The organism is Pseudomonas sp. OV226 (genome assembly GCF_003148705.1).
GTDB lineage: Bacteria > Pseudomonadota > Gammaproteobacteria > Pseudomonadales > Pseudomonadaceae > Aquipseudomonas.
This window is the reverse complement of the sequence record NZ_QGGS01000008.1, coordinates 113268-219899: the sequence shown is the minus strand read 5'-3', so window position 1 is coordinate 219899 and position 106632 is coordinate 113268. Positions and strand designations below refer to the sequence as shown.

The window sequence follows — 106632 nt, the reverse complement described above, 5'->3', positions numbered from 1 at the left end:
CGCCCAAGGCCTTCAAGGCCAAGGACGGTGAAGATTTCAAAAACCCGGTTTCCGGTGGACCGTAAGGCTGCTCCGCTTAAGTGAACAGCATTACGGATCAACCGGGGTTTTTTCTAGTCGTCAGTGGCGCAAGGCCAAAGGCGTCTTAGCCTTTGTAGGCTGCAACCGACTTGGTGATCGCGTCACGAGCGGCGTCTGCGCCAGCCCAGCCTTCGATCTTCACCCACTTGCCTTTTTCGAGATCTTTGTAGTTCGCGAAGAAGTGCTCGATCTGCTGGATCAGCAGCGGCGGCAGATCGGTGTATTCCTTCACGTCGACGTACAGCTGGGACAGCTTGTCGTGTGGGACTGCGATGACTTTGGCATCGCCGCCGCCGTCGTCGGTCATGTTCAGGATGCCAACCGGACGGGCGCGGATTACCGAACCTGGAGCAACCGGGTAAGGGGTCACGACCAGCACGTCGAGGGGATCGCCGTCGTCAGCCAGGGTGTTCGGGATGTAACCGTAGTTGGCCGGGTAGAACATTGGGGTGGCCATGAAACGGTCAACGAACAGGCAATCGCTGTCTTTGTCGATTTCGTATTTGATCGGCGCGTGGTTGGCCGGAATCTCGATCGCGACATAGATGTCGTTCGGCAGGTCTTTGCCAGCCGGAATCTTGCTGTAGCTCATTGGGCGTTGCCCCCGTTAGTTGACCAGAAATACTTGGCCGGATTGACCAAAAAGTGGCGGCGATTATAGGCATATTCCGCCGATGACGCTATGTACCAGAGGTCGTGTAGACCTTAGTCGTGGTCCCGGTAGACCGGATCTTCAGCCAGAAGTTGCCGTAACCGGCTCAGCGGATCCTGCCGGTAGAAAAGCTTCAGTTGTTCATACACCTGTGGATAAGTCTCGTGCAGCAAATCCGGGGCGCTGAAGAAGTATTCACTGGTGACGGCAAAAAACTCGGCGGGGTTTTCTGCCGCGTACGGGTCGATGGCAGTTTCGGCATCCGGGTTGCGCTCCAGTTGCCCGTCGAGGTCATTGTAGGCCTCTTGCATCACCTTGGCCCATTCGCTGACCCGCATGTCGGGGTGCAGCGGCGGCAGGCCGTTGGCGACGCCGTTGAGCATGTCGAGTTTGTGCGCCAGTTCGTGGATCACCAGGTTGTAGCCTTCCCAGCCACCACTGGCCATTACGCCAGGCCAGGCGAGAATGATCGGCCCTTGCTGCCACGCCTCGCCACTGTGTTCGCCGTCCCACTCATGCTCCACGCCGCTGGCATCGCGATGGCGCTGGGGGCTGAGGAAGTCATCGGGGTAGAGGATGATTTCGTGAAAACCTTGATACCAGTTCAAGTCGCCCAGATTCAGCAGCGGCAATTGCGCTTGCGCTGCCAGCAACAGGCGTTGCTCCTGGTGCAGTTCGACGCCGGGCAGGGCGGTCAGGTGTTTGTCTTCGAGGAACAGCACGCAGGCTTCGCGCAACCACTGGTCTTCAGTGGCGCTGATGCCATCGAGGAAGCTCAAGTGCTGGCGCACCCGCTGCCACATGTCGTCGGCAATCGGGTGCTTGGCCAAGGTGCGCTGGCGGCGCCAGGCGCTAAGCGACCACATCGCAGTTCAGCGCGATTGGGCTTTGGACGCGGCGTTGGCGAGGCGGCTGCGGACCATGCCGATGATCATTGGAACCAGCGACAGCAGGATGATGCCCACCACCAGCAGCGACAGGTTTTTCTTGATGAACGGTACGTTGCCGAAGAAGTAACCGAGGGTCACCAGGCCGCCGACCCACAGGATCGTGCCGAAGACGCTGAAGAAAAAGAAACGCGGGTAAGGCATTTTCCCGACACCGGCGACGAACGGTGCAAAGGTGCGGATGATCGGCAGGAAGCGCGCCATCGTTACGGTTTTTCCGCCGTGCTTGTCATAGAACTCGTGGGTTTGTTGCAGGTAATCGCGGCGGAAAATTTTCGAGTTCGGGTTACTGAACAGTTTTTCGCCTGCCGTTCGACCGATGAGGTAGTTGGTGCTGTCACCGAGAATCGCCGCCAGCATCAGCAGGCCGCCGAGCAATACAGGGTCCATGCCGCCACCGGCTGCAACAGCACCCGCGATAAATAGCAGAGAGTCGCCTGGCAAGAACGGCATCACCACCAGGCCGGTTTCACAGAAAATCACCAAAAAGAGAATGGCGTAGATCCAGGCCCCGTAGTTGGTCACCAGCATGTCGAGGTAAACGTCGAGATGCAGCACGATGTCGATCGGGTTGAAATCCATATAAAGCACCTGTGGTGATGGCCCGGCTCTGCAGGCCTGTGCGGATGACTTGGTATTTAGACTACTGGTAGATGTAGTTTTTCTTACAAGCCGGAAAGGTCGCGATTATACGGACTGAAAAGTGAAAAGAGCGTTCAGTTTGTAGCGAGGGATGTCGCGGGGGGATGGATGGTTGATGCGGATTTTTTGTGGGAGCCAGGGAGGGCTCCCACAGTCGATCGGTGCGGTCAGAGTTCGTCGCTGATCGGCAGCACGTAGTTCTTGAACTCGGTGTCTTCCTTGAATCCGATGGATTCATAGGTTTTGCGCGCGACTTCGTTGTGGCTGCTGGTGGAAACACGCATGCGTACGGCATTGGTTTCCTTGGCCATCTTCTTCGCGGTGCGGATCAGGTTATCGGCCACCAACTGGCGGCGGGCATCTTCGGCGACATAGATGTCGTTGAGGATCCACACGCGTTTAAGCGAAAGGGACGAAAAACTCGGATACAGCTGACAGAAACCCATCAGTTTGTTGCTGTCGTCATCGGACAGCGCGAGATAAATCACCGATTCCTTGCGACGCAGGCGCTTTTCGAGAAAGGCACGCGACGAGTCCGGGTAAGGCAGGGATCCATAAAACTCACGATACTTCACGAACAGTGGGGCCAGAAGGTCCAGGTGCTCGAGGGTCGCTTGAATAATCCGCATGGTAGGTCTCGTCTTCAAATGGCTGTCTTACGTTGATGACGGCGATGGGAAACCCGGGCGGCCGTTCGTCGATCCTGCCTGAAACCGGCGCGCAAACGCAATGCGGAAACGGTTCAGGCATCAGGCTGACCCAACAGGAAGTTTCGTTTCAGGTCCGCGCGGGTGTCCGAATCCAAGGTCTGGAGTTGCGCTTCATCCTTTAGATTGACCCCCGACAACTGTCTGCGACAGGCCTCGCGCATCAAATACACCAAGCGGTGAGCGGCCATGCCATAACTCAGCCCTTCGAGCCGGACGTTGGAGATGCAATTGCGAAAAGCATCCGTCAGCCCGACCTTTGGATTGTAGGTGAAATATAAACCCAGGCTGTCTGGCGAGCTGAGTCCAGGGCGTTCGCCGATCAGAATCACCGTCATTTTCGCCCCCATCAGCTCACCGATTTCGTCGGCCACCGCGACGCGGCCCTGTTCCACCAGCATCACCGGCGATACGGACCAGCCTTCGGCCAGCACCTGTTCCTCCAGGCGCTTCAGAAACGGCAGGGTATGGCGATGAACGGCCAGTGCCGACAGCCCATCGGCCACCACGATGATCAGATCGACCCCGCCGGGATTGGCCGCTGCATAATTGCGTAGCGTCTGCGCCGACGGATCACTCAGTTTTCGGCCCAAATCAGGGCGTTGCAAATAGCTGTTGCGGTCTGCGGCGGCGCTGTGCAGCAACACACTGGCGCGTCCGATCTCAGCCAATTGCGTGCTGAGCCCCGCGTGGTCGAACGGCAAATGCACCGCGTCCCGCGCCTGCGCATGGGCGTACTGGAAATCCAGTTGAGCGCTGGTCGGCATGCTCGTGCCAGTGCGGCCCAAGGCAATGCGCGCCGGTGTCAGGCGGCGCAACCCCAGCAGCGGGTTTTGTGGATCAACAGTTGGCTTGTCCATAAAAGCACTCATCCCAGTTGCGCCATCGCTTGGCGGAAGGCCGGTGGCAGGCGGTCGCCGAAGTGAATCTTGCCGTCGGCCTGGGTAAAAATGCCCATTTTTGCCAGCCACTGTTCGAATTCCGGTGCCGGTTTCAGTCCCAGCGTCTGGCGGGCGTAGAGGGCATCGTGGAACGAGGTGGTCTGGTAGTTGAGCATGATGTCGTCGGAGCCGGGGATGCCCATGATGAAGTTGATCCCGGCCACACCCAGCAGGGTCAGCAGGGTGTCCATGTCGTCCTGGTCGGCCTCGGCGTGGTTGGTGTAACAGATATCGCAACCCATCGGCACGCCCAACAGCTTGCCGCAGAAGTGGTCTTCGAGGCCGGCACGAATGATCTGTTTGCCGTTGTAGAGGTATTCCGGGCCGATAAATCCTACAACCGTGTTCACCAGGAATGGCTTGAAATGTCGTGCCACCGCGTAGGCGCGGGTTTCACAGGTTTGCTGGTCGATACCGTGGTGGGCGTTGGCTGACAGCGCGCTGCCCTGCCCGGTTTCGAAATACATCAGGTTCTGGCCCAGTGTGCCGCGATTAAGGCTCAAGCCGGCGTCATAGCCTTCGCGTAAAACGTTCAGATTGATGCCAAAACTGGCGTTCGCCGCTTCGGTGCCGGCGATCGACTGGAACACCAGGTCCAGCGGAACACCGCGATTGATCGCCTCGATCGATGTGGTGACATGGGTCAGCACGCAGGCCTGGGTCGGGATTTCGTAGCGCTGGATGATCGCGTCGAGCATTTCCAGCATGGCGCAGATAGAGGCGATGCTGTCGGTGGCCGGGTTGATGCCGATCATCGCGTCGCCGTTGCCATACAGCAGGCCGTCGAGAATGCTCGCGGCAATACCGGCGGGCTCATCGGTGGGGTGGTTGGGTTGCAAGCGGGTGGATAACCGGCCACGCAAGCCCAGGGTGCCGCGAAACTTCGTGACCACGCGGATCTTCTGTGCCACCAGGACCAGGTCCTGGACGCGCATGATTTTCGACACGGCGGCCACCATTTCCGGCGTCAGGCCGGGGGCGAGTGCACGCAGGCTCAGTTCATCGGCAGCGTCGCTGAGCAGCCAGTCGCGAAAACCGCCGACAGTGAGGTGGCTGACCACGGCGAAGGCGTGTGTGTCGTGAGTGTCGATGATCAGTCGGGTGACTTCATCGGCCTCGTAGGGAATCAGTACTTCCTGCAGGAAATGCGTCAGCGGGATGTCAGCCAGGGCCATCTGCGCGGCCACCCGCTCGCCATCATTGAGCGCAGCGACGCCCGCCAGGAAATCACCGGAGCGCGCCGGACTGGCCTTGGCCATGACGTCCTTGAGGCTCTCGAAGCGATAGGTCAGAGCGCCGATGGAGTGGGCAAATGCGGCCATGGGACAGTGTCCTCCTGATTCTGAAATGATGACCTGTAGGAGCAAGGCTTGCCCGAGAGGGCATCTCCGCGGTGTAGCTGTCCGATCGCAGTGATGCCCTCTCGGGCAAGCCTTGCTCCTACAGGGCAGGGTTGTCGACCCCAAATAGGGCAGGCGCCGGGGGATTGGCCCGGCGCCGGTGCATCTCAAATACCTTCGAGCATCGCGTCGGCTGGCGCATCGGCGCGTTGCCTGGCGGTCAATTGGAAATACAGGTAGCCGGCCGCCATGAAGCCGAGAAACACACACCCGATCAGCGTGTTGAACCAGGCCATCGCTACCAGGCACACCACCGCCAGAAACAGCGCAATCCCCGGCACGATCGGATAGCCCGGCGCGCGGAAGGTGCGTTCCAGGTTCGGTTCGGTTTTACGCAGTTTGAACAGGCTCAGCATACTGATGATGTACATCACAATGGCACCGAATACCGACATGGTGATCATCGCCGCCGTCAGGGTCATGCCTTGCAGGTTGACCAGGCCATCGCTGTAAATCGCCGCAATACCGATCACGCCGCCGGCCAAAATGGCCCGGTGCGGGGTCTGGAAACGCGAGAGTTTGGCCAGGCTGCTTGGCAGATAACCGGCACGCGCCAGGGCGAAGAACTGACGGGAGTAACCGAGGATGATCCCGTGGAAGCTCGCCACCAGGCCGAACAGGCCAATCCAGACCAGCATGTGCATCCACGTGGAGTTGTTGCCGACCACGGCTTTCATCGCCTGCGGCAGCGGGTCGTTGATGTTCGACAGTTGGCGCCAGTCGCCGACGCCGCCGGCCATGACCATCACGCCGATGGCCAGGAACACCAGGGTCAGAATGCCGCTGACGTAAGCCTTGGGAATCGTGCGTTTCGGGTCCTTGGCCTCTTCGGCTGCCATTGCCGCGCCTTCAATTGCGAGGAAAAACCAGATCGCGAAGGGAATGGCGGCGAAGATGCCGGGAATGGACGCGATCGTGAACTCGTTGGAACCCGACCAGCCATTGAGCACAAAGTTGCTGAAGCTGAAACCGGGCGCCACCACGCCCATGAACACCAGCAACTCGGCGACCGCCAGCACGGTGACCACCAGTTCGAAGGTCGCAGCGATGCTGACCCCGAGGATGTTCAGGCCCATGAACACGAAATACGCACCAACCGCCGCGATTTTCGGATCAAGTTCCGGGTATTGCACGTTGAGGTAGGCGCCGATGGCCATGGCAATGGCCGGTGGCGCAAAGACGAATTCAATCAGGGTGGCGATGCCGGCGATCAATCCGCCTTTCTCACCAAACGCCCGCCGGCTGTAGGCAAAGGGCCCGCCAGCGTGGGGAATTGCGGTCGTCAGTTCAGTGAAACTGAAGATAAAGCAGGTGTACATCGTCGCCACCATCAGGGCGGTGACGAGAAACCCCAGTGTTCCTGCGGTGCCCCAGCCGTAACTCCAGCCGAAGTACTCGCCGGAAATCACCAGGCCGACGGCTATGCCCCATAGATGCAGGGTGCCGAGTGTGGGTTTGAGCTGTGTAGAAGAAGTCATAAGTCCTCGCTGTCTTTTTTATTGTTTGATCTTTTGGACTTGCGGTACGACGTTTCAGGTGAGAAGCGGGCACGCAAAGCCCGTGCCAGAGCGGCCAGGGCAATGTTCGGTGTGTTATTGAGGACGCCATCGCTGGCAAGCCATGCTCCTGTAGGAGCCGAGCTTGCTCGCGATGGCCGTTACGCGATATCGCGCCGGGTTAGAAGAAGCCCAGCGGATTGATGTCGTAGCTCACCAGCAGGTTTTTGGTCTGCTGATAGTGATCAAGCATCATTTTGTGGGTTTCACGGCCGACGCCGGACTTTTTGTAGCCACCGAACGCGGCATGCGCCGGGTACAGGTGGTAGCAGTTGGTCCACACACGACCGGCCTTGATGGCACGGCCCATGCGGTAGGCGCGGTTGATGTCGCGGGTCCAGAGGCCGGCCCCCAGGCCGAACTCGGTGTCGTTGGCGATGGCCAAGGCTTCGGCTTCGTCCTTGAAGGTGGTGATGCTCACCACCGGGCCAAAGATTTCTTCCTGGAACACGCGCATTTTGTTGGTGCCCTTGAGCAGGGTCGGCTGGATGTAATACCCGGTCGCCAGGCTGCCCTCGAGTTTTTCTATCTTGCCGCCGGTCAGCAGCTCGGCGCCTTCGCCCTTGGCGATTTCCAGGTACGAAAGAATTTTGTCGAATTGCTGCTCGGATGCCTGGGCGCCGACCATGGTGTCGGTGTCCAGCGGGTCGCCACGTTTGATCGACAGGACTTTTTTCATCACGACTTTCATGAAGTCGTCGTAGATAGACTCTTGCACCAGCGCGCGGGACGGGCAGGTACAGACTTCGCCTTGGTTGAAGAAGGCGAGCACCAGGCCCTCAGCGGCTTTTTCGATGAAGGACGGTTCGGCCTTCATGATGTCTTCGAAGAAGATGTTCGGCGATTTGCCGCCCAGTTCCACGGTGGACGGAATGATGTTTTCGGCAGCGCATTTCATGATGTGCGAGCCGACCGGGGTCGAGCCGGTGAACGCGATCTTGGCGATGCGCTTGCTGGTGGCCAGCGCTTCGCCGGCCTCTTTGCCGAAGCCTTGCACGATGTTCAATACGCCGGGTGGCAGCAGGTCGCCGATCAGCTCGACCAGCACGGTAATGCCCAGCGGAGTCTGCTCGGCAGGCTTGAGCACTACGCAGTTACCGGCGGCCAGGGCCGGGGCGAGTTTCCAGGCGGCCATCAGGATCGGGAAGTTCCACGGGATGATCTGCCCGACTACGCCCAGCGGTTCATGGATGTGATAGGCCACGGTGTTGCCGTCGATCTCGGCGGCGCTGCCTTCTTGGGCGCGGATGCAACCGGCGAAGTAGCGGAAGTGGTCGGCAGCCAGTGGGATGTCGGCGTTGAGGGTTTCGCGAACGGCTTTGCCGTTGTCCCAGGATTCGGTGATTGCCAGCAGTTCCAGGTTTTGCTCGATGCGGTCGGCGATTTTCAGCAGCACCAGCGAGCGCGCCTGGGCGGACGTGGCGCCCCAGGCATCGGCGGCGGCATGAGCAGCGTCCAGGGCCTTGTCGATGTCTTCGGCGGTGGAACGTGGGAATTCGGCAATCGGTTGGCCATTCACTGGCGAGGTGTTGGTGAAGTACTGACCTTTGACAGGCGCGACGAACTCGCCGCCGATGTAGTTACCGTATTTGGCCTTGAACGAAACGATAGCGCCTTCAGTACCGGGGTGAGCGTAACGCATGATGTTGTCTCCTTGGCTTTTGTATTTATAAGAAGAGGCGCATGTGCGCTTGCTTTAAGCGTAGAGCAAGGGTCGGGCCAGCGCCTTGCATGTCAGGCAAATCAAGGCCTTGCGCGGTTTTTGTCGGACAGGCGGGCGGCGCCTGTGACGGTTTCGGTACAGCGTGCGTGACACTTTGTACCGCTAGTGGCACAGCCTGTGACTGACGGGTCTTGCCAGCATTGCAATGCAGGCTAGGCTGGAGGATGCTCGGACTCGCGCACTCTGTAGCAGCTGCCGAAGGCTGCGTCAGAGTGCGAAGCGCTCTCTTGGATTTGGCACTGAAATACGGGATACCGGTTTACGACCGCTTCGCGGCCGGACGCAGCCTTCGGCAGCTGCTACACGGGGCGAGCCAGACCCTGCGGGGAGAATAATAAGAAATGCACGACAATCATTTGAGTCGCCATGCCCAGCAAGTCTTGACCGTTACCCAGGGCAAATCGCACCTGCGCGGTCCCGGCAGCGATCCGTCCATTGCCCGTTCCTGGCTGCGTTGTCTTGAGGACTATCACCTCGACCCGGCCTTGACCATGGCGCCGACGGTGCTGGAACACGGTCGAGTGCTGGAAAGCCGTGAACGCTTGCAGCAAGTGCTGCACATCGCCGGCAATGAAATGACCAGCCTCCACCAACAGCTTTCCGGCGCTGGCCATGCCGTGTTGCTGACCGACGCCCGTGGCGTGATCCTCAATTGCGTCACCGCGCCCGCCGAGCGCAAGATTTTCGAGCGCGCCGGCCTGTGGCTCGGCGCCGACTGGAGTGAAGCCTGCGAAGGCACCAACGGCATCGGCACCTGCCTGGTGGAGCGGCAGTCGCTGACCATCCATCAGGACGAACATTTTCGCGGACGCCATACCGGCCTGACCTGTTCGGCGAGCCCGGTGTTCGATCCCCATGGCGAACTGCTGGCGGTGCTCGACGTGTCTTCGGCGCGCCACGATGTCTCCCGGCAAAGCCAGTTTCACACCATGGCCCTGGTCAATCTGTCGGCGAAGATGATCGAGAGCTGCTATTTCCTGCGCTACTTCGACAATCAATGGTTGTTGCGCTTTCATTTGCAGGCCGAATCCGTCGGGCTGTTCAGCGAAGGGCTGCTGGCGTTCGACGGAGAAGGGCGGATCAGTGCAGTCAACCAGAGCGCGCTGAACTTGCTGGGGCATATTCGCGGCGGCTTGCTGGGTAAGCCGGTAGAGGCGTTTTTCGACTGTTCGCTGGATGAGCTGCTCGGCCGCGCGAGTGTCAACGCCAGTGCCAGTTGGCCGTTGCGCACCCGAGACGGGCGAAGTCTGTTTGCCGTTTTGCGCGGGCAGCCACGCAGCATTCCGGTGCCTGTTGTGCAAAGCCCGGTACTTGCCGAACGTGCGCCGCTGTCAGACATCTGTCTCGGTGATACGGCGTTGCAAGAGGATTTTCGCAAGTCACTGAGGGTGTTCGAGCGCGACGTGCCGCTGCTGATCAACGGCGAAACCGGTTCCGGCAAAGAGGCATTCGCCAAAGCCGTGCACCAGGCCAGTCAGCGCTCAGAAAAAGCCTTCGTCGCCCTTAACTGCGCGGCCATTCCTGAAAGCCTGATCGAGAGTGAGTTGTTTGGCTATCGCGGTGGCAGTTTCACCGGTGCGCGCAAGGAAGGCATGCGTGGCAAGTTGCAGCAGGCCGATGGCGGAACACTGTTCCTCGACGAAATCGGCGACATGCCCCTGGCCCTGCAGACCCGGCTATTGAGGGTGTTGGAGGATCGACAGGTGGTGCCGATTGGCGGGGAGCCGGAGGCGGTCAACGTACGAATCATCAGTGCTACGCACCGTAATCTGTTGGAACGGGTGCAGGACGGCGGCTTTCGTGAGGATTTGTATTACCGGCTCAATGGGCTGGAAGTTGCGTTACCGGCGCTAAGGGATCGCAGTGATAAATCCCAATTGCTCGACTTCTTGCTGGAACAAGAGACGGGCGGTGAAGCGGTGCAGATCGATGCGGCAGCGCGTCAGGCGTTGCTGGGCTTCAACTGGCCGGGGAATGTGCGGCAATTGCGTAACGTGTTGCGCACACTGGCCGCGCTGTGTGAGAACGGGAAGATCGGGTGGGAGGATTTGCCAGCGATGATTCGACAGGCGCGGCCGGCGCCGGTGATGACTGTTGAAGCATCGTCGGATCATCCGCTGGACGATGCCGAACGGGTGGCGTTGTTGAATGCGCTGGAACACACGCGTTGGCACATGACGCATACCGCCGAGCAGTTGGGGGTCAGCCGAAATACGCTTTATAGAAAGCTGCGTAAACACGGCATCGCCCGCTAAATCGCGTCGCCCCCCATCGCGGGCAAGCCCGCTTCCACAGGATTTTCGGTGACCTGTGGGGGTGGGCTTGCCCGCGATGGCGTCTGTGAGACCGAAACACAAGGTGCGATTTTTCCCTCCCTACGCTAACCTGCGGCCATGTTTTACGAGGTCGACTATGCACATTCATATTCTGGGTATCTGCGGCACCTTCATGGGTTCGATGGCGGTTCTGGCCAAGGAGCTGGGCCATCACGTCACCGGTTCCGATGCCAACGTCTATCCGCCGATGAGCACACAGCTTGAAGCTCAAGGCATTGAGTTGACCCAAGGCTACGATCCTTCCCAGCTCGATCCGGCTCCGGATCTGGTGGTGATCGGCAACGCCATGTCACGCGGCAACCCGGCCGTCGAGTACGTACTGAACAAAGGCCTTCCTTACGTTTCCGGCCCGCAGTGGCTGGCCGATCACGTGCTGCAAGGTCGTTGGGTGCTGGCCGTTGCCGGTACTCACGGCAAAACCACCACTAGCAGCATGCTCGCCTGGGTGCTGGAGCACGCGGGCATGAGCCCCGGCTTCCTGATCGGCGGTGTGCCGCAGAATTTTTCGGTGTCGGCGCGTTTGGGCGGTACGCCGTTCTTTGTGATCGAAGCCGACGAATATGACAGTGCATTCTTCGACAAGCGTTCCAAGTTTGTTCACTACCGCCCGCGCACGGCGATCCTGAACAACCTTGAGTTCGATCATGCAGATATCTTCCCCGACCTGCCGGCTATCGAGCGACAGTTCCACCATCTGGTGCGGACCATTCCAAGCGAAGGCCTGGTGATCCATCCGACCACCGAACCGGCGTTGCAACGTGTCATCGACATGGGCTGCTGGACCCCGGTGCAAACCACCGGCGCGGGCGGCCAATGGCAGGTCAAGCTGCTCAGCGAAGACGGTTCGAAGTTTGAAGTGATGTTCGAAGGCGTCGCCCAAGGTGTGGTCGAGTGGGACATGACCGGCCAGCACAACGTCGCTAACGCATTGGCTACGTTGGCGGCGGCGCGTCACGTCGGCGTGGTGCCATCGATGGGCATTGCTGCATTGAGCGCGTTCAAAAGCGTCAAGCGCCGCATGGAAAAAGTCGCCGAAGTGCGCGGGATCACCATCTACGACGATTTCGCCCACCATCCGACCGCTATCGCCACCACCCTTGATGGCCTGCGCAAACGCATCGGCGACGCGCCGTTGATCGCGATCATCGAGCCGCGCTCCAACTCGATGAAGCTGGGCGCGCACCGAGACGGTTTGCCGGAAAGCGTGGTCGACGCCGATCAAGTGATCTGGTACGCACCCGCCAACCTCGGTTGGGACCTGGCCGGCACCGCCGCGCTGTGCACCGTGCCATCGATTGTCAGCGACTCGCTGGAAGGCATCATTGAGCGCGTGAAAAGCCAGGCGCAGCCCGGTACTCACGTCGTGATCATGAGCAACGGCGGCTTCGGCGGCCTGCACGGCAAACTCGCCGAGGCCCTGCGATGAGCAGTGGTCCGGATCGCGTCACGCTGGCCATGACCGGCGCTTCCGGCGCTCAGTACGGTTTGCGTTTGCTCGATTGTCTGATTCGTGAAGACCGCGAAGTGCACTTCCTGATTTCCAAGGCGGCGCAACTGGTGATGGCCACGGAAACCGACGTTACGCTGCCGGCCAAACCGCAGATGATGCAAGCCTTCCTCACTGAGTACACCGGTGCAGCGGCCGGGCAAATCAAGGTCTATGGCAAGGAAGACTGGATGTCGCCGGTGGCTTCGGGCTCCGGCGCGCCTGCGGCAATGGTGGTGGTGCCGTGCTCCACGGGGACGCTGTCGGCCATTGCGACCGGTGCCTGCAACAACCTGATCGAGCGTGCCGCCGACGTGACCCTGAAAGAGCGTCGTCAGTTGATTTTGGTTCCGCGTGAGGCGCCGTATTCGAGCATCCATCTGGAGCACATGCTCAAGCTGTCGAACATGGGCGTGACGATATTGCCGGCCTCGCCAGGCTTCTATCACCAGCCGCAGACGATTGATGACCTGATCGATTTTGTCGTGGCGCGGATTCTCAATCTGTTGAACATCCCGCAAGACATGCTGCCACGCTGGGGCGAACACCATTTGAGCAGCGATGAATAAGCTGCTGATTACTCTGCTGGCATTGCAACTGACGGGCTGCGCCACCGCGCGCACCCTTGATGCGGCCAAACCCGGAGCACCCCTGGTGTATGCGGGGACGCGTCTGGATTTGTACGCCATGAACGGCGGATGCTGCGCCAAGGACCGCTTTGGTGCAGACGCGCCGAGCTATCCCGGCGTTGATCTGCCGGCCAGCGCGTTGCTCGACACGCTGCTGTTGCCGTTGTCGGTGCTGACGGTAATCGGGGTGAGTTTTCAGGCGACGGGCGGGTTGTAGCAAGAGGCTATTGTGGCGAGGGAGCAAGCTCCCTCGACACAGATTTGCGGATTATTTACCGAGCTTGCGCAACTCATCCGACTCCACAATCCGCACTCCATCTTGCTCTTCCAGCGCCAACCGCCACATCGCGCGCGCCAGTTGGCAGGCTTCGATGCCGTGGTATTTGCCGGGGATCAGGCGTGACAGTGGACCGGCGATTTTCTCGCCCAGGCGTGGCGCGACACGATCACCCAGCAGCAGAGAAGGGCGGCAAATGGTCAGTTGCGGCCAGTCCTGCGCACGCAATGCGTGTTCCATCTCGCCTTTGACCCGGTTGTAGAAAACCGAGGATCTGCGATCGGCGCCCAAGGCGCTGATCACGATCAGGTGGCGTGCGCCCATTTCCCGCGCACGCTTGGCAAACGCCACGACCATGTCCAGGTCAACCGCACGAAACGCGGGTTCCGAGCCAGCCTGCTTGATGGTAGTGCCGAGGCAGCAGTAGGCAATGTCGACGCGACCTTGCAGCTGTGGAAGAAACACCTCCGGATCGCCGACAGGGTTTTCCAGGTGCGGGTGTTTGGCGAGTGGACGGCGTGAAGGGGCCAAAACCCTTGAGATCGTTGGCTCATTGAGCAGGCGATCCAGCAGATGTTCACCGGTCAGCCCGGTAGCTCCGGCAATCAAGACATGCTGAGGCGTCAAGTACATAGTGTTTCTCCCTTGATACTGTTCAGCTTAGTTGCTCTTTGTATCCTTGCTGTCGATAGAGACACTTTGTAGTGCTTTTCGTGCCTGCTGCTTGCGTAACAACTGCCAGTGAGAGAGGACGGTTTTCGGCGCCCAGATCTGCGGCTCGGAGGCTTCGAAGCTGTCGGCCAGTTCGCGCTCGGCGACGGTGGCCTTGGCCAGTTTGAAGGCTTGCTCCAGGTCATCGGTCTGGTTCAATGCCTGGGCGAACAATGCGTCGCCGAAGTAGGTGAAATTGGCTTCTTCGGCGCAGCCGAAGGACACACGGTCTGCCCGCGACGCGGTCATGATCAGGGTGCGCTCGTCCTTGAGAGCGGGAATGAAACCGCCGGAATAGCAGGACGAAATCACAATGATCTTGTCGCGATTTTTCAAGGGAGCAAGCACTGCGGCGAGTTCGTCGGCCGGCAGGTCGGCCAGCTCCATGCGCGGTTGATCGAGCACCAGTTGATGTTCGCTGGTGCCGTGGCTGGTCAGGTAAATGAAAATCAAGTCTTCCGGGCCGCTGCGCTCAGCCAGGGTAGCGGCAGCGCGGCGCAGGTTTTCCCGGGTAGCCATCGGGCGGTCCATTAGGTGGTCGCGGTGATTTACCAGGCGGATTTGCCCGAACGCGCCGAAGCGGCTGCTGAGCATGTTGCTGACGTAATCGGATTCGCGCAGGAACACGCTTTGCTTGCCGTCGCCGCCCAGGGTCAGGGTGTACAACTCGACGGCTGGAGTCGAGGCCGGCACGTTGAGCAGGGCGTCCTCGAGCAAGCGGCCTTGAGCCAGCAAGCCGAGCTCCAGGCTGTCAGGCAGCAGCTTGCCGTCGGCGTCACGTACGCGCTGGCCATTGAGCCATGTGCCGCTTTGCACGGTGCCGTCGGTGAGCACCAGCGTGCCGCGTCCCGAGTAACTGTCACTGTCAAATTGACCGGTGTAGAAGCTGCCGTCCGGCAGGTTCAATCGACCTTGGCCGGTGAAGCGCCAATCACTGAACTGGCCGGTGTAATGGCTGCTGTCGGAGCCGATCAACTCGCCCTTGCCGTTCAGGGATCCTTCCTTGAATTGACCGAGCCAGACATCGCCGTCGGCATTTTCGTAGCGGCCCTTGCCGTGCAGTTGATTGTTCTTGAAACCGCCGACATAGATGTCGCCGTCGGCGCTGTTGAAAGTCCCGTTGCCTTCCAGCTGACCGTTGACAAAGTGCCCGGTGAATTGATTGCCGCTGGCGTCGCCGCGCTGGCCTTCCCCGTTGGGTTTGCCGTGGGCGAACTGACCCTGGTACGAGCTGCCGTCATCGAGTTCGAGACGACCGAGCCCTGAATATTGATCGGCCTTGAATTCGCCGCGATAGCTCATGCCGTTTTCTTTGAGCGTGCCTTCACCCTCGCGCCGGCCGAGTTTGAAACCGCCGGTGTAGCTGCTGGCCGGTGTGGTCAGCGAGCCCTGGCCGTCGAACAGGCCCTGATTGAACAGCCCGCGATAGACCTCGCCATTGCTGCCATGCCATTCGCCCTGGCCGTGCCATTGCCCCTTGTCGAACTCGCCGGCGTACCAGCTGCCATTCGGATAGTCGATGCGGCCCTGGCCTTGCAGCAAACCATTGACCAGATCACCGCGATAGCGCCCGCCATCCGGCAGGCGGGCATCCGGGGGCAACAGCGATTCGCCATCGCCGCAAGCAGTGAGCAAAAGGGTCAGGGCAAGGAGTGCAAGTGAGCGCATAGCGGGATCCGGGCAATTAGGCGAGCGAGTATGCCGCAGCTATGTGTCGTATATATAGAGAGGGGTGCGAAACAGCGTGAGCTGCTTCGCATCCGCGAGGGTTACACGAAACAGAGGGACAGGGGTTCTGCGATATAGGCCGGTTTGTCCGAGCCTTCTATCTCAAGGGTGGTAGTTGCTTTGAGCAGCCATTGACCGGGTTTTTTCTCGATGACGTCGGTCAAATCAACTTTGAGGCGCACTTTCGAATTGACCTTGACCGGTTGAATAAAACGCACGCTGTCGAGGCCGTAGTTGACCACCATCTTCACGCCTTCGGGCATGACGAGGATGTCTTCCATCAACTTCGGGATCAGTGACAGCGACAGGAATCCATGTGCGATGGTGCTGCCAAATGGCGTTTGCGCGGCTTTGACCGGGTCGACATGAATAAACTGATAGTCACCTGTGGCTTCTGCGAACAGGTTGATCCGCTCCTGATCGATGGTGAGCCATTCGGAACGTCCGAGTTCCTTGCCGACATAATCTTTGAGCTCTGCAACGGGAACCTGGGGCATTGAGACTCTCCTTGTGTTTCATCGGATTTATAGTTTTTCGGGTGGGGGGATTTGACCTCCCTGCGAACCACTGTAGATCAACATGGCCGATTGCTCCGGTCAACTGACCATGCTTTTGGCGAATGCCGATCCATAGCGTTGACGTGCTTATAATACGCGGCCCCTTTTTGGGTGGGGCGAGCGCGGGAGATGCCGGATGTTGTTACGTGGCCTGACCTGGCTGGTGCTGTTCCAATTGCTGGGCACAGCCATCAACCACTTGTTTTTACCGGTGCTGCCGGGGCCGATTGTCGGCTTACTGCTGTTGCTGGTGTATCTGATTTCACGCGGGCAAGTCGGCGAACCGCTGAGCCTGGCGGCCAGCAGCCTGCTGCGGTACTTGCCGTTGCTGCTGGTGCCGCCGGCCGTGGGCGTGATGGTGTACGCCAAGGATATTGCCGCCGATTTCTGGGCCATCGTCGGTGCGTTGGTGTTGTCGCTGCTGCTGTCCATGGCGTTTGCCGGGGTGCTGATGCAACGCATGGTCAAGCGCCATGCCCATCGCGGAGATGACCAATGACCCTTGATTGGCACGGCGCACTCGACTCGGTGATCCATCATCCGCTGTTCGGCATCGGTATTACATTGGGTGCTTATCAACTGGTGCTGGCGGCTTTTGAGAAAACCCGCTGGATCTTTTTGCAGCCGGTGCTGGTCTCCATGTTGGTGGTGATCGGTGTCCTGCTGACCTGCGGCCTGACCTACGCGGAGTACCGCAAGAGCACCGAGATCCTCAGCATCCTGCTCGGACCCGCAACGGTTGCACTGGCCGTGCCGCTGTACCTCAATCTGCGAAGGATTCGGCAGTTGTTCTGGCCGATATTTACTACGCTGGTGATAGGTGGCGTGGTGGCCACGGGCATGGGCGTGTTGCTGGGGTGGTGGTTCGGTGCCGAGCACATGATCCTGATGACCATGGCGCCGAAGTCGGTAACGTCGCCGATTGCCATGCTGGTGGCCGAGCAGATCGGTGGTGTCGCGGCGCTGGCGGCGGTGTTCGTGTTGATCACTGGCGTGATCGGTGCGATCTTCGGCCCTGGTCTGTTGACGCGGCTCGGTGTGCGCAGCCCGGAAGCGCGCGGCATGGCATTGGGAATGACGGCCCATGCGGTCGGCACTTCGGTAGCCCTGCAGGAAAGTGAAGAGTGCGGCGCCTTTGCGGCGCTGGCGATGAGTCTGATGGGTGTGGCCACAGCGGTGTTCCTGCCGTTGGCGGTGTCGATGGTGGTGTAAGGAAATGTCTATGAACTTACCGCTTTTCCCGCTGAACACGGTGCTGTTTCCTGGCTGCATCCTCGACTTGCAGATCTTCGAAGCGCGCTACCTGGACATGATCGGCCGCTGCATGAAACAGGGCGGCGGCTTCGGTGTGGTGTGCATCCTCGACGGCGAAGAAGTCGGCATCGCGCCGGCAGGGTATGCCTTGGTGGGGTGCGAAGCGCGGATCACCGATTTCAAACAGCAGGACAACGGCTTGCTGGGTATTCGGGTGCAGGGCGGGCGCCGTTTCCAGGTTTTGCGCACCGAGGTTCAGCGTGATCAGTTGACCGTCGCTGAAGTCGAATGGCTGGAAGACGAACCCGAGCAACCCTTGCAGGACGAGGACGCCGACCTGGTTGCGTTGCTCAAGGCCTTGGCCGAACACCCGATGGTCGAGGCCCTGAACATGGGGACCGAGGCAACCGGGCAGCAGTCGCTGGCCAATCAACTGGCGTACCTGCTGCCATTTGCCGAGGTCGACAAGATAGACCTGCTGCAACTCGACGATCCGCAGCAACGGCTGGATGCGATTCAGGCGTTGCTGGATGAGTTGCAGGGTGAGTTGTTTGCCTGATCAGTAGGCATACCGCAACAACGTATGTGGCAAATGCCGCAACACAAAGAACCCGAACAACGCCACCAGTACTGGCAGCACCAGCCACCAGACCTTGGGTGGCATGGCATTGAGTGGCGCCTTGCGCTGAGTCAGCCACAAGCTCGCCGCACACACGGCCGCCGCCAGCATCGCACCCGCCAGTACATCCGTCGGCCAATGCGCGCCCAGATACACCCGCGACAGGGAAATTGCCAGCGCGGGCAAGCAGCCCAGCATCAACCAGGTCAGGCGCATCCGTGGCGGTTGCCCTCGGCCCGCCAGTACGGCGAGGGTCAGGAACAGCGCGAAAGAGCCGGAGGCGTGACCGCTGGGCATGCTGTAACTGGTCAACGGATCACTCAACACTTCCGGGCGCAGGCGGGCGAAAAAGTGTTTGGTTGCGGTGTTGGCCAGCGCGGTGCAGAGCAGGGTGCTGCCGGCGAAAATCGCCTGGCGCCATTGCCGCGCAATCAGCAAAAGGCCGGTCAGCAGCGCGCTGAATACCAGCATGTTGCGAAATTCGCCAATCAGTGTGAAGACGACGGCGACTTCGTCGAGCATCGGGCCGCGGTGTTCCTGCACCAGGGTCATTACGCCTTGATCGAGTGCGGTCAGGTGCGGGTAGCCGATGAACAGTCCCACCAGAATCAGAAAACTCATGCCGGCAATCAGCGTCGTCGCCTGGCGATGGCGGCGCAGACTGCTGGTGACGCTCAAGCCCACCAAGACGGCAATACTGCCTGCGACGATCCCGGCTTCAGGCCAGAAACCTTCCGGCAGTGGCAGGCGAATCGCCGCCCCTGTGGCCCAACCGGGTAGCAAATAGGCAACACTCCAGCCAGCGGCGGCCAACACGCTGACTGCGGCAAAGCGCGGAAACGGCATGTCGAACATCCCGGCGACCATCGGCAGCATCGGTCGCAACGGCCCGATGAAGCGCCCGACCAGCAGGCTGGCGATGCCATAGCGTTGGAAATAGGACTCGGCGCCGGCGATCCACTCGGGGTGATGACGCAACCCCGGCAAACGACGGATATTCTGGTGGAAGTGCCGGCCGACGAAGTACGAAACAATGTCACCCAGCACACCGGCAACGAACCCCAGCAACAGCGTTTCACTCAGTGACAACGCACCGCTCCCGGCCAATACCGCCACAGCAAACAGCAACACTGTGCCGGGTACGATCAGTCCGGCAATTGCCAGGCATTCCACAAAAGCCACGATGAACACTGCTGCAGCCAGCCATTGCGGATTAGCCGCCAACCAGCCGGTCACGCTATCGAGCCATGGGCCCATAAAAAACAACTCCATCGAACGTTCAATTGGCCACAGGTGGGCAAATACAATTTAAGCAACACCACAGAATCCCTGTGGGAACTGCTTTGCATCAAGATTTCGCTACTGTCATGGCAGCAAAAAATAATCGCGACCTTCGACCTGTCCCCGGCGCAGAGGGTTGCGTGTGCAATACGGCGCGTAGGCCGCATCGACAAAGCGGTACATCAAGTGTTCATCGCGTCCGTGAGGGATGCCCAGGCGCGTGGTCTGGATGATGTGGGTGGGCGCCGGGCCGATGTCTTCGACCAGCAGCACGTCGTGGTCGAAGCGCTTGGCATCCCAGACCGGCACCTTCAAACCCAGCGACTTGCAGAGCAATGTTTGCCCGGCACACAGCTTTTGCGAGGGACGAGGGCGGCCCTGTGCATCGGGGTTGTTCAGCAGCATTTGCGCCAGACTCGCCGGCCCGCTCAATTCATCGACCCATGGATAGGCCGATTTGATCAGCACCGCGTTGCCGGGGCCTTGGGCGCTGAAGTTCAGGGAGTCGCCGCCGCGGGCGTAATACATATAGATGTGGCCGCCATCCAGAAACAAAGCCTTACGCTTTTCTGTGTAGCCGAGGGAGGCGTGACTGCCTTTTTCTTCGAAGTAATAGGCTTCGGTCTCGATAATCCGGGCGCTGAGCCACAGGTCGCCGACTCGATGGCGGATGACTTTACCGAGTAGATCCCGGGCCAGCGTTTGCGCGTCGCGGTCGAAAAACGCATCCGGGAGCCCGGTGGGCCGGCTCGCAGCGGACGCTCGAACAGTCAGGTTGGACATGATGAACGGCGTTTATCAGGGCTGATAGAGCGGTGATGATAACAATTTGCAGCTTAATCACGGCTGAACGTCGGCAAATTGCTCTTGATTTCGACCATCCGCCCGTCACCGCTGTTAGTCGGGGGACGCGACAGCTATAATCTGCCGCTTTACTCTTTACCAAGACCTTAGCAAAGACCACTCCAGACCATGACTGAGTCCGTTCTTGACTACATGACCCGCCTGGGCCGCGCTGCTCGCGAAGCCGCTCGCGTCATCGGCTGTGCCAGCACCGCGCAGAAAAACCGCGCCTTGCAAGCCGCCGCTGATGCGCTGGACGCTGCACGCGCCGAGTTGACGGCGGCCAATGAACTGGATTTGGCCGCTGGTCGGGCCAATGGTCTTGAACCGGCCCTGCTGGAGCGTCTGGCGCTGACCCCGGAACGCATCGACGGCATGATCGTCGGTTTGCGCCAGGTAGCTGCATTGCCGGACCCGGTAGGCGCGATCCGCGACATGAGTTTCCGTCCGTCGGGCATCCAGGTTGGAAAAATGCGCGTGCCGCTGGGCGTGATCGGGATCATCTACGAATCCCGTCCCAACGTGACCATCGATGCCGCCAGCCTGTGCCTCAAATCCGGCAATGCAACCATCCTGCGTGGCGGTTCCGAGGCGATCCACTCCAATCGCGCCATCGCCGCCTGCATCCAGCGCGGCCTGGCTGAAGCCGAACTGCCTGGCGCTGTGGTGCAAGTGGTCGAAACCACCGATCGTGCCGCCGTTGGCGCGCTGATTACCATGCCGGAATACGTCGATGTCATCGTGCCCCGTGGTGGCCGTGGCCTGATCGAGCGCGTCAGTCGTGACGCCCGCGTGCCTGTCATCAAGCACCTGGATGGTATTTGCCACGTCTACGTCAGCCCTCACGCCGATCTGGCGAAAGCCCAGCGCATTGCGTTCAACGCCAAGACCTACCGTTATGGCATTTGCGGCGCGATGGAAACGCTATTGGTCGATCAAAGCGTTGCCAAAGATTTCCTGCCATCGATGGCTGCCCAGTTCCGCGAAAAAGGCGTCGAGCTGCGCGGTTGCGAGCGCACGCGGGCGATTATCGATGCTGCGGCGGCGACCGAAGACGACTGGACCACCGAATACCTGGCACCGATTCTGTCGATCCGCGTGGTCGACGGCCTCGATCAGGCCATCGACCACATCAATCGGTACGGCTCCCATCACACCGACTCGATCGTCAGCGAAAACCTCGCTGATACCCGGCGTTTTGTGGCGCAAGTCGATTCATCGTCGGTCATGATCAACACGCCGACATGCTTCGCCGATGGCTTTGAATACGGATTGGGTGCCGAGATTGGCATTTCTACTGATAAGCTGCACGCCCGCGGCCCGGTGGGCCTCGAAGGTTTGACGTGCGAGAAGTACATCGTGGTCGGTGATGGCCAGTTGCGCGGCCAGGCGTCGGTCTGACTTGAGCGACCTCGCCCCGACAACCCCAGCCACCGCCGACACGCCTCAACCTCGGCGCATTGGCATGCTGGGCGGCACGTTCGACCCGGTGCACATCGGCCATTTGCGCAGTGCGCTGGAAGTCGCCGAGTCGCTGGCGCTCGATGAGTTGCGTCTGACACCCAGTGCCAGGCCTCCGCATCGTGATACGCCGCAAGTGTCGGCAAAAGACCGTCTGGCGATGGTCGAGTGCGCGGTGGCCGGTGTGGCGCCGTTGGTGGTGGACGCCCGCGAATTGCAGCGGGACAAACCGTCCTACACTATCGATACCCTGGAATTGATGCGTGCCGAACTGGCCGCGCAGGACCAGGTATTTCTACTTCTGGGCTGGGACGCATTTTGCGGCCTGCCCACTTGGCACCGCTGGGAAGAGTTGCTCCAGCATTGCCACATCCTGGTGCTGCAACGCCCGGATGCCGACAGCGAACCGCCGGATGCCTTGCGCAACCTGCTGGCAGCGCGCTCGGTGAGCGACCCGCTGGCCCTCAATGGGCCGAGCGGACAGATTGCATTCGTCTGGCAGACACCGCTCGCGGTATCCGCCACCCAGATCCGTCAACTGCTGGCCAGCGGTAAGTCGGTACGTTTCCTGGTGCCCGACGCGGTCCTGGCCTACATCGATGCGCACGGACTTTACCGTGCGTCGAACTGAAAAGAGGCGCGCTTCAAGGCACGTGACCACGTGTATCGAAGCCCCCGAACATACGAGCAAAACGAGTTTTATATGACTGACAAAGACGTAGCTAAAGTAAAGCGCAAAGGCACATTCAAGAGCGCCCCGCTGCCAGAAGTAGTTCCAACCGGCGCACCACTCGCTGGCGAAGAGCTGGTCAAGGTTGCCGTAGCGGCCCTGGAAGACGTCAAGGCCCAGGACATTCAGGTGATCGACGTTCGTGAAAAGCAGAGCATCACTGACTTCATGATCATCGCTACCGGTACCTCCAACCGCCAGATCGGCGCGATGCTGGACAAGGTCCGCGAAGCGGTCAAGGCTCAGGGTGTCAAGCCGCTGGGTGAAGAAGGCAAGGGCGACAGCGACTGGGTCCTGCTGGACATGGACGATGTCATCGTTCACATGATGACCGCCTCGGCTCGCCAGTTCTACGACCTGGAGCGTCTGTGGTCCGGCGCAGAGCAGAGCCGTGCTCTGAACGCGGCCCACCACAGCCCGGAAAACACCCACGAGCATTTCATCAAGCTCAACAAAGACCAGCAATAAGGGCCCGCTGTGCGACTGCGACTGATCGCCGTCGGTTCACGGATGCCCAAGTGGGTGGAAGAAGGCTGGCATGAATATGCCAAGCGTCTTCCGTCCGAGCTGGCGCTGGAACTGGTGGAAATACCGCTCAATACCCGTGGCAAGAACGCCGACGTGGCGCGCTTCATCCGTCAGGAAGGCGAAGCCATGCTGGCCAAAGTCGGGCCGAACGAGCGTATTGTCACTCTCGAAGTCCACGGCAAACCCTGGAGCACTGAGCAGCTGGCGGTCGAACTCGATCGCTGGCGCCTGGACTCGCGCACGGTCAACTTCATGGTCGGCGGCCCCGAAGGGCTGGCGCCGGAAGTCTGTGCCCGAGCCGATCAGCGCTGGTCATTGTCGCCGTTGACGTTGCCGCACCCATTGGTGCGAATTCTGATCGGCGAACAGCTGTACCGTGCCTGGACAGTCCTGTCCGGCCACCCATACCACAAGTAGTTCTGCCCTCATGTCTCAGCCGATTCGCATCAAGGACCACGAAAAAGACGCCCGTCTGGTGCGTGGTCGCGTCGTGTTCGGGGCAATTGCGGTCGTAACGCTGATCTGCGTACTGATTGCGCGGCTGTATTTCCTTCAGGTGATCCAGTACGAGTACCACTCGACCCTCTCGGAAAACAACCGCGTCCATGTGCAGCCGATTCCGCCCACGCGCGGGTTGATCTTCGACCGCAATGGCGTGGTAATCGCCGACAACCGACCCAGCTTCAGCCTGAGCATGACCCGCGAACGCTCTGGTGAATGGCAACAAGTGCTCGACGTGATCGTCCAGGTGCTGGAGTTGACTCCAGAGGATCGGGTGATTTTCGAGAAGCGCATGCGGCAGGGGCGCCGGCCGTTCGAGCCAGTACCGATCCTGTTCGAGCTGACCGAAGAACAGATCGCCCGTATCGCGGTGAATCAGTTCCGTCTGCCGGGCGTGGAAGTGGTCGCGCAGCTGGTTCGTCACTATCCGCAGGGTGCGCATTTTGCGCACTCGGTAGGTTATATGGGGCGGATCAACGAGAAAGAGCTCAAGTCTCTGGATCCGGTGAGTTACAGCGGCACCCATCAAATTGGCAAAACCGGCATCGAACGCTTCTACGAACCCGAGCTGCACGGTCAGGTCGGTTACGAGGAAGTCGAAACCAACGCTCGGGGCCGCGTATTGCGCGTGCTCAAGCGTACCGATCCGATTCCTGGCAAGGACATCGTCCTGAGCCTGGACATCAAATTGCAGGAAGCCGCCGAGACCGCACTTGGCGGACGTCGTGGTGCCGTCGTGGCACTGGACCCAAAAACCGGTGAAGTGCTGGCGATGGTCAGTCAGCCGAGTTTCGATCCGAACCTGTTCGTCACCGGCATCAGCTCCAAGGCCTATTCCGAGCTGCGCGACTCCATCGACCGGCCGCTGTTCAACCGCGTGTTGCGCGGCCTGTACCCGCCGGGTTCGACCATCAAGCCGGCGGTGGCGATTGCCGGTCTGGATTCGGGGGTGGTCACCGCTTCGACCCGAGTCTTCGACCCCGGTTACTACATGCTGCCCAACTACGATCACAAATACCGTAACTGGAACCGTACGGGTGATGGTTACGTGGATCTGGACACGGCAATCATGCGGTCCAACGACACCTACTTCTATGATCTGGCCCACAAGCTGGGGATCGACCGGTTGTCGTCGTACCTGGGCAAATTCGGCATTGGCCAAAAGGTCTCGCTGGACATGTTCGAAGAGTCGCCGGGCCTGATGCCGTCCCGTGAATGGAAACGTGCGACGCGGCGCCAAGCGTGGTTCCCGGGTGAAACCCTGATTCTGGGGATCGGGCAGGGCTACATGCAATCCACGCCATTGCAGCTGGCCCAGGCCACTGCGCTGGTGGCCAACAAAGGCGTGTGGAACCGGCCGCACCTGGCCAAGACGGTTGAGGGCGTGAAGCCCAAGGATGAAAACCCGATGCCGGACATCGTCCTGCGCGATCCGTCCGACTGGACCAAGGTCAACCACGGCATGCAGCAAGTGATGCACGGCGCTCGCGGTACGGCGCGCAAGGCCTCGATCGGCGCGCAATACCGGATCGCCGGTAAAAGTGGTACGGCCCAGGTGGTCGCGATCAAGCAGGGCGAGAAGTACGACCGTTCCAAAGTGCAGGAACGCCACCGTGACCACGCCTTGTTTGTCGGCTTTGCGCCGGCCGACAACCCGCAAATCGTGGTGTCGGTCATGGTCGAGAACGGCGAGTCCGGTTCCGGGGTCGCCGCGCCTGTAGTGCGTCAAGTCATGGATGCCTGGCTCCTGGACCAGGACGGCCATCTCAAAGCCGAGTACGCCAGCCCTATCAGTGCGGAGGCTACGGCCCGTGAAGAATAATTTCGACCGCATGCTCTCCAGCGAGGATGTGATGCGTCGCCGTGCGACGCTGTTGCAGCGCCTGCACATCGATGGCCCGTTGTTGATTCTGCTGCTGACCCTCGCCGCCGGCAGTCTGTTCGTGCTGTATTCGGCCAGCGGAAAGAGCTGGGACCTGCTGGCCAAGCAAGCCACTTCGTTCGGCATCGGCCTGGTGTCGATGATCGTCATCGCGCAGTTCGAACCTCGTTTCATGGCGCGTTGGGTGCCGGTCGGTTATGTGCTGGGTGTGCTCTTGCTGGTGGTGGTGGACGTCATGGGCCATAACGCCATGGGGGCCACGCGCTGGATCAACATCCCCGGCGTGATTCGCTTCCAGCCGTCGGAATTCATGAAAATCCTGATGCCGGCCACCATCGCCTGGTATTTGTCCAAGCGCACCTTGCCGCCGCAGCTAAAGCACGTAGCGGTCAGTCTGTTTCTGATTGGTTTGCCGTTCATCCTGATCGTGCGTCAGCCGGACCTTGGTACCTCGCTGCTGATCCTGGCAGGCGGTGCGTTCGTTCTGTTTATGGGTGGTTTGAAATGGCGCTGGATCATCAGCGTGCTGGCGGCGGCCGTACCGGTGGCCGTGGCGATGTGGTTTTTCATCATGCACGACTACCAGAAGCAGCGAATCCTGACCTTCCTTGACCCTGAGAGCGATCCGCTGGGCACTGGCTGGAACATCATTCAGTCCAAAGCTGCCATCGGTTCGGGTGGCGTGTTTGGCAAGGGCTGGCTGCTGGGCACCCAGTCGCACCTGGACTTCTTGCCGGAAAGCCACACCGACTTCATCATTGCGGTCATGGGTGAAGAGTTCGGGCTGGTCGGCATTTGTGCGCTGCTGCTGATTTACCTGCTGCTGATCGGTCGCGGGTTGGTGATCACCGCCCAGGCCCAGACATTGTTCGGCAAATTGCTTGCGGGCAGTTTGACCATGACGTTTTTTGTTTATGTTTTCGTCAACATCGGTATGGTCAGTGGCCTGTTGCCGGTGGTAGGGGTGCCGTTGCCGTTCATTAGCTACGGAGGAACTTCGCTGGTGACGCTGCTGTCAGCGTTTGGGGTTTTGATGTCGATCCATACCCATCGTAAGTGGATCGCACAGGTTTGAATAAGGTGAAGATTTCAATGCAAGTAATGCGTGGCTGGGCGACTCGATACGCGCCATGGGTCGGCCTGGTAAGCATCCTTGGCATAACGCAGGACGCGTTGGCCGGCGATTACGAAGGTTCACCCCAGGTGGCCGAATTCGTCGGTGAAATGACCCGCGACTACGGTTTCGCTGGCGAACAGCTGATGGGCGTGTTCCGCGAAGCCGAACGCAAGCAGTCGATCCTGGATGCGATCTCCAAGCCCGCCGAACGGGTCAAGCAATGGAACGAATACCGTCCAATGTTCATCACCGACGCGCGCATTGCCCGTGGTGTGGACTTCTGGCGTCAGCACGAAGCAGTGCTGGCGCGTGCCGAGCAGGAATATGGTGTGCCGGCCCAGGTGATTGTCTCGATCATCGGAGTTGAAACCTTTTTCGGCCGTAATACCGGTAATTACCGGGTGATCGACGCGTTATCGACATTGGGTTTCGACTATCCTCCCCGTGCCGAATTCTTCCGCAAGGAATTGCGTGAGTTCTTGCTGCTGGCCCGTGAAGAACAGGTCGATCCGTTGACCCTCAAAGGTTCCTACGCAGGCGCCATGGGCTTGCCGCAGTTCATGCCGAGCAGTTTTCGCGCGTATGCGGTGGATTTCGATGGTGATGGTCACATTAATATCTGGACCAATCCGGACGATGCCATTGGTAGCGTCGCCAGTTACTTCAAGCTTCACGGCTGGGTTGCCGGCGAACCGGTGGTCAGCCGCGCCGATGTACGAGGCGAGCAGGTGGACGAAGGGTTGACCACGGGCATCGAGCCGACTAAAACCGCAGGGGAGTTGCGGGCTCTAGGGTGGTCAAGTCATGATGCGCTGCGCGATGATATGCCGGTCACGGCTTTCCGCCTTGAAGGTGACAATGGCCCCGAGTACTGGATGGGCCTGAAGAATTTTTACGCAATCACGCGTTATAACCGCAGCGTGATGTACGCCATGGCCGTACATCAACTGTCTGAGCAGCTGGTCCAAGCACGGGGCGTCAAGTAATGCGGGCATCGCCTATGGATAAACCCCTCAAGCTCATGGCTTTCGCCGCATTGGCGGTGCTGCTTGCCAGTTGCTCGACCAGTCGCGCGCCGGCTCAGAAATCCTCGTCCACTGCCGTGCGCGCTACGCCGGGGCTGGACATCAACCGCGCCCACAAAGATGGCGCGCCGTGGTGGGATGTCGACGTATCGCGCATCCCGGATGCCACGCCGACCCTGCACAGCGGTCCTTACAAGGCCAACCCGTACACGGTGCTGGGCAAGACCTATTTCCCGCTGCAAGAATCCAAGACCTACGTCGCCTCGGGCACGGCGTCCTGGTATGGCACCAAGTTTCACGGTCAGAACACCGCCAATGGCGAGGTGTATGACCTGTACGGCATGAGTGCCGCACACAAGACATTGCCACTGCCAAGTTACGTTCGGGTGACCAACCTGGACAACAACAAGAGCGTGATCCTGCGGGTCAACGACCGTGGGCCGTTCTATTCGGACCGCATCATCGACTTGTCCTATGCCGCTGCCAAAAAACTCGGTTACGCCGAAATCGGCACCGCGCGGGTCAAGGTCGAGGGTATCGACCCGCAACAGTGGTGGGCACAAAAAGGCCGTCCGGCGCCTTTGATGCTCAACGAGCCGCAAGTCGCGCAAAATAGCGCCCCGGTGATTACGGCCTCGGCCGGCACCGTCGAGCAATGGACGCCGCCACCGCAGCAACACGCCGCGGCCGTCGTGCCCGTTCAGCTTGATGCAAAAAAAAACGCTTCTGTACCAGCCTCTGGCCAGTATCTGCAGGTGGGCGCGTTCGCCAACCCGGACGCTGCAGAACTCCTGAGATCGAAGCTCAGCGGGATGGTGAGCGCTCCGGTGTTCATCAGCTCGATAGTGCGCAACCAACAGACACTGCATCGGGTGCGCCTGGGGCCGATCGGTTCTCCGGGTGAAATCCAGCAAGTGCAGAACAGTGTGCGCATGGCCAACCTCGGTTCGCCAAGTGTGGTAACAGAGTAAACGTAGGACTTGATTGACGGTTCATCTGCGGTTTTGGGGGGTGAACCAGGTTGTTGGCTCGATACAGAACAAAAGCCCGGCAAGGGTTACAGAGTGAGCAACTGAACACGCGATAACCCGTTAGAAGGTTATTTGATTAGTTTTGCCCCTGGGCAAGTTTCCATTAGCGATTTCGAGAGACGGATGAACATCACCACCTTTGCCAAACGCCTGTTCCTGCTAGTCCCGCTGCTTCTCTCACCTGCCGCTTTCGCGGTCGAGGTGATGCCGTCGCCACCACAACTGGCCGCCAAGGCCTATGTGCTCATGGATGCCAGCAGCGGCAACGTGCTGGTCGAGAACAACGGTGACCAGCGTCTGCCACCGGCCAGCCTGACCAAGCTGATGACCGCGTACATCGCGACCCTGGAAATCCGTCGTGGCCAGATCGGCGAAAACGACCCGGTGACCGTCAGCGAAAACGCCTGGCGTACCGGCGGTTCGCGGATGTTCATCAAGGTGGGTTCGCAGGTTACTGTCAGCGACCTGCTGCACGGCATCATCATTCAGTCGGGTAACGACGCCAGTGTTGCGCTCTCCGAGCACATCGCCGGCAGCGAAGATGCATTCGCTGACGTGATGAACAAAACCGTGGCCGACCTGGGCATGACCAACACCCACTTCATGAACCCGACTGGTCTGCCGAACCCGGAGCACTACTCGTCGGCTCATGACATGGCGGTGCTGGCTCGCGCGATCATTCACGAAGACCCGGCTCACTACGCGATCTACTCGCAGAAAGAGTTCTTCTGGAACGGCATCAAGCAACCTAACCGCAACCTGCTGCTGTGGCGCGACAAGACCGTCGACGGTCTGAAAACCGGCCACACCGATGAAGCCGGCTACTGCATGGTGTCTTCGGCCGTACGTGATGGCATGCGCCTGATCGCGGTGGTGTTCGGCACCAACAGCGAAGTGGCTCGTGCCGCCGAAACCCAGAAGCTGCTGACTTACGGTTTCCGCTTCTTCGAAACCCAGACCTTCTATCAGAAAGGCGCCGAGCTGGCTCAGGCCCCTGTCTGGAAAGGCGCGACCAATCAAGTCAAGGCCGGCCTGGCTGAAGACCTGACCATGACCCTGCCAAAAGGCCAGCTGAAAAAGCTTGCTGCCAGCATGACCATGAACCCGCAACTGGTTGCGCCAATCGCCAAGGGCGACGTGATCGGTAAAGTCGAAGTGAAACTGGACGACAAGGTGGTGCACAGCGCCGATCTGATCGCTCTGGACGCGGTCGAGGAGGGTGGTATCTTCCGCCGCATGTGGGATAGCATCCGTCTATTCTTCTACAGCATGTTCAACTGATAGTGTGCTCCTGCAAGGCCCCGTGCTGATCCGGCGCGGGGTTTTGCTGTCGCCACGGCTTACGCTTACGAGGCCGTTACGCCATGACCGATACCGAAGTAAAGGCACCAAAGATCGAATTTCCCCAAGTTGATTATCCGGTTAAGGTGATCTGCGATACGGGCGTCGGCAACAAAGACAAGATCATCGAAATCGTCAAGAAATACGCGACCATCAACGATGAGCGTGTCGATGAGCGTCAAAGCAGCAACGGCAAATACACCACCATTCAGTTGCACATCGTCGCGACCGACCAGGACCAGCTGTACAACATCAACAGCTATCTGCGGGCGACCGGCTTCGTGCACATGGTGCTGTGATGTCTGGCACGCTGGGCTTTCGTGAGCTCGGCCAGATGGCTTACGAGCCGGTCTGGCATGCCATGCAACGCTTCACCAACGAACGCGGCACCGATGCCGCCGACGAGATCTGGCTGGTCGAGCACCCGCCGGTGTTCACCCAGGGGCAGGCTGGCAAGGCCGAGCATCTGCTGCTTCCCGGGGATATTCCGGTGGTGCAGGTTGATCGGGGCGGTCAGGTGACCTATCACGGCCCTGGCCAACTGGTGGCCTATCTGCTACTGGACGTACGCAAGCTGGGGTTTGGCGTGCGTGACCTGGTCAGCCGCATGGAGCAATGCCTGATCGAGTTACTGGCCAGCTACGGCGTTACTGCCGCCGCCAAGCCGGACGCACCGGGTGTCTACGTCAACGGGGCGAAAATCGCATCTCTGGGTCTGCGGATCCGCCACGGTTGTTCCTTTCATGGCCTGGCCCTGAACGTGGACATGAACCTGGAACCGTTTCGACGGATTAATCCCTGCGGCTACGCCGGGCTGGCGATGACCCAGCTGAGCGATCACGCAGGATCGATTGAATTTGCCGAGGTAAGTGCCCGGCTGCGCGCGCAGCTCGTCAAACACCTCGACTATGCTGAGCAGACGACCCTAACGGGCGGAATCGACTGATATGACTACTGATGCAGTGCAAACCATGATCCCGACGCTTGATGTCACCGAGCGTCCGGCCCCGCGTGCCAAGGTTGAAGCCGGCGTCAAGCTGCGCGGCGCCGAGAAGGTTGCACGTATCCCGGTGAAGATCATTCCGACCACCGAACTGCCAAAGAAACCCGACTGGATTCGCGTACGCATCCCGGTTTCCCCGGAAGTCGACCGCATCAAGGCCCTGTTGCGTAAACACAAGCTGCACAGCGTGTGCGAAGAAGCGTCCTGCCCGAACCTGGGCGAGTGCTTCTCCGGCGGTACCGCGACGTTCATGATCATGGGCGACATCTGCACCCGTCGCTGCCCGTTCTGCGACGTCGGCCACGGCCGTCCGAAACCACTGGACGTGAACGAGCCGGAAAGCCTGGCCATCGCCATCGCCGACCTGAAATTGAAGTACGTGGTGATCACCTCGGTTGACCGCGACGACCTGCGTGACGGCGGTGCCCAGCACTTTGCCGACTGCATCCGCGAGATCCGCAAACTGTCGCCGAACGTGCAGCTCGAAACCCTGGTCCCGGATTACCGTGGCCGTATGGACGTGGCGCTGGAAATCACCGCGGCCGAGCCACCGGATGTGTTCAACCACAACCTGGAAACCGTGCCGCGTTTGTACAAAGCAGCGCGTCCGGGTTCGGATTACCAGTGGTCGCTGACCCTGCTGCAGCGTTTCAAGCAAATGATGCCGCACATTCCAACCAAGTCCGGCTTGATGCTGGGCCTGGGCGAAACCGACGAAGAAGTCATCGAAGTCATGAAGCGCATGCGCGAGCACGACATCGACATGCTGACGCTGGGCCAATACCTGCAACCGTCTCGCAGCCACTTGCCGGTGCAGCGTTTCGTGCACCCGGACACTTTCGCCTGGTTCGCCGAGGAAGGTTACAAGATGGGCTTCAAGAACGTCGCTTCCGGCCCGCTGGTACGTTCGTCGTACCACGCCGACGAGCAGGCGAAGCTGGTTAAAGCCGAGCTGATGTCGTCCCTGTAATTTGGCGATGACATAAAAGACGCCCGCATGGCTTTCCAGGCTTTGCGGGCGTTTTTTTGCCTGGCCTACGCCAGCCAGCGTTTTTTCCTGCAACCTGCGGGCGACTGACCCTCTTCTGTTTGTCCCCGTACCTGACTACTGTGTGCTGAAGTGTTCACGCAGGGAGATTCATGGATGACCGTTCGACCGACCCATACGCTGTATCCACATAAACCTGTTCCGGCGTTGCCGTCGCAAGGGCTGATCGGCGTCATTGCACCAGCAGGTCCCGCCGGGCTGGACACTGACAAAGCCATTGCCTGGATGCACGCTCGCGGTTATGCGTTGCGGGTGTATCCCGGGGTGTATGAAAAGGACGGTTACCTGGCCGGCAGTGACGAAGTGCGGCTCAATGATTTGCACGCGGCATTCGCCGACACCGAGGTCGACGCGATCATCTGCCTGCGGGGTGGTTACGGCACACCGCGTTTGCTCGACCGCATAGATTTCGAACTGCTGCAAAACAACGCCAAGCCGTTCATCGGCTACAGCGACATCACGGCGCTGCACGTGGCGATCAGCCGTTATGCCGGTTTCGTGACCTTTCATGGCCCGCTGCTCAATGCCGACTTGTTGGGCGACAAGCAAAAACCGACCGAGTCTTCGTTTTTCAACATGCTCCGTGGGCAGGTGAAGGCCGGCAGCGTGTTGGCTCATCCGGCGGCTTACCCGTTGACCACTATCGAACCCGGCGTCGCGCATGGGCGCTTGCTGGGGGGCAACCTGTCGATGATCGCCGCGACCATGGGCACGCCTTACGAGCTGGAGGCCGAGGGCGTCATCCTGTTGATCGAGGACATCAACGAGCCGTTGTATCGCATCGACCGGCTACTGACCCATCTGCGTCTGGCCGGAACGCTGGGCAAGCTGCGCGGGGTGCTGGTGGGAGATATCGCGGGGGTCGAGCCGGCGGCGCTGGAGCGGTTGCTCAAGCAGACGTTCGAGCCGTTGCGGATACCCGTGCTGGCCGGATGGCGCAGTGGGCATTGCGACCCGAACCTGACGCTGCCGATGGGGGCGTTGGTCAAGCTGGATGCGGGGAACAGGGTGTTGGTGTTGGAGCAGGATGTGGTGGTCAGGCGCTAGAGTTTCGTCGCCTGATGGTCAGTCATCGCGAGCAAGCTCCCACAGGTTTTGTGTCGTTCACAAATCCAATGTGCGAGCTTGCTCGCGAAGGCGGCAGTCGCCATACGGCTGACTAGCGGTTACGCAACCCTTCCAGCAACTTGTGCGTCGGATACCCGTCCGCCGGCCAGCCAAACGACTGCTGGGCGCTGCGGATTGCCTTGCGGGTGTTGGCGCCGATAATCCCGTCAGGGGTGCCCGCATCGTAGTTCTGGGCACTCAGCAGGCTTTGCAGTTCCATGCGCTCGGTACGGCTCAATGGCAAATCATCTTTCGGCCAAGTGCCGCTGATCAGCCCCGCACCATTGAAGCGTTCGGACAACAGACTCACCGCCAACGCATAGGACGACGAGTTGTTGTACTTGAGAATCGCGCGGAAGTTGTCGAGCACCAGAAATGCCGGGCCACGGTAACCGGCCGGCAGCAGCAGGGCCGCAGAAAGGTGTTCAGAGCCTGGCGGGACCCGAGCGCCAGCGGGCAGCGAAACCCCCAGTTGCATCCACTCGGCGACACTTTTGCGAATCGTGCCATCGGCCAGAACGTAGTTGAAACTGCCTGGCAGTTGCACTTCGAAGCCCCATGGCTGGCCTTTCTGCCAGCCGGAGCTTTGCAGGTAATGCGCGGTCGAAGCGAGGGCGTCGGCGGGGCTGTTCCAGATGTCACGGCGCCCGTCACCATCGAAGTCGACCGCGTGGGTGTTGTAAGTCGTCGGGATGAACTGGGTCTGACCCATGGCGCCGGCCCAGGAACCGAGCATTTTCTCGGGGGTTATATCGCCCTGTTGCAGGATTTGCAGGGCGGCGATCAGTTGATCGTGGGCAAAGCCCGGGCGTCGGCCTTCATACGCCAGCGTCGCCAGGGAGTTGATGACCGACTTGCTGCCCTGGAACTGACCGAAGTTACTCTCCATGCCCCACACCGACACCAGTGCCTGGCGGTCGACGCCATAGCGCTGTTCGATGCTTTGCAGGATGGCCGCGTTTTCGCTGATCAGCGCTTGGCCTTTACGTACTCGCAGCGGAGAAAGGGCGCCGTCGAGGTATTCCCATACCGGGCGGGAAAACTCCGGTTGGCTGCGGTCGGCCCGGATCACGCTCGGGTCGAAGCTGACATCGGCAAAGGCGCGGTCGAACAGATCGGCGCGGATACCGGCGGCCAGCGCGTCTTTACGGAATCCCGCCTGCCATTCGGCGAACGTCTGGGTGGGCTGGATATCGAGATTTTCACCGGTCGGCACCACGGGCGGAATGACCGCTGGGGCTGTCGCGACAGGCTGGGATTGCAGCGGTTGGGCGTCGGCGGCGGTTGGTTTTTCCGCGCAGGCGACAAGCAAAATGAGGCTGGAGGCAGCGATCAATTGGCGAACGGGCCAACGACGGGAAAGACAAAGGGGCATGCACAGGTCCAGGGCAATCGATTCAGGTGCAGACCTTAACATGTAGAAGGGGTGTTCTGCTTTAAGCAGCCAGAAAGTAAGAAGCCTCCCAGCTATTAGACTGGAAGGCTTCGCGGCGGTAGCTGCCTTTGCCCTTGCCGGCTCGTTCCTGACGGCTGCGGAACAGTGGCTGGGCGATGATGGATTTGGCCTTGTTGGGGCCATGCTTTGATGGCTTTTTGCTCATGATGATTTCTCGCTAGTGAGTGGGTTTTGCGGGGCAAATCATCGGCCGAAGTTGGGGTTCTGTCTAGTCCCCGGGACGTGTAGGACCTTTCGCTGATCACAGAACCTGTAGCAGCTGGCGAAGCCTGCGTCCGGCCGCGCAGCAGTCGCCAAATCAAGCAATGAGTTTCTTCAGGAATAGTGGATTCAGAGTTTACGACTGCTGCGCAGCCGGACGCAGGCTTCGCCAGCTGCTACAAGGGCGTGTTTATTCGGCGGGTAAGGTCAGGCGTTGGCCGGCCATCAACAAAGACAGTCGACTGAGGCTCATCCATGGCGAACCCGCTGCTTGGCCTTTGATTTGCGCATCGATGCGCTGGGCCTCCAGCAGCAGCTGCGCCCAGCGTTGCGCCGAATAGCGTTGCAGGGCCTTGCTCATCAGCGGTTTGCGTTTGTCCCAGACGGGCGGTCGAGCCTGGCTGAAGGCTTTGTCCAGTGGCACACCCTGGCTGTATTGCAGTGACAGGTTGGCCAGCAGGCGCAGTTCCCGGGCCAGCGCCCAGAGAATCACCGGAGGTTCGACACCCTCACCGCGCAGCCCTTCGAGCATGCGCAAGGCGTGGGCCGCTTCGCCATTGAGGATCGCGTCGGTCAGGCCGAATACGTCGAACCGCGCACTGTCGGCCACGGCGGCCTGTACGGTTTCGACGGTGATCTGCCCACCTTCGGCCATCAATTTCAGCTTTTCGATTTCCTGCGCGGCGGCAAGCAGGTTGCCCTCGACGCGGGCGGCAATCAATTCGACCGCGTCCTGGTTGGCCGACAACCCGGCCTGAGACAGGCGCTGGCGGATCCAGCTTGGCAACTGATTGGCATCCACCGGCCAGATTTGCACGAACTGCGTGTGCTGGCCTTCGACCAGCGCCTTGCCCCACTTGGTCTTCTGCGCACTGCCATCGAGCTTGGGCAAGCTGATCAGCAATATCGTGTCTTCGGCCGGGCGAGAGCAGTACTCGATGAACGCGGCGGCGCCTTTGTCACCGGGTTTACCGGAGGGCAGGCGCAGTTCCAGCAAGCGCTTTTCGGCGAACAACGACATGCTTGCACCGGCTTGCAACAACGTACCCCAGTCGAAACTGGCGTCGGCGGCAAAGACCTGACGTTCGTCAAAGCCTTGCTGGCGGGCGGCTGCACGAATGGCATCGGCCGCTTCCTGACACAGCAACGGGTCATCGCCGCTGATGATGTAGACGGGCGCGAGGGCACCTTGCAGGTGTTTACCGAGTTGGGCGGGGGCAAGTTTCATAAGAGAGGGCCAACGGGACGCCGGAGCGCCCCGAAAGTCTTACTGTTGCGGGATCTGGACAGGCGACTGGCGCGGAGTATTCGCTTCAGCCTTCTGAGCGGCTTCCAGCGCCTGTGCTTCGGCCTTGGCCTTGGCTTCGGCAGTCTGTTGCAACTGATCCAGCTGGGTTGGCGTGATCTGCTGCAGGCGCAGCATCATGCGTTGAATCAGTTCGCGACGGGTTTCTACACGGGCTGAGGAGGCTTCCTGATCGGAACCCACCAGGTTGTTGCCGTCGTGCAAAAAGATCTTTTGTACCTGGATTTTATCGCTCAACAGTGGCATGTCATGTGCGCCACGAATGTCGTAGTTCAGGACGGTGGTTATTTCATACTCGCCAGTACGGCCGGCACCTGCGTAGCTGAGAATGCGCTGGCTTTCCTGCTCGTCGGTCAGCACCAATTTGTAAGGCGCGCCGATGTAGACCTTGACGCCGCTGCTTTCCAGCAGCTGACGCAGTTGCACCACGGTTTGGCCGTAGGCATTGCGGGCGCTCACGTCGAGCTCCTTGATCGCCAGTTCAGTGGTGCCGGTGCCGCGCAGCTGGAAACCGCAGGCGCTCAACAGGACCGCAAGGCCCATCACCAGCAGATTGCGTTTGATCATTTTGTTGCTCCCCTTGAAACCATGTGGGCCGATCTTGCGGCCCGAAAGGTTTTACTCGGCGCCGGGCATGGCCCGGCGCCTGATCCAATTAGCTGGCGACGATGTTGACCAGTTTCCCGGGCACGACGATCACTTTGCGAATAGTCAGGCCGTCGACAAAACGCAGCACGTTTTCATTGGCTCGTGCAGCGGCTTCGACTTCTTCGCGGGTGGCACTGGCCGGCATTTCGATGTGGCCACGCAGCTTGCCGTTGACCTGAATCACCAGCTGCAAGCTGTCTTGTACCAACGCGCTGTCATCCACCGCCGGCCAGCCGGCGTCGATCACAGGGGCAGCGTGGCCCAGTTGATTCCACAGCTCGTGGCTGATGTGCGGCGTGATTGGAGCCAGCAGCAGCGTCACGGTTTCCAGACCTTCGTGAATCAGAGCGCGATCCTGTTCGGTGGCTTGTGCAGCCTTTTCCAGCACGTTCATCAGCGTCATCACCTGGGCGATGGCGGTGTTGAATTTGTGATTCTGGCCGACGTCCTGGCTCGCTTGCTTGATAGCCAGGTGGATCGAGCGGCGAACGGCTTTCTGCTCGTCGTTCAGGGCGGCGATGTCCAGCTTGCCCGGCAGGCCCTGGGTGACGTGTGCTTGAGCCAGACGCCAGACGCGCTTGAGGAAACGGTGCGAACCTTCGACGCCGGAGTCAGACCATTCCGCACTCATGTCGGGTGGCGAGGCGAACATCATGAACAGGCGGCAGGTGTCTGCGCCGAACTGGTCGATCATCGACTGTGGGTCGACGCCGTTGTTCTTCGACTTGGCCATCTTCTCGGTGCCGCCGATTTCCACCGGCAAGCCGTCAGCTTTCAACTTGGCGCTGATAACCTTGGCCTTGCTGTCACGCTCAAGTTCGACGTCCGCCGGGTTGAACCAGGTGTAAGCGCCGTTGGCTTCGCGACGATAGTAAGTCTCGGCGATCACCATGCCCTGGGTCAGCAGGTTCTTGAACGGCTCGTTGGAGCTCACCAGGCCTTCGTCGCGCATCAGCTTGTGGAAGAAGCGTGCGTAGAGCAGGTGAAGAATCGCGTGCTCGATACCGCCGATGTACTGATCCACCGGCAGCCAGTGGTCAGCCGCGGTTTTTTCTACCAGGCCACCTTCATAGTGCGGCGAGGCGTAACGGGCGTAGTACCACGAGGACTCGACGAAGGTGTCCATGGTGTCGGTTTCACGCTTGGCAGGCTGGCCGCATTTCGGGCAGCTGCACTCGTAGAACTCGGGCATGCGCGCCAGTGGCGAACCCGCGCCGTCCGGCACGACGTCTTCCGGCAGTACCACAGGCAACTGGTCTTCCCGCACCGGCACATCACCGCAAGTGTTGCAGTGGATGATCGGGATCGGGCAGCCCCAGTAGCGCTGGCGGCTGATGCCCCAGTCGCGCAGGCGGAACTGGGTGCGTGAGGCGCCGAGGGTTTTCTTGATCAGCGCCACTTCAATGGCGTCGAACGCGCCTGCGAAGTCCAGACCGTCGAACTCACCGGAGTTGATCAGCGTGCCGTGCTCGCCATAGGCGTCTTGCCATGGGGCAGGGTGGGTGTCGCCAGAGCTTGTGCGCACCACGGACTTGATCGGCAGGTTGTACTTGGTAGCGAACTCGAAATCACGTTCGTCGTGGGCCGGCACAGCCATGACCGCGCCATCGCCGTAGTGCATCAGCACATAGTTGGCGACCCACACCGGCAGTTTTTCACCGGTCAGCGGGTGCTCGACGAAAAGCGAGGTCGGCAGGCCTTTTTTCTCTTGAGTGGCGACGTCGGCTTCAGCCACGCTGCCGCCCTTGCATTCAGCGATGAACGCTTGCAGCTCAGGGTTGTTCTGTGCGGCCAGGGTCGCCAGGTGGTGTTCGGCAGCCACGGCAACGTAAGTCGCGCCCATCAGGGTGTCCGGACGGGTGGTGAAGACTTTCAGCGCGCCGGTTTCGCCGATGGAATCGACGTTGTACGGGAACTGCACTTCCATGCCGCGCGATTTGCCGATCCAGTTGCGCTGCATGGTCTTGACCTGTTCAGGCCAGCCCGGAAGGTCGTCGAGGCTTTCCAGCAGCTCATCCGCGTAAGCGGTGATCTTGAAGTAATACATCGGGATCTCGCGCTTTTCGATCAGCGCGCCGGAACGCCAGCCGCGACCGTCGATCACCTGCTCGTTAGCCAGAACGGTCTGGTCGACCGGGTCCCAGTTCACGGTGCCGCTTTTCTTGTAAATCACGCCTTTTTCGAACAGGCGAGTGAACAGCCATTGTTCCCAGCGGTAGTAATCGGGCTTGCAGGTGGTCACTTCGCGCGACCAGTCCACCGCCAGGCCCAGGCTGCGCAGCTGGCTTTTCATGTAGGCGATGTTTTCGTAGGTCCACTTGGCGGGCGCTACGTTGTTCTTCATCGCGGCGTTTTCCGCCGGCATGCCGAAGGCGTCCCAACCCATGGGTTGCAGAACGTTTTTGCCTTGCATGCGCTGGTAGCGGGAGATCACGTCGCCGATGGTGTAGTTGCGCACGTGCCCCATGTGTAGTTTGCCGCTGGGGTAAGGGAACATCGACAGGCAGTAGAAAGTCTCCTTGCCTGGCTGTTCACTGACTTCAAAGGACTTTTGCTCGTCCCAGAATGACTGGGCGGCGACTTCGATTTCACGGGGCTGATATTGTTCGTGCATGGCTACTTTTGAACTGAATAGGGGTGGCCTAATCCTCTTCAATGCAACGCTGGACGGTGAACACGCCAAATCGGCGTTTCGGTGCCCAGACGAGCTGGAAGTGGAGTTACAGGAAGCGCCGTAGCATACATGACCGCGCTCTACCGAGGGAAACCCTGATTACTGCCGTGCGTCCTTCAAAAACAGCTGCGAGGGCCGTTGGTCGCGGCGTTCAGCCGGTTTGTCCATGGAAGCTAAGCTCTAAATGGGGAGTAGGTCTTATCTTCCAATGAGGTGAGGGATGGTTGAGTCACAGCAAAAAGTCACAAAACCGGAGTTGTACGAACGACTGATCGATCGTCTGGGAATGGCCCTGGATGCTGCAAAAACTGCAGGCCGGCTGCGCGATGAGCGTCCCTTGGAGCTGGAGTTGCGCGGCCTTAGCCCCGCAGAGTTTGAATTGGTCAAAGCCTATCTGGATCGCAGTGAACGTGAAACACACGGATGCTTGTCAGCAGCAGTGAAGCAACTCGACGCACCACGTTCGGCCAAAATCATCTGGCTCAAGGATAAAGTCCCGGGCAAGGACGCGGTAAAGGCCCGGTCCCTGCAATTCAAGTAACGGCTCCACGCCATGAAACGTGGTTTTTTAAAGCATAGTCTTCGCGCATTTCTTGTCGCATTGCGTCAACCCACTTAGGCTTCGGGCATCTCAGGAGATGCTCGATGCCTTTTCGTTATTTTGTGAAACAACTTTTGTTGCCTCCCGGCATTCTTTTGCTGTTGCTTGTTCTTGCGTGGTGGTTGCGCCGCTCAAGGCCAAGGCTTGCGGCTGCCTGCTTCGTATTGGGGGCCGGCGGCTTCTGGCTGATGAGCTTGCCGGTGATGGTGGAGTGGAGTGCCAGGGCGCTGGAGCGAAACCCACCGTTGGCGTTCGACGAATGGGCGACCCTGGCGCAGCGCGCGGACGCGATTGTGGTGTTGGGCTCTGGACGTGAACGTGGCGATATTGCCTGGGGGACTGACCAGCCAACTGGCAATGGCCTCGAGCGTGAGCGTTATGCCGCGCGGCTGGCCAAGGCGTCCGGTTTGCCGATTCTGACCAGTGGTGGCCTGCACTACGGCACGCCGCCGACTGAAGCGAAGATGATGGCGGACTCGCTGCTGGATGATTTCGGCGTGTCGGTGCGCTGGCAGGAAGGACGCAGCCGCACGACGTGGGAGAACGCGCAGTTCAGTGCCGAGGTGTTATTGCCCCAAGGGATCAAGCGGGTGGTGGTCGTGACCCATGCCTGGCACATGCCGCGATCTGTCTGGAGTTTCCAGAAGGCAGGATTTGAAGTGGTGCCCGCGCCGGTGGGCTTTTTAGGCGTGGACAATGCGCGACCGCTGGGTGGCTGGATGCCGGAATTCAAGTCGATCTGGCAATCCGGTCAATTGCTGAACGAGGCGGTGGGGCAGGTCGGGTATTCGATGTTTTACCGCTGAAGATCAAAAGATCGCAGCCTCGTTTCACTCGACAGCTCTTACAGGGGATTGCGTTCTCTGTAGGAGCTGTCGAGTGCAACGAGGCTGCGAATTTTTCAGGCGCCGCAATACTTAAACGGTTTTCGCCATCCGGCTGGCAACCAACGCCCAGCCAAACAACAGCACGCAAACAATGATCAGCGGCCACGAGCGCCATTGCAGGTACGGCGTCAGGTTGTGCATCGGTACGACTTCGCCGTACAGGATGCCGCGTTCGAACTGTGGGATCTGCGCAGTAATCTGGCCAAACGGGTTGATCAGGCCGGACACGCCATTGTTGGTGGCGCGGATCATCCAGCGGCCCGCCTCAAGCGCGCGCATCTGCGCCATCTGCAAATGTTGCAGCGGGCCGATGGAGGTGCCGAACCAGGTGTCATTGCTGATGGTCAGCAACAAATCGCTGCGAGCCGCGAGGCTGGCGGCGAATTCCGGGTAGACCACTTCGTAGCAGATGAACGGCGCAATCTGATAACCCTTGGCCTGCAGCATCGGCTGATCGGAGGGGCCTCGGGCGAAATCGGACATAGGCAGGTCGAAGAACGCGATCAGTCCGCGCAGCACATCCTGCAACGGCACGTATTCGCCGAACGGCACCAGTTTCTGCTTGAGGTAGGTGCCATCACCTTCGCCAACCACGGTGATGCCGTTGAAGAAGCGCTTCTCATGGCGTACTTCCATGCGCACCGGCACACCGGTAATCAGCGCGGATTTACGATCGGCGGCGAAATCGCCCATCATGTTCAGGTAGCCTTCGGCGGACGACTTGAGCACCGGAACGGCGGTTTCCGGCCAGATCAGCAGGTCGACGCGTTTGGAGGTAAAGCTCATGTCGCGGTACAGCTCCAGTTGCGCGTTAAGCTGCGCCGGGTCCCACTTCATGCTTTGTTCGATATTGCCTTGAATCGCCGCAACGCTCAGCGCTGGACCGGATGGGCTGGTCCAGGCGTGACCTTTGAGCGCAATGCCGACAGCCCAAGGGCCGATCAACAGCAACACACCGGCTGCGATGAAGCCTTTGCGACCTGTCTTGATCAGGCGCGAGGCGTTGTAAATCAGTGCCGCCGTCAACGCAAGGGTGAACGACACCAGCCACATCCCGCCCAGTGGCGCGAGCCCGGCCAGCGGGCCATTAAGCTGGCTGTAACCGGAGTAAAGCCACGGGAAACCGGTGAGGAACCAGCCGCGAAACGCTTCCTGATCGACCCACAACGCCGCAAAGGCCAAGGCATCGGCCAGCGGCGCTTCGTTGCGACGCAGCCAGCGCGCCCAGATCCAGGCAGGCAGGGCAAAGAACCAGGCAATCGCCGCGGTGAACGCCAGCATCAGCAAGCCGGCCAGCAATACCGAAGCGCCGCCGAAGTTGTGAATGCTGTAGTAGATCCAGCTGGTACCGGCGCCAAACAGGCCGAAACCAAAACACCAGCCACGGCCCAGCGCCTGGCGAGGGTTCAGTTCACGCAAGCCGGCATAAAAGAAACCGACCGCCAGCAATGCCAGTGGCCAGATGTCGAACGGCGCCAGCGCCAGGGTGGTGAGTGCACCGGCCGCCACGGCCAGCAGGTTACCGGGCCAGCCGGGGCGGGTTACGCGGAGCATGTCAGTCCTTAACGGGCAATTGGAGTCAGGCGCAGCAGGTGAATTCGACGGCTGTCGGCATTCAGGATGCGGAAACGATAAGGGCCGATTTCAGTGATTTCGTTGCGCTTTGGCAAGTGCCCGAACGCGCTCATCACCAAACCACCGACGGTATCAAACTCATCGTCGGAGAATTCGCTGTCGAAGAACTCGTTGAAGTTTTCAATCGGCGTCAGGGCCTTGATCAGGAAGTCACCGCTGGGCAGCGGCTTGATGTAGCTGTCTTCTTCGACGTCGTGCTCGTCCTCGATGTCGCCGACAATTTGCTCCAGCACGTCTTCGATGGTCACCAGGCCAGCCACACCGCCGTATTCGTCGATGACGATGGCCATGTGGTTGTGGTTGGCACGAAACTCACGCAGCAGCACGTTAAGGCGCTTGGACTCGGGCACGAAGGTGGCCGGGCGCAGCAGGTCCTTGATGTTGAAGCTGTCGCCGTTCTCCCTGAGGATCAACGGCAGCAAGTCCTTGGCCAGCAGCACGCCCATCACGTCATCGTGGCTTTCGCCGATCACCGGGTAGCGGGAGTGGGCCGAGTCAACCACGGCAGGCAGGAACTCGCGAGGTGTCTGGGTCGCCTTGATGCTGACCATTTGCGAGCGCGGGACCATGATGTCCCGTACTTGCAGGTCCGCAACCTGGATGGCGCCTTCGACGATGGCCAGCGCTTCGCTGTCCAGCAACTTGTTCTGGTGTGCATCGCGCAGGAGCTCCAGCAGCTCCTGACGGTTTTTCGGCTCGTGGGCAAAAGCCTGGGTGAGCTTACCCAGCCAAGACTTCTGCCCGTTGCTCGATCGATCTTCGCTCATAGCGATTACTCTGAATCCTTTGTTGTAACGATAGGGGATGTTTCGGTTTCGTCGTCCGCATAAGGGTCGGGATAGCCCAACTCTGCAAGCAACGTTCGTTCCAGTGCTTCCATTTCTTCGGCTTCGTCGTCATCTATATGGTCGTAACCCAGCAGATGCAAGCAGCCGTGAATGACCAGATGTGCCCAATGGGCCTTGAGTGCCTTGCCTTGCTCGGCGGCTTCGCGCTCGACCACGGCCACGCAGATCACCAGATCGCCCAGCAACGGGATGTCCAGAAACTCGTCGGGCACATCGGCGGGGAACGACAGCACGTTGGTGGCGTAATCCTTTTGCCGCCAGGTGTGATTCAGTTCTCGGCCTTCTTCTTCATCGACCAGTCGAATGGTCATTTCTGAATCGGCAGTGCGCTGGCGCAGGGCCAGTTCGCACCATTGGCGGAACTCGGCTTCGCTGGGGGCGGACGCTTGTGTCGCTAGTTGCAGATCAAGCTCAAGCATCGCGGCGGTTGTCCTTCGGGGCTTCTTCGGTCACGCGATTTTCGAAGCGCTCGTAGGCTTCGACGATGCGCTGCACCAGTGGATGGCGCACAACGTCCTTGGGCATGAAATGGGTGAAGCTGATGCCCGGCACGTCTTTGAGCACCTCGATCACATGGTGCAGCCCGGACTTGGTGCCTTTCGGCAAGTCGACCTGGGTGATGTCGCCGGTGATGACCGCGGTGGACCCAAAGCCGATACGGGTCAGGAACATCTTCATCTGCTCGACGGTGGTGTTCTGGCTTTCGTCGAGGATGATGAAACTGTTGTTCAGCGTGCGACCGCGCATGTAAGCCAGCGGCGCAACTTCGATGACCTGGCGCTCGATCAGCTTGGCGACGTGTTCGAAGCCGAGCATTTCGTAGAGCGCGTCATAGAGCGGGCGCAGGTACGGGTCGATCTTCTGCGACAAGTCGCCGGGCAGGAAGCCAAGCTTTTCGCCCGCCTCAACCGCCGGGCGCACCAGCAGGATGCGGCGAATCTGTTCACGCTCCAGCGCGTCTACCGCGCAGGCAACGGCCAGGTAGGTCTTGCCGGTACCGGCAGGGCCAATGCCGAAATTGATGTCGTTACCGAGAATTTCCTTCACATAGCGCACTTGATTCAAGCCACGAGGGCGAATCATGCCTTTTTTGGTGCGCAGTGCGACGGAGGGTTCGGCAGGGGAGTGGTTATCCAGCTCTTCGACGGCCGATTCCTGCAGGAACAGGTGAACCATGTCCGGCGACAGCTCGGTACCTTTGGTTTCCCGGTACAGGCGGCGCAGGAGGTTTTCCGCGGAGGTGGTGTGTTTGGGCTCGCCGATCAATTCGAACTGGTTTCCGCGATTGCGGATCTCGATGGTCAGGCGCTGTTCGATCAAGCGCAAATGCTCGTCGAATTGCCCGCACAGATTGGCGAAGCGGCGAGCCTCAAAGGGCTCGAGGATGAAACGATGCGGTTCTATGGGTGCGTTCAAGGTCGTATTTAGCCGCCCTGGGGCAATTAAGATGAAATCAAGGATAACGCCAGTGGCTTGGGTGCGAAAGCTCTTAAATATCCCATTTTCAAACACCGCCCCGTAGGAGCAAAGCTTGCTCGCGATGGCTGTCTGGCATTCAACCTTTAAGTTGTCTGACTTGGCGCCATCGCGAGCAAGCTCGGCTTCTACAGTGATGCGCAGTGTTACTGGATCAGCGAGCCCCGCAGCGAGTGCGGTTGTGCGGCGTCAATGTGCACGTCGGCGAACTGTCCGATCAGCGTTGGATTGTCGCAGCGGAAGTTGACGATACGGTTATTCTCGGTCCGGCCTTGCAGCTCGCCGGGGTCTTTTTTCGAATAGTCGGTGACCAGAATCCGCTGGACCGAACCGACCATTTGTCGGCTGATCTCGAAACCTTGCTGGTTCAGGCGATGTTGCAGGGCATTCAGTCGCTCTTTTTTCAGCTCTTCCGGCGTCTCGTCGGCCAGGTCGGCCGCTGGGGTGCCCGGGCGCTGGCTGTAGACGAACGAGTAGGAAAAGTCGAAGCCGACGTCTTCGATCAGCTTCATCGTTTGTTCGAAGTCTTTCTCGGTTTCGCCCGGGAAGCCGACGATGAAGTCCGAACTGATGCAAATGCCCGGCACGGCGGCCCGCAGCTTGCGCAGTTTGGATTTGTATTCCAGCGCGGTGTGGTTCCGTTTCATTGCCGCGAGAATCCGGTCCGAACCCGACTGCACCGGCAAGTGCAGGTGTTTGACCAGTTCCGGCACATCGGCGTGGGCCTGGATCAGGCTGTCGGAGAACTCCAGCGGGTGCGACGTGGTGTAGCGAATCCGGTCGATGCCATCGACAGCGGCCACGACACGAATCAGCTCGGCCAGATCGGCCAGGCGACCGTCATGGGTGGTGCCGCGATAACCGTTGACGTTCTGACCCAGCAGCGTCACTTCACGTACGCCGTTTTCGGCCAGGTGGATGATCTCGGCAATCACGTCGTCGAACGGGCGGCTGACTTCTTCACCGCGGGTGTACGGCACCACGCAGAACGTGCAGTACTTGCTGCAGCCTTCCATCACCGAGACATAGGCGCTCGGGCCGTCGATGCGCGGTTCTGGCAAATGGTCGAATTTTTCGATTTCCGGGAACGAGACGTCGACTTGCGGCAGTTTGGTGGCGCGAGCAGCGTCGATCATTTCCGGCAGGCGGTGCAGGGTTTGCGGGCCGAACACCACGTCGACGTACGGGGCACGATCGCGGATGGCGGCGCCTTCCTGACTGGCCACGCAACCACCGACGGCGATCACCATTTCAGGGTTGGCGAGTTTCAGTTCACGCCAGCGGCCGAGCTGGGAGTACACCCGGTCCTGGGCGCGTTCGCGAATGGAGCAGGTGTTGAGCAGGATCACGTCGGCATCTTCAGCGCGAGCAGTGACTTCCAGGGCCTGGTGTTCACCCAGCAAGTCGACCATGCGCGAGCTGTCGTACTCGTTCATCTGGCAACCGTGGGTTTCGATGTAAAGCTTCTTGGCCATGGATACAGTCATCACGTGATTCAAAGAACCGCGCATTATAGGGAACATGTCCCAAGGTTCCTACCGTTGTGCGTCCGGTGGCTATGCTATAGTTCGCGCCCTCATTTTTATCCCCGATGTGTTGCCCGCCCGCCATGACCAAACGTGAAGCCCCAATCTACAAGGTGATTTTCCTCAACCAGGGCCAGGTGTACGAAATGTATGCCAAGCAGATCTACCAAAGTGATCTGTGGGGGTTTCTGGAAGTGGAAGAGTTCGTCTTTGGCGAGCGCACGCAAGTGGTCGTCGATCCGAGCGAAGAGAAGCTCAAGGCTCAGTTTGAAGGCGTTGTGCGCAGCTTTGTGCCGATGCATTCGATTGTGCGCATCGATGAGGTAGAGCGTCTGGGTACGCCGAAAATCAGCGAAGCCCGTGGCGCGGTCGGCAATGTCATGCCGTTTCCGATGCCGATGCCTGAAAAGTAGGCATTGAAACCGAGGTGACACAATCGCGGGCAAGCCTTGCTCCTACAGGTTCACCACTGCTCTTGTAGGAGCAAGGCTTGCCCGCGATTGCGTCAGAGAGGTCGGTAAAGAAATCAGGGAAGAGGCGAAAACGGCGTACGCCCATCGGCGCTCTGCAATTCCATCAGGTATTTACGGAAAATTTGCCCCAGTACCTGGGTGGCGACTTCCAGCTCTTCGCGCGGCATTTTCTCGGTGACTTCGTCGGCGGTGTCCAGCGCCTCTTCAGCGCCGTTGACCGCCGCCATTTTCAGCAGAATGTAAGCCTGGACGTTATTGGCCGGCACACCTTCGCCATGGAAGAACATGGTGCCGAGTTTGAATTGCGCCTGGGCATGGCCTTGCAGCGAGGCTTTTTCGAAATAGCTGAGGGCTTTATTGAGGTCGCGTGGCGCGTTTTTGCCTTCGTAGTAGAACTCACCCAACTCGTATTGCGCTTGCGCATCCCCTTCATCCGACGCTTTTTGGCAGGCGGCGAGCGCTTGCGTCAGGTCTTGCGGCTGAGTATTGAGGGTGCAGCGACCCATCGCTGGGATTAACAACGAGTTGCCGCCTGCTTGTGCGAGCGCGAGCAGGGGCTGAAGGAGCAACAGGCAGCCCATTGCAAGGGCGCGGCCGGTGCGGTTCATGAGAATCGACTTACCTCTGAAGGGCGCGCGGACCCATCGAGGGGATCCAATAAGCGCGCATTATGAAATAAGCAGGGCCAACCTTACAAAGTCTTTACTCGTTTTTCTGCTGCGTGGGGAATATATCGCCCAATTTGCGGGGGATTATTAGCGCAAGCGTCGGAATAACAGTGCGGATGTAGGTGAAAGCTGACGTCGGCAGTCGCCAACGTCAGCAGCAAAACGTTATTTCAATGCGGCGAATGCACGCTCGGCAGCGTCCAGTGTCAGTTTCAACTCGGTTTCGCCATGAGCGATCGAGGTGAAGCCGGCTTCGAACGCGCTCGGCGCCAGGTAAACCCCGCCTTCGAGCATCAAGTGGAAGAAGCGGCCGAACAGGGCGGCATCGCTCGCCATCACGTCATCGAACGTCACGATATCGTCGGCGCCACTGAAATACAGGCCGAACATGCCACCGGCTTGCGTGGTCACGAACGGAATGCCCGCGGCATCGGCGCGTTGTTGCAGGCCGTCGAGCAGACGCGTGGTGTAGTCGGTCAGTTCGGCGTGGAAACCCGGACGGCTGATCAAGCGCAAAGTGGTCAGGCCGGCGGCCATGGCCAGCGGGTTGCCCGACAACGTGCCGGCCTGGTACACCGGGCCCAGCGGCGCAATGTGCTGCATGATTTCGCGTTTGCCGCCGAAGCAGCCAACGGGCATGCCGCCACCGATGATTTTGCCGAAGGTGCTCAGGTCCGGCGTTACGCCGTAGTAAGCCTGGGCTCCGCCGAGGGCAACGCGGAAACCAGTCATCACTTCGTCGAAAATCAGCACTACGCCGTGCTTGTCGCACAGTGTCCGCAGGCCTTCGAGGAAGCCTGGCGCTGGCGGTACGCAGTTCATGTTGCCGGCCACTGGCTCAACGATGATGCACGCCACGTCCTGGCCGACTTCGGCGAGCATGGTTTCTACCGCGTTGATGTCGTTGAACGGCAGGGTCAAGGTGTGTTTGGCAAAGGCTGCCGGCACGCCGGCCGAGCTCGGTACGCCTTGGGTCAGCGCGCCAGAGCCGGCCTTGACCAGCAGGCTGTCGGAGTGGCCGTGGTAGCAGCCTTCAAACTTGATGATGCTGTCGCGGCCGGTGAAGCCACGGGCCAGACGGATCGCGCTCATGGTCGCTTCGGTGCCGGAGCTGACCATACGCACCATTTCCATCGACGGCACGATCGAGCAGACCAGGTCTGCCATCTCGGTTTCCATCGCGGTCGGGGCGCCATAGGACAAACCGTGTGCCAGTTGTTTGCGCACCGCGTCCAGCACGTCCGGATGGCTATGGCCGAGAATCATCGGCCCCCAGGAGCCGACGTAATCCACATAGCGCTTGTCGTCTTCGTCGGTAACGTAGGCGCCTTCAGCGTGTTTGAAGAACAGCGGGGTGCCGCCGACGCTTTTGAACGCGCGCACAGGCGAGTTCACGCCACCGGGAATGTGTTTCTGGGCATTGGCAAACAGGGTTTCGGAACGAGACATGGTCGGGCTCTCAAATCAGATTTTAAGTAGTTCGTTAAAGGCGCGGGCGCGGCGTGTCACTTCAGCCGTACTCTCGGCGCCAAAAAGACCGTGGACGACCGCCAGCAGATCAACCCCGTGGGCCACCAACGGGGCGGCGTTTTCCAGGGTGATGCCGCCAATCGCGCAGATTGGCAGGTGCAATGTGCGGCGAGCCTGGTCGAGCAAGTCAAGGCTGCAAGTGGGTGCGCCGGGTTTGGTGTTCGAATTGAAGAAGCGGCCGAAGGCGACGTAGCTCGCACCTTCTTTGGCGGCTTGTTCGGCCAGTTCGAGTTGCGCATGGCAGGTCGAACCGATGATTGCCTTGGAGCCGAGCAAGGCGCGGGTCGGAGACAGCGGACCATCGGTCTGTCCCAGATGCACACCCACGTTCAGGCGGGCAGCGAGTTCGGCGTCGTCGTTGATGATCAACTGGGTCTTGTAGCGATCGCACAGATCGCGCAGTGCTTCGGCTTCACGCAATCGGCGGGCCTCGTCACTGCTTTTGTCGCGGTACTGCAGCAAGGTGACGCCGCCTTCCAGCGCCGCCTCCACGTACGAAAGAAATTTACCGGCCAGCAACTGGCTATCGGTAATGGCGTACAGGCCACGTAGTTTCATCGGACAAGCCTCGGCGCTTTACGCATCAAAAGTTACGAACAGAAATCCAGAGGCAGGCGGCGCGGCACGAACTGGCCTTTGCCCAGTTGCTCCGCATCACGCAGGGTTCGCCATGTGTAGTTAAGCGCGGTCTGCACGGCGCTGGCGAGGTTTTCACCCAGGGCCAGACGACCGGCCAACGCGCTGGCCAGCGTGCAACCGGAACCGTGATAACTGCCGGGCAAGCGCTGGCAGGTAAAGGTTTCGCGGTGGCCGTCGCGGCTGTAGAGGCGATTGTGGATTTCGTGTTCGTCGCCATGACCGCCCGTGATCAGCAGGTGTTTGACAAACGGCAGCAGTTTTTCTGCGCATTCGTCGGCCGTGCCTTCTGGCAGTTCGGCGAGGATGCGCGCTTCGGGAAGGTTAGGGGTGGCGATGATGGACAGGGGCAGCAGGCGTTCGCGCATGGCGTAGCCGACTTCGTCCTTGCCCAGTCGTCCGCCACCGCCGGCGCGCAGCACCGGGTCGCAGACGACCGGCAGGTGCGGGTGCGCCTGAAGCAGTTCGACCACGGTGTCGACCATCTCCAGGGAACCGAGCATGCCCAGTTTGACGGCGGCGACTTCGGAGTCGTTGAGCACGGCATTGGCCTGGGCCAACACCCACTCACGGTCGAGGACGCGGAAGTCAGTGACGTTGACCGTGTCTTGCACGGTCAGGGCGGTGACGGCCGGGGCCGCATGGCAACCCTGCGCGAGCAAGGCTTCGATATCTGCCTGCAAGCCGGCGCCACCACTTGGATCGTGGCCGGAGAGACAGAGGACAACGGGGCGAGAGCTGTAGATATTCATGGTGCGCGAGCTTACCACCAGTCGACCAGCGAGTCATGAGACGGACTTGTAGCAGCTGGCGCAGCCTGCGTCCGGCTGCGCAGCAGTCGTAAACCCAGACAACGCGGTCAATCAGACAGACCGCGAATTCAGGTTTAACGACTGCTGCGCAGCCGGACGCAGGCTTCGCCAGCTGCTACAGGAATGTGTAAAACGGCCGATGCATTGATACAACCTGACCAATCAAGCTGGTTTTGCGCAAAATTTGTCGCTGGAACGCCCGTGCTAGAGCCTCTGCGAAAAAAATTCAATGGTGTTCAATGGCCATCAACGGCTATGCTAGAGTGGATCCAAACCAATAACAGGTAATGCCGGTTTTACGTCTACTCAAAGGGAATGAGGGGCTTCCTGAGATAACCGGACAGGCCACGCTGGGGCTTAAATGCGCTATTTGCTGATGTTGCTGCTTTGCTTGCCCCTCATGGCGAGCGCCATCGAGTTCGATGAATCTACCCAGAGCCTTCCCCTGGGCCGAGTCATGCAGGTGTACGAAGACGCGGACGGTCAGGCGACCATCGCCGATGTTCTTGCGCAAGCGGCGGCTGGAAACTTCAAACCCCACGATAAAGCCACCCTCAATGCCGGGTACTCGCGCTCGGTGTTCTGGCTGAAAATCGACCTGCATTACCGTCCGACCAACCCGTCAGTACAACGCACCTGGCTTCTTGAACTGGCCTATCCGCCGCTCGATCACCTTGATCTGTACTTGCCCGATGCCGGCGGTGACTATCGCCTGGCCCGGCAGACGGGCGATGCCTTGCCGTTTGCCACGCGTGAGATCCGCCAGAACAACTACCTGTTCGATTTGAACTTCACACCTGACCAGGCACAAACGGTGTACCTGCGCCTGCAAAGCGAAGGCTCCATCCAGGCGCCGGTGACCTTGTGGTCGAGCACCGCTTTTCTCGAAGAGCAGCCCGTGCGGCTTTATGTGCTGGGGCTGATCTACGGCGTGTTGTTGGGGATGCTGGTTTACAACCTGTTCATCTACCTGAGCGTGCGTGACACCAGCTATCTCTATTACATCTTCTACATCGCCTCGTTCGGTCTGTATCAACTGTCGGTCAATGGCGCGGCCGTGGAGTATTTCTGGCCGGACAATCCTTGGTGGGCCAACGCGGCAACACCGTTCTTCATCGGCTGCGCCGGACTGTTCGGCAGTCAGTTTGCTCGAAGCTTCTTGCAGACCGGGTCCTATGGTCGCTGGCTCGATCGCTTGTTGCTGGCCTTGATTGCATTCAGCGCGACGGTGATCGGGTTGTCGTTGATGGCCAGCTATGCCCTGGCCTTGCGTCTGGCCACCGCCCTGGCCTTGTCCTTCACCGTGGTGATTTTTGCCGCCGGGCTGTGTGCCTGGTTGCGCGGCCTGCGTGTGGCGCGGTATTTCATCATTGCCTGGTCGGCGTTTTTGCTCGGTGGCATCGTCAACACGATGATGGTGCTGGGTTATCTGCCCAACGTGTTCCTGACCATGTATTCAAGCCAGATCGGCTCGGCGATTGAAGTCGCACTGCTGTCGCTGGCCTTGGCCGATCGCATCAACGCCATGCGCGAGCAGCAAGCACAAACGCTGTTTGATGCGGGGCAAAAGCTCGAAGTGTTGAACCAGCAATTGGCTCACAGTAACAAGCTCAAGGATGAATTCCTTGCCACCTTGACCCACGAATTGCGCACCCCCATGAACGGCGTGATCGGTTCGCTGGAGTTGATGCAGACCGTCGAGATGGACCCTGAGCTGGAGCAATACCAGCAAACCGCTGCCGGTTCGGCGCGGGACATGATGCGCATGGTCAACGGCATCCTGACGCTGACCGAATTGCAGGCCGGCAAACTCAAGGCCACCCCGGCGGCGTTCAGCTTGCGGGGTGTGGTCGATGGCTTGCGGGCGCAGTTCGAGGGCAACGCATCGAGCAAGTCGCTGGATTTCAAAGTCGACGTCACGCCGGGACTGCCGGATCGCCTGCACGGCGACAGCGCAAAGCTGGCGCAATGCCTGGAATGCCTGCTGGACAACGCAATCAAGTTCACCCGGGTCGGCGGGCTGGCGCTGCGGGTGACGGGCAAACCGGTGGAAAACGGTCGGCTGTCGTTGTCATTTGCAGTGATCGACACGGGCATCGGTTTTACCGACCTGGGGGAGGCGACCATGTACCAGCGTTTCTTCCAGCTCGACGGTTCGATGACCCGCGAATATGGCGGTTTGGGCGTGGGGTTGGCGATTTGTCGGCAACTGGTCGAATTGCTCGGTGGGCGCCTGACTCACCGCTCCGAACCCGGCAGTGGCAGTCGTTTCCAGCTGGATGTCGACGTAGAAGTGACTGTCGTGGAACGCCCGGCCTTACCGTCGATGAATCGCGAGGTCCCGGGGTTGCGCTTGCCAAAGGATTGCAACGTGTTGCTGGTGGATGACAACAGCGTCAATCAGTTGGTGATGCGCGGCATGTTGCTCAAGCTCGGGTTCCGGGTGCGTTCGGCCGACAACGGTCTGGCCGCCCTCGACCAGTTGCAGCTTGAAACCTTTGATGCGGTGCTGGTCGATTGTCAGTTGCCACCGCTGGACGGTATCTCCCTGTGCTGCCAGATCCGCGCCTTGCCGGGCTGTGCTCATTTGCCGGTGTTCGTGGTGGCGCTGAGTGTTGATCGTGAACGCTGCCCGACCGGTGACATGATCGACTACCTGAATAAACCGGTGAAATTCGAGGACTTGCAGGCCGCGCTCTATCGTCGGGTGCTGTGTCCAAGGCAGGGCGAAAGCGCCGACAGTTAGGCGGATATGCCACTTTGTTCAGCCTCGGTGCAGTGCTTAACTGAACCCCTTGGCTGACCCAAAGGAGCCCCCGTCATGAACCTGCATCAGTTCGCTGAAACCCACGAAGTCACCAACCAGCCACCGTCGCTGGACGGTACCAACCTCTATCGCATCGACCTTCCGCTGCAGGAATGGTCGCGGCGTTTCGGGGCCGGTTGGGCCGAATCGCGGATCGACGCCTATGGCGCCTTGGCGGGCGGGCCACTGATGGACGCCGGGTTCCTGGCCAATCAGAACAAACCGGTGTTCGTCAGTCATGACCGTTATGGTCATCGCATCGACCTGGTGGAATTCCACCCGGCCTATCACCAATTGATGCGCACCGCCGTCGAACACGGGCTGACCTCGTTGCCCTGGGCGCATCCGCAGACAGGGGCGCATGTGGCCCGTGCGTCCATGAGTTATCTGCACAGCCAGGCCGAAGCCGGCAGTGGCTGCCCTTTGACCATGACCTTCGCCAGCGTTCCGGCGATGCGCCTGCAACCGGATCTGGCCGATCAATGGCTGCCGAAAATCCTCGCCACCGAATATGACCCGCGCAACGTTGGCATGGCGCACAAGGCCGGTGTGACCATCGGCATGGCCATGACCGAAAAGCAGGGCGGCACCGACGTGCGCGCCAACACCACCAAGGCCTATCCGGTGGACGCCAGTGGTCCGGGGCAGGCTTACGAGTTGGTGGGGCACAAGTGGTTCTGCTCGGCACCGATGTGCGATGCCTTCCTGACCCTGGCGCAAACGGACAAGGGCCTGACCTGTTTCCTGCTGCCGCGCCACCGGCCGGACGATACGCGCAATCAGTTCTACATCCAGCGCTTGAAGAACAAATTGGGCAACTGCTCCAACGCCTCCAGCGAAGTGGAATTTCGCGGGGCGCTGGCCTGGATGGTCGGCGAAGAAGGGCGGGGTGTTCCGACCATCATTGAAATGGTGGCCATGACCCGCTTCGATTGCATGGTCGGTTCCAGCGCACTGATGCGCCAGGCCCTGACCCAGGCCAGTCACCACTGCGCCCACCGTACAGTCGGTGGCAAGGTGCTCAGTGAACAACCCTTGATGCAAAACGTGCTGGCCGATCTGGCGCTGGAAAGTGAAGCCGCCCTGGCTTTGAGCCTGCGCATGGGCAAGGCACTGGACCATCTGGACGATAGCCACGAAGCCAAATTCGCCCGGCTGGTTACCGCGGTGGGCAAGTACTGGATCTGCAAACGCGCGCCCGCCATGATCAACGAAGCGGCCGAATGCATGGGCGGCGCTGGCTATGTCGAAGAAAGCATCCTGCCGCGTCTGTACCGAGAGGCGCCGGTCAATTCGACGTGGGAAGGTTCCGGCAACGTGCAGTGCCTGGATGTGCTGCGAGCCTTGTCCAAAGAACCGGGTGTGCTTGATGTGCTGTTCAGTGAACTGGGCGACGGTCATGGCGATAAACGCTTGGCCGCGCACATCCAGCAATTGCAGGCGCAGTTCAAAGACACCAGCGACATTCAATACCGCGCCCGCCAGTTCACCGAAGACATTGCCTTGGGGCTTCAGGCCAAGCTGTTGCTGGAGGCGGGCAATGCGGCGGTCAGTGATGCGTTTATCGTCAGCCGGCTCGGTTCGGCCGGTCGGGTGTATGGCGCGTTGCCACGTGGGCTGGATGTGGAAGCAATCGTCGCCCGGTCGACCCCGCAGGGTTTTTGACCGTTGCAAAACCCTGTGGGAGCGGGCTTGCCCGCGAATGCGGTCTGACATTCAACATTAATGGTGTCTGACACACCGCTATCGCGGGCAAGCCCGCTCCCACAGGTTCTGCCTGTGCCTGACTATTGATGTATTGCCCAAACACGACTGTTCCCGTGAAGCGACGATGCAGGCAAGATGAAGGTCTGCAAGTCAGAACACAGGATGCTGATCGTGACCGAAGCTTTTATTATCGTTCAAACCGCCGAGCAAGCCGTGGACCGGCTTGCGCTCTTGCACAATCGTGCAACCACCGCGTTGAATCAGGCGCTCAAGCGATACCTCAAGGATCGTGTCGAGCCGGACGCCGAGCAGCGGGCGATGTTCCGTTATCCCGAACTGCGTCTGACCTATCACTGCCAGGGCGAAGTCCCGCAGACCACGCGCGCCTACGCCAAGGTTCAACTGCCCGGCACCTACAGCGTCACCGTCACCCATCCGGCCGCCTTCCGCAAATACCTGCTGGAACAGCTGGTGCCGTTGATGCACGACTTCACCGTGACCGTGGAAGTCGGTATCAGCCAGCAAAACATTCCTTACCCGTACGTGGTCGAGCAGGGCGATGAGCTGGCCGGTTCCGGCGTGACCGCTGCCGTGCTGGCGCGGGTGTTCCCGAGTACCGACTTGTCTGCGGCCACCGACGGCATTGCCGATGGCTTGTACGATTGGGAAAACACCGACCCGCTGCCGCTGGCGCTGTTCGACGCCGCGCGGGTGGACTTCTCCCTGCGCCGCCTGGTGCATTACACCGGCAGTGACTGGCGTCATGTGCAGCCCTGGATCCTGCTGACCAACTACCACCGCTACGTTGATCAGTTCATCGTCCATGGTCTGGAGCAATTGCGCAGCGACCCGCGTTTTGTGCGCATGATCTTGCCGGGCAACGTGATCATCGAAAAGAGCATGGACCACGGCGAAGCATCGGCGATTGCCGCCGGTGTGGTGTGGCACCGTTACCAGATGCCGGCCTATCACCTGATCGCCAGCGATGGCCATGGCGTGACGCTGGTGAATATCGGCGTCGGCCCGTCCAACGCCAAGAACATCACCGACCACTTGGCGGTGCTGCGTCCGCATTGCTGGCTGATGATCGGTCACTGCGGTGGCTTGCGTCAGTCGCAGACCATTGGTGACTACGTGCTGGCTCACGCGTACATGCGCCGCGACGGGATTCTGGACCGGGTCGTGCCACCGAACATTCCGATTCCGGCGCTGGCTGAAGTGCAGATGGCATTGCAACAAGCGGCGGCCAACATCACTGGCGAGAAAGGCGATGAACTGAAAAAACGCCTGCGCACCGGCACCGTACTGACTTATGACGACCGTAACTGGGAACTGCGCTGGGCTCAGGAGCGCCCGTTGATCAACCTGTCCCGCGCCGTGGCGGTGGACATGGAAAGTGGCACTATCGCTGCCCAGGGTTATCGCTTGCGGGTGCCGTATGGCACGTTGCTCTGCGTCTCGGACAAGCCGCTGCACAGCGAAATCAAGTTGCCGGGCTCGGCCAACGCCTTCTATGAACGTGCGGTCAGCCAGCACTTGAAGATCGGCATCGAAGCGGTGGATCTGCTGCGTACCGAGCTCAACTCGCTGCACTCGCGCAAGCTGCGCAGCTTCGACGAGCCGCCGTTCCGCTAACGGTTGTCATGGTCATTTGGCGGTCAGGGCACTAGCATTAGCAGCCCTGACCGTTAGATGTTCCTTTCCCCATGCCTCGTCCACCACGTCCCGCACCTCGCCGTCCTGGCGCGAATACTCCTTCCTCAGCCCCGCGTCGTGTCGCCAAGGCGCCGCCGGCCGAGCCGAAGCTGATCCTGTTCAACAAACCGTTTGATGTGCTGACGCAATTCAGCGACGGCGAAGGGCGGGCGACGCTCAAGGATTACATCGAGATCCCGGGGATTTACCCGGCCGGACGCCTGGACCGCGACAGCGAAGGCTTGTTGCTGCTGACCAACGACGGTCAGTTGCAAGCCCGTATTGCCGATCCGAAACACAAACTGGCCAAGACGTATTGGGTGCAGGTAGAAGGCGAGCCGAGTGCCGAGCAGTTGCAGCGTTTGCGTGACGGCGTCGAACTTAACGACGGGATGACTTTGCCGGCCGAGGCGCGGCAACTGGAAGAACCGGAGCTGTGGCCACGCAACCCGCCGGTGCGCTTTCGCAAGAGTGTGCCGACAAGCTGGCTGGAGCTGGTGATTCGTGAAGGGCGCAATCGTCAGGTGCGGCGCATGACGGCAGCGGTCGGCTTGCCGACATTGCGTCTGGTGCGGGTCAGGATAGGTGACTGGACGATCGAAGGGCTCGATCAGGGCCAGTGGAAGGAAGTGCCGGCGCGTTTATAACGTGCCGGATTCAATCAGGCCGATCACCACGCTTTTGATCACGAACGCGGCCACGCCCAGACCCAGAACAAAGAACAGAATGAACGAGCCAAAGCGCCCGGCCTTGGACTTCTTCGCCAGATCCCAGACGATGAAACCCATGAAAATGATCAGAATGCTGACAAGGCCAGTCATCATCCACTCTTCAAATACTGCAGGATCCATCGAACATCTCCAGCGCGGGCGAGGCTAAAAGGGCGCGGGGAGTATACGCCTCGCTGGCTGCGTACAGTATTGGCCTGCGGCGGTGTGTCGCAGCTATTCGTCGCCTGTGCCGGCCCCATCGCGGGCAAGCCATGCTCCTGCGGGTTTGCATCTGCCACGAATCCGCACCAAATCTGTAGGAGCAAAGCTTGCTCGCGATAGCGTCTTCAGTTGCGCAGATGCGTCAGGGGCAATTCAGTGCTGTTGAGTACCTGGTTCAGCACAAAGCTCGAACGAACGCTGGTGACCCCTTCAATCCGGGTCAGGTGCCCCAGCAGTAACTTCTGATAGTGATCCATGTCCGGCACCACCACCTTGAGCTGATAATCGGCATCCATCCCGGTCACCAGGCTGCATTCCAGCACTTGCGGCAATGTACGAATCGCCGCTTCGAAGTTCTCGAAGCGTTCCGGGGTGTGCCGGTCCATGCCGATCAGCACGTAAGCCGTCAGGCTCAAGCCGAGCATTTTACGGTCCAGCAGGGCGACCTGGCGGGTGATGTAGCCGTCGTCCTCCAGTTGCTTGACCCGGCGCGAGCAAGGCGAGGGGGACAAGCCGATGCGTTCGGCCAGCTCCTGGTTGGAGATGCGCGCATCACGCTGCAATTCCGCCAAAATGCTCAAGTCGTATCGGTCGAGTTTGCTCATCAATGAGGCCTTTGTCGTAACTATTGCGGCAGATTATCTATCCAAGGTTAAAAATTGCGCAAGTGATGTTTATTTGAGCAATCTTCGCAATCCTCTGCCGGCGCCCCAGGCCTATTCTTATCACCAGAATCACTGCTCGGACAAACAGTCCACAGCGGCTCGCCCAATCAGGCCAGCCGCGGCCGCCACCCCCACCGGGGATGTGCCGGCCCCCGAGCTGCACACTGTCCAAAAGACGGGGTGAGGTGAGCCGACGTCATAAGCGTCGAGCACGGACGAAGTTCTCAAAGGGAGGCCGACGGGTCTCCCTTTTCTTTTGCCTGCGATTTCTGCACGGCCCTCAATAAATAAGTTTCGCGACTGATAACCTGTTTCAGAACCGGCCTGAACTTTCCCAGTCTTACGTACAGGCCCTAACCCGTAGTGAGGAAAAGCATGAAGTCGCGCATCTGGCGTTTGGCCGGTGTTGGTTTGTTGTGTGTCGGTGTCACTGCGCAATCACTGGCCGATGATCAACAAAACCGTGGTCCCGAAGGCGGGCAGCATGAGGGCGGCGGTCATCAGGGCAACGGTCAGGGGCATGGCGGTAACAATCAGCCGCACCCGCAGAACAACGACATCATTCGTGGCGACAACAGCCGCCAGTTCGAGCACAACGGTCAGGGTCAAAACAACGGCCAGCGGGAAAATCAGAACCATCCTGCGCCGGACTTCAACAGCCGGGTTCGCTCGCCGCCACCGCCGCCGCAATTGCCAGCGAATGACCTGCCGATTGACCCGCCGATCCACAGCCGCCCCGACACCGTGCGCCAGACCCAGCCACCGCAGCGTGGTTACTATCAGGATGTGCCTCGGCGTAACGATTACAACCAGCACTGGAATGGTTACACCGGTGCGCCGACCAATGACAATCACTGGCAGGGCGGTCGTCCGCCGGGGCATGGCAATGGCTGGGGACCAGGGCCGCGATACCGTCCGGGTCAGGAAATTGATCGCTTTCCAGACCGCGAATACCGCGTGCCTTACCGTGGCATGGATTACTTCTATTCCGGCGGTTACTGGTATCGCCCGCTGGGGCCGCACTATGTCGTGGTGCAACCGCCGCGCGGGATTCGTGTCAGCTATTTGCCTGACTATGCCGAGCAAGTCTTGATTGGCGGGTCGATGCTGTTTCTGGCGGCCGGCTCGTATTACGCCTATCAGGAGAGCACTCAGGATTACATGGTGGTCGAGCCTCCGGTTGGAGGCCCGCAAGCGCAACAACCGGCCAGCAATAGTTATGACGTGGAGGCGTATCCGGCCAACGGGCAGTCGCCGGAGCAGATCAGTCGAGACGGTTACGAGTGCTACCAATACGCGGTGCAGCAGAGTGGCTTCGACCCGCGAACCGCTACCTACCAACCGGACTCAGCGGTGGTCCAGGCCTACCGACAAGCCGAGGGTAATTGCCTCGGCAGTCGCGGTTATCAGGTCACGTTCTGAGCCTTGGCGGCCAGCACCACTTCCTGCGGGTCGGCGTGCACCAGCACTTCGGCTTTCGGGTAGGCGGCATGAATCGCATCGGCCGCCTGGTCGCTGATGCCGTGGGCGACAGACAGCGTCAAACTTCCCGGCAACTCCAGGTGCAATTGCACGAACCACTGGTTGCCGGAAATCCGCGTGCGCAGGTCATGCGCCCCTAAAACCCCCGGCACACTGCAGGCCAGTTCGAGCATGTGCTGGCTGACTTCGGGCGGCAGTTCTTCATCCATCAACACCGTAAAACTTTCCCGTGCGATCTGAATCGCGCTCCACAGAATGTAGATGGCAATGCCCAGGCCAAACCACGCATCCAGCTGATGCCAGCCAAACCCGGCCAGCACCAGTGCCACCAGAATGCTGCCGTTGAGCAGCAGATCCGAACGGTAATGCAGCGAGTCCGCACGCACCGCGTTGGAGCCCGTCGCCTTGACCACCCGGTGTTGGAGCATCAGCAATGCCAGCGTCAGCACCAGGGAAAACACGATCACCCCGATGCTGATCCACGGTGCTTCCACCGGTACGGGATGCTGGAGCCGATCAAAGGCCTGCAGGGCAATCAGCACCGCACTGCCGCCAATGAACAGCGCCTGAGCCATGCCCGCCAGCGACTCGGCCTTGCCATGCCCGTAACGGTGATCGTCATCGGCCGGGCGCAAGGCGTAATGCACCGCCAGCAAGTTGAGCAGCGAGGTGACGCCGTCGAGCGTCGAGTCGGTCAATCCGGCGAGCATGCTCACCGAACCGCTCAACCACCAGGCGATGCCTTTGGCGACGATCAGCGTACAGGCCACCGCCACCGAGGCACGGGTCGCCAGCCGCAGCAGGCGGGCGTGTTCGGAGCTGGAATTCATAGGGGCGGCATTTTCCTTTGGGGGCATCGATTACGCGGCAGGTTGCAGGCCGAACATGGCCAGTTGCTGGGCGCTGCCCTTGTGTTGAATCAGGCGTGGGTCGTCCAGCGGAAAGCTGCGGCCCAATTCTGTTTCGAGAATAGTCTGCAACTTGTGATTATCGACCTTGCCGTCGGCGCCGATCGCTTCCTTGAGTTTTTCCGGTGCAACCTGCGCGGTCTTGCCCGGCTCGAAATAGATCGCCCCGGTGGCGAAGTCCACGGCAAAGGCGATCAGGCCGGGGATGATGTAGAACAGCAGGCCCACAGCATCCAGCGCCGCGACAGCCGGGTCGATCTTGCCGTCAATTTGCCCACGGCGATCGGGATAGAAAATCGAGCCGCACGCCGTAACCTGGGTCAGCAGGGTCGCGACCAATACACCGCCAATCAAGCGAAAGGGAACACGCATGGAAAAACTCCTGAGTCATCTGGAAAACGAAGCATCGTTGTTATGAATTAGGACCGCGACAAACACCGAGCAGTTCGTCGTTATACTCGCCGCTCTGTTTGGGAGCCAGCATGAATTCTTTGCCGATTGATGAAGTTTTACCCGCCCTGCGTGAAGCCTTGGCGACACGCCACGAAGCCGTGCTCGAAGCACCGCCCGGTGCCGGTAAAACCACGCGCGTGCCCTTGGCCTTGCTCAATGAGCCCTGGCTGGCCGGGCAGACCATCCTGATGCTTGAACCGCGTCGTTTGGCGGCGCGGGCGGCGGCAGAGCGCTTGGCCAGTGAGTTGGGCGAGAAGGTCGGTGAAACCGTCGGCTATCGGATTCGGCTGGACAGCAAAGTCGGGCCCAACACCCGCATCGAAGTGGTCACCGAAGGCATCCTCACGCGGCGCCTGCAAGATGACCCGGCGCTGGAAGGCGTGGGTTTGCTGATCTTCGACGAATTCCACGAACGTAGCCTCGACGCTGACCTGGCGTTGGCCCTGAGCCTGAATGGCCGGGAGTTGTTTCGCGACGATCAACCGCTGAAAATCCTCTTGATGTCCGCAACCCTGGAAGGCGAACGCCTGGCCGGGTTGCTGGACGACGCGCCGATCCTGCGCAGTGAAGGGCGCATGTACCCGGTGGCGATGCGCTGGGGCCGGCCGTTTCAGTCAGGTGAGTTCATCGAGCCGCGCCTGGTGCAAACCGTCCTCGAGGCCTTGAACGATGAAACCGGTAGCCTTCTGGTGTTCCTGCCGGGGCAAGCGGAAATCCGTCGAGTCCATCAACAATTGGCCGATGCGCTGGGCGACAACACGCCGGTGCTGCTTTGCCCATTGCACGGCGAACTGGACCTGGCCGCGCAGCGAGCCGCGATCGACCCGGCACCCGCAGGCAAACGCAAAGTGGTGCTGGCGACCAACATCGCCGAGACCAGCCTGACGATCGATGGCGTGCGCGTGGTCATTGATGCCGGGTTGGCGCGAGTGCCGCGTTTCGACCCCGGCAGCGGCATGACTCGCCTCGACACCCAGCGCATTTCCAAAGCCAGTGCCACTCAACGCGCGGGCCGGGCCGGACGGCTGGAGCCGGGCGTGTGTTATCGCCTGTGGTCGCAGGATCAACACGAACAACTGGCGGCGTATGCCAGTGCGGAAATTCTCTCGGCCGATCTCGCGGGCCTGGCGTTGCAACTGGGACGCTGGGGCGTGACACCGGGTCAGTTGGTTTGGCTGGATGTACCGCCGGCCGCTGCTTATGCACAGGCGCAGGATTTGCTGGATCGTCTGGGCGCGCTGGATGGCGACGCATTGACCCGTCACGGTCAGGCCATGGCCGAACTGCCGGCGCATCCGCGCATCGCGCATTTGCTGTTGCGCGGGCAGGCGCTCGGTTTGGCCGACATGGCCTGCGATGTCGCGGCATTGCTCGGCGAGCGAGATATCTTGCGCGGTGCCGGGGCGGATCTGCACAGTCGTCTGGTGTTGTTGTCCGGCGAAGAGCGAGCCGCGCGGGGGGCGCAGGGCGGTGTTCAGCGCGCCCGGCAACTGGCGCGGCAATATCGTGGTTATTTGCGCGGCAAAGCGTCGGAACCGGTCAGCGATCCCGATCATTCACGCTGGCTCGGTGCGTTGCTGGCGCTGGCCTATCCCGACCGCGTGGCCCAGCAACGACGGGCCGGTGGCGCGGAATATCGCCTGGCCAACGGCCGTGCGGCGCTGTTCGCCGAAGCGGACAGTTTGATGAAGCAACCGTGGCTGGTGATCGCCGATCTCGGCAGTCGTCAGGGCCAGCGTGAAGAGCGAATTTATCTGGCGGCGGATTTCGATCCGGCACTGTTCGACACGGTGCTCGCCGAGCAAGTGCGCAACGTCGATCAACTGGATTGGGACGAGCGCGAAGGCGTGTTGCGCGCCGAGCGTCAGCGCAGGGTGGGTGAGTTGATCCTCAGCCGCGAACCGTTGACCGGCCTTGATGAAACCGCTCGCAGCCAGGCTTTGGTGAACCTGGTGCGGCGCAAAGGCCTGGAGCTGTTGCCATGGACGCCGGAGCTGCGTCAGTGGCAGGCGCGGGTCGCGTTGTTGCGCCAGTTGGACCTTGCCGGCAAGGGCGACAGTGAGTGGCCGGATGTCAGCGACGTCGCCCTGCTGACAAATCTTGAACAGTGGCTGATGCCGTATCTGGGCAAAGTCTCGCGACTGAGTCATTTCGCCAATCTGGACTTGTCGAGCATCGTCCACAACCTGCTGCCGTGGCCGCTGCCGCAACGGCTGGATGAGCAGGCGCCGCATCATCTGAGCGTACCGTCGGGTTCTTCGATTCGTCTGGACTACAGCGAACAGCCACCGATTCTGGCGGTGCGTTTGCAGGAACTGTTTGGCCTGGCCGAGACACCGCGCATTGCCGGTGGCCGGCAAGTGGTCAAGCTGCACCTGCTGTCGCCTGCGCGGCGCCCGGTGCAGGTGACGCAGGATTTGGCGAACTTCTGGCGCAGCACCTATGCCGATGTGAAGAAGGATTTGAAGGGGCGGTATCCGAAGCACTATTGGCCGGACGATCCGCTGGTGGCCGAAGCGACGGCGCGGATCAAACCCCGTAAGTAACGTTTACTCTGATCGTTCCCACGCTCTGCGTGGGAACGCCGCCATGGACGCTCTGCGTCCGCCTTTGTGACGCGGAGCGTCACGGGATCCATTCCCACGCGGAGCGTGGGAACGATCAAATAACGATCAAGGTTTGGTCTGGGCCTTGGCGGTCAACTGCTCCCGGCAATAATCGGCAAACAACTGCGCCGGTTTGGTCAGTTGCCCGCGCTTGAGCCACGCCGCCACCAGCCCTGAGCCGGTGACGTCTTCGACGATGTCCACGCACACCACTTTCTGGCCGTCGTAGGTGCACTCCGAATGCGGCCGCGTGACCAGGATCGAAAAGCCGAACCCTTGGCCGACCATGCCCCGGACCATCTCGATTGACGGTGAGCTGAAGGCAATGTTCGGCGACAGGTTCAATTCTTCGAAGAGGCTGACGAAGTAGGTCCGGCTCGGTTGCACATCCAGCAGAATCATCGGCTCCAGGCACAGATCGCGCAGCGACACTTGCTTGAGCTGGGCAAAGCGATGATCCGCCGGCAGCAGCGCATAAGGTCGCTGCGCCGGCATCAGCGGTTCGGTCTGGATGGTGGCGTCGAGGTCGTGCTCGTACAGGATCGCCAGGTCGAAGGTGCCCGACGTCAGGCCTTGCACCAGCTCTTGCTGCTCGCCGTCGCGGATGCGGATTTTCACCCCCGGATACAGCGCCGAGAACCCGGCGATCAGTTGCGGCAAGTACAGCGGCGCGACCGTTTCGAAGCAGCCGATATCGATTTGCCCGGCCACCACGTCGTTGTCGGCCAGGGCGTTCTGTTCGAACTCCTTGGCCATGCGCAGCAGCTCCTGAGCCTTGCGGTAGAAGCGCGCACCGCTCGGGGTCAAGGACACGCCCTGGGCGTGATGACGGATCAGCAATTGCACGCCGAAGCTGTCTTCCAGGCCTTTGATGGCCGTGGAGATCGCCGGCTGGGCGATGTACAGCTTGCGCGAGGCCTCGGCGACGCTGCCGCATTCGACGGTGGTGATGAAGTATTTCAGTTGACGCAAGTTGTAGGCAGCCACGGCAAACCTCGGGGTGGATGATCCAGGCATCCAGGCAATATTCGCGCCGACTGCGTCCGTTCTGACGACGGTGTTGTTGTGCCTGAACAATAACCACATACCGCGCCACGGGGGAGGTTGGCTGCCCAGTTTTTTCATGGTCTGCGAAAACATTTTTACTATTTTTCGTGGACACGGGGCTGGGCCACCATCCAATCACAAGAAAAGCCCCTGGAGCATCTGAACGTGTTCGAGCTTGCATATTGGCAACACAAAGCCGCTGCGCTGCAGTTTCCCGACCGGGCCGTGATCGACGGCAAACTTCGTGCTGCGCAGTCCGGCCAGACGTTCGCCGCGATCAACCCCGCCACTGGCCAATGCCTGGCCAACGTCACCGCGTGCGGCGACGAAGAGGTCAACGCTGCGGTCAGCAATGCACGACAGGTGTTCGACGCCGGCACGTGGTCGGCGCGTTCGCCCATTGAGCGCAAGCAAGTGCTGCTGCGCCTGGCTGACCTGATCATGACCCACCGCGAAGAACTGGCGCTGCTGGACTCGCTGAACATGGGCAAACCGGTGATGGACGCCTACAACATCGACGTGCCGGGCGCCGCCGGGGTGTTTCGCTGGTACGCCGAAAGCCTCGACAAACTTTACGATCAGGTGGCTCCCAGCGCGCAAAACGTCCTGGCGACCATCACCCGTGAAGCACTGGGCGTGGTCGCTGCCGTGGTGCCGTGGAATTTCCCGCTGGACATGGCCGCGTGGAAACTCGCGCCGGCCTTGGCCGCTGGCAATTCGGTGATTCTCAAACCCGCCGAGCAATCACCGTTCTCTGCGTTGCGCCTGGCCGAACTGGCGCTCGAAGCAGGCTTGCCGGCAGGCGTGTTGAACGTGCTGCCCGGCCTCGGCGAGCAGACCGGCAAAGCCCTCGGTTTGCACCCGGACGTGGATTGCCTGGTGTTCACCGGTTCCACCGAAGTCGGCAAATACTTCATGCAGTATTCCGCGCAATCGAACCTGAAACAGGTGTGGCTGGAGTGCGGTGGCAAGAGCGCGAACCTGGTGTTCGCCGATTGTCAGGACCTTGACCTGGCCGCCGAGAAAGCCGCGTTCGGGATCTTCTTCAATCAGGGCGAAGTCTGCTCGGCCAACTCGCGATTGCTGGTGGAGCGTTCGATTCATGACGAATTTGTCGAGCGCCTCATGGCGCAGGCCGAACGCTGGCTGCCGGGTGATCCGCTGGACCCGGCGAGCGGCGCCGGGGCGATTGTCGACAGCCGCCAGACCGCGCGCATCATGAAGTTCATCCAACAGGCTGAACGTCAGGGTTCGACAAAAGTGTGCGGTGGCCGGCAGTCGATCTTCAACGGCTCTGACAACTTCATTCAACCGACGATTTTTACGGGCGTGAGCCCGGACATGCCGCTGTTTCGCGACGAAGTGTTCGGCCCGGTGCTGGCCGTGACGGCGTTCGATGACGAGGCACACGCCTTGCAACTGGCCAACGACAGCGTCTACGGTCTGGCCGCTTCGCTGTGGACCGACGACCTCAATCGCGCCCACCGTGTGGCGCGGCAATTGCGAGCGGGCACCGTGTCGGTCAACAGCGTCGATGCGCTGGACATTACCGTGCCTTTCGGTGGCGGCAAACAGTCGGGCTTCGGCCGTGATTTGTCGCTGCACTCATTCGATAAATACACCCAGTTGAAAACCACCTGGTTTCAGCTGCGCTCATAACAGCCGCTAATAACAAAACGGAGAACTGGCGATGACATCACCACGTGAAACCCGCGACTACCAGGCCGCCGACGCTGCGCACCACATCCACGCATTCGTCGATCAAAAGGCACTCAATGACGAAGGACCCCGGGTGATGGTGCGTGGCGAGCGCCTGCACCTGTGGGACAACGACGGTCGGCGTTATCTGGACGGCATGTCCGGGTTGTGGTGCACCAACCTCGGTTACGGGCGCAAGGATTTGGCGGCGGCGGCGACTCAGCAGCTTGAACAACTGCCGTACTACAACATGTTTTTCCACACCACCCACCCACAGGTCATCGAGCTGTCGGAGCTGCTGTTCAGCCTGCTGCCGGGGCACTACAGCCACGCGATCTACACCAACTCCGGCTCCGAGGCCAACGAGGTGTTGATTCGCACCGTGCGCCGTTACTGGACGATCCTCGGCAAGCCCGAGAAGAAAGTCATGATCGGGCGCTGGAACGGTTACCACGGTTCGACCCTGGCCGCGACGGCGCTCGGTGGCATGAAGTTCATGCACGAAATGGGCGGCATGCTTCCCGACATCGAACACATCGATGAACCGTACTTTTTCGCCCACGAAGGTAACCTGACGCCGGCTGAATTTGGCCTGCGGGCCGCGCAGCAACTGGAAGCGAAGATTCTCGAACTGGGCGCCGACAAGGTCGCAGGTTTCATCGCCGAACCGTTCCAGGGCGCGGGCGGGATGATCTTTCCGCCAGAGAGCTACTGGCCGGAAATCCAGCGCATCTGCCGCAAGTACGACGTGCTGTTGTGCGCCGACGAAGTGATCGGCGGCTTTGGTCGCACCGGCGAATGGTTCGCCCATGAACACTTCGGTTTCGAGCCGGACACCTTGTCCATCGCCAAGGGCCTGACTTCGGGTTACATCCCCATGGGCGGGCTGATCCTGTCGAAGAAAATGGCCCAGGTGCTGGTGGAGCAGGGCGGGGTGTTCGCCCACGGCCTGACCTATTCCGGGCACCCGGTAGCGGCGGCGGTGGCGATTGCCAACCTCAAGGCCTTGCGTGATGAAGGGGTGGTGACGCGGGTCAAGGATGACATCGGCCCGTACCTGCAACAGTGCTTGCGCGAGGTGTTCGGCAATCACCCGTTGGTGGGCGATATTCAAGGCGTCGGCATGGTCGCGGCGTTGCAATTGGCCGAGGACAAAACCAGCCGCAAGCGCTTTGCCAACGAGAACGACATCGCCTGGCGTTGCCGCACGATCGGCTTTGAAGAGGGCGTGATTATTCGCTCGACGCTGGGGCGGATGATCATGGCGCCAGCGTTGATTGCCACTCGGGAAGAGGTTGATGAACTGGTGGGTAAAACCCTGAAAGCGGTGGATCGCACGGCTCAGGAATACGGTCGCCTCTGACATTGCTGGAAGGTCCTGCGGACCTTATCGCGGGCAAGCCCGCTCCCACAGAAATGTGTGTCGGTTGCGAAAATTTGGTACGGCACAGGACCTGTGGGAGCGGGCTTGCCCGCGATAGCTATTGTCCAATCGCTACACTTTTTCAGTCTTGCACCCTCCTTGGGCATCCCCGCCCGCAATGCCCTTTGACCGTGCGCACTACCCAGTTTTTTCATCACTCCCAACGACATATTTCCTGATTTTCCTATTCCCGGCCTTGGGCCAACATCGACTTCGCCAGTCAGCCGAACGCTGCTCACCAAGAGGTCCATCAGAGACCGCCGGTAGCCGCTTCAATCAGGCTCCTGGCCGTACTGCCCATCAAAACTAAATCAACAGCTTTGGGAGTGCTCCATGATCAAGTCCTTGCTTACCCGTTTCGCTCATCCCCTGGCGGTCACCGCCATTGCCGCCACGGTCGCGACAAGTGCCCAGGCCGGCACCCTGTCCATCGGCCATACCACGTGGGTCGGTTACGGCACCCTCTACCTCGCCCAGGACCTGGGCTACTTCAAGGAAAACGGTTTGACCGTTGAATTGCCCGTCGTCGAAGAAGCGTCGATGTACATGGCCGCCCAAGCCTCGGGCGAATTGTCGGGCTCGGCGTCGACCATCGACGAAGTGCTGAAATACCGTCCGCAATTCTGCTTCAAAGCGGTCGCCGCACTGGATGACAGCCATGGTGGCGACGGCGTGCTGGTGGGCAAGGACGTCAAGAGTTTGCAGGAGCTCAAAGGCAAGGCGGTGGCGGTGAACGAAGGGTCGACCTCGCAGTTCTGGTTGTCGTATCTGCTGAAAAAACACGGCATGACCATGAGCGACATCACCGTGCAGAACATGACAGCTGACGACGCCGCGACCGCGTTCATCGCCGGTCGCGTGCCGGCCGCCGTGACCTGGGAGCCGCATCTGTCGATGGTCCGTGACAAGCAGCAAGGCAAGGTGTTGATCGACAGCAGCAGCACGCCGGGCGTGATTGTCGACGTGGTTGCGCTGAACTGCTCGGTCATCGAGAAGCAGCCAGAAGACGTAAAAGCCTTGGTCGCCGGGTTGTACAAAGCGGTGAAATACACCCAGGAACACCCAGAAGAAGCCTACAAAATCATGGCCAAAGGCGTCGGCGGTTACCTCGCCGATCCGAAGGAACTGGCCGCCGCCGCGCAAGGCGTGCGCTTCTACGATCAGGCCATGAGCGAAAAACTGCTCGGCTCGCCAGGCAAGCCGGGCGACAGCGCACCGTTGATCAAACTGGCCAACGAAACCGCCAGTGAATTGCAGGGCAAGCCCTACAACGTCAGCAATGACGACCTGATCGACAACCGTTTCGTCAGCCCGCTGTAGGAGGTTTGCATGTTCAAGCGCAATTCATGGCTGAGCCGCTGCATCACGCCCAAGACTGGCCTGCCGGTGCAGGTCATCTGGAGCGCGAGCGGTCTGGCCTGGGTTCTATTGATCGGTCTGTGGGCCGGGTTGTCTTACGGTGGCGTGGTGCCGGGGATGTTCCTGCCGACGCCGGGCGCGGTGGTTGAGGCCGCCGTGCGCTTGAGTCGCGACGGCACACTCGGTCTGCATGTGTGGGCCAGCCTCGAAGTGGTAGTGGTCGGTTTTGTTGTCTCGTCGCTGGTGGCGGTGCCGCTGGGGTTGTTGATGGGCAGCTTCCGCATCGTTCAGGCCTTCCTTGAACCGATGGTCAATTTCATCCGCTACCTGCCGGTGACCTCGTTCGTGCCGCTGTTCATTTTGTGGATTGGTATCGGCCTGGAGCAACGGGTCTCGGTGATCATCTTTGGTGTGTTCTTCCAGCAACTGGTGATGATCGCGGACGTGTCCAAGGGCATCTCCAAGGACCTGATCAATGCGTCCTATACCCTCGGTTCCAATCGTCGCGATGCGGTGCTGCATGTGATCGCCCCGGCGTCGTTGCCGGGTGTGCTCGACACCTTGCGCGTGACCATGGGCTGGGCCTGGACCTACCTGGTGGTCGCTGAGCTGGTCGCCGCTTCCAGTGGCCTGGGTTACTTGAGCCTCAAAGCCATGCGTGGCTTTCAAGTGGATGTGATTTTCCTGGCAATCGCGATCATCGGCCTGTTGGGCCTGGTCACCGATCAACTGTTTCGTTTCCTACGTCTGAGGATCGCCGCATGGGCTCAGTAAGCGCCGTCAACCCTCGCTTCGTCACACCCTCGGCCGCGCCGGTACAGGCCGCCCCAAGGCTGCAAGTGGACAAGGTCAGCCTGCGCTATCAGAAACCTGACGGTGGCATGTTCACCGCACTGGAGCAGGTGTCGTTCGAGGTTCCGGATCAACAATTCGCCGTGCTGGTCGGGCCTTCGGGCTGCGGCAAGTCGAGTCTGCTGTACCTCACCGCCGGCCTCAACGAGCCCACGGAAGGCGAGATCTACGTCGGTGGCCAGCAAGTTCAGGGGCCGGGCGCGGATCGCGGCATGGTGTTCCAGAGCTACACGTTGTTCCCGTGGCTGACGGTTCGCCAGAACGTCGAGTTCGGTCTCAAGCGTCGCGGCATGGCGGCGGCACAGCGCAAGGAAATCGTCGACTACTACGTCAACGAAGTCGGCCTTACCGGGTTTGCCGACAACTACGCCAAGCAGTTGTCCGGCGGCATGATGCAGCGTGTGGCGATTGCCCGGGCGCTGGCCAATGATCCGCAGATCCTGCTGATGGATGAACCGTTCGGCGCGCTCGACAGCCAGACCCGCCTGCAAATGCAGCAGCTGTTGCTGCGGGTTTGGGGTAACAGCAAGAAGACCGTGTTGTTCGTGACCCACGATATCGACGAGGCGGTTCTGCTCGGCGACCGGGTCTACGTGATGGGCGCCAGGCCTGGGCGGATCAAGCAGATTCTCGACGTGCCGATCGAACGCCCACGGACTCTGGACATGGTCATGGAGCGCTCGTTCATCGACATGAAGCGCAAGATCTTCGGGCTGCTGCATGACGATCTGGAAGAGGTTCATTGAACCTGCGCGATCCCTGTGGGAGCGGGCTTGCCCGCGATTGCATTCTGTCAGTTGGCATGTATTTAACCTGACACACCGCTATCGCGGGCAAGCCCGGCTCCTACAGGTTTTGCATTGTCAGTTGGCGGGCAAAAGGAACCTTGCGATCACCGGCAAGTGATCGGAGATGCGCAACGTATCGTCCTGCCTCACCGTTGCTTCGACCCGTTTGATGCTCGGGCTGTAGAACAGGTAGTCGACCGTCCGGTCCGGGCCGCTCAAGCCTGGATCATTCGGGTAATGCGTCAGCCACTGTGCCCGATCGACGCCGCTGGCTTCGTTGTTGGTCGGAATCATCGGGTACTTGTCCCACAGCACATGCAGTGCACTGTCGGCGGAGTAGGGGGTGCGTTGCTCGTCGGGCAATCGGCGAAATTGCCCCAGCGGCAGCAGGTTGAAGTCGCCACCAATCAGCCATGGCGTGCCACGGCTTTCGAACTTGTCGAGGACTTTGGCGACGGCTGTCACTTGGGCTTGCAGTGTTTCGTCGGGCTGGGTGGCGCGGTCCAGATGGGTATTGAGCAGTGCCATCTGCCCGCCGTCGTTCAGCGGCAGATAAGTGACCAACACGGCGTTTTTCGGTTTGAATTGTCGGCTGATGAAATTGGCCGGTTCGACCGGCAATTGCAGGCGTTCGGCGTGTTCGATCTGGTAACGGCTGAGCGTTGCCAGTTGCCGACCGACACTGCCGGAGATGTGTGGGTCAGGCACGAAGTCGGCCTTCCAGTCGAAGGCACGGGCGCTGCACGGGTACAGGTCGGCGACCCGTTCTTGCAGGAGCTTGAACTGGTTCTGGTAATCGCTGGCCTTGGCGCCGTCATCGAGTTCCTGCAACAACACAACGTCGGGGTTTTCGTCGCGAATCACCCGCGCCACTTCATCGAGGCTGAAGGCCATGTCTTCAGGGGTGGGGCTTTCGTCATCGCCCTGGGCCAGATCGTTCCAGAACACATAGCGCTTGCCCGCCAGGTACTGAACGTTCCAGATCATCACTTTCAAGGCCTGGCCGGGCACCAGCGTCGGTGCATGGGCATTGCAACTGACCGGCAATACTTCCTTGGCGTCGGGGCGCCACGTCAGGTTGTAGATCAGCAGTGCGAAAAAGCCGATGACTGTCAAAAGGCTTAGCAGGGTGTAGCGCAGTAGACGGGGCATGGCTCGGCTTATAGCGTTACAAAAGATGGCCCGAGCATAACCGAGCGTCGGACGTAAGCCCAAGGGCCAAACGCAATAGCCGTAACACGCACCTGTAGCAGCTGGCGAAGCCTGCGTCCGGCTGCGTAGCAGTCGTCATCCAGCGCGTGCGGTTTACCTGATGCACCGTGGGCACCGATTTTACGACTGCTGCGCAGCCGGACGCAGGCTTCGCCAGCTGCTACAGGGGAGGCAGTCAGAGCGGCCGGTCAATCTGCTCGGGTGCATCGCCGATCAGCATGAACAAACGGAACAGCACCACGCTGGTGAACAGTTGCAGGAAGCTGTGAGCACTGTCGATCAGCAGGGAAATCACCGGGTTCTGTGGCTCCGGGTACACCGCGAGGGTGGCACCCTTGAGCAGCCACAACGGGGCCATCACGCACAGGATGCACACCAGAATGCGCATGAAATGGCCGCGGGTCAGGCGCAGGCTTTCTTTCATGGCCGCCAGTGGGGCCATGCCGCGCAGCACCAGCAAATACTCGCCGAACGCCAACGTCACCATCAGCCAGATGCCCGGCAGGAAATACAGCGAAAGGCCGAGCAGAATCAGCAGGGTATTGAGCGCCGTCAGCAGGGCGAAGCGCGGCCACAAGTAGGCGGACCTCGCCAGCAGGTCGCGATTGCGCGGGGATTCGCCCCGGCTGCGGGCGTCGAGAAACAGGATCAGGGCGGCGGTGTACAGCGGATAAACCAGCAAGCCGACGATCACGCTGACGCCGGGAAAACTGTCCGGTTCGGTGGAGTGGTCGACCACTTGTTGCAGCAGCGCCTCGAAGATCACCAGCGGCAGGCACAGTTGCACGATCTGGCCCAGATTGCGCTTGAAGAAATACAAGGAGTCACGCAGCACGTCGAACGGATTCATCAGTCGGTATCGCTGGTCATAAGCAGTTACACACTGTAACCGATGATGTACCGCCCGAAGCAAACGTAAACGTTAGGTAAAGCTCATTGAAACAACTTGCTTCAGCCTCCATTAAGGTCGAGCACCTTATCCTCTTTGGAAAAGGACAACGATTTCCCCGGCAATCTACGAGGTCGCCATGAACAGCGAAGAACAAACCCTGATCGATGGACTGTTTTCCCGGCTGCAACAGGCCGAAACGGATTCAGCCCCGCGCGACGCCCTGGCGGAGGCGCGGATCAAGGAGCACCTGACTCGCCAGCCCGCGGCCGGCTATTTCATGACCCAGGCCATTCTGGTTCAAGAAGCCGCCATCAAGAGCCTCGACGAACAGAACAAACAACTGACCCGGCAAGTGCAGCAATTGCAGGCCGAACTGCAATCGGCCAAGGCACAGACAGCGGCCCCGGCCCCGAGCAGTGGTGGCTTTTTGTCGAGCATCTTCGGCAGCAGCGCCCGTGATCCGCAGCCGGCCCCGACCCAGAGCGCACCGCCGTCCACCGGTGGCTGGCGTGAACCGGCACGGCCATCGTTCAACTCACAAGCGCCACAGCAGAACTTTGGTACCGCACCACCCCAACAAAATTACGCCCCTCAGCAGCAAGCGCCGGCGGCGGGCAGCGGTTTTCTCGGCGGTGCGCTGAAAACGGCGGCGGGCGTGGCGGGTGGCGTGATGCTGGCACAAGGCATCAGCAGCCTGTTCCATCACAATCAGCAACCGGAAGTGGTTGAAGTCATCAAGGAAGAGCCAGCCCAGGTCAATGACCAAGGCAACAATGGCTGGGGCGATGACCAGCGCATGGCCGACAACTCCAACGATCAGGGCGGTTTTGCCAACACTGACTACAGCGATGACGACTCATCGTTCTTCGGCAGCGACGACGACTCCTTCGTCTGATATGCCATTCGTCCGGGGCGCGACCGTGCCCCGGGCCGATTATTCGCGGAACAATCCTTCGGGCTGGCATACTGGGCAACTTTTCGGGCCAGGTGCCTGATCTCGCCTGCGCGCCTGTGCGCCAAGAGGAAGCCCGCGGTGAAAAAAATCGCAGTGTTCGCCGATGTTCAAAACCTCTATTACACCGTGCGTCAGGCCTACGGTTGCCACTTCAACTACGCCGCGTTGTGGGCTGATATCAGCAAACAGGGCGAGATCGTCGAGGCCTATGCCTACGCGATCGATCGCGGTGACAGCAAGCAGCAACAGTTTCAGCAGATCCTGCGCAATCTCGGTTTCACCGTGAAGCTCAAGCCCTATATCCAGCGCAGCGACGGCTCGGCCAAGGGCGACTGGGACGTAGGCATCACCCTCGACATCATGGACGCCGCCGATCATGTCGACGAAGTGGTGCTGGCCTCCGGTGACGGTGATTTCGACATGCTGCTGGAACGCATCATCAGCAAACACGGGGTGCAAGCGGTGGCCTATGGCGTACCGGGCCTGACCGCCAACTCGCTGATCCGCGCCGCCAGTCGTTATGTGCCGATCGAAGGCGCCTTGCTGCTCAAGAATTGATTTTTACGGAGTTGAAACAGGTTTGGAACGCATCGCAGTCATCGACTTTGAAACCACCGGGATCTCCCCGAGCAGCAGCTGCCGGGCCACGGAAATTGCCGTGGTCATCCTTGAAGAGGGGCGCATCGTCGAGCGTTACCAAAGCTTGATGAATGCGGGCGTGCGCGTCCCGGCGTTCATCGAGCAACTGACCGGCATCAGCAACGCCATGCTGCGCACCGCGCCGTCGGCGGAGCAGGTGATGAACGAGGTGAACGAGTTCGTCGGCTGCACTCCGTTGCTCGCGCACAATGCGGCGTTCGACCAGAAGTTCTGGGACTTCGAACTGGGGCGGATCAAACGTACGCGTTTGCAGAACTTTGCCTGCTCGCTGCTGCTGGCCCGGCGCCTGATGCCCGCCGCGCCGAACCATAAGCTCGGCACGCTCACCACATTTGCCAACCTGCCCGATACGGGCAAGGCTCACCGGGCCATGGCTGATGCCGAGATGGCCGCGAATCTGACGACGCACTTGATGGAAGAATTGCAGCGCAGGCATGGGCTGCGTGAGTTGTCCCATGATTTGCTGTGCGGCTTGCAGAAAGTGCCGGCGGCGAAGATCAACGAACACCTCAAGCGCCATCGCGGGTTCTGAAACCACCACAAAATCCCCTGTCCCTGATCGTTCCCCTGTAGGAGCCGAGCTTGCTCGCGATGGCGGCATGTCAGTCACCCTCAATGTTGACTGTTAAACCGCCATCGCGAGCAAGCTCAGCTCCTACAGCCATTGCCTTCGATGTGCCCCAGCGGCACGCGCTTCTCTATCGCACTCGACAACACAATCGACGTCTTGCTGAAGCCAAACGTGGCAATCCGGTTGATCAACTCCTCCAGCTCCGGCATCGAGCCCACCGCCGCTTGCATGATCACGCACGGATCGCCGGTCACCCGGTGGCATTCGGTCAGTTGCGGGATTTTGATCAGGTCGTCGTAGGCCTTTTGATTGCCATGCTGGTTCAAGCGCAGCTCGATGACGCACTGGATCGGCAAGCCGAGCTTGGCCATGTCGACTTTTGCCTGGTAACCGGTGATCACACCGCTGGCTTCCAGCTTGGCCACACGTTCGGCCACGGCCGGGGCGGACAGGTTGACCTTGCGCGCGAGGTCGGCGTAGGACGCACGACCGTTTTCCAGCAGGGCACTGAGCAGCATGCGGTCGTATTTGTCCATGGTCGTCTTCCTGAAAAGTGACTGACTTTCGAAAGCACGGTTTATATCGATAACCACCGTTCTTTGAAAAGTGTACCGGCGCTATAAACAGGTTTTGTAACTTATTTTTAGCCGTTGGCCTTTCTAGAATAGCGGTTCTCTTGTCTTTGCCTGCGAGCGCACCATGCCTGGCCTTCGTCGCTTTCCCTTACCGTTGATCGCTGCCTTTTTCGCCTTGTACGTGATTTGGGGCTCGACGTACCTGGTGATTCGCATCGGCGTGGAATACTGGCCGCCGCTGTTGCTCGCCGGGGTCCGCTTCGTGATCGCCGGGTCGTTGATGTACGCCTTCCTGCGCTGGCGCGGGGCGCCGGCACCCACCTGGGCGCAGTGGAAAGCGGCGGGGATCATCGGGATCTTGCTGCTCAGCTGCGGCAACGGCGCGGTCAGCGTGGCGGAGCACACGGGCGTGGCCTCTGGTGTCGCGGCGTTGGCGGTAGCGACGGTGCCGCTGTTTACCTTGCTGTGCGGCTATTTCTGGGGCGCGCGTAATACACGTCTGGAATGGGCCGGGATTGTGCTCGGACTGATCGGCATCGCCATGCTCAACCTCGGCTCCAATCTGCAATCGAGTCCGTTGGGCGCGGCATTGCTGATATTTGCCGCTGCCTCCTGGGCTTTCGGCTCGGTGTGGAGCAAACATTTGCCGTTGCCCCAGGGTGCCATGGCCAGTGCCGTGGAAATGCTGGTGGGCGGCGTGGTGTTGCTGATCGGCAGCGCGGTCAGCGGTGAGCATCTGCAGGGCATGCCGCCAATTGAAGGCTGGGCGGCGCTGGCGTACCTGACCGTCTTCGGTTCGATCATCGCGTTCAACGCCTACATGTACCTGCTGAAACATGTGCGTCCGGCGGCTGCCACCAGTTATGCCTACGTCAATCCGGCGGTGGCGGTGTTGTTGGGGATCGTGTTTGTCGGCGAGACCATAGGGATCGAAGAAGGGCTGGCGATGCTGGTGATCATCAGCGCCGTGGTGTTGATCGGTTTGCCGCAGTGGCGTCGTACGCCTGTGCAGCCGACTGTAGCCGCGCCGACAGAATCGCGAGTGAATTAGGGTAAACTGCGCGCCATTGCATCTTGTTTTGCACACTTGTTTTGAAAAACCCGCGCTGAATTTTCCTACGGTACTCCCATGACTTTCGCCACCCTTGGCCTGATCGAACCCTTGCTGCGCTCTCTCGAGACGCTCGGCTACCAGACCCCGACGCCGGTTCAGGCGCAAGCCATTCCGGCGGTGCTGGCCGGTCGCGACCTGATGGCCGCCGCTCAGACCGGCACCGGCAAGACCGCCGGTTTTGCGCTGCCGCTTCTGCAATTGCTGGCCATGGAAGGGCCGAAAGTCACCGCGAACTCGGTGCGCGCACTGATTCTGGTGCCGACCCGTGAGCTGGCGGAACAGGTTCACGAAGCCGTGAGCCAGTACGCCGAGAATCTGCCGTTGCGCACTTACGCGGTGTACGGCGGTGTCAGCATCAACCCGCAAATGATGAAACTGCGCAGCGGCGTCGATCTGCTGGTGGCGACGCCGGGCCGTTTGCTCGACCTGTTCCGTCAGAACGCGCTGAAGTTCAATCAGCTGCAAACCCTGGTGCTGGACGAAGCGGATCGCATGCTCGATCTGGGCTTTTCCGAGGAGCTGGGGAACATTTACAAGGCGCTGCCGAAGAAGCGTCAGACGCTGTTGTTCTCGGCGACGTTCTCCGATGCGATCCGCACGCTGGCCGGGCAAATGCTCAACGACCCGCTGAGCATCGAAGTCAGCCCGCGTAACGTGGCCGCCAACACGGTGAAACAGTGGGTCGTGACGGTCGACAAGAAGCGCAAGCCGGAGTTGTTCATTCACTTGCTGCGCAAGGGCAAGTGGAAGCAAGTGCTGGTGTTCGCCAAGACCCGTAACGGTGTGGACGCACTGGTGGAAAAACTTCAGGGCCTGGGCGTCAATGCCGACGGCATTCACGGCGACAAACCACAGGCAACGCGTCAGCGCGCACTGGACCGTTTCAAGGCCAGCGAAGTACAGATCCTGGTGGCGACGGACGTCGCGGCCCGTGGTCTGGACATCGAAGACTTGCCGCTGGTGGTCAACTTCGACCTGCCGATCGTGGCCGAAGACTACATCCACCGCATCGGTCGTACCGGCCGTGCGGGCGCCACTGGGCAGGCCATTTCGTTGGTGTGTGCCGATGAAGTGAATTTGCTGTCGGCCATCGAGACGTTGACCCGTCAGACATTGCCTCGGCAAGTGGAGCACGACTTCGAACCAGAACACCGCGTGCCGGACACCGATGCCAGTGGTCAGGTGGTCAAGAAACCGAAAAAACCGAAGAAGCCAAAGACCTCCGGTGGCGGCAAGCGCAACCTGGGCAAGTGGGTTGAGAGCGGGGATGCCTCGGCGCCGGAGCCTTCGATCAAACCTGTGCGTAAAGTGCCGGTGTTCAACACCGGGCCGCGTAAGCGTAAGCCTTAACAGCTGTGGCGAGGTGATCGTTCCCACGCTCCGCGTGGGAATGCCTCAATGGACGCTCTGCGTCCGCTGTTGGGACGCAGAGCGTCCCGGGCTGCGTTACCACGCAGAGCGTGGGAACGATCATCAGTGGCGGTGTTTCAACCACTCCACCATCCCCATCCCCGCCGCACGCCCGCTGGCGAAACACGCGGTCAGCAGGTAGCCGCCCGTCGGCGCTTCCCAGTCCAGCATCTCCCCCGCGCAGAACACGCCAGGCATTTGCTTGAGCATCAATCGCTCATCCATTGACTCGAACAGCACACCGCCAGCACTGCTGATGGCTTCGTCCAGTGGACGGGTTTTTACCAGCGTCAGTGGCAACGCCTTGATCGCTTTGGCCAGCAGCGCCGTGTCGCTGAAGCAGTCGGCCGGGGTCTGTTCACGCAGTAACGCTGCTTTGACCCCATCAATGCCCAGCTGACTGTGCAGGTGTTTGGCCATCGAGCGTGAACCGCGAGGTTTGCTCAGTGCCGCCTGCACTTTATCCACAGGCCTGCCGGGCAGCAGGTCGAGATGAATAGTTGCGCAGCCGTGCTGGTTGATGGCATCGCGAATCGGTGCCGAGAGGGCGTAGATCAAACTGCCTTCAATCCCGGTGGCGGTGATCACGCATTCGCCGAGCCGTGGAACGTCGTCATTGAGGCCGATGGCGATGTTTTTCAGCGGGGCGCCGGCGAATTTACTGACCATCAGTTCGCTCCAGGCCTGCACCTCGAAGCCGCAATTACTCGGTTGCAATGGCGCCAATCCTACTCCGCGCTGATCCAGTGGCGGCATCCAGGCACCGTCCGAACCCAGGCGCGACCAACTGCCGCCACCGAGGGCCAGCAGCGTGGCGTCCGGCGTCAGGTTTTTTTCACCCTCGGGGCTTGAGACTTTCAGGCTGCCATCGGTATTCCAGCCGAGCCAGCGGTGGCGGGTGTGGATAACTACGCCGGCGTCTCGCAGGCGTTTTAGCCAGGCCCGCAACAGCGGCGCGGCTTTCATGTCGGTCGGAAACACCCGGCCGGAACTGCCGACAAAGGTTTCGATACCCAGGTCATGAATCCATTGGCACAGCGCGTCGGCGCCAAAGGAGCGCAGCAGCGGTGCAATCTGCGGGGCGCGCTCGGCGTAGCGCGAAAGAAACGCCGGATAGGCTTCGGAGTGGGTGATGTTCATGCCGCCGACACCGGCCAGCAGGAATTTTCGTCCCACTGAAGGCATGCCGTCGTAGAGGTCGACCTTGATCCCGGCCTGGCTCAGGACTTCCGCCGCCATCAGGCCGGCAGGGCCACCGCCGATGATGGCGACTTGAGGGGAGGGTGGATTCGACGGCTGGGTCATGATGAGCGCTGCAGTGTGGCGGAATAGCCGCGCATTCTAGCAGTACCCAATTACTGTGGGAGTGGCGGTGCGGCGATCCGACTTGCCCGCGATAGCGGAGTGTCAGTCAACAAAGACTTTGAATTTGCCGGCCTCATCGCGGGCAAGCCCGCTCCCACAGTTGATCTTCGATGGTTTCAGAAGAGCTGTTCAAAAAACAATCATCAAGTTGTAGCCTATGCCTGGTATGGGCTGCAGGCCCTTTCACTCAGGTTATCCACAGGCAGTTCCACAGGCATTGTGGGTAAAGGTTCACGACTCAGTGACAACCTGATGACTGCCAGACCCGTTGAGCGCTGTGATGCAGGATGCCGTGCCGGCGTGCCAGGGCTTTGCGGTCCTTGCTGTAGCCGCCGCCAATCACTCCGACCACCGGAATATCCCGGCCCAGGCAATGGCGCATCACGCTTTCATCTCGCGCCGCCACGCCTTCGTCCGTCAGCTTCAAGTAACCCAGTGCGTCGTCCTTGTGCACATCGACCCCGGCGTCATACAGCACCAGGTCCGGTTGATAGAGCGGCAGCAAATAGTTGAGCGCATCGTCGACCACGTTCAGGTAGTCGGCATCGCCCATGCCTTTGGGCAGCGGGATGTCCCAGTCACTTTCGGCTTTGCGTGCAGGAAAATTCTTTTCGCAATGCAGGGAAACCGTCACTGCGTCCGGGGTGTTGTGCAGGATCCGCGCAGTCCCGTCGCCCTGATGCACGTCGCAGTCAAAGATCAGCACCCGATTCACTCGGCCACTTTCCAGCAGGTAACGGCTGATCACCGCCAGGTCGTTGAAAATGCAGAACCCGGCCGGGTAGTCGTAATGGGCGTGATGCGTGCCGCCCGCCAGGTGACAGGCCAGACCGTGCTCCAGCGCCTGTTCCGCCGCCAGCAATGAACCGCCTACCGCGCGCACCGTGCGTCGCGCCAGGGCTTCGCTCCAGGGCAGGCCGAGGCGACGTTGGTCTTCACGGGACAGCTCGCCACTCATGTAGCGTTCGATATAGGCAGTGTCATGGGCGAGGGCGAGTATGTCCGAGGGGCAGAGCTGCGGGCGCAACAGATCGGCGTCCTTGGTCAGGCCGCTGTCCACCAGGTGATCGCGCAGCAGGCGAAACTTGTCCATGGGGAAGCGGTGATCCGCCGGGAACTCGGGGCTGTAGTCTTCGTGATAAATCAGCGGCAGCGGCATGATGATTTCATACAGGAATGAGAGAAGGATCCTACCAGCGATGTAGACTTGCGGCATGGAAACAGGGGGGCACCATGGAGCCAATACTGCAACTCGAAAGTGCGCGACTGCTGTTGCGGCAGTGGCGCGATGAGGATTTGCCGGAATTTGCGGCGATGTGCGCCGACCCGCAGGTGATGCGATATTTTCCGGCACCGTTGAGCCGTCTGGAAAGTGCCTCGCTGATCGGGCGTATTCGCGGGCATTTTGCCGAGCATGGTTTCGGCCTGTGGGCACTGCAACGCAAAGACACTGGCCAATTCATCGGATTTACCGGGCTGGGTGTGGTGGGCTTCGACGCACCATTTACCCCCGCGACCGAAATCGGCTGGCGCCTGGCCCGCGAACATTGGGGCCTGGGGTATGCCAGTGAAGCGGCATGGACCGCTCTGCGTTGCGGGTTTGACCGGTTGGCGCTGACCGAGGTCGTGTCCTTCACCGCCAAAAACAACACGCCCTCCGAGAAAGTCATGCAGGCCATCGGCATGCACCATGATTCAGCCGATGACTTTGAGCATCCCAGGCTCGCGGCCGATCATCCCTTGCGTCACCATGTGCTTTACCGCATCACCCGTGAACAATGGCTGCAAACCTTGCATGGATAAGCCGGCGCGCACGTTTACAATGGCGCCCATGGGGCCTGTCCCGAAAGTGTATCGACCGTGCCAGCCAAGACTGCGCGGCAATGTTTTGTGTGAGGAGAGTCTGAATGAGCCAAGTGTTGGATGATCTGGTCGACCTGCTGACCCTGGAACCGATCGAAGAAAACCTGTTCCGCGGCCGCAGCCAGGACCTGGGTTTTCGCCAGTTGTTCGGCGGTCAGGTGATCGGTCAGTCGCTGTCGGCAGCCAGTCAGACGGTTGAAGCAGCCCGGCATGTGCATTCCATGCACGGGTATTTCCTGCGACCGGGCGATTCCGCGTTGCCCGTGGTTTATCAAGTGGACCGGGTGCGAGATGGCGGCAGTTTCAGCACGCGGCGGGTGACGGCGATCCAGAAGGGCAATCCGATTTTCACCTGCAGCGCCTCGTTCCAGTACGACGAAGAAGGCTTCCAGCACCAGACCGAAATGCCACAAGTGGTCGGCCCGGAAAATCTGCCGACGGAGCTGGAAATCACCAAGAGGCACGCGCACCTGATCCCCGAGCACATGCGCGAAAAGCTGCTGTGCCCGAAACCGATCGAATTCCGCCCGGTCACCGAAAAAGATCCTTACAACCCGCTACCATCCGATCCGATCAAGTACGTCTGGTTTCGCGCCGACGGTGCCCTGGCCGACTCGCCGGCGCTGCACAAATACTTGCTGGCCTATGCCTCGGACTTCGGTCTGTTGGTCACCTCGATGCAACCTCATGGCAAATCGGTCTGGCACAAAGACATGCAGGTCGCCAGCCTCGATCACGCGCTGTGGTTCCATCAGGACCTGCGCGCAGATGACTGGTTGCTTTATGCGATGGACAGCCCATGGGCCGGTAATTCCCGTGGCTTCAACCGTGGCAGCGTGTTCAACCGTGCAGGACAACTGGTGGCCTCGGTCACGCAGGAAGGCCTGATTCGTCATCGCAAGGATTGGGCATGAGCCTGGCCGAGGTGCGTCACTGGGTGTTCGACATGGACGGCACCCTGACGGTGGCCGTGCATGACTTCGCGGCGATTCGCGTGGCGTTGGCGATCCCGGCTGAAGACGACATCCTGACCCACCTCGCCGCACTGCCGGCCGATGAAGCGGCGGCTAAACATGCGTGGCTGCTGGAGCATGAACGTGATCTGGCGCTGGGTTCGAAGCCGGCGCCGGGTGCCGTGGAGCTGGTGCGAGAATTGGCCGGGCGCGGCTATCGCCTGGGGATTCTCACGCGCAATGCCCGGGAGTTGGCGCATGTGACGCTGGAGGCGATTGGCCTGGCCGACTGCTTCGCGGTGGAGGATGTGCTGGGGCGTGATGAAGCGCCGCCCAAGCCGCATCCCGGTGGTTTGCTGAAACTGGCCGAGGCCTGGAAGGTGCCCGCGAGCGAAATGGTGATGGTCGGTGATTACCGCTTTGATCTCGATTGCGGGCGAGCGGCAGGGGCGCGGACGGTGTTGGTGAATCTGCCGGATAACCCGTGGCCGGAACTGACGGACTGGCATGCGGCGGATTGTGTGGCGTTGCGGCAGATGCTGTTGGCTTGAGGGTCTCTTCGCGAGCAGGCGCCTGCTAAAAATCTACGGTGGGAGCCGGGCTTGACCGCGATGGCGTCAGCTTAGGCACCCCTACACTCACTGCCCAAACAACGCCTTGATCCCCTCCGGCGAAGTCAACATTTCATCCCCGTTATGCCCGACGCCTGGCACTTCAACCAGTCGCTGGTTCACTCCGCGCGGATTGCGACGCAGCAGATAATCAAAGTAAAAGTGCCCACGAGCCAGGCGATTCGCGCCTTGGGCCTCTGCTTCACACCCCTTGTCCAGTGCAGGCTGTTGCGGGTCGATGTCTTGCTGCCCGAGCAGATAAGTCACGTCACGTTTGACGTAATTGCCTTCAATCTGCGGTGACGTTTGCCCACTGCCATAGAGGGGTAAATCTGTCAGACCATACTTCCAGCGATTGAACCCCGGACAGTTCGCGTGGTTGAACACCACGGGCCGACGCTCATCGAAATACGCGTACGAGGAAGGGTTGGCGACAACATAGCGAACCTTAATGCCTGCGGCCGTCAGCTCCGGTTGCTCGTGAGCGAGCAATGCATAACGCTGGACGACCTGGGCGCCACCGGAATGTCCGGCGATGACGATCTCTTTCAAGTCCGGAAACTGCTGGCGATCACTGACCCTCGCGATGATTTGATCCAGCGCCGCATAGGAACTTACCGCAAAGGGCGCGGTGGACATCCCGCCCGCCATCCAGTCATTGCCCTGCCAGCGCAACACAGTGTCTGCCACGGGATGCAGTGCTACGTCGGTTTCATTGAGAAATTGCGGGGCGATCACCAGCGTGGATGCACTTTGGCCCGCCCACTCTGCCGCTTGCTCGGCGCTTTGCCGATAGGTTTCTGCGTTGCGCAAGCGACCATGGAGGATGATCAGCACACGTTCGATTTTCGCCGGAGCCGGGCCGATGCCCACCGCCATCTCGCCTTCTTTGAGCAACAGCCGACCGGGGCTTACTGCCTTGACCGCATGCTCGGCGGCCTGGGTTGTTGCACAGGTAAACAGTAGAGCTAACAGCCACTTATTCATTTACAAATTTTTCGCCGCAAAGGTATCGCACTGGCCCACCTGGCCTTGCGCAAATCCGGTTTTGAACCAGCGCACCCTTTGCGCTGATGTGCCATGGGTAAACGAGTCCGGCACCACGCGACCCTGACCTTGCTGCTGCAAGCGGTCGTCGCCGATGGCGTTGGCGGCGTTCAAGGCTTCTTCGATGTCGCCCGGTTCCAGCCAGTTCAGACGTTTCTGCGCATTGTTGGCCCACACCCCGGCCAGGCAATCCGCTTGCAGTTCCTGGCGCACGAGCAAGCCGCCATCGCCTTCCATTTGCCGGCCTTGGGCACGGGCTGCCTGAATTTTCGCTGAAACGCCGAGCAAGGTCTGAACGTGATGTCCGACTTCGTGAGCAATCACGTAGGCCTGCGCGAAGTCACCGGCGGCGGAAAAGCGTTGCGACATTTCCTGGAAGAACGCCATGTCCAGGTAGACCTTCTGGTCCGCCGGGCAATAGAACGGGCCGGTTGCCGACGTCGCCAGACCGCAGGCGGAGTTGACGCGATTGCTGAACAGCACCAGCGTCGGGTCCTTATATTGCCGACCTGCCTGCTGGAAAATCTGACCCCACGTGTCTTCGGTGTCACCGAGGATCGAGCGGACGAATTCGGCGCCCTCATCGTTTGCCGGTGGCGCCTTGCGGGTCTGGTTAGTGGCTGGCGCCGATTGCTCGCTCATTTGACCCGTGAGTTGTCCGAGGATCTGTAGCGGATCCTGGCCCGTGATCCAGCCGATGCCGACAATCAGAATGATCGCGGTCAGGCTCAAGCCCTTGCCGCCACCGAAACGCATTCCACCCCCACCGCCACCGCCGGCATCATCGCCACGGGCATCGACCACGTTGTCGCTGCGTCGGCCTTTTTTCCATAGCATGTGGGAATCCTCTGATTGTCCGTGGGGGTGAGTGTTGCTGGTGTGAGGGAGCGGCGCCAGTCCGATCGTCCGGGTTTCGGCTATTCCCGGCGTTCGCCTGCAGTATTCCAGACTTGTATGAACGTGGACTCCCCATCGAATTCCGTCAGGTGCCGGGTTTTTATCGAATGAACCTGGCGATCGACGAGTTCCAGATTTCGCATTACCGGGTTCATCTTCTAGAATCAGGCAAATTGTGTGTGGAACCTCCCATGGCCGGCAGTCAGATCGAACGTGTTTTCAGCGTGCTGGAAAGCCTTACCAGTGACCCGCGCGGACTGCCGATGCAGACCCTGGCGGAACAACTGGACATCCCGAAAAGCGCGACCCATCGCTTGCTCGCCGAGCTGATTCGGTTGGGCTATGTGCGACAGAATCCAGAGAACCTGCGCTATCACCTGACCACTAAATTGATCGCGATGGGGTTTCGTTATCTCTCGGGCAGCGGCGCCGATATCGTGCAGCCAGTGCTGGATCGCCTCGCGCAGGAGACCGGTGAACTGGTGCGCCTGGGCGTCATTGAAGGCGAGCGGCAGATCTGGATCGCCAAGTCGCAAGGTGCCCGGTCCGGCCTGCGTTACGACCCGGACATGGGCCGCGATGCGCCGTTGTTCTACACCGCATCGGGCCACGCCTGGCTGGCGTGCATGAGCGATGCCGAGGCGTTGTCGCTGGTAGAACGCCAGGGGGGGGAGCGGCCCAAAGACCTGGGGCCGAATGCGCCGCGTTCCAACATTGAACTGCTGGAGCGCTTGCGTCTGGCGCGTGAGCAGGGTTATGCCTGGGTTGAAGAGAGTTCGGCGGTGGGCACCTCGGCGATTGCTGCCGTGGTGCGCCATCCGAGCGAGGGGCGGGTGATGGGGGTGCTGAGCATCGCCGGGCCGAGCGCACGTATGCCGGGTGCTCGGTTGCATGAGTTGGCGCCGCTGTTGTTGAGGTATACCGAGGAGTTGTCGGCGGCGAGCCTTGCTTCAGAGTTGTTCAGCTGATTCGAACACACCACCCATCCACTGTGGGAGCGAGCTTACTCGCGATGGCGGAGTGTCAGTCGACATCAATGTTGAATGATGAATGGCTATCGCGAGCAAGCCCGCTCCCACAGTGAAACCGTGCGATGTTCGAACACTTTCGGCCTATGCTTGTATTGGAATCTGGAACCAGGTTCTAAATTATTGGAATTCGCCAGGCACAAGGGAACCCCATGACCGTCAGCACTCCGCTCTCCGGCGTAAACCAGCCCTTCAAAGGGATTTTGCTGATCGTCGTCGCCACGTTCCTCTTCTCCAGTCACGACGCCCTGTCCAAATACCTCTCCGGTTTCTATCCGATCGTCATGGTGGTTTGGGCGCGCTATGTGGTTCACACCTTGTTGATGGCGGGGATTTTCCTGCCGCAATCCGGATTGCGCGTACTGCGAACCAAGCGGCCATGGCTGCAAGTGATGCGGGCGTTGTGCCTGTTGGGCACCAGTCTGTTTTTCACCACCGGTTTGCAATACATCCCGTTGGCCGAAGCCACGGCGGTCAACTTTCTTGCGCCGGTATTGGTCACCGCGCTGTCGGTGCCGTTGCTGAAGGAACACGTCACCCGCGGCCAATGGATCGCGGTAATTTGTGGATTTAGCGGCGTGTTGATCATCGTCCACCCCGGCGGTGATCTGTTCACGCCAGCGGTGCTGCTGCCGCTCTGCTCGGCGCTGTTCTTCTGCTTCTATCAATTGCTCACCCGCAAGCTCAGCAACATCGACAGCCCGACCACCAGCAACTTCTTCGCCGGCCTGTGCAACACCCTGGTGATGAGCGCGCTGGTGCCGTTCTTCTGGCAAGTGCCGAGCCTAGGGCATGGCTTGATGATGGTCGCGTTGGGCGCGTGCGGGATGACGGCTCACTTGTTCCTGACCCAGGCGTTTCGCTACGCTGCGCCGGCGTTGCTGGCGCCGTTCGGTTATTGCCAGATTGTGTTTGCCGGTCTGCTGGGCTGGCTGCTGTTTGCCCACACACCGACCCTGACTACGGTGATCGGGATCGCGGTGATTTGCTGCAGCGGATTGGCGGCGGCGTGGCAACAGAGTCGCCGATAAACAGCTATCGATGAACGACCTGTGGGGGCGAGCCTGCTCGCGAAGGCGTCAAGTCAGTCAACGTTAATGTTGAATGACAGAACGCTTTCGCGAGCAGGCTCGCTCCCACAGGGATTGTGATTAGCTTTTTTATTTGGTGACGGCAGGAATCTTGCGCGGCGCCATGAAGTACATCCAGGTCAGCGCGATGAAGTACATCGCCGGGATCAGGGTGAACAACACGGTGTAGTTATTGTTGGTGACGGTCAGGATATGGCCGACCAACTGCGTCATGAACATCCCGCCGATGGCTGCGCACATGCCGCCAAAACCAAACACCGTGCTCATCATGTGCTTGGGCGTGTAGTCCATCACCAGGCTCCAGATGTTTGCAGTCCAGGCCTGATGAGCACCGATGGCCAGGGAGATGGCGGCCACTGCGACCCACAGATTGCTGGCGCCGGCCGCCATGACCACGCCGACGATGCAGCAGGCGAACAGGAACATGGACATCAACCGCGCCTTGATCGGGTTGATACCGCGACCGATCAGGAACGAGGAGAGGATCCCGCCGCCGACGCTGCCGAAGTCAGCGGTCAGGTAAATGATGATCAGCGGAATGCCCATCTGGGTCACGTTGATCCCCAGGTTGTATTGCTGATTGAGGAACGGCGGCAGCCAGTACAGGTAGAACCAGAACACCGGCGCGGTCATCGAGTAGGCGAGGGCGAAGGCCCAGGTGCCACGCATGCGCAGGATTTTCGAGAACGGCACGCGGGCTTGTTCCGGCTCGACTTCTTTCTGGATGTAGTCCAGTTCCGACTGTTTGACGCTCGGGTGATCTTCCGGGTTGAAGTACTTCAAGCCCCAGAACAGCAACCAGATCCCGCCCAGTGCCGACATGCACAGGAACGCGGCTTGCCAGCCCCAGACATGCAGGATCAGCGGCAGCAACATCGGGGTGAACATCGCACCGACGTTGGTCCCGGCGTTGAAGATGCCGGTGGCCACGGCGCGTTCACCGGCCGGGAACCACAGGCGGGTGGTTTTCACGCAGGCGGGGTAGTTGGCGGCTTCGGTCAAACCAAGGATGAAACGGCAGACCATGAAGCCGACGGCTGAAGTGGCCAGGCCGTGGGCACCGGTGGCGACGCTCCAGAGCAGCACCGCGCAGAAGAACACGCGCTTGACACCGACCCGGTCGATCAAGCGGCCCTGCAACACGAAACCGATGGCGTAACCGACCTGGAACCAGAAGTTGATGTTGGCGTAGTCCATCGCCGTCCAGCTCATTTCCTTGGCGAGGATGGGCTGCATGACGCCCAGGGCGGCGCGGTCGATGTAGTTCAGGGTTGTCGCGAAGAACACCAGCGCCAGCATGCCCCAACGGGTTTTGCCGACCGCCATGGCGCCGCGGATTTTGTCGCCGATGCCGCCGGCAGTGACGCTCATGGCCGGAGCCATGCGTGAGCTTTGGGAAGGAATCATGTAGGCCACCGATTGTTTTTATGTGGTGTTCTGGGTCTTTTGTAACCGAGTCCGATGTTTCATGACCGGGCTCAATGTGGAGTTGATGTTGCGCAGTGGACAAAAAATCGTCAATTCGCCAAAGGCCATTGTGTTCGATAATCGCACGCAAAACTAACCGGATAGTACACTTTGAATTGCTGTTCGATTCTGCCAGGCCAATAATTCCCCTCAAGTTAAACGCGGACCCTGTAGCAGCTGGCGAAGCCTGCGTTCGGCTGCGAAGCAGTCGCATGCGGTTTATCTGTAAGACCGCATCGCCCGATTTCACGACTGCTGCGCAGCCGAACGCAGGCTTCGCCAGCTGCTACATAAAGCGAAGCGTGCGATATCGATAACAAGAGTGTCTCCACCACCGGGAGTCGAAATATGCAGCGTTCCATTGCCACCGTTTCCTTGAGCGGTACCCTGCCGGAAAAGCTCGAAGCCATTGCCGCCGCCGGTTTTGACGGAGTGGAGATTTTCGAGAATGACCTTCTTTACTACGACGGTAGCCCACGGGAAATCAAACAGATGTGCGCCGATCTCGGGATCGCGATCACACTGTTTCAACCCTTCCGGGATTTCGAAGGCTGCCGCCGTGACCGCCTGTCACGCAACCTCGAGCGGGCCGAGCGCAAATTCGACTTGATGCAGGAGCTGGGCACTGACCTGGTGCTGGTGTGCAGTAACGCCTCGGCTGATTCGGTCGGTGATGAACAGATCCTGGTCGACGATTTGCGCCTGCTGGCCGAACGTGCTGGCGCGCGTGGTCTGCGAATCGGTTACGAAGCCCTGGCCTGGGGCCGGCATGTGAACACTTATCAACAGGTGTGGAACATCGTTCGCCAGGCGGATCACCCTAGCCTCGGCGTCTTGCTGGACAGCTTTCACACGCTGTCGCTCAAGGGCGATCCGAGCGCCATCGCCGAAATTCCGGGCGACAAGATTTTCTTCGTGCAAATGGCCGATGCACCCATCCTGGCCATGGACGTGTTGGAGTGGAGCCGGCATTTCCGCTGCTTCCCTGGCCAGGGTGAATTCGACCTGCCGGGCTTTCTTGCGCCGATCATCCAGAGCGGTTACACCGGGCCGCTGTCACTGGAAATCTTCAACGATGGTTTCCGTGCCGCGCCGCCTCGGGCCAATGCCGCCGACGGTTTGCGTTCGCTGCTGTACCTGGAGGAGAAAACCCGTCAGCGTCTGGAGCAGCAAACCAAGCCCTCGGCCAACCTCGACATTTTGTTCGAGACGCCAAAGGCCAGCGAATACAACGGCATCGAGTTTCTCGAGTTTGCAGTGGACGAAAGCCTCGGTGCCAAGCTCTCGCATTGGCTGGAACGGTTGGGTTTCGTCAAGGCCGGGCAGCATCGCTCCAAGAGCGTTAGCCTGCTGCGTCAGGGCGATATCAACCTGGTCCTCAACTCCGAACCGTATTCGTTTGCCCATAGTTTTTTCGAAGCCCATGGCCCGTCGTTGTGCGCGACGGCCGTGCGGGTCAAGGACAGCGCCAGTGCGCTGGCCCGGGCGGTGGCCTACAAAGGTCAGCCGTATCGCGGGCTGGTGGGCCCCAACGAATTGGAACTGGCGGCGGTTCGAGCCCCGGATGGCAGCCTGATCTATCTGGTGGATCAAGACGCCGATGTCTATGGCACCGATTTCCATCTGTTCCCCGACGCCGTGGCCAGCGGCGGCCTCAAGCGTATCGACCATATGGCCATGGCATTGCCGGCCGACAGCCTCGACAGTTGGGTGCTGTTTTATAAGAGCCTGCTGGACTTTGAAGCTGACGATGAAGTGGTGCTGCCCGACCCGTACGGCCTGGTAAAAAGCCGTGCGCTGCGCAGCCGCGACAGTTCGATCCGTTTGCCGCTGAACATTTCCGAGAACCGCAACACCGCCATCTCACACGCGCTGTCGAGTTATCGCGGCTCCGGTGTGCATCACATCGCGTTCGATTGCGACGATATCTTTGCGCAAGTCAGCCGGGCCAAGGAGGCGGGGGTGCCGTTGCTGGACATCCCGCTCAATTACTACGATGACCTCGCCGCACGGTTTGATTTCGATGACGAGTTCCTCAGCGAACTGGCGTATTACAACGTTTTGTACGACCGCGATGCTCAGGGCGGCGAACTGTTTCATGTGTACACCGAGCCGTTTGAAGGGCGGTTCTTCTTTGAAATCATTCAACGCAAGAACGGCTACGCGGGGTACGGCGCAGCGAACGTGGCGGTGCGACTGGCGGCGATGGCCAAATCTCGCAGCGGTGCGATCCGTCAGGCCAAGTTGTAGGAAAATCGTAAGCGCCGATACAAACCGCTGCCACGCGGCTTCCTTCACTGTGCGCAGCGGCCCATAATCGCCAGCCTGTGCAGTGATGGCCGTGAGCCCGTAATGACAATGACTTCAGAACGCTCCGCAGTGCCCGACGATGTGATCGTCGAGCCGCGCAAGGGCCGCAAAAACAACCCGGAAAAAACCCGCGAAAACATCCTTCAAGAGGCGATTGTCGAGTTCGTCCAGCAGGGGCTTTCCGGTGCTCGCGTCGATGCAATCGCCGAGCGCATTCACACCTCCAAGCGCATGATCTACTACTACTTCGGCAGCAAGGAGCAGCTGTACGTTGAGGTGCTGGAAAAACTCTACGGAGACATTCGCAGCACCGAAAACCGCTTGCACCTGACCGAACTGGCGCCGTTCGAGGCGATCCGGCGCCTGGTGGAGTTCACCTTCGATCACCATGATCGCAATGTCGATTTCGTGCGCATTGTGAGCATCGAGAACATTCACAATGCCGAGTATGTGAAGCGCTCCGATGCGATCAAGGCGATGAACAACACGATCCTCGATTCACTGGGCGAAATTTTGCGTCGTGGCGCCGAAGAAGGTCTATTCCGCGCAGGGCTCGTGCCGCTGGATGTGCATTTGCTGATCAGTTCGTTCTGCTTCTATCGCGTGTCGAACCGCCATACCTTTGGTGAGATTTTTCAGATCGACCTGCCGGACGACGCCATCAAGCAGCGTCATCGCGAGATGATTTGTGAGTCGGTGTTGCGCTATCTGCAGGCCTGACCTTGTGTGAGGGGGTTATCCCCCTTCAACCCTTCATGCTCTGAAAGTGCGCCAGCATTCGCTGCGCATCCGGCACTACGTTGCTGAACAATTCAAATGCCTTCACGGCCTGAAACACTGCCATGTTGCCGCCATCCAGGGTCCGGCAACCGAGGGCTCGGGCGTTGCGCAGCAGTTCGGTTTCCAGCGGAAAGTACACGATCTCGGCCACCCACAATTCGGCGCGAAGCAACTCCGCCGGCACGGGCATGCCCGGGAGTTTTTTCATGCCCATGGGCGTGGTGTTCACCAAGCCGTCAGCCAGGCCCAAAGTGCTCGGCAAATCATGCCCGGCCACCGCGCGACCGGCCCCGAAATGTTGATTGAGGTTGTCCGCCAAGGCCTGCGCGCGGCTGATCTCCACATCGAAAATGCTCAGCAGCTGTACACCTTCGCTCAATAGCGCGTGGGCCACCGCCGCGCCTGCACCGCCGGCACCCATTTGTACGACACGCTCACGGGCAACGTCCTTCAAGCCACGGCGAAAACCCTCGGCGAAACCCAGGCAATCAGTGTTGTGGCCGATGCGTTTGCCATCTTTCAAGACCACGGTATTCACCGCGCCAATGCCGCGGGCTTCTGGCGACAGTTCGTCGAGCAGCGGGATGATCGTCTGTTTGCACGGGAAGGTGATGTTGAGCCCGGTGAAATTCATCCGTTCGGCCGCCAACAGCAAATCGGGCAGGGCGCTGCTGTCGAGCTTCAACTGATCCAGATCGATCAAACGGTAGAGATAACGCATGCCCTGCGCGTCGCCTTCATGCTCGTGCAGTGCCGGTGTGCGGGAGGCTTGAATCCCGGCGCCGATCAGCCCGGCCAGTACGCTGTTGTGCTGAGTCATCGCGTTCACCCCTTCAATTTCAGACTGAAATGTTCCAGTGCCAGGCGATAGCCGTGGCTGCCGAAACCGGCCATGACCGCGGTGGCGATGGCCGAGACGAACGAGTGATGCCGGAACGACTCGCGGGCGTGGACGTTCGACAGGTGAACTTCGATCACCGGCAGTTCGCTGGCAACGAGAGCGTCGCGGATCGCCACCGAGGTGTGAGTCCAGGCGGCCGGGTTGATCACAATCCCGGCGCAACGCCCACGAGCGGCGTGAATCCAGTCGAGCAATTCGCCTTCGTGGTTGGTCTGGCGAAATTCCACGACCAAGCCGAACTCTTCGGCGGCGCGGCCGCACAGCGCCGAGATATCCGCCAGGGTTTCGTGGCCATAAGTTGCCGGTTCACGGGTGCCGAGCAGGTTCAGGTTCGGGCCGTTGAGCACCAGAACGATAGGGGGCATGGGAAGTCTCCACTTATTATTTTTGGAATCGGCTGGTGTCATCAGCCTGTGGAGATAAATTGTACTAGCTGGTTAATTTGGTCAATTAAAGAGGCGGGTTGGTCGTGTTTTGTGTGCGGTGATCGGACAGTGGCGACGATCAGCGCGGCAGATGTTCGACCAGAAAGTCGATAAACGCCCTCAACCGAAGCGGCATGTGCCGGCTTTGCGGATACAGCAACGTGAACGGCCGCGAACGCCTGCCGAAAGGCTTGAGCACCTCCACCAGAGAGCCATCGGCCAATTCGTTTTCGACGATAAACCGGTACGTCTGAAACATTCCCGCCCCATGTCTGGCCAGGGTAACGCCACCCAGCACATCGTCCGAGCAACTGAAACTGCCCTCGGCCAAAATCTCTCGCGGCACGCCATTGTCATTGAACAACCAGGCAATTCGCCGACCGCTGCTGGGCAATTCGTATTGAATGCATTCGTGTTGCGCCAACTCATCCAGCGTTTGTGGAACGCCAGCGCGCTTGAGGTACTCGGGACTGGCAATCATCACCAGTTCGGCGTCTTCCAGATGACGGGCGATCAAGCCGGAATCGGGGATGGCCCGCACGCGAATCGCCATGTCATAGCCTTCGCCGACGAAGTCGATGTTGCGATTGCTGATGTGCGACTCGACCTTTACATCGGGAAAGCGCGCCCGAAATTCCGGCAGCAACGGCAGAATTCTGTGGTGCGCATAGGTCGTTGGAATGCTGATACGCAACGTGCCGGACGGTTGCTGCTGTTGGCCCATGACCTCGCGCTGAGCCTCGATCAATTGCGCCAGCGCCTGACGACATTCTTCGTAATAACGGCGGCCGCTGTCAGTCAACTTCACGCTGCGGGTGGTGCGCGCGAATAAGCGCACGCCCAGGCGTTCTTCCATGCGCGACACCGAACGGCTGACGGCGGCCGGCGTCACACCTGCCACCAGCGCGGCGGCGGTAAAGCTCCCGGCTTCCGCTGCGAGGCAAAACAGTTCGATGCTGCCCAACTGAAGATCATCGAAGACTCGCTGCATGATTGATTACACCGGGGATCAAATGAGGACTGAATGCCGACACTGTAGATGAAATCACCGCCGCAGTGCTTTACTGGCGTTTCATCCAGATTTGATTACCGGACAGGAGCAGCATCATGCCTTTCGTCAGCGTGCGTATTACCGGTGAAGGCGTTACCCGTGAGCAGAAAGCCCAGGTCATCGCTGAAATTACCGAAACCCTGCAGCGTGTCCTCGGCAAGCCTCCGGAAGTGACCCATATCGTGATCGAAGAGGTGGATACCGATAACTGGGGGCATGCGGGGCTGACCGTTACCGAGCATAGAAAGCAGTCGTAATGATGGGGTGCAACTCAAGACAGCCGTCCTCGTGACGGCTTTTTTGTGGGTGTGGTGAAAGGATTGCTTACTATTTGGGGCGGCAATCGACAAGTCGAAAAGCTCTCGGAAGCTAGTCTCAATCCTGAATTGTTCATCAAGCAATCAGCGCCAGTTATCGGGTTCTTCAAGGAGTGGAGAATCTTTGCAATCTATAACCTAACGGATGGGTTAGCATGAACGTATGCCGCTACAAAGGCTTGTCATTGGTCATCATGCTGCGCGACGAACATTGTCCGCCTCATGTCCATGTAGATGCAGGAACATGGGGCGCACGCTTCAAATTCAGTTTCTGGCACAACGGCGTCGAACTCTGGGATGTCGTTCCTCTTTCACAGCGGCCACCTTCAGCGGTACTGGAAGGATTACGACAGGCGCTTCGGCAGCCTGCGCATTTACGGAGAGCTCGTGGCATCTGGTGGAGCAGACTGCATACAGCGTGCCTGGACAATCAGTTGTGGGATTGGGAGGGCAATGAAGTGGTCGTGATGAAACGAATCGCCAGCACGACATACATGATTGGCTCGGCCTGTTACGAGCCTGAGGCGAACAAGACTCTGTTGGCCCTGGTGGGGGCTGCGGAGGGAGTGGAAATTGAATTATGAAAACGATAAAGGCGAAAAACCAGGCGGATAGCCCCGTCACTGAAGCTGCACTGGAGCAGGCGCTTCAGCGAGGCGAGTTGAGTCGTCGTAGCGGATTGAATGCGACTGCAGTGGCTTGGTCAGGACATTGCCTGGTCATCAGCTTTGAGGACGGCAGCGGCGTGCTCCTTCCGGTGAAGAGTTACCCGGAATTTGATGGCTTTGACGCTGGAGAATTCGCTGATTTGAAGGTTGGCTTTTCGGGAACCGCTTTGTGCCATGAAGGCAGGGATTTACAGGTCTCCATTGCCGGGTTGATTTCGGCGAGCAAGTCGCTGATGGACATGGCCTCTTCAGTCGTCGCCTCACGCAATGGTCGTCAGAGTAGCGCTGCCAAAAGCGAGGCTGCACGGGCCAATGGCAAAAAGGGCGGTCGTCCGCGCAAGGTCGACGCGGCTCTTTGATCCGCCCACAAAAAAGCCGTCGTGATGACGGCTTGTTTGTATCGGCTGCAATCAACGACGGGTCAACAACACCCCGGATTCCATGTGATGGGTCCACGGGAACTGATCGAACATTGCGCACTGAGTGATGCGGTGCGTGTCGTGCAACTGGGCGATGTTCGCCGCCAGGGTTTCCGGGTTGCAGGAAATGTAGAGGATATTGTCGAAGCGTCGAGTCAACTCGCAGGTGTCCGGGTCCATGCCGGCGCGGGGCGGGTCGACGAATACGCTGCCGAACTCATAGCTCTTGAGGTCGATGCCATGCAAGCGACGGAAAGGGCGGACTTCGTTCAGCGCTTCAGTCAGCTCTTCGGCAGACAAACGCACCAGCGTGACGTTATCCACCGCGTTTTCGCTGAGGTTGCTCAACGCCGCGTTGACCGAGGTCTTGCTGATTTCGGTGGCCAGTACTTTGCGTACACGGGTCGCGAGCGGCAGGGTGAAGTTGCCGTTGCCGCAATAGAGCTCCAGCAAATCGTCCGCGCGGTCGCCCAGTGCGTCGTAAGCCCAGTTGAGCATCTTCTGATTGACGGTGCCGTTGGGCTGGGTGAACGCACCTTCCGGTTGGCGGTAGCTGAAGGTACGACCGCCGACTTCCAGTTTCTCGACCACATAATCGTGACCGATCACTTCGCGCTTGCCCTTGGAGCGGCCGATGATGCTGACGTTCAGGTCGGCGGCCAGTTTCGTTGCCGCCGCATGCCAGTGTTCGTCCAGCGGACGGTGATAGCACAGGGTGATCATCGCATCGCCGGCCAGGGTAGTCAGGAACTCCACCTGGAACAGCTTATGGCTCAGGGGCGCACTGGCTATCCAGGCCGCCTTCAGCTGGGGCATCAATTCATTGATGCGCAGGCTGGCAATCGGGAATTCTTCGATCAGGATCGGCGTGCGCTTGTCTTCCTGGGAAAACATCGCGTAGTGCCGCTCACCGCCTTCACGCCACAGGCGGAATTCGGCGCGCAGGCGGAAGTTTTGCAGCGGCGAGTCGAAGACGGCCGGTTCAGGTGCATCGAACGGGGCCAGCAGGTCACGCAGGCGCGTGACCTTTTCTTCGAGCTGAACGGCGTAGGCCTGGGAATCAAAAGTCATGCGTTGAACCAACCCAGCTTGATCACGAACAGAATCGACAGGATCACCAGCGCCGGGTTCAGTTCACGGCCGCGACCGGACATCAACTTGATGGCGGTCCACGAGATGAAACCGAAGGCGATGCCGTTGGCGATGGAATAAGTGAACGGCATGGCCAGCGCAGTGATCACCACCGGTGCGGCAACGGTAATGTCGTCCCAGTCTATTTCGGCCAGGCCGGAGGTCATCAATACGGCGACGAACAGCAGTGCCGGTGCCGTGGCAAACGCCGGAACGCTGGCCGCCAGTGGCGAGAAGAACAGCGCCAGCAGAAACAGAATCGCGACCACGACGGCCGTCAGGCCGGTGCGGCCACCGGCACTCACGCCGGCTGCGGATTCGATGTAGCTGGTCGTGGTCGAGGTGCCCAGCAGCGAACCGGCCATGGCCGCGGTGCTGTCGGCGATCAGGGCGCGACCCATTTTCGGCATGTGGCCGTCCTTGCCCATCAGGCCGGCACGCTTGGCAACGCCGATCAGGGTGCCGGAGTTGTCGAACAGGTCGACGAACAGGAAGGCAAAAATCACGCTGACCAGACCGATGTCCAGTGCGCCTTTGATGTCCAGTTGCATGAAGGTCGGGGCCAGCGACGGTGGCATCGACATTACGCCGCCGAACGGGGTGAAGCCCATTACGATCGAAACGATGGTGACCACCAGAATGCCGATCAGTACTGCGCCGCGCACGGCCAGGGCTTCAAGGGCAACGATCAGGGCAAAACCCAGGGTCGCAAGGATCGGGGCGGGTTGTTTCAGGTCACCGAGGCCGACCATGGTCGCCGGGTTGCTGACCACGATACCTGCGTTATGCAGGGCGATCAGTGCCAGGAACAGGCCGATACCAGCGGCAATCGCCGAGCGCAGCGGCAGCGGGATGCTATTGATGATCCATTCACGGATGCGGAAGATCGACAGCAGGAAGAAGCACACCGCCGAAATAAACACCGCACCCAGCGCCACTTGCCAGGTGTGGCCCATGTGCAGGACCACGGTGTAGGTGAAGAAGGCGTTCAAGCCCATGCCCGGCGCGAGCGCAATCGGGTAGTTGGCGATCAGGCCCATGATCGTGGAGCCAATGGCGGCGGCCAGACAGGTAGCGACGAACACCGCGCCCTTGTCCATGCCGGTCTCGCCGAGGATGCTCGGGTTGACGAATAGAATGTAGGCCATGGCCAAGAAAGTCGTGACGCCCGCCAGAATCTCGGTCCGCACGTTGGTGTTGTGAGCCTTGAGTTGAAACAGCCTTTCCAGCATGTCTGCTCCCCGTGGCGCGCCGGGCGCCGTGAATGTATCGACCTCAACAGCAAAGCACAGACCGCTGAACGCGCCTGGGAAATTACTGTGGGCCGGAAAAAGCCGCGCATCATACCAGCAGCGTGGGGTTATGGCTGCTTATGGCTGTGATCGTCGTCGATGTTTTGCCGTCAAGCGAAGTGAGCCATACTGCGCGCCGGTTTTGGGGGTCACTATGTATTGCATGAAAACGCGTGTAATCGCTGTCATTGGTGTCATGGCTGCCTTGCTCTTGGGAGCACAAAGCGCCTTGGCCGCAATGGCGCCACCGTTGAGCCAGTTGAAGGTGCTCAAGGTCGAATCACCCGGTTGTGGCTTTGAAGACATCGCCGAGGGGCAGGATCAGACGCGCTGCGACCACAGCGGGCCGAACATCAAAGTCTACGTGCTGGAAATCGGCTACGGACGAGAGGCCCATGTCGCATTGGACGGGTTTGAAGTGAACGGCACTCGCACGCCGGTCTGCGCTTTTGATACCGGTAATCTGACCGAGTGCACCGTGGGGCGAAAAACCGTCGGCTATCTGTACATTCTGGATCTGGCCGGCAAGCAGGACGGCGTCTTCACCTTTAGCAATACCTCGATCAACGCGCCGGGCAATACGATGTCGACACAGCTCTACATCAAATAACGGCCGCAAGTAACGGCTGCGCCCGAAAGCTGACTACGCTTTAAAGATCACCCTGTGGACTGTCCCCATGACCTTTAGAGCTTTGATTACCCTCGCCGAGGGCATCGATGACCTGCAAACAGTGACCCTCGTCGATGTGCTGCGCCGCGCCAAGGTTGAAGTGGTAGTGGCGAGCATCGAGGGGCGGCGCATGCTCACCTGCGCCCGTGGCACCCGGCTGACGGCCGATGCCATGCTCGTGGACTTGCTGGCCCAGCCGTTCGACCTCATCGCCTTGCCCGGCGGCGCCGTGGGCGCGCAACACTTGGCGGCGCACCAACCCCTGCAACAATTGATCAAGGATCATGCCGCCGCCGGACGCCTGTTCGCGGGCATCGCCGAAGCCCCGGCGGTCGCGTTGCAACAATTTGGCGTATTGCGCCAGCGACGCATGACCTGCCTGCCGTCGGCCAGCCATCAATTGTCAGGTTGCAACTTCGTCGATCAACCAGTGGTGGTCGACGGCAACTGCATAACCGCCCAGGGTTCCGGGGCCGCGCTGGCATTTGCCTTGACGCTGGTGGAACAACTCTGCGGCAAAGCCACGCGAACGGCGGTGGCGGGGGAGTTGTTGGTTTAGAGGTTCAGACCTTCACTTCTTCCACCGGCACATGCATGCGGTCACGGTTGGCCAAGGTCGGGAACAGTTTCACCCACGTCCCGGTCACCACCAGCGTGCCGATCCCGCCCATGACCACCGCCGGCACGGTGCCGAACCAGTGGGCGGTCAGGCCGGATTCGAACTCGCCCAGCTGGTTCGAAGCGCCGATGAACAAACCGTTGACGGCGCTGACCCGGCCGCGCATTTCGTCCGGTGTTTCCAATTGCACGAACGAGGCGCGGATCACCATGCTGATCATGTCTGCCGCGCCCAGCACCACCAGCACCGCGAGTGAGAACCAGAACGAAGTCGAGAGACCGAACGCGATGGTGGCCACGCCGAACACCCCGACAGCCGTGAACATCACGCGTCCGACGTTGCGTTCCACCGCAAATCGCGCCAGGAACAGCGACATCAACAGCGCTCCGACTGCCGGCGCGGAACGCAGCAGGCCTAGCCCCCACGGGCCGGTCAGCAGGATGTCTTTGGCGAACACCGGCAGCAATGCTGTGGCGCCACCGAGCAAGACCGCAAACAGATCCAGAGAAATCGCCCCGAGAATGTCCGGGCGACTGCGAATGAAGCGGATGCCCGCCAGCAGCGAGTCCAGGGTTGCCTTGCCCTTGTTCAATGGCGTTTGCCGGGCCGGCAGGTTGAGCATCAGCACGCACGCAATGATGTAGAGGATCACCGTCGGGCCATACACCCAGACGCTGCCGAAGGCATAGAGCAACCCCCCGAGCGCCGGGGCGACGATGGTGGCGGACTGCTGCGCCGATTGTGCGGCGGCCACCGCGCGAGGAAACAGCGCACTGGGCACGATGCTCGGCAACAGGGCTTGAGTGGTGGGCATTTCGAAAGATCGCGCGGCACCCAGCAGAAACGCGAGGATGAAGATCATTTCCCGGGTGACATGATCGGTCGCGCTGCCAATGGCCAGGGACAAGGCGATCAGCGCTTGCAAGGACTGACAGATCGCAGCGACTTTGCGCCGGTCATAGCGGTCGGCGACATGCCCGGTGTGCAGCATGAACAGCACGCGCGGTGCGAACTCCACCAAGCCGACCAAGCCCAGGTCGAGCACGTTGCCGGTCAGTTGGTAGAGGTTCCAGCCAATGGCCACGGTGAGCATCTGAAAACCACTGGCGGTAAACACCCGGGCCAGCCAGAACGCAAGGAAAGGGCGATGATGACGTAACAGCAAGGGCGCTTGGCTGGGCATCTGGAGGCAAATCTGGAGAGTGGAGCGGCGAGATTATCACCAAGCTGTAACAGGAAGTTGCCACGAGCGAAAAAATCGTTAGCCAGACATCGATTTCATTCACCTTTGGCTATCTATGACCATGGAATGTATTTCAGCCCGTGACCAATACCATGAGGCAACTTGTCACGCGGCAAAAGACCACGCGGTTCATCAACAGAATTGGGACTACTCTTTCAACGTTGATTGACCCAGATCAAAACTCCCCAGGGAATTGATCCGGCGGCCAGCCAGAATGCCTGCGTTGCGATGCTTGTAAAAAAAAGAACGAATTTGAATTCGCCGCACTCCATACCCGTGGGAACCGTGGATGCAGGCTTCCAGCCAGCAGCCGTATTACCTGACAGAGGATGACTTATGTTCGGTTTAGAGGCACTTGATCTCGCCCGAATTCAGTTCGCGTTTACCATCTCGTTTCACATTCTGTTCCCGGCCATCACGATCGGCCTGGCGAGTTACCTGGCGGTGCTCGAAGGCCTGTGGCTGAAAACCCATAACGATACCTACCGCGACCTGTATCACTTCTGGTCGAAGATCTTTGCCGTCAACTTCGGCATGGGCGTGGTCTCCGGGCTGGTCATGGCGTATCAGTTCGGCACCAATTGGAGTCGCTTCTCGGACTTCGCCGGTTCGGTGACCGGGCCATTGCTGACGTACGAAGTCCTGACGGCTTTCTTCCTCGAAGCGGGTTTCCTTGGGGTCATGTTGTTTGGCTGGAACAAGGTCGGACGCAAACTGCACTTCTTCGCCACGGTCATGGTGGCCATCGGCACGCTGATCTCGACGTTCTGGATTTTGGCATCCAACAGCTGGATGCAAACGCCGCAAGGTTTCGAAATCGTTAATGGCCAGGTGATTCCAACCGACTGGCTGGCGGTGATTTTCAACCCCTCGTTCCCCTATCGCCTGATGCACATGGCGACCGCAGCGTTTGTGGCCACGGCGTTTTTCGTCGGCTCCTCGGCGGCCTGGCATTTGCTGCGCGGCAAGGACAACCCGGCGATCCGCACCATGCTCTCGATGGCCATGTGGATGGCCTTGATCGTGGCGCCGATTCAAGCCGTCATCGGTGATTTCCACGGCCTCAATACGCTCAAGCATCAACCGGCGAAAATCGCTGCGATTGAAGGCCACTGGGAAAACAAGGGTGATGAGCCGACCCCACTGATCCTGTTCGGCTGGCCGGACATGAAAGAAGAAAGAACCAAATTTGCCGTCGAGATTCCGTACCTGGGCAGCCTGATTCTTACTCACTCGCTGGACAAGCAGGTGCCGGCGCTCAAGGAGTTCCCGCCTGAAGACCGGCCGAATTCGACGATTGTGTTCTGGTCGTTCCGGATCATGGTCGGCTTGGGCATGCTGATGATCTTCACCGGTTTGTGGAGCCTGTGGCTGCGCAAACGCGACAAGCTTTACACCTCGCGACCGTTCCTTTACCTGGCGTTGTGGATGGGCCCGTCCGGTCTGATCGCCATCCTCGCGGGTTGGTTTACCACGGAAATCGGCCGCCAGCCTTGGGTGGTTTACGGTCTGATGCGCACGGCGGATGCCTCCTCCAACCATAGCTTCGTGCAGATGAGCATCACGTTGATTCTGTTCGTCGTGGTCTATTTCGCGCTGTTCGGTGCCGGCCTGGGCTACATGATGCGTCTGGTGCGCAAAGGGCCGAAGATCGACGAAGGCAAGGAAACCAACGACGGTGGTCCTGGCCAGAAACGCACGCCGGCACGTCCCCTGTCTGCCGCTGACGACAGCGTTGAAAGCGACCACAGCCACAGCCTGACCAAGGAGATTTGAGTCATGGGTATTGATCTTCCGCTGATCTGGGCCGTGATCATCATCTTCGGCATCATGATGTACGTGGTGATGGACGGCTTCGACCTGGGCATCGGGATTCTCTTCCCGTTCATCCCGGGCAAGACCGACCGCGACGTCATGATGAACACCGTTGCACCGGTGTGGGACGGAAACGAAACCTGGCTGGTACTGGGCGGCGCGGCATTGTTTGGCGCCTTCCCGCTGGCGTATTCGGTGGTGCTTTCGGCGTTGTACCTGCCGCTGATCCTGATGCTGATCGGGTTGATTTTCCGTGGTGTGGCCTTTGAATTTCGCTTCAAGGCCAGGGACGACAAACGCCATCTCTGGGACAAGGCATTTATCGGTGGGTCCGTCACCGCGACCTTCTTCCAGGGCGTGGCGTTGGGGGCTTTCATTGATGGGTTGCCGGTGGTCAATCGCCAGTTTGCCGGTGGTTCGCTGGACTGGCTGACACCGTTCACCCTGTTTTGCGGTGTGGCGCTCGTGGTGGCTTATGCGCTACTCGGCTGCACCTGGCTGATCATGAAGACCGAAGGCAAGCTGCAAGAGCAAATGCACGACCTGGCACGGCCGCTGGCTTTCGTGGTGTTGGCGGTGATCGGTATCGTCAGCATCTGGACACCCTTGGCCCACGCCGAAATCGCCGCTCGCTGGTTCACGTTGCCCAACCTGTTCTGGTTTATGCCTGTGCCGATTCTGGTGCTGGTGACCATGTACGGTTTGATCCGCGCCGTCGCCCGCAATGCGCACTACACGCCATTCCTGCTGACGCTGGTGCTGATCTTCCTCGGCTACAGTGGTTTGGGCATCAGCCTGTGGCCGAACATCGTGCCTCCGTCGATCTCGATCTGGGACGCCGCCGCACCCCCGCAAAGCCAAGGCTTCATGCTGGTGGGCACGTTATTCATCATCCCGTTCATCCTGGGCTACACCTTCTGGAGCTACTACGTGTTCCGCGGCAAGGTGACCCACGAAGACGGTTATCACTAGCACTGTGGGCGAGCTTGCTCCGGGCGGCGTTCCGACGATGGCGCCCTCACCGGCGCCATCGACCTGACTGAGGATCGATGCAATGAACGGCAAACATTCCCTGCACGACATTGAAGAAGCCGAAAAAAAGCCGCTGTGGCAGCGGCTTGGATGGCTGGCCCTGATCTGGGTCGGTAGCGTCGCAGCCCTGTTTATTGTGGCGAGCCTGATGCGCATGTTCATGAATGCTGCGGGGCTGACCACACACTGAAGATCCCATCCCGTTGCCTTGGAGGCACGGACTTGCAACCCTCCCGCGTGGAGGGTTTTTTTGCCCGCGCTTATTTGCGGGCTTTGAGAATCACGAATTTTGGGGTGGCGGCCACTTGCTCGACGCCACGGAACAGTCGGGCGAGCTTGCTGTGGTAACCCAGGTGGCGGTTGCCGACGATGTACAGCGCGCCACCGACCACCAGCGCTTCACGGGCTTGCTGGAACATGCGCCAGGCGAGGAAGTCGCCGATGACTTGTTGCTGGTGGAAGGGCGGATTGCACAGCACTACGTCCAGGGATTGCGGTTCTTGCCCCGCCAGGCCATCGCCTGCCCGCACTACGACCGCTCTGTCACCCAGCGCCGCGTGCCAGTTTTCGGCGGCCGATTGCACCGCCATGAACGACTCGTCCACCAACGTGTACTGCGCCTCAGGGTTTTGCAGCGCACTGGCAATGGCCAACACGCCATTACCACACCCGAGGTCGGCCACTCGCGAGGTGCCAAGGTTTTTCGGCAAGTGCGGCAGAAAGGCCCGCGTGCCGATGTCCAGGCCTTCGCGGCAGAACACATTGGCATGGTTGAGCAGCTCAATGGCCGGGTCATCGAGTTGGTAGCGCGAAGGGTAGGGGGACACGGCAGGCGCTTTTGCTTCAGGTGTGGCGATCAATAGCCGGGCCTTTTTCACCGCCAGGGAGGCTTGCACCGGGCCGATGTAGCGTTCCAGCAGATCACCGGCAGCACGTGGCAGATGCTTGATCATCGCCGCCGCAATCACCTGCGCGCCCGGCGCCAGTTGGCTTTGCAGGCGAATCAATTGTTCCTCCAGCAACGCCAGGGTTTTCGGTACGCGGATCAATACCCGGTCAAACGGGCCACTGAGCACTTCGCTGGCAGGCACATGGGGCACCGCGTCAAACGCCTGGCCGTTACGGATCAGGTTTTTCTCCAGTCCCTGAAAGGCCAGGAATGAGTCGCCGCTGCTGATGACCCGGACCTTGCCCGCGAGGCTGGCAGCCAGCGCGCCAAAACTGTCGTTGAGCACCAATACCCGAGTCTCGGCCGTGGGGTGTTGTTCGGCCAGATGGTTGAGCAGGTATTCGTCAGCCGCATCGAAAGCTTGCAGCGGTTCGTTCTGCTGCTCTGGCTGACGGATCAGATCGAGTTGGGCGAAGGGCGTTTCGAGCAGGGGCATGAGGCGGGGCTCTGGGTAGTCAACGGGTGTGGTGTCCCGCTGCCGAAGGCGTTGTAGCGGGCGGGACCGTCCGAGTGCACATCGACGAGATGTTAAACACGTCATCACTCAGGGGGGACCGCAAATGGTACTTTTTTTTCGGTTGGATTACTCGCGGGTTTTCCATGAACCGGGTGGATTCAGATGGCGCCCGTCCTCACCGCCTTTATCACCGCTGCAATCTTGTTGTTCACGCCAAACTTCTGGATCGCGCTGCGCACATGGAAATTGATGGTGCGTTCGCTGATGCTGAGAATTCTGGAGCATTCATAGGCGGTCTTGCCGTCGGCCGACAATTTCAGGATTTCGACTTCACGCGTCGACAAATGAGGTGTGCAGGCTGCCGGCAGGCGATGCCGCAGTTTTTGAGCCGCGAGATCATGCATATGGTGGTTGATGAAAATGACGTAACCCAGATGTCCATACAGTTCCTCGGCAGTGATCGGGGTGCTGCTTCTGGCCAGGCTAAACATACTGCGCAGACCGCTACCGTCGTGTAACGATTGTGACCAGCCATACTGCAAGCCTTGTTTTTTTTGCGCCTGTCTCAACTGAGGAGCCTTTGAAAAGACCTCATCCTCCCAAAGAATTGGCAGCTCTGATTGATTGCAATGAGCTAGTATTGGATCTATGTCACCAAAATGTTCATGTTCATACTTCGTGTTCCAATCGGGCGGATAATTGTTAAAACTTACCGTGTCGCAATTAAGTCCATCCGCGGAGGATGTAATTGAAAAAGCACAGAAATTGAAGCCAAGACACTGGATCAGATCGAGTGAGATTTCATAGGCGGATTTAATTTCCTTGGCGTCGTATATCTGTCGTAACTGCGACTCCTTCCACATTTTCATTGCGGTAACTCCATGCGAACATCTTGGGGGTGCATGTTTGGATCCGAGATCCAGCACGTGCCGAGTGTAGGAGTAATCCTACATAAGTGCTGCAATTTTTTGCTCTTGAAAACTATCGGAAGTGCATATCTGGTTCTTAGCTTTGGGAGGCGCAGATAAAACTATCTAGCATGGTGGATGTAATTCTATTTATTGTTTTTTGTACAAGTTTTTGTATGTCATATACGATGTATAAGCAGTTGTACAACTCAGTGCGACTAACAGCGGATCTCATTTCTAAAGACACTACAAATTATCAGTGTTTACATCATCTGCTTTGCGCGACACTGGCGGTATCAGTTCAATGGAGCGACCCATGACCGCCAGTGCCGAAAAGTTCACTCGCCAAACCTTGCTCGACGTCCAGCCGTTGACCCCGAATCTCTTTACCCTGCGGGTTACCCGGGATCCGGGCTTTCGTTTCAGGGCGGGGCAGTTTGCCCGGCTAGGCGTTACCAAGGCGGATGGCGGTACGGTCTGGCGTGCCTATTCGATGGTGTCCTCACCGTATGACGAGTTTCTCGAGTTCTTCTCCATTGTGGTGCCAGGCGGGGAGTTCACCAGCGAGCTGAGTCGCCTGGACGTTGGCGATACCTTACTGGTCGACCGCCAGGCCTTTGGTTATTTGACCCCTGACCGCTTTGTCGATGGGCGTGACCTCTGGTTGTTATCCACAGGCACCGGCATTGCTCCGTTTCTGTCGATCCTGCAGGACTTCGAAGTGTGGGAGAAATTCGAGCGCATTCTCCTCGTCTATAGCGTACGCGAAGCCCGGGAACTGGCTTATCAGGCGCTGATCGCCGAGTTGGGGCAACGCGATTATCTGGCCGAATACGCCCACAAGTTGCAGTTCATCGCCACCGTCACTCGCGAGCAACACCCTGGCGCCCTGAATGGACGGATCACTACGCTGATCGAAAATGGCGAGTTGGAACGGGCAGCAGGCGTGGCGCTGACGGCCGAGCATTCGCGGGTCATGTTGTGTGGTAATC

Annotated in this window: 103 protein-coding genes (1 of these 103 cut by a window edge); 55 read left to right on the top strand and 48 right to left on the bottom strand. The window is 60.0% G+C overall.

Translation table 11 applies throughout. The annotated features are described in order from the left end of the window. Positions 1-145: 145 nt before the first annotated feature. The 8 genes from ppa to exaC form a co-directional block, all read right to left on the bottom strand. Positions 146-673, bottom strand: coding sequence for an inorganic diphosphatase (gene ppa / locus C7534_RS16195; RefSeq protein WP_008052339.1), 528 nt, complete (start codon positions 671-673; stop codon positions 146-148). 113 nt (positions 674-786) lie between these two features. Further along, positions 787-1599 carry a zinc-dependent peptidase gene (locus tag C7534_RS16190; protein ID WP_109786359.1) on the bottom strand — a complete coding sequence of 271 codons (813 nt, stop codon included), beginning with the start codon at positions 1597-1599 and terminating at the stop codon, positions 787-789. Between the two features lie 6 nt (positions 1600-1605). Further along, on the bottom strand, positions 1606-2262 hold the full coding sequence (locus C7534_RS16185) for a DedA family protein (RefSeq protein ID WP_109786358.1): 657 nt from the start codon (positions 2260-2262) through the stop codon (positions 1606-1608). 227 nt (positions 2263-2489) lie between these two features. Next, a complete protein-coding gene (locus C7534_RS16180; RefSeq protein ID WP_046028751.1) occupies positions 2490-2951 on the bottom strand; it encodes a GNAT family N-acetyltransferase in 462 nt (153 codons plus the stop codon). 113 nt (positions 2952-3064) lie between these two features. After that, entirely contained in the window at positions 3065-3889 is an 825-nt protein-coding gene (eutC, locus tag C7534_RS16175; protein ID WP_177412247.1) for an ethanolamine ammonia-lyase subunit EutC, read from the bottom strand. Positions 3890-3897: 8 nt separating this feature from the next. Continuing rightward, positions 3898-5292: an ethanolamine ammonia-lyase subunit EutB gene (locus tag C7534_RS16170; protein WP_109786356.1), complete on the bottom strand. Its 1395-nt coding sequence runs from the start codon at positions 5290-5292 to the stop codon at positions 3898-3900. 185 nt (positions 5293-5477) lie between these two features. Then, a complete protein-coding gene (gene eat / locus C7534_RS16165; protein ID WP_109786355.1) occupies positions 5478-6848 on the bottom strand; it encodes an ethanolamine permease in 1371 nt (456 codons plus the stop codon). Positions 6849-7047: 199 nt separating this feature from the next. Then, positions 7048-8568, bottom strand: a complete 1521-nt coding sequence (gene exaC, locus C7534_RS16160; protein ID WP_077431199.1) for an acetaldehyde dehydrogenase ExaC — start codon at positions 8566-8568, stop codon at positions 7048-7050. 422 nt (positions 8569-8990) lie between these two features. Between exaC and C7534_RS16155 the strand changes: the two genes are divergently transcribed. The 4 genes from C7534_RS16155 (at position 8991) to C7534_RS16140 (ending at position 13317) form a co-directional block, all read left to right on the top strand. Beyond that, positions 8991-10904: a sigma-54-dependent Fis family transcriptional regulator gene (locus C7534_RS16155; protein WP_109786354.1), complete on the top strand. Its 1914-nt coding sequence runs from the start codon at positions 8991-8993 to the stop codon at positions 10902-10904. 157 nt (positions 10905-11061) lie between these two features. After that, a complete protein-coding gene (gene mpl, locus C7534_RS16150; RefSeq protein WP_046028742.1) occupies positions 11062-12411 on the top strand; it encodes a UDP-N-acetylmuramate:L-alanyl-gamma-D-glutamyl-meso-diaminopimelate ligase in 1350 nt (449 codons plus the stop codon). Continuing rightward, complete coding sequence (gene ubiX / locus C7534_RS16145; protein WP_046028741.1) at positions 12408-13040, top strand: flavin prenyltransferase UbiX; 633 nt, start codon at positions 12408-12410, stop codon at positions 13038-13040. Before mpl ends, ubiX begins: the two co-directional genes overlap by 4 nt. Further along, complete coding sequence (locus C7534_RS16140) at positions 13033-13317, top strand: YceK/YidQ family lipoprotein (protein ID WP_046028738.1); 285 nt, start codon at positions 13033-13035, stop codon at positions 13315-13317. The genes ubiX and C7534_RS16140 overlap by 8 nt, the downstream gene beginning before the upstream one ends. A 51-nt stretch (positions 13318-13368) precedes the next feature. Here C7534_RS16140 and C7534_RS16135 read toward each other — a convergent pair whose 3' ends face one another. The 3 genes from C7534_RS16135 to C7534_RS16125 form a co-directional block, all read right to left on the bottom strand. Then, complete coding sequence (locus tag C7534_RS16135; protein ID WP_109786353.1) at positions 13369-14010, bottom strand: oxidoreductase; 642 nt, start codon at positions 14008-14010, stop codon at positions 13369-13371. 27 nt (positions 14011-14037) lie between these two features. Further along, a complete protein-coding gene (locus tag C7534_RS16130) occupies positions 14038-15756 on the bottom strand; it encodes a C13 family peptidase (protein WP_109786352.1) in 1719 nt (572 codons plus the stop codon). A 101-nt stretch (positions 15757-15857) separates the two neighbouring features. Then, entirely contained in the window at positions 15858-16313 is a 456-nt protein-coding gene (locus C7534_RS16125; protein ID WP_046028734.1) for a MaoC family dehydratase, read from the bottom strand. Between the two features lie 196 nt (positions 16314-16509). Between C7534_RS16125 and C7534_RS16120 the strand changes: the two genes are divergently transcribed. From C7534_RS16120 to C7534_RS16110, 3 genes are read left to right on the top strand one after another with little or no spacing between them, the layout of a single operon-like run. Continuing rightward, complete coding sequence (locus tag C7534_RS16120; RefSeq protein WP_046028732.1) at positions 16510-16872, top strand: CidA/LrgA family protein; 363 nt, start codon at positions 16510-16512, stop codon at positions 16870-16872. Further along, entirely contained in the window at positions 16869-17585 is a 717-nt protein-coding gene (locus tag C7534_RS16115) for an LrgB family protein (protein ID WP_046028731.1), read from the top strand. The genes C7534_RS16120 and C7534_RS16115 overlap by 4 nt, the downstream gene beginning before the upstream one ends. Before the next feature lie 10 nt (positions 17586-17595). Beyond that, the gene (locus C7534_RS16110; protein ID WP_046028730.1) at positions 17596-18186 is read left to right on the top strand and encodes an LON peptidase substrate-binding domain-containing protein; all 591 of its coding nucleotides are present in this window, start codon (positions 17596-17598) and stop codon (positions 18184-18186) included. Here C7534_RS16110 and C7534_RS16105 read toward each other — a convergent pair whose 3' ends face one another. Together C7534_RS16105 and C7534_RS16100 are read right to left on the bottom strand one after the other, a co-directional pair. Then, complete coding sequence (locus C7534_RS16105; RefSeq protein WP_109786363.1) at positions 18187-19503, bottom strand: bifunctional DedA family/phosphatase PAP2 family protein; 1317 nt, start codon at positions 19501-19503, stop codon at positions 18187-18189. Positions 19504-19611: 108 nt separating this feature from the next. After that, positions 19612-20310, bottom strand: coding sequence for a DNA-3-methyladenine glycosylase (locus tag C7534_RS16100; protein ID WP_109786351.1), 699 nt, complete (start codon positions 20308-20310; stop codon positions 19612-19614). 189 nt (positions 20311-20499) lie between these two features. Between C7534_RS16100 and C7534_RS16095 the strand changes: the two genes are divergently transcribed. The 13 genes from C7534_RS16095 to C7534_RS16035 all read left to right on the top strand — a co-directional run bounded on the left by C7534_RS16095 (position 20500) and on the right by C7534_RS16035 (position 33084). Further along, on the top strand, positions 20500-21771 hold the full coding sequence (locus C7534_RS16095) for a glutamate-5-semialdehyde dehydrogenase (protein WP_077431203.1): 1272 nt from the start codon (positions 20500-20502) through the stop codon (positions 21769-21771). Continuing rightward, positions 21740-22462, top strand: coding sequence for a nicotinate-nucleotide adenylyltransferase (nadD, locus tag C7534_RS16090; RefSeq protein ID WP_077431204.1), 723 nt, complete (start codon positions 21740-21742; stop codon positions 22460-22462). Before C7534_RS16095 ends, nadD begins: the two co-directional genes overlap by 32 nt. A 72-nt stretch (positions 22463-22534) precedes the next feature. Continuing rightward, positions 22535-23029: a ribosome silencing factor gene (gene rsfS / locus C7534_RS16085; RefSeq protein ID WP_046028725.1), complete on the top strand. Its 495-nt coding sequence runs from the start codon at positions 22535-22537 to the stop codon at positions 23027-23029. A 9-nt stretch (positions 23030-23038) separates the two neighbouring features. Next, positions 23039-23506, top strand: coding sequence for a 23S rRNA (pseudouridine(1915)-N(3))-methyltransferase RlmH (gene rlmH, locus C7534_RS16080; RefSeq protein ID WP_003185785.1), 468 nt, complete (start codon positions 23039-23041; stop codon positions 23504-23506). Between the two features lie 10 nt (positions 23507-23516). Then, positions 23517-25412, top strand: coding sequence for a penicillin-binding protein 2 (mrdA, locus tag C7534_RS16075; RefSeq protein WP_046028724.1), 1896 nt, complete (start codon positions 23517-23519; stop codon positions 25410-25412). Positions 25413-25443: 31 nt separating this feature from the next. After that, complete coding sequence (gene rodA, locus C7534_RS16070; RefSeq protein ID WP_046028876.1) at positions 25444-26547, top strand: rod shape-determining protein RodA; 1104 nt, start codon at positions 25444-25446, stop codon at positions 26545-26547. A gap of 17 nt (positions 26548-26564) precedes the next feature. Next, positions 26565-27575 carry a lytic murein transglycosylase B gene (gene mltB, locus C7534_RS16065; protein ID WP_046028723.1) on the top strand — a complete coding sequence of 337 codons (1011 nt, stop codon included), beginning with the start codon at positions 26565-26567 and terminating at the stop codon, positions 27573-27575. Then, positions 27575-28585 (top strand): septal ring lytic transglycosylase RlpA family protein, encoded by a 1011-nt coding sequence (locus tag C7534_RS16060; protein ID WP_109786350.1) that lies wholly within the window; start codon positions 27575-27577, stop codon positions 28583-28585. The genes mltB and C7534_RS16060 overlap by 1 nt, the downstream gene beginning before the upstream one ends. A gap of 183 nt (positions 28586-28768) precedes the next feature. Continuing rightward, positions 28769-29926 carry a D-alanyl-D-alanine carboxypeptidase family protein gene (locus C7534_RS16055; protein WP_046028721.1) on the top strand — a complete coding sequence of 386 codons (1158 nt, stop codon included), beginning with the start codon at positions 28769-28771 and terminating at the stop codon, positions 29924-29926. Positions 29927-30009: 83 nt separating this feature from the next. Beyond that, positions 30010-30285: a DUF493 domain-containing protein gene (locus C7534_RS16050; protein ID WP_046028720.1), complete on the top strand. Its 276-nt coding sequence runs from the start codon at positions 30010-30012 to the stop codon at positions 30283-30285. Continuing rightward, positions 30285-30932 carry a lipoyl(octanoyl) transferase LipB gene (gene lipB / locus C7534_RS16045; protein WP_046028719.1) on the top strand — a complete coding sequence of 216 codons (648 nt, stop codon included), beginning with the start codon at positions 30285-30287 and terminating at the stop codon, positions 30930-30932. The genes C7534_RS16050 and lipB overlap by 1 nt, the downstream gene beginning before the upstream one ends. A 1-nt stretch (position 30933) precedes the next feature. Beyond that, entirely contained in the window at positions 30934-31959 is a 1026-nt protein-coding gene (lipA, locus tag C7534_RS16040) for a lipoyl synthase (protein WP_109786349.1), read from the top strand. A gap of 174 nt (positions 31960-32133) precedes the next feature. Next, positions 32134-33084, top strand: coding sequence for a S66 peptidase family protein (locus C7534_RS16035; RefSeq protein ID WP_109786348.1), 951 nt, complete (start codon positions 32134-32136; stop codon positions 33082-33084). A 112-nt stretch (positions 33085-33196) separates the two neighbouring features. On the opposite strand, the gene C7534_RS16030 is transcribed toward C7534_RS16035, so the two are convergent. The 5 genes from C7534_RS16030 to leuS form a co-directional block, all read right to left on the bottom strand. Then, positions 33197-34519 (bottom strand): lytic murein transglycosylase, encoded by a 1323-nt coding sequence (locus tag C7534_RS16030; RefSeq protein ID WP_109786347.1) that lies wholly within the window; start codon positions 34517-34519, stop codon positions 33197-33199. Positions 34520-34580: 61 nt separating this feature from the next. Beyond that, the gene (gene arfA / locus C7534_RS16025) at positions 34581-34745 is read right to left on the bottom strand and encodes an alternative ribosome rescue factor ArfA (protein WP_003176285.1); all 165 of its coding nucleotides are present in this window, start codon (positions 34743-34745) and stop codon (positions 34581-34583) included. A gap of 246 nt (positions 34746-34991) precedes the next feature. Continuing rightward, positions 34992-36029, bottom strand: a complete 1038-nt coding sequence (gene holA / locus C7534_RS16020) for a DNA polymerase III subunit delta (RefSeq protein WP_109786346.1) — start codon at positions 36027-36029, stop codon at positions 34992-34994. Positions 36030-36068: 39 nt separating this feature from the next. Then, a complete protein-coding gene (locus C7534_RS16015; protein WP_109786345.1) occupies positions 36069-36674 on the bottom strand; it encodes an LPS-assembly lipoprotein LptE in 606 nt (201 codons plus the stop codon). Positions 36675-36762: 88 nt separating this feature from the next. Next, positions 36763-39369 (bottom strand): leucine--tRNA ligase, encoded by a 2607-nt coding sequence (gene leuS, locus C7534_RS16010; protein ID WP_109786344.1) that lies wholly within the window; start codon positions 39367-39369, stop codon positions 36763-36765. A 280-nt stretch (positions 39370-39649) separates the two neighbouring features. On the opposite strand from leuS, the gene C7534_RS16005 reads away from it, so the two are divergent. Both C7534_RS16005 and C7534_RS16000 read left to right on the top strand, forming a co-directional pair. After that, on the top strand, positions 39650-39970 hold the full coding sequence (locus tag C7534_RS16005; protein WP_046028713.1) for a hypothetical protein: 321 nt from the start codon (positions 39650-39652) through the stop codon (positions 39968-39970). A 104-nt stretch (positions 39971-40074) separates the two neighbouring features. Further along, complete coding sequence (locus C7534_RS16000; protein ID WP_109786343.1) at positions 40075-40836, top strand: YdcF family protein; 762 nt, start codon at positions 40075-40077, stop codon at positions 40834-40836. A 111-nt stretch (positions 40837-40947) separates the two neighbouring features. Here C7534_RS16000 and lnt read toward each other — a convergent pair whose 3' ends face one another. The 5 genes from lnt to miaB all read right to left on the bottom strand — a co-directional run bounded on the left by lnt (position 40948) and on the right by miaB (position 46351). Further along, positions 40948-42471, bottom strand: a complete 1524-nt coding sequence (gene lnt, locus C7534_RS15995; RefSeq protein ID WP_109786342.1) for an apolipoprotein N-acyltransferase — start codon at positions 42469-42471, stop codon at positions 40948-40950. Between the two features lie 8 nt (positions 42472-42479). After that, positions 42480-43319: an HlyC/CorC family transporter gene (locus tag C7534_RS15990; RefSeq protein ID WP_046028710.1), complete on the bottom strand. Its 840-nt coding sequence runs from the start codon at positions 43317-43319 to the stop codon at positions 42480-42482. Positions 43320-43324: 5 nt separating this feature from the next. Further along, positions 43325-43819 (bottom strand): rRNA maturation RNase YbeY, encoded by a 495-nt coding sequence (ybeY, locus tag C7534_RS15985; RefSeq protein ID WP_109786341.1) that lies wholly within the window; start codon positions 43817-43819, stop codon positions 43325-43327. After that, a complete protein-coding gene (locus tag C7534_RS15980) occupies positions 43812-44816 on the bottom strand; it encodes a PhoH family protein (protein ID WP_046028708.1) in 1005 nt (334 codons plus the stop codon). The genes ybeY and C7534_RS15980 overlap by 8 nt, the downstream gene beginning before the upstream one ends. A gap of 206 nt (positions 44817-45022) precedes the next feature. Continuing rightward, on the bottom strand, positions 45023-46351 hold the full coding sequence (gene miaB / locus C7534_RS15975; protein ID WP_019581336.1) for a tRNA (N6-isopentenyl adenosine(37)-C2)-methylthiotransferase MiaB: 1329 nt from the start codon (positions 46349-46351) through the stop codon (positions 45023-45025). Positions 46352-46485: 134 nt separating this feature from the next. On the opposite strand from miaB, the gene C7534_RS15970 reads away from it, so the two are divergent. Then, positions 46486-46815: a DUF1820 family protein gene (locus C7534_RS15970; protein ID WP_007894425.1), complete on the top strand. Its 330-nt coding sequence runs from the start codon at positions 46486-46488 to the stop codon at positions 46813-46815. A 113-nt stretch (positions 46816-46928) separates the two neighbouring features. On the opposite strand, the gene C7534_RS15965 is transcribed toward C7534_RS15970, so the two are convergent. From C7534_RS15965 to C7534_RS15950, 4 genes are all read right to left on the bottom strand, one after another. Beyond that, positions 46929-47483 (bottom strand): tetratricopeptide repeat protein, encoded by a 555-nt coding sequence (locus C7534_RS15965; protein ID WP_077431210.1) that lies wholly within the window; start codon positions 47481-47483, stop codon positions 46929-46931. A 225-nt stretch (positions 47484-47708) separates the two neighbouring features. Beyond that, positions 47709-48992, bottom strand: coding sequence for a glutamate-1-semialdehyde 2,1-aminomutase (gene hemL, locus C7534_RS15960; protein ID WP_046028706.1), 1284 nt, complete (start codon positions 48990-48992; stop codon positions 47709-47711). 15 nt (positions 48993-49007) lie between these two features. Continuing rightward, positions 49008-49631 carry a thiamine phosphate synthase gene (gene thiE, locus C7534_RS15955; RefSeq protein WP_109786340.1) on the bottom strand — a complete coding sequence of 208 codons (624 nt, stop codon included), beginning with the start codon at positions 49629-49631 and terminating at the stop codon, positions 49008-49010. 32 nt (positions 49632-49663) lie between these two features. After that, positions 49664-50461 carry a hydroxymethylpyrimidine/phosphomethylpyrimidine kinase gene (locus tag C7534_RS15950; RefSeq protein ID WP_109786339.1) on the bottom strand — a complete coding sequence of 266 codons (798 nt, stop codon included), beginning with the start codon at positions 50459-50461 and terminating at the stop codon, positions 49664-49666. 421 nt (positions 50462-50882) lie between these two features. Here C7534_RS15950 and C7534_RS15945 point away from each other — a divergent pair, with 421 nt between their 5' ends. The 4 genes from C7534_RS15945 to C7534_RS15930 all read left to right on the top strand — a co-directional run bounded on the left by C7534_RS15945 (position 50883) and on the right by C7534_RS15930 (position 57376). Beyond that, entirely contained in the window at positions 50883-53267 is a 2385-nt protein-coding gene (locus tag C7534_RS15945; RefSeq protein ID WP_109786338.1) for a hybrid sensor histidine kinase/response regulator, read from the top strand. Positions 53268-53342: 75 nt separating this feature from the next. After that, positions 53343-54992: an acyl-CoA dehydrogenase family protein gene (locus C7534_RS15940; RefSeq protein WP_109786337.1), complete on the top strand. Its 1650-nt coding sequence runs from the start codon at positions 53343-53345 to the stop codon at positions 54990-54992. 177 nt (positions 54993-55169) lie between these two features. Next, positions 55170-56669: an AMP nucleosidase gene (gene amn / locus C7534_RS15935; protein WP_175648968.1), complete on the top strand. Its 1500-nt coding sequence runs from the start codon at positions 55170-55172 to the stop codon at positions 56667-56669. A 71-nt stretch (positions 56670-56740) separates the two neighbouring features. Next, positions 56741-57376, top strand: coding sequence for a pseudouridine synthase (locus C7534_RS15930; RefSeq protein WP_027924272.1), 636 nt, complete (start codon positions 56741-56743; stop codon positions 57374-57376). Here the strand turns inward: C7534_RS15930 and C7534_RS15925 are convergent. Next, a complete protein-coding gene (locus tag C7534_RS15925; protein WP_007937369.1) occupies positions 57371-57580 on the bottom strand; it encodes a DUF2788 domain-containing protein in 210 nt (69 codons plus the stop codon). The genes C7534_RS15930 and C7534_RS15925 overlap by 6 nt on opposite strands. Before the next feature lie 206 nt (positions 57581-57786). Next, complete coding sequence (locus C7534_RS15920) at positions 57787-58266, bottom strand: Lrp/AsnC family transcriptional regulator (protein ID WP_030129517.1); 480 nt, start codon at positions 58264-58266, stop codon at positions 57787-57789. A gap of 435 nt (positions 58267-58701) precedes the next feature. On the opposite strand from C7534_RS15920, the gene C7534_RS15915 reads away from it, so the two are divergent. Then, positions 58702-59748, top strand: coding sequence for a DUF6515 family protein (locus tag C7534_RS15915; protein WP_109786336.1), 1047 nt, complete (start codon positions 58702-58704; stop codon positions 59746-59748). Here C7534_RS15915 and C7534_RS15910 read toward each other — a convergent pair. Together C7534_RS15910 and C7534_RS15905 are read right to left on the bottom strand one after the other, a co-directional pair. Continuing rightward, positions 59733-60638, bottom strand: coding sequence for a cation diffusion facilitator family transporter (locus C7534_RS15910; RefSeq protein ID WP_077431215.1), 906 nt, complete (start codon positions 60636-60638; stop codon positions 59733-59735). The genes C7534_RS15915 and C7534_RS15910 overlap by 16 nt on opposite strands. A 30-nt stretch (positions 60639-60668) precedes the next feature. After that, on the bottom strand, positions 60669-61088 hold the full coding sequence (locus C7534_RS15905; RefSeq protein WP_046028688.1) for a hypothetical protein: 420 nt from the start codon (positions 61086-61088) through the stop codon (positions 60669-60671). A 110-nt stretch (positions 61089-61198) separates the two neighbouring features. On the opposite strand from C7534_RS15905, the gene hrpB reads away from it, so the two are divergent. Next, entirely contained in the window at positions 61199-63715 is a 2517-nt protein-coding gene (gene hrpB / locus C7534_RS15900) for an ATP-dependent helicase HrpB (RefSeq protein ID WP_109786335.1), read from the top strand. 126 nt (positions 63716-63841) lie between these two features. Here the strand turns inward: hrpB and C7534_RS15890 are convergent, their stop codons facing one another. Further along, on the bottom strand, positions 63842-64762 hold the full coding sequence (locus C7534_RS15890; RefSeq protein WP_046028870.1) for a LysR substrate-binding domain-containing protein: 921 nt from the start codon (positions 64760-64762) through the stop codon (positions 63842-63844). Positions 64763-64987: 225 nt separating this feature from the next. Between C7534_RS15890 and C7534_RS15885 the strand changes: the two genes are divergently transcribed. From C7534_RS15885 to C7534_RS15865, 5 genes are all read left to right on the top strand, one after another. Then, positions 64988-66481, top strand: a complete 1494-nt coding sequence (locus tag C7534_RS15885; RefSeq protein WP_109786333.1) for an aldehyde dehydrogenase — start codon at positions 64988-64990, stop codon at positions 66479-66481. Between the two features lie 31 nt (positions 66482-66512). Next, complete coding sequence (locus C7534_RS15880; RefSeq protein ID WP_109786332.1) at positions 66513-67883, top strand: aspartate aminotransferase family protein; 1371 nt, start codon at positions 66513-66515, stop codon at positions 67881-67883. Between the two features lie 393 nt (positions 67884-68276). Then, entirely contained in the window at positions 68277-69263 is a 987-nt protein-coding gene (locus C7534_RS15875; RefSeq protein ID WP_046028681.1) for an ABC transporter substrate-binding protein, read from the top strand. 9 nt (positions 69264-69272) lie between these two features. After that, positions 69273-70076 carry an ABC transporter permease gene (locus C7534_RS15870; protein ID WP_046028679.1) on the top strand — a complete coding sequence of 268 codons (804 nt, stop codon included), beginning with the start codon at positions 69273-69275 and terminating at the stop codon, positions 70074-70076. After that, positions 70064-70900 (top strand): ABC transporter ATP-binding protein, encoded by an 837-nt coding sequence (locus tag C7534_RS15865; RefSeq protein ID WP_077431220.1) that lies wholly within the window; start codon positions 70064-70066, stop codon positions 70898-70900. The genes C7534_RS15870 and C7534_RS15865 overlap by 13 nt, the downstream gene beginning before the upstream one ends. A gap of 117 nt (positions 70901-71017) precedes the next feature. Here the strand turns inward: C7534_RS15865 and C7534_RS15860 are convergent, their stop codons facing one another. Then, positions 71018-72094, bottom strand: coding sequence for an endonuclease/exonuclease/phosphatase family protein (locus C7534_RS15860; protein WP_109786331.1), 1077 nt, complete (start codon positions 72092-72094; stop codon positions 71018-71020). A 235-nt stretch (positions 72095-72329) separates the two neighbouring features. Beyond that, a complete protein-coding gene (locus C7534_RS15855; RefSeq protein ID WP_046028868.1) occupies positions 72330-73004 on the bottom strand; it encodes a YciC family protein in 675 nt (224 codons plus the stop codon). A 178-nt stretch (positions 73005-73182) separates the two neighbouring features. Here C7534_RS15855 and C7534_RS15850 point away from each other — a divergent pair, with 178 nt between their 5' ends. The 3 genes from C7534_RS15850 (at position 73183) to C7534_RS15840 (ending at position 75193) form a co-directional block, all read left to right on the top strand. Then, positions 73183-73941 (top strand): DUF2076 domain-containing protein, encoded by a 759-nt coding sequence (locus C7534_RS15850; RefSeq protein ID WP_109786330.1) that lies wholly within the window; start codon positions 73183-73185, stop codon positions 73939-73941. Positions 73942-74079: 138 nt separating this feature from the next. Further along, positions 74080-74559 (top strand): LabA-like NYN domain-containing protein, encoded by a 480-nt coding sequence (locus C7534_RS15845; RefSeq protein WP_007946629.1) that lies wholly within the window; start codon positions 74080-74082, stop codon positions 74557-74559. Positions 74560-74581: 22 nt separating this feature from the next. Then, on the top strand, positions 74582-75193 hold the full coding sequence (locus C7534_RS15840; protein ID WP_046028672.1) for a 3'-5' exonuclease: 612 nt from the start codon (positions 74582-74584) through the stop codon (positions 75191-75193). Between the two features lie 116 nt (positions 75194-75309). On the opposite strand, the gene C7534_RS15835 is transcribed toward C7534_RS15840, so the two are convergent. Then, a complete protein-coding gene (locus tag C7534_RS15835; protein ID WP_109786329.1) occupies positions 75310-75768 on the bottom strand; it encodes an Lrp/AsnC family transcriptional regulator in 459 nt (152 codons plus the stop codon). Positions 75769-75931: 163 nt separating this feature from the next. Between C7534_RS15835 and yedA the strand changes: the two genes are divergently transcribed. Together yedA and C7534_RS15825 are read left to right on the top strand one after the other, a co-directional pair. Continuing rightward, positions 75932-76858, top strand: coding sequence for a drug/metabolite exporter YedA (gene yedA / locus C7534_RS15830; protein ID WP_109786328.1), 927 nt, complete (start codon positions 75932-75934; stop codon positions 76856-76858). Positions 76859-76936: 78 nt separating this feature from the next. Further along, a complete protein-coding gene (locus C7534_RS15825; protein ID WP_109786327.1) occupies positions 76937-78271 on the top strand; it encodes a DEAD/DEAH box helicase in 1335 nt (444 codons plus the stop codon). Positions 78272-78394: 123 nt separating this feature from the next. Here the strand turns inward: C7534_RS15825 and C7534_RS15815 are convergent, their stop codons facing one another. Continuing rightward, on the bottom strand, positions 78395-79636 hold the full coding sequence (locus C7534_RS15815) for a TIGR03862 family flavoprotein (protein WP_109786325.1): 1242 nt from the start codon (positions 79634-79636) through the stop codon (positions 78395-78397). A gap of 298 nt (positions 79637-79934) precedes the next feature. Next, positions 79935-80855 carry a histone deacetylase family protein gene (locus C7534_RS15810; protein WP_109786324.1) on the bottom strand — a complete coding sequence of 307 codons (921 nt, stop codon included), beginning with the start codon at positions 80853-80855 and terminating at the stop codon, positions 79935-79937. Positions 80856-80929: 74 nt separating this feature from the next. On the opposite strand from C7534_RS15810, the gene C7534_RS15805 reads away from it, so the two are divergent. The 3 genes from C7534_RS15805 (at position 80930) to C7534_RS15795 (ending at position 83063) form a co-directional block, all read left to right on the top strand. After that, the gene (locus C7534_RS15805; RefSeq protein WP_046028662.1) at positions 80930-81499 is read left to right on the top strand and encodes a GNAT family N-acetyltransferase; all 570 of its coding nucleotides are present in this window, start codon (positions 80930-80932) and stop codon (positions 81497-81499) included. A gap of 104 nt (positions 81500-81603) precedes the next feature. Continuing rightward, entirely contained in the window at positions 81604-82473 is an 870-nt protein-coding gene (gene tesB / locus C7534_RS15800) for an acyl-CoA thioesterase II (RefSeq protein WP_077431226.1), read from the top strand. Beyond that, positions 82470-83063 (top strand): HAD family hydrolase, encoded by a 594-nt coding sequence (locus C7534_RS15795; protein ID WP_046028658.1) that lies wholly within the window; start codon positions 82470-82472, stop codon positions 83061-83063. The genes tesB and C7534_RS15795 overlap by 4 nt, the downstream gene beginning before the upstream one ends. Positions 83064-83150: 87 nt before the next feature. Here the strand turns inward: C7534_RS15795 and C7534_RS15790 are convergent, their stop codons facing one another. After that, positions 83151-84110: a hypothetical protein gene (locus C7534_RS15790; protein ID WP_046028656.1), complete on the bottom strand. Its 960-nt coding sequence runs from the start codon at positions 84108-84110 to the stop codon at positions 83151-83153. Further along, positions 84111-85007: a KPN_02809 family neutral zinc metallopeptidase gene (gene ypfJ, locus C7534_RS15785; protein WP_077431227.1), complete on the bottom strand. Its 897-nt coding sequence runs from the start codon at positions 85005-85007 to the stop codon at positions 84111-84113. A gap of 251 nt (positions 85008-85258) precedes the next feature. On the opposite strand from ypfJ, the gene C7534_RS15780 reads away from it, so the two are divergent. Both C7534_RS15780 and C7534_RS15775 read left to right on the top strand, forming a co-directional pair. Then, the gene (locus tag C7534_RS15780; RefSeq protein WP_077431228.1) at positions 85259-86035 is read left to right on the top strand and encodes an IclR family transcriptional regulator; all 777 of its coding nucleotides are present in this window, start codon (positions 85259-85261) and stop codon (positions 86033-86035) included. 212 nt (positions 86036-86247) lie between these two features. Continuing rightward, entirely contained in the window at positions 86248-87126 is an 879-nt protein-coding gene (locus C7534_RS15775) for a DMT family transporter (RefSeq protein WP_046028645.1), read from the top strand. Between the two features lie 129 nt (positions 87127-87255). Here C7534_RS15775 and C7534_RS15770 read toward each other — a convergent pair whose 3' ends face one another. After that, a complete protein-coding gene (locus C7534_RS15770; RefSeq protein WP_109786323.1) occupies positions 87256-88593 on the bottom strand; it encodes an MFS transporter in 1338 nt (445 codons plus the stop codon). 408 nt (positions 88594-89001) lie between these two features. Between C7534_RS15770 and quiC the strand changes: the two genes are divergently transcribed. Together quiC and C7534_RS15760 are read left to right on the top strand one after the other, a co-directional pair. Then, positions 89002-90903, top strand: a complete 1902-nt coding sequence (gene quiC, locus C7534_RS15765) for a 3-dehydroshikimate dehydratase QuiC (protein WP_077431229.1) — start codon at positions 89002-89004, stop codon at positions 90901-90903. A gap of 102 nt (positions 90904-91005) precedes the next feature. Further along, complete coding sequence (locus tag C7534_RS15760; protein ID WP_109786322.1) at positions 91006-91683, top strand: TetR/AcrR family transcriptional regulator; 678 nt, start codon at positions 91006-91008, stop codon at positions 91681-91683. A 25-nt stretch (positions 91684-91708) separates the two neighbouring features. Here the strand turns inward: C7534_RS15760 and C7534_RS15755 are convergent, their stop codons facing one another. The 3 genes from C7534_RS15755 to C7534_RS15745 form a co-directional block, all read right to left on the bottom strand. After that, positions 91709-92563, bottom strand: a complete 855-nt coding sequence (locus tag C7534_RS15755) for a shikimate dehydrogenase (RefSeq protein WP_046028866.1) — start codon at positions 92561-92563, stop codon at positions 91709-91711. A gap of 5 nt (positions 92564-92568) precedes the next feature. After that, entirely contained in the window at positions 92569-93009 is a 441-nt protein-coding gene (gene aroQ / locus C7534_RS15750) for a type II 3-dehydroquinate dehydratase (protein WP_046028638.1), read from the bottom strand. 139 nt (positions 93010-93148) lie between these two features. Beyond that, a complete protein-coding gene (locus C7534_RS15745) occupies positions 93149-94060 on the bottom strand; it encodes a LysR family transcriptional regulator (RefSeq protein WP_109786321.1) in 912 nt (303 codons plus the stop codon). A 116-nt stretch (positions 94061-94176) separates the two neighbouring features. Between C7534_RS15745 and C7534_RS15740 the strand changes: the two genes are divergently transcribed. From C7534_RS15740 to C7534_RS15730, 3 genes are all read left to right on the top strand, one after another. Continuing rightward, a complete protein-coding gene (locus tag C7534_RS15740; protein WP_109786320.1) occupies positions 94177-94377 on the top strand; it encodes a tautomerase family protein in 201 nt (66 codons plus the stop codon). 215 nt (positions 94378-94592) lie between these two features. After that, positions 94593-95021 carry a DUF4160 domain-containing protein gene (locus tag C7534_RS15735; protein WP_109786319.1) on the top strand — a complete coding sequence of 143 codons (429 nt, stop codon included), beginning with the start codon at positions 94593-94595 and terminating at the stop codon, positions 95019-95021. Continuing rightward, on the top strand, positions 95018-95464 hold the full coding sequence (locus tag C7534_RS15730; RefSeq protein ID WP_046028627.1) for a DUF2442 domain-containing protein: 447 nt from the start codon (positions 95018-95020) through the stop codon (positions 95462-95464). The genes C7534_RS15735 and C7534_RS15730 overlap by 4 nt, the downstream gene beginning before the upstream one ends. Positions 95465-95515: 51 nt before the next feature. Here C7534_RS15730 and trmA read toward each other — a convergent pair whose 3' ends face one another. Both trmA and C7534_RS15720 read right to left on the bottom strand, forming a co-directional pair. After that, entirely contained in the window at positions 95516-96595 is a 1080-nt protein-coding gene (gene trmA / locus C7534_RS15725; RefSeq protein WP_046028626.1) for a tRNA (uridine(54)-C5)-methyltransferase TrmA, read from the bottom strand. Further along, on the bottom strand, positions 96592-97887 hold the full coding sequence (locus C7534_RS15720) for an NCS2 family permease (protein ID WP_046028625.1): 1296 nt from the start codon (positions 97885-97887) through the stop codon (positions 96592-96594). Before C7534_RS15720 ends, trmA begins: the two co-directional genes overlap by 4 nt. Before the next feature lie 214 nt (positions 97888-98101). Between C7534_RS15720 and C7534_RS15715 the strand changes: the two genes are divergently transcribed. Together C7534_RS15715 and C7534_RS15710 are read left to right on the top strand one after the other, a co-directional pair. Continuing rightward, complete coding sequence (locus C7534_RS15715) at positions 98102-98557, top strand: DUF4879 domain-containing protein (protein ID WP_408981007.1); 456 nt, start codon at positions 98102-98104, stop codon at positions 98555-98557. 67 nt (positions 98558-98624) lie between these two features. After that, positions 98625-99176: a DJ-1 family glyoxalase III gene (locus C7534_RS15710; RefSeq protein WP_109786318.1), complete on the top strand. Its 552-nt coding sequence runs from the start codon at positions 98625-98627 to the stop codon at positions 99174-99176. Positions 99177-99180: 4 nt separating this feature from the next. Here the strand turns inward: C7534_RS15710 and C7534_RS15705 are convergent, their stop codons facing one another. Then, positions 99181-100419 carry an MFS transporter gene (locus C7534_RS15705; protein ID WP_046028617.1) on the bottom strand — a complete coding sequence of 413 codons (1239 nt, stop codon included), beginning with the start codon at positions 100417-100419 and terminating at the stop codon, positions 99181-99183. Between the two features lie 396 nt (positions 100420-100815). On the opposite strand from C7534_RS15705, the gene C7534_RS15700 reads away from it, so the two are divergent. The 3 genes from C7534_RS15700 (at position 100816) to C7534_RS15690 (ending at position 103516) form a co-directional block, all read left to right on the top strand. After that, complete coding sequence (locus tag C7534_RS15700) at positions 100816-102255, top strand: cytochrome ubiquinol oxidase subunit I (RefSeq protein WP_109786317.1); 1440 nt, start codon at positions 100816-100818, stop codon at positions 102253-102255. A gap of 3 nt (positions 102256-102258) precedes the next feature. After that, the gene (gene cydB / locus C7534_RS15695; protein ID WP_109786316.1) at positions 102259-103266 is read left to right on the top strand and encodes a cytochrome d ubiquinol oxidase subunit II; all 1008 of its coding nucleotides are present in this window, start codon (positions 102259-102261) and stop codon (positions 103264-103266) included. 82 nt (positions 103267-103348) lie between these two features. Continuing rightward, a complete protein-coding gene (locus tag C7534_RS15690; protein ID WP_077431231.1) occupies positions 103349-103516 on the top strand; it encodes a DUF2474 domain-containing protein in 168 nt (55 codons plus the stop codon). A gap of 70 nt (positions 103517-103586) precedes the next feature. Here C7534_RS15690 and C7534_RS15685 read toward each other — a convergent pair whose 3' ends face one another. Then, the gene (locus tag C7534_RS15685) at positions 103587-104711 is read right to left on the bottom strand and encodes a methyltransferase (protein WP_109786315.1); all 1125 of its coding nucleotides are present in this window, start codon (positions 104709-104711) and stop codon (positions 103587-103589) included. Between the two features lie 179 nt (positions 104712-104890). Further along, on the bottom strand, positions 104891-105601 hold the full coding sequence (locus tag C7534_RS15680) for an autoinducer binding domain-containing protein (RefSeq protein ID WP_109786314.1): 711 nt from the start codon (positions 105599-105601) through the stop codon (positions 104891-104893). A 355-nt stretch (positions 105602-105956) separates the two neighbouring features. Between C7534_RS15680 and C7534_RS15675 the strand changes: the two genes are divergently transcribed. Then, on the top strand, positions 105957-106632 hold the 5' portion of the coding sequence (locus C7534_RS15675; protein ID WP_046028606.1) for a ferredoxin--NADP reductase. 101 nt of this gene lie beyond the right edge of the window; only the first 676 of its 777 coding nucleotides appear in the window; its start codon is at positions 105957-105959; its stop codon lies beyond the right edge, outside the window.

What these genes read in the sequence shown, in the direction of transcription:
- ypfJ (WP_077431227.1), bottom strand. Translation starts at nt 85,007, where the DNA reads ATGCTATGGAAAAAAGGCCGACGCAGCGACAACGTGGTCGATGCCCGT.
- C7534_RS15760 (WP_109786322.1), top strand. Translation starts at nt 91,006, where the DNA reads ATGACAATGACTTCAGAACGCTCCGCAGTGCCCGACGATGTGATCGTC.
- arfA (WP_003176285.1), bottom strand. Translation starts at nt 34,745, where the DNA reads ATGAGCAAAAAGCCATCAAAGCATGGCCCCAACAAGGCCAAATCCATC.
- lipA (WP_109786349.1), top strand. Translation starts at nt 30,934, where the DNA reads ATGACTACTGATGCAGTGCAAACCATGATCCCGACGCTTGATGTCACC.
- ubiX (WP_046028741.1), top strand. Translation starts at nt 12,408, where the DNA reads ATGAGCAGTGGTCCGGATCGCGTCACGCTGGCCATGACCGGCGCTTCC.
- C7534_RS16015 (WP_109786345.1), bottom strand. Translation starts at nt 36,674, where the DNA reads ATGATCAAACGCAATCTGCTGGTGATGGGCCTTGCGGTCCTGTTGAGC.
- C7534_RS15940 (WP_109786337.1), top strand. Translation starts at nt 53,343, where the DNA reads ATGAACCTGCATCAGTTCGCTGAAACCCACGAAGTCACCAACCAGCCA.
- mrdA (WP_046028724.1), top strand. Translation starts at nt 23,517, where the DNA reads ATGTCTCAGCCGATTCGCATCAAGGACCACGAAAAAGACGCCCGTCTG.
- C7534_RS15925 (WP_007937369.1), bottom strand. Translation starts at nt 57,580, where the DNA reads ATGGATCCTGCAGTATTTGAAGAGTGGATGATGACTGGCCTTGTCAGC.
- nadD (WP_077431204.1), top strand. Translation starts at nt 21,740, where the DNA reads ATGGCCAGTTGCGCGGCCAGGCGTCGGTCTGACTTGAGCGACCTCGCC.
- C7534_RS15915 (WP_109786336.1), top strand. Translation starts at nt 58,702, where the DNA reads ATGAAGTCGCGCATCTGGCGTTTGGCCGGTGTTGGTTTGTTGTGTGTC.
- ppa (WP_008052339.1), bottom strand. Translation starts at nt 673, where the DNA reads ATGAGCTACAGCAAGATTCCGGCTGGCAAAGACCTGCCGAACGACATC.
- C7534_RS15905 (WP_046028688.1), bottom strand. Translation starts at nt 61,088, where the DNA reads ATGCGTGTTCCCTTTCGCTTGATTGGCGGTGTATTGGTCGCGACCCTG.
- tesB (WP_077431226.1), top strand. Translation starts at nt 81,604, where the DNA reads ATGAGCCAAGTGTTGGATGATCTGGTCGACCTGCTGACCCTGGAACCG.
- C7534_RS15865 (WP_077431220.1), top strand. Translation starts at nt 70,064, where the DNA reads ATGGGCTCAGTAAGCGCCGTCAACCCTCGCTTCGTCACACCCTCGGCC.
- C7534_RS16060 (WP_109786350.1), top strand. Translation starts at nt 27,575, where the DNA reads ATGCGGGCATCGCCTATGGATAAACCCCTCAAGCTCATGGCTTTCGCC.
- C7534_RS15730 (WP_046028627.1), top strand. Translation starts at nt 95,018, where the DNA reads ATGAAAACGATAAAGGCGAAAAACCAGGCGGATAGCCCCGTCACTGAA.
- lipB (WP_046028719.1), top strand. Translation starts at nt 30,285, where the DNA reads ATGTCTGGCACGCTGGGCTTTCGTGAGCTCGGCCAGATGGCTTACGAG.
- C7534_RS16170 (WP_109786356.1), bottom strand. Translation starts at nt 5,292, where the DNA reads ATGGCCGCATTTGCCCACTCCATCGGCGCTCTGACCTATCGCTTCGAG.
- C7534_RS15735 (WP_109786319.1), top strand. Translation starts at nt 94,593, where the DNA reads ATGAACGTATGCCGCTACAAAGGCTTGTCATTGGTCATCATGCTGCGC.
- C7534_RS15740 (WP_109786320.1), top strand. Translation starts at nt 94,177, where the DNA reads ATGCCTTTCGTCAGCGTGCGTATTACCGGTGAAGGCGTTACCCGTGAG.
- C7534_RS15880 (WP_109786332.1), top strand. Translation starts at nt 66,513, where the DNA reads ATGACATCACCACGTGAAACCCGCGACTACCAGGCCGCCGACGCTGCG.
- rsfS (WP_046028725.1), top strand. Translation starts at nt 22,535, where the DNA reads ATGACTGACAAAGACGTAGCTAAAGTAAAGCGCAAAGGCACATTCAAG.
- C7534_RS15795 (WP_046028658.1), top strand. Translation starts at nt 82,470, where the DNA reads ATGAGCCTGGCCGAGGTGCGTCACTGGGTGTTCGACATGGACGGCACC.
- eutC (WP_177412247.1), bottom strand. Translation starts at nt 3,889, where the DNA reads ATGGACAAGCCAACTGTTGATCCACAAAACCCGCTGCTGGGGTTGCGC.
- C7534_RS16185 (WP_109786358.1), bottom strand. Translation starts at nt 2,262, where the DNA reads ATGGATTTCAACCCGATCGACATCGTGCTGCATCTCGACGTTTACCTC.
- C7534_RS15700 (WP_109786317.1), top strand. Translation starts at nt 100,816, where the DNA reads ATGTTCGGTTTAGAGGCACTTGATCTCGCCCGAATTCAGTTCGCGTTT.
- C7534_RS15910 (WP_077431215.1), bottom strand. Translation starts at nt 60,638, where the DNA reads ATGAATTCCAGCTCCGAACACGCCCGCCTGCTGCGGCTGGCGACCCGT.
- C7534_RS15690 (WP_077431231.1), top strand. Translation starts at nt 103,349, where the DNA reads ATGAACGGCAAACATTCCCTGCACGACATTGAAGAAGCCGAAAAAAAG.
- C7534_RS15715 (WP_408981007.1), top strand. Translation starts at nt 98,102, where the DNA reads ATGTATTGCATGAAAACGCGTGTAATCGCTGTCATTGGTGTCATGGCT.
- C7534_RS15920 (WP_030129517.1), bottom strand. Translation starts at nt 58,266, where the DNA reads ATGAGCAAACTCGACCGATACGACTTGAGCATTTTGGCGGAATTGCAG.
- C7534_RS16180 (WP_046028751.1), bottom strand. Translation starts at nt 2,951, where the DNA reads ATGCGGATTATTCAAGCGACCCTCGAGCACCTGGACCTTCTGGCCCCA.
- C7534_RS15850 (WP_109786330.1), top strand. Translation starts at nt 73,183, where the DNA reads ATGAACAGCGAAGAACAAACCCTGATCGATGGACTGTTTTCCCGGCTG.
- C7534_RS15805 (WP_046028662.1), top strand. Translation starts at nt 80,930, where the DNA reads ATGGAGCCAATACTGCAACTCGAAAGTGCGCGACTGCTGTTGCGGCAG.
- C7534_RS15970 (WP_007894425.1), top strand. Translation starts at nt 46,486, where the DNA reads ATGACCAAACGTGAAGCCCCAATCTACAAGGTGATTTTCCTCAACCAG.
- C7534_RS15945 (WP_109786338.1), top strand. Translation starts at nt 50,883, where the DNA reads ATGCGCTATTTGCTGATGTTGCTGCTTTGCTTGCCCCTCATGGCGAGC.
- C7534_RS16135 (WP_109786353.1), bottom strand. Translation starts at nt 14,010, where the DNA reads ATGTACTTGACGCCTCAGCATGTCTTGATTGCCGGAGCTACCGGGCTG.
- cydB (WP_109786316.1), top strand. Translation starts at nt 102,259, where the DNA reads ATGGGTATTGATCTTCCGCTGATCTGGGCCGTGATCATCATCTTCGGC.
- thiE (WP_109786340.1), bottom strand. Translation starts at nt 49,631, where the DNA reads ATGAAACTACGTGGCCTGTACGCCATTACCGATAGCCAGTTGCTGGCC.
- amn (WP_175648968.1), top strand. Translation starts at nt 55,170, where the DNA reads ATGAAGGTCTGCAAGTCAGAACACAGGATGCTGATCGTGACCGAAGCT.
- miaB (WP_019581336.1), bottom strand. Translation starts at nt 46,351, where the DNA reads ATGGCCAAGAAGCTTTACATCGAAACCCACGGTTGCCAGATGAACGAG.
- C7534_RS15870 (WP_046028679.1), top strand. Translation starts at nt 69,273, where the DNA reads ATGTTCAAGCGCAATTCATGGCTGAGCCGCTGCATCACGCCCAAGACT.
- C7534_RS16120 (WP_046028732.1), top strand. Translation starts at nt 16,510, where the DNA reads ATGTTGTTACGTGGCCTGACCTGGCTGGTGCTGTTCCAATTGCTGGGC.
- C7534_RS15680 (WP_109786314.1), bottom strand. Translation starts at nt 105,601, where the DNA reads ATGAAAATGTGGAAGGAGTCGCAGTTACGACAGATATACGACGCCAAG.
- C7534_RS16005 (WP_046028713.1), top strand. Translation starts at nt 39,650, where the DNA reads ATGGTTGAGTCACAGCAAAAAGTCACAAAACCGGAGTTGTACGAACGA.
- mltB (WP_046028723.1), top strand. Translation starts at nt 26,565, where the DNA reads ATGCAAGTAATGCGTGGCTGGGCGACTCGATACGCGCCATGGGTCGGC.
- C7534_RS16125 (WP_046028734.1), bottom strand. Translation starts at nt 16,313, where the DNA reads ATGCCCCAGGTTCCCGTTGCAGAGCTCAAAGATTATGTCGGCAAGGAA.
- C7534_RS15810 (WP_109786324.1), bottom strand. Translation starts at nt 80,855, where the DNA reads ATGCCGCTGCCGCTGATTTATCACGAAGACTACAGCCCCGAGTTCCCG.
- eat (WP_109786355.1), bottom strand. Translation starts at nt 6,848, where the DNA reads ATGACTTCTTCTACACAGCTCAAACCCACACTCGGCACCCTGCATCTA.
- C7534_RS16115 (WP_046028731.1), top strand. Translation starts at nt 16,869, where the DNA reads ATGACCCTTGATTGGCACGGCGCACTCGACTCGGTGATCCATCATCCG.
- C7534_RS16095 (WP_077431203.1), top strand. Translation starts at nt 20,500, where the DNA reads ATGACTGAGTCCGTTCTTGACTACATGACCCGCCTGGGCCGCGCTGCT.
- C7534_RS16155 (WP_109786354.1), top strand. Translation starts at nt 8,991, where the DNA reads ATGCACGACAATCATTTGAGTCGCCATGCCCAGCAAGTCTTGACCGTT.
- C7534_RS16030 (WP_109786347.1), bottom strand. Translation starts at nt 34,519, where the DNA reads ATGCCCCTTTGTCTTTCCCGTCGTTGGCCCGTTCGCCAATTGATCGCT.
- C7534_RS15780 (WP_077431228.1), top strand. Translation starts at nt 85,259, where the DNA reads ATGGCCGGCAGTCAGATCGAACGTGTTTTCAGCGTGCTGGAAAGCCTT.
- C7534_RS15855 (WP_046028868.1), bottom strand. Translation starts at nt 73,004, where the DNA reads ATGAATCCGTTCGACGTGCTGCGTGACTCCTTGTATTTCTTCAAGCGC.
- C7534_RS16110 (WP_046028730.1), top strand. Translation starts at nt 17,596, where the DNA reads ATGAACTTACCGCTTTTCCCGCTGAACACGGTGCTGTTTCCTGGCTGC.
- C7534_RS15790 (WP_046028656.1), bottom strand. Translation starts at nt 84,110, where the DNA reads ATGAATAAGTGGCTGTTAGCTCTACTGTTTACCTGTGCAACAACCCAG.
- C7534_RS16050 (WP_046028720.1), top strand. Translation starts at nt 30,010, where the DNA reads ATGACCGATACCGAAGTAAAGGCACCAAAGATCGAATTTCCCCAAGTT.
- hemL (WP_046028706.1), bottom strand. Translation starts at nt 48,992, where the DNA reads ATGTCTCGTTCCGAAACCCTGTTTGCCAATGCCCAGAAACACATTCCC.
- aroQ (WP_046028638.1), bottom strand. Translation starts at nt 93,009, where the DNA reads ATGCCCCCTATCGTTCTGGTGCTCAACGGCCCGAACCTGAACCTGCTC.
- holA (WP_109786346.1), bottom strand. Translation starts at nt 36,029, where the DNA reads ATGAAACTTGCCCCCGCCCAACTCGGTAAACACCTGCAAGGTGCCCTC.
- C7534_RS15720 (WP_046028625.1), bottom strand. Translation starts at nt 97,887, where the DNA reads ATGCTGGAAAGGCTGTTTCAACTCAAGGCTCACAACACCAACGTGCGG.
- C7534_RS15770 (WP_109786323.1), bottom strand. Translation starts at nt 88,593, where the DNA reads ATGATTCCTTCCCAAAGCTCACGCATGGCTCCGGCCATGAGCGTCACT.
- trmA (WP_046028626.1), bottom strand. Translation starts at nt 96,595, where the DNA reads ATGACTTTTGATTCCCAGGCCTACGCCGTTCAGCTCGAAGAAAAGGTC.
- C7534_RS15745 (WP_109786321.1), bottom strand. Translation starts at nt 94,060, where the DNA reads ATGCAGCGAGTCTTCGATGATCTTCAGTTGGGCAGCATCGAACTGTTT.
- C7534_RS15825 (WP_109786327.1), top strand. Translation starts at nt 76,937, where the DNA reads ATGACTTTCGCCACCCTTGGCCTGATCGAACCCTTGCTGCGCTCTCTC.
- C7534_RS15875 (WP_046028681.1), top strand. Translation starts at nt 68,277, where the DNA reads ATGATCAAGTCCTTGCTTACCCGTTTCGCTCATCCCCTGGCGGTCACC.
- rodA (WP_046028876.1), top strand. Translation starts at nt 25,444, where the DNA reads ATGCGTCGCCGTGCGACGCTGTTGCAGCGCCTGCACATCGATGGCCCG.
- C7534_RS15860 (WP_109786331.1), bottom strand. Translation starts at nt 72,094, where the DNA reads ATGCCCCGTCTACTGCGCTACACCCTGCTAAGCCTTTTGACAGTCATC.
- lnt (WP_109786342.1), bottom strand. Translation starts at nt 42,471, where the DNA reads ATGCTCCGCGTAACCCGCCCCGGCTGGCCCGGTAACCTGCTGGCCGTG.
- C7534_RS15710 (WP_109786318.1), top strand. Translation starts at nt 98,625, where the DNA reads ATGACCTTTAGAGCTTTGATTACCCTCGCCGAGGGCATCGATGACCTG.
- C7534_RS16190 (WP_109786359.1), bottom strand. Translation starts at nt 1,599, where the DNA reads ATGTGGTCGCTTAGCGCCTGGCGCCGCCAGCGCACCTTGGCCAAGCAC.
- C7534_RS16140 (WP_046028738.1), top strand. Translation starts at nt 13,033, where the DNA reads ATGAATAAGCTGCTGATTACTCTGCTGGCATTGCAACTGACGGGCTGC.
- C7534_RS15815 (WP_109786325.1), bottom strand. Translation starts at nt 79,636, where the DNA reads ATGACCCAGCCGTCGAATCCACCCTCCCCTCAAGTCGCCATCATCGGC.
- C7534_RS16105 (WP_109786363.1), bottom strand. Translation starts at nt 19,503, where the DNA reads ATGGGCCCATGGCTCGATAGCGTGACCGGCTGGTTGGCGGCTAATCCG.
- leuS (WP_109786344.1), bottom strand. Translation starts at nt 39,369, where the DNA reads ATGCACGAACAATATCAGCCCCGTGAAATCGAAGTCGCCGCCCAGTCA.
- mpl (WP_046028742.1), top strand. Translation starts at nt 11,062, where the DNA reads ATGCACATTCATATTCTGGGTATCTGCGGCACCTTCATGGGTTCGATG.
- C7534_RS15775 (WP_046028645.1), top strand. Translation starts at nt 86,248, where the DNA reads ATGACCGTCAGCACTCCGCTCTCCGGCGTAAACCAGCCCTTCAAAGGG.
- C7534_RS16130 (WP_109786352.1), bottom strand. Translation starts at nt 15,756, where the DNA reads ATGCGCTCACTTGCACTCCTTGCCCTGACCCTTTTGCTCACTGCTTGC.
- C7534_RS16035 (WP_109786348.1), top strand. Translation starts at nt 32,134, where the DNA reads ATGACCGTTCGACCGACCCATACGCTGTATCCACATAAACCTGTTCCG.
- ybeY (WP_109786341.1), bottom strand. Translation starts at nt 43,819, where the DNA reads ATGCTTGAGCTTGATCTGCAACTAGCGACACAAGCGTCCGCCCCCAGC.
- hrpB (WP_109786335.1), top strand. Translation starts at nt 61,199, where the DNA reads ATGAATTCTTTGCCGATTGATGAAGTTTTACCCGCCCTGCGTGAAGCC.
- C7534_RS15930 (WP_027924272.1), top strand. Translation starts at nt 56,741, where the DNA reads ATGCCTCGTCCACCACGTCCCGCACCTCGCCGTCCTGGCGCGAATACT.
- C7534_RS15990 (WP_046028710.1), bottom strand. Translation starts at nt 43,319, where the DNA reads ATGAGCGAAGATCGATCGAGCAACGGGCAGAAGTCTTGGCTGGGTAAG.
- C7534_RS15755 (WP_046028866.1), bottom strand. Translation starts at nt 92,563, where the DNA reads ATGACTCAGCACAACAGCGTACTGGCCGGGCTGATCGGCGCCGGGATT.
- C7534_RS15685 (WP_109786315.1), bottom strand. Translation starts at nt 104,711, where the DNA reads ATGCCCCTGCTCGAAACGCCCTTCGCCCAACTCGATCTGATCCGTCAG.
- C7534_RS15835 (WP_109786329.1), bottom strand. Translation starts at nt 75,768, where the DNA reads ATGGACAAATACGACCGCATGCTGCTCAGTGCCCTGCTGGAAAACGGT.
- C7534_RS16000 (WP_109786343.1), top strand. Translation starts at nt 40,075, where the DNA reads ATGCCTTTTCGTTATTTTGTGAAACAACTTTTGTTGCCTCCCGGCATT.
- exaC (WP_077431199.1), bottom strand. Translation starts at nt 8,568, where the DNA reads ATGCGTTACGCTCACCCCGGTACTGAAGGCGCTATCGTTTCGTTCAAG.
- C7534_RS15965 (WP_077431210.1), bottom strand. Translation starts at nt 47,483, where the DNA reads ATGAACCGCACCGGCCGCGCCCTTGCAATGGGCTGCCTGTTGCTCCTT.
- C7534_RS16055 (WP_046028721.1), top strand. Translation starts at nt 28,769, where the DNA reads ATGAACATCACCACCTTTGCCAAACGCCTGTTCCTGCTAGTCCCGCTG.
- yedA (WP_109786328.1), top strand. Translation starts at nt 75,932, where the DNA reads ATGCCTGGCCTTCGTCGCTTTCCCTTACCGTTGATCGCTGCCTTTTTC.
- C7534_RS16100 (WP_109786351.1), bottom strand. Translation starts at nt 20,310, where the DNA reads ATGTCCAACCTGACTGTTCGAGCGTCCGCTGCGAGCCGGCCCACCGGG.
- quiC (WP_077431229.1), top strand. Translation starts at nt 89,002, where the DNA reads ATGCAGCGTTCCATTGCCACCGTTTCCTTGAGCGGTACCCTGCCGGAA.
- C7534_RS15705 (WP_046028617.1), bottom strand. Translation starts at nt 100,419, where the DNA reads ATGCCCAGCCAAGCGCCCTTGCTGTTACGTCATCATCGCCCTTTCCTT.
- C7534_RS15950 (WP_109786339.1), bottom strand. Translation starts at nt 50,461, where the DNA reads ATGAATATCTACAGCTCTCGCCCCGTTGTCCTCTGTCTCTCCGGCCAC.